78 protein-coding genes, 2 tRNA genes, 1 other RNA gene and 2 pseudogenes (1 of these 83 running past the window's edge) are annotated in these 82,762 nt (G+C 64.1%); 40 read left to right on the top strand and 43 right to left on the bottom strand.

Annotation, left to right across the window (positions count from 1 at the left end; genetic code table 11):
- Positions 1-99: 99 nt before the first annotated feature.
- The gene (locus ACERNI_RS13525; RefSeq protein ID WP_448833788.1) at positions 100-621 is read left to right on the top strand and encodes a phage tail protein; all 522 of its coding nucleotides are present in this window, start codon (positions 100-102) and stop codon (positions 619-621) included.
- A 298-nt stretch (positions 622-919) separates the two neighbouring features.
- A complete protein-coding gene (locus ACERNI_RS13520; RefSeq protein WP_448833787.1) occupies positions 920-1,675 on the top strand; it encodes a DUF5131 family protein in 756 nt (251 codons plus the stop codon).
- On the opposite strand, the gene ACERNI_RS13515 is transcribed toward ACERNI_RS13520, so the two are convergent.
- Positions 1,672-2,493, bottom strand: coding sequence for a three-Cys-motif partner protein TcmP (locus tag ACERNI_RS13515; protein ID WP_448833786.1), 822 nt, complete (start codon positions 2,491-2,493; stop codon positions 1,672-1,674). The two genes, ACERNI_RS13520 and ACERNI_RS13515, sit on opposite strands and share 4 nt — an antisense overlap.
- A gap of 189 nt (positions 2,494-2,682) precedes the next feature.
- On the opposite strand from ACERNI_RS13515, the gene ACERNI_RS13510 reads away from it, so the two are divergent.
- Complete coding sequence (locus tag ACERNI_RS13510) at positions 2,683-3,273, top strand: hypothetical protein (protein ID WP_448833785.1); 591 nt, start codon at positions 2,683-2,685, stop codon at positions 3,271-3,273.
- A gap of 167 nt (positions 3,274-3,440) precedes the next feature.
- On the opposite strand, the pseudogene ACERNI_RS13505 reads toward ACERNI_RS13510, so the two are convergent.
- Positions 3,441-3,572 (bottom strand): annotated as a pseudogene (locus tag ACERNI_RS13505) (SOS response-associated peptidase); the annotation flags it as partial.
- 751 nt (positions 3,573-4,323) lie between these two features.
- On the opposite strand from ACERNI_RS13505, the gene ACERNI_RS13500 reads away from it, so the two are divergent.
- Genes ACERNI_RS13500 through ACERNI_RS13490 form a run of 3 tightly spaced genes read left to right on the top strand, consistent with a single transcriptional unit; the run spans position 4,324 to position 7,988 of the window.
- Positions 4,324-4,719 carry a hypothetical protein gene (locus tag ACERNI_RS13500; protein ID WP_448833784.1) on the top strand — a complete coding sequence of 132 codons (396 nt, stop codon included), beginning with the start codon at positions 4,324-4,326 and terminating at the stop codon, positions 4,717-4,719.
- Positions 4,720-4,731: 12 nt separating this feature from the next.
- A complete protein-coding gene (locus tag ACERNI_RS13495) occupies positions 4,732-5,139 on the top strand; it encodes a hypothetical protein (protein ID WP_448833783.1) in 408 nt (135 codons plus the stop codon).
- Positions 5,136-7,988 carry a hypothetical protein gene (locus tag ACERNI_RS13490; RefSeq protein WP_448833782.1) on the top strand — a complete coding sequence of 951 codons (2,853 nt, stop codon included), beginning with the start codon at positions 5,136-5,138 and terminating at the stop codon, positions 7,986-7,988. The genes ACERNI_RS13495 and ACERNI_RS13490 overlap by 4 nt, the downstream gene beginning before the upstream one ends.
- A gap of 127 nt (positions 7,989-8,115) precedes the next feature.
- On the opposite strand, the gene ACERNI_RS13485 is transcribed toward ACERNI_RS13490, so the two are convergent.
- Both ACERNI_RS13485 and ACERNI_RS13480 read right to left on the bottom strand, forming a co-directional pair.
- Entirely contained in the window at positions 8,116-8,385 is a 270-nt protein-coding gene (locus ACERNI_RS13485; RefSeq protein WP_448833781.1) for a hypothetical protein, read from the bottom strand.
- Positions 8,386-8,493: 108 nt separating this feature from the next.
- Positions 8,494-8,709, bottom strand: a complete 216-nt coding sequence (locus ACERNI_RS13480; protein WP_448833810.1) for a transcriptional regulator — start codon at positions 8,707-8,709, stop codon at positions 8,494-8,496.
- Here ACERNI_RS13480 and ACERNI_RS13475 point away from each other — a divergent pair.
- From ACERNI_RS13475 to ACERNI_RS13445, 7 genes are all read left to right on the top strand, one after another.
- Positions 8,639-9,214: a hypothetical protein gene (locus ACERNI_RS13475; RefSeq protein WP_448833811.1), complete on the top strand. Its 576-nt coding sequence runs from the start codon at positions 8,639-8,641 to the stop codon at positions 9,212-9,214. The genes ACERNI_RS13480 and ACERNI_RS13475 overlap by 71 nt on opposite strands.
- A gap of 18 nt (positions 9,215-9,232) precedes the next feature.
- Positions 9,233-9,307, top strand: a tRNA-Arg gene (locus ACERNI_RS13470).
- A gap of 578 nt (positions 9,308-9,885) precedes the next feature.
- Positions 9,886-11,139, top strand: coding sequence for a tyrosine-type recombinase/integrase (locus ACERNI_RS13465; protein ID WP_448833780.1), 1,254 nt, complete (start codon positions 9,886-9,888; stop codon positions 11,137-11,139).
- 120 nt (positions 11,140-11,259) lie between these two features.
- Positions 11,260-11,517, top strand: coding sequence for a hypothetical protein (locus ACERNI_RS13460; RefSeq protein ID WP_448833779.1), 258 nt, complete (start codon positions 11,260-11,262; stop codon positions 11,515-11,517).
- A 194-nt stretch (positions 11,518-11,711) separates the two neighbouring features.
- Positions 11,712-12,233, top strand: coding sequence for a hypothetical protein (locus ACERNI_RS13455; RefSeq protein ID WP_448833778.1), 522 nt, complete (start codon positions 11,712-11,714; stop codon positions 12,231-12,233).
- A complete protein-coding gene (locus ACERNI_RS13450) occupies positions 12,203-12,685 on the top strand; it encodes a hypothetical protein (RefSeq protein ID WP_448833777.1) in 483 nt (160 codons plus the stop codon). The genes ACERNI_RS13455 and ACERNI_RS13450 overlap by 31 nt, the downstream gene beginning before the upstream one ends.
- On the top strand, positions 12,682-13,341 hold the full coding sequence (locus tag ACERNI_RS13445; protein ID WP_448833776.1) for a hypothetical protein: 660 nt from the start codon (positions 12,682-12,684) through the stop codon (positions 13,339-13,341). The genes ACERNI_RS13450 and ACERNI_RS13445 overlap by 4 nt, the downstream gene beginning before the upstream one ends.
- Before the next feature lie 35 nt (positions 13,342-13,376).
- Here ACERNI_RS13445 and ACERNI_RS13440 read toward each other — a convergent pair whose 3' ends face one another.
- The 5 genes from ACERNI_RS13440 to ACERNI_RS13420 form a co-directional block, all read right to left on the bottom strand.
- Positions 13,377-14,474: a DNA cytosine methyltransferase gene (locus ACERNI_RS13440; RefSeq protein WP_448833809.1), complete on the bottom strand. Its 1,098-nt coding sequence runs from the start codon at positions 14,472-14,474 to the stop codon at positions 13,377-13,379.
- Positions 14,434-15,429, bottom strand: coding sequence for a hypothetical protein (locus ACERNI_RS13435; RefSeq protein ID WP_448833775.1), 996 nt, complete (start codon positions 15,427-15,429; stop codon positions 14,434-14,436). The genes ACERNI_RS13440 and ACERNI_RS13435 overlap by 41 nt, the downstream gene beginning before the upstream one ends.
- Positions 15,422-17,212, bottom strand: a complete 1,791-nt coding sequence (locus tag ACERNI_RS13430; RefSeq protein WP_448833774.1) for an ORC-CDC6 family AAA ATPase — start codon at positions 17,210-17,212, stop codon at positions 15,422-15,424. The genes ACERNI_RS13435 and ACERNI_RS13430 overlap by 8 nt, the downstream gene beginning before the upstream one ends.
- Entirely contained in the window at positions 17,209-18,270 is a 1,062-nt protein-coding gene (locus ACERNI_RS13425; RefSeq protein ID WP_448833773.1) for an HD domain-containing protein, read from the bottom strand. The genes ACERNI_RS13430 and ACERNI_RS13425 overlap by 4 nt, the downstream gene beginning before the upstream one ends.
- An 886-nt stretch (positions 18,271-19,156) precedes the next feature.
- Positions 19,157-19,233: transfer RNA gene (locus ACERNI_RS13420), tRNA-Arg, on the bottom strand.
- 753 nt (positions 19,234-19,986) lie between these two features.
- Between ACERNI_RS13420 and ACERNI_RS13415 the strand changes: the two genes are divergently transcribed.
- Together ACERNI_RS13415 and ACERNI_RS13410 are read left to right on the top strand one after the other, a co-directional pair.
- Positions 19,987-21,738, top strand: a complete 1,752-nt coding sequence (locus ACERNI_RS13415; RefSeq protein WP_448833772.1) for an amidohydrolase — start codon at positions 19,987-19,989, stop codon at positions 21,736-21,738.
- Between the two features lie 602 nt (positions 21,739-22,340).
- Complete coding sequence (locus ACERNI_RS13410) at positions 22,341-22,538, top strand: hypothetical protein (protein WP_448833771.1); 198 nt, start codon at positions 22,341-22,343, stop codon at positions 22,536-22,538.
- 161 nt (positions 22,539-22,699) lie between these two features.
- Here ACERNI_RS13410 and ACERNI_RS13405 read toward each other — a convergent pair whose 3' ends face one another.
- Complete coding sequence (locus ACERNI_RS13405; RefSeq protein ID WP_448833770.1) at positions 22,700-23,620, bottom strand: LysR family transcriptional regulator; 921 nt, start codon at positions 23,618-23,620, stop codon at positions 22,700-22,702.
- A 132-nt stretch (positions 23,621-23,752) separates the two neighbouring features.
- On the opposite strand from ACERNI_RS13405, the gene ACERNI_RS13400 reads away from it, so the two are divergent.
- Positions 23,753-24,382, top strand: coding sequence for a nitroreductase (locus tag ACERNI_RS13400; protein WP_448833769.1), 630 nt, complete (start codon positions 23,753-23,755; stop codon positions 24,380-24,382).
- A gap of 204 nt (positions 24,383-24,586) precedes the next feature.
- Here the strand turns inward: ACERNI_RS13400 and ACERNI_RS13395 are convergent, their stop codons facing one another.
- The 3 genes from ACERNI_RS13395 to ACERNI_RS13385 form a co-directional block, all read right to left on the bottom strand.
- Positions 24,587-24,988 carry a DoxX family protein gene (locus ACERNI_RS13395; protein ID WP_448833768.1) on the bottom strand — a complete coding sequence of 134 codons (402 nt, stop codon included), beginning with the start codon at positions 24,986-24,988 and terminating at the stop codon, positions 24,587-24,589.
- 652 nt (positions 24,989-25,640) lie between these two features.
- Entirely contained in the window at positions 25,641-26,579 is a 939-nt protein-coding gene (locus ACERNI_RS13390; RefSeq protein WP_448833767.1) for an alpha/beta hydrolase, read from the bottom strand.
- 210 nt (positions 26,580-26,789) lie between these two features.
- Positions 26,790-27,182 (bottom strand): DUF6180 family protein, encoded by a 393-nt coding sequence (locus tag ACERNI_RS13385; protein ID WP_448833766.1) that lies wholly within the window; start codon positions 27,180-27,182, stop codon positions 26,790-26,792.
- Positions 27,183-27,604: 422 nt separating this feature from the next.
- Here ACERNI_RS13385 and ACERNI_RS13380 point away from each other — a divergent pair, with 422 nt between their 5' ends.
- The 10 genes from ACERNI_RS13380 (at position 27,605) to ACERNI_RS13335 (ending at position 36,807) form a co-directional block, all read left to right on the top strand.
- Positions 27,605-28,138, top strand: coding sequence for an iron transporter (locus ACERNI_RS13380; protein WP_448833765.1), 534 nt, complete (start codon positions 27,605-27,607; stop codon positions 28,136-28,138).
- 59 nt (positions 28,139-28,197) lie between these two features.
- Complete coding sequence (locus ACERNI_RS13375) at positions 28,198-28,509, top strand: cupredoxin domain-containing protein (RefSeq protein ID WP_448833808.1); 312 nt, start codon at positions 28,198-28,200, stop codon at positions 28,507-28,509.
- An 11-nt stretch (positions 28,510-28,520) separates the two neighbouring features.
- Positions 28,521-29,354: an FTR1 family iron permease gene (locus ACERNI_RS13370; RefSeq protein WP_448833764.1), complete on the top strand. Its 834-nt coding sequence runs from the start codon at positions 28,521-28,523 to the stop codon at positions 29,352-29,354.
- Complete coding sequence (locus ACERNI_RS13365; protein WP_448833763.1) at positions 29,318-30,742, top strand: 4Fe-4S binding protein; 1,425 nt, start codon at positions 29,318-29,320, stop codon at positions 30,740-30,742. Before ACERNI_RS13370 ends, ACERNI_RS13365 begins: the two co-directional genes overlap by 37 nt.
- A gap of 190 nt (positions 30,743-30,932) precedes the next feature.
- Positions 30,933-31,208, top strand: a complete 276-nt coding sequence (locus tag ACERNI_RS13360) for a GNAT family N-acetyltransferase (RefSeq protein ID WP_448833762.1) — start codon at positions 30,933-30,935, stop codon at positions 31,206-31,208.
- A 207-nt stretch (positions 31,209-31,415) separates the two neighbouring features.
- Entirely contained in the window at positions 31,416-32,612 is a 1,197-nt protein-coding gene (locus ACERNI_RS13355; protein ID WP_448833761.1) for an ABC transporter substrate-binding protein, read from the top strand.
- A gap of 259 nt (positions 32,613-32,871) precedes the next feature.
- The gene (locus ACERNI_RS13350; RefSeq protein WP_448833760.1) at positions 32,872-34,104 is read left to right on the top strand and encodes an acetyl-CoA C-acetyltransferase; all 1,233 of its coding nucleotides are present in this window, start codon (positions 32,872-32,874) and stop codon (positions 34,102-34,104) included.
- A gap of 165 nt (positions 34,105-34,269) precedes the next feature.
- Positions 34,270-35,166 carry an acyl-CoA thioesterase gene (locus ACERNI_RS13345; RefSeq protein ID WP_448833759.1) on the top strand — a complete coding sequence of 299 codons (897 nt, stop codon included), beginning with the start codon at positions 34,270-34,272 and terminating at the stop codon, positions 35,164-35,166.
- A gap of 36 nt (positions 35,167-35,202) precedes the next feature.
- Entirely contained in the window at positions 35,203-35,766 is a 564-nt protein-coding gene (locus ACERNI_RS13340; RefSeq protein WP_448833758.1) for a DUF4337 family protein, read from the top strand.
- Between the two features lie 270 nt (positions 35,767-36,036).
- On the top strand, positions 36,037-36,807 hold the full coding sequence (locus ACERNI_RS13335; RefSeq protein ID WP_448833757.1) for a class II aldolase/adducin family protein: 771 nt from the start codon (positions 36,037-36,039) through the stop codon (positions 36,805-36,807).
- Between the two features lie 242 nt (positions 36,808-37,049).
- Here the strand turns inward: ACERNI_RS13335 and ACERNI_RS13330 are convergent, their stop codons facing one another.
- The 5 genes and pseudogenes from ACERNI_RS13330 to glmM all read right to left on the bottom strand — a co-directional run bounded on the left by ACERNI_RS13330 (position 37,050) and on the right by glmM (position 43,655).
- The gene (locus ACERNI_RS13330) at positions 37,050-37,310 is read right to left on the bottom strand and encodes a hypothetical protein (RefSeq protein WP_448833756.1); all 261 of its coding nucleotides are present in this window, start codon (positions 37,308-37,310) and stop codon (positions 37,050-37,052) included.
- A gap of 391 nt (positions 37,311-37,701) precedes the next feature.
- Positions 37,702-39,300: a phosphoglycerate dehydrogenase gene (serA, locus tag ACERNI_RS13325; RefSeq protein ID WP_448833755.1), complete on the bottom strand. Its 1,599-nt coding sequence runs from the start codon at positions 39,298-39,300 to the stop codon at positions 37,702-37,704.
- A 142-nt stretch (positions 39,301-39,442) separates the two neighbouring features.
- Positions 39,443-40,603 carry a phosphoserine transaminase gene (locus ACERNI_RS13320; RefSeq protein WP_448833754.1) on the bottom strand — a complete coding sequence of 387 codons (1,161 nt, stop codon included), beginning with the start codon at positions 40,601-40,603 and terminating at the stop codon, positions 39,443-39,445.
- 368 nt (positions 40,604-40,971) lie between these two features.
- Positions 40,972-41,583: pseudogene (locus ACERNI_RS13315) on the bottom strand (outer membrane protein); the annotation flags it as partial.
- A 719-nt stretch (positions 41,584-42,302) separates the two neighbouring features.
- Complete coding sequence (glmM, locus tag ACERNI_RS13310) at positions 42,303-43,655, bottom strand: phosphoglucosamine mutase (RefSeq protein ID WP_448833753.1); 1,353 nt, start codon at positions 43,653-43,655, stop codon at positions 42,303-42,305.
- Between the two features lie 639 nt (positions 43,656-44,294).
- On the opposite strand from glmM, the gene ACERNI_RS13305 reads away from it, so the two are divergent.
- A complete protein-coding gene (locus ACERNI_RS13305) occupies positions 44,295-45,041 on the top strand; it encodes a hypothetical protein (RefSeq protein WP_448833752.1) in 747 nt (248 codons plus the stop codon).
- 183 nt (positions 45,042-45,224) lie between these two features.
- On the opposite strand, the gene ftsH is transcribed toward ACERNI_RS13305, so the two are convergent.
- From ftsH to ACERNI_RS13255, 10 genes are all read right to left on the bottom strand, one after another.
- Positions 45,225-47,147, bottom strand: coding sequence for an ATP-dependent zinc metalloprotease FtsH (ftsH, locus tag ACERNI_RS13300; protein WP_448833751.1), 1,923 nt, complete (start codon positions 47,145-47,147; stop codon positions 45,225-45,227).
- A gap of 349 nt (positions 47,148-47,496) precedes the next feature.
- Positions 47,497-48,621, bottom strand: a complete 1,125-nt coding sequence (gene tilS / locus ACERNI_RS13295) for a tRNA lysidine(34) synthetase TilS (protein WP_448833750.1) — start codon at positions 48,619-48,621, stop codon at positions 47,497-47,499.
- Between the two features lie 7 nt (positions 48,622-48,628).
- Entirely contained in the window at positions 48,629-49,405 is a 777-nt protein-coding gene (ybgF, locus tag ACERNI_RS13290) for a tol-pal system protein YbgF (RefSeq protein WP_448833749.1), read from the bottom strand.
- 106 nt (positions 49,406-49,511) lie between these two features.
- Positions 49,512-50,018: a peptidoglycan-associated lipoprotein Pal gene (gene pal / locus ACERNI_RS13285; protein WP_448833807.1), complete on the bottom strand. Its 507-nt coding sequence runs from the start codon at positions 50,016-50,018 to the stop codon at positions 49,512-49,514.
- Positions 50,019-50,224: 206 nt separating this feature from the next.
- Positions 50,225-51,643, bottom strand: a complete 1,419-nt coding sequence (gene tolB / locus ACERNI_RS13280; protein ID WP_448833748.1) for a Tol-Pal system beta propeller repeat protein TolB — start codon at positions 51,641-51,643, stop codon at positions 50,225-50,227.
- Positions 51,633-51,866 (bottom strand): hypothetical protein, encoded by a 234-nt coding sequence (locus ACERNI_RS13275; RefSeq protein WP_448833747.1) that lies wholly within the window; start codon positions 51,864-51,866, stop codon positions 51,633-51,635. The genes tolB and ACERNI_RS13275 overlap by 11 nt, the downstream gene beginning before the upstream one ends.
- Complete coding sequence (locus tag ACERNI_RS13270; RefSeq protein WP_448833746.1) at positions 51,863-52,987, bottom strand: hypothetical protein; 1,125 nt, start codon at positions 52,985-52,987, stop codon at positions 51,863-51,865. Before ACERNI_RS13270 ends, ACERNI_RS13275 begins: the two co-directional genes overlap by 4 nt.
- Before the next feature lie 9 nt (positions 52,988-52,996).
- Positions 52,997-53,449, bottom strand: a complete 453-nt coding sequence (locus ACERNI_RS13265) for an ExbD/TolR family protein (protein WP_448833745.1) — start codon at positions 53,447-53,449, stop codon at positions 52,997-52,999.
- A gap of 25 nt (positions 53,450-53,474) precedes the next feature.
- Positions 53,475-54,188, bottom strand: coding sequence for a protein TolQ (tolQ, locus tag ACERNI_RS13260; RefSeq protein ID WP_191319159.1), 714 nt, complete (start codon positions 54,186-54,188; stop codon positions 53,475-53,477).
- A 430-nt stretch (positions 54,189-54,618) separates the two neighbouring features.
- The gene (locus tag ACERNI_RS13255; RefSeq protein ID WP_448833744.1) at positions 54,619-55,824 is read right to left on the bottom strand and encodes an ABC transporter substrate-binding protein; all 1,206 of its coding nucleotides are present in this window, start codon (positions 55,822-55,824) and stop codon (positions 54,619-54,621) included.
- Positions 55,825-56,104: 280 nt separating this feature from the next.
- Here ACERNI_RS13255 and ACERNI_RS13250 point away from each other — a divergent pair, with 280 nt between their 5' ends.
- A complete protein-coding gene (locus tag ACERNI_RS13250) occupies positions 56,105-57,040 on the top strand; it encodes an outer membrane protein (RefSeq protein ID WP_448833743.1) in 936 nt (311 codons plus the stop codon).
- 90 nt (positions 57,041-57,130) lie between these two features.
- On the opposite strand, the gene ybgC is transcribed toward ACERNI_RS13250, so the two are convergent.
- The 5 genes from ybgC to ACERNI_RS13225 form a co-directional block, all read right to left on the bottom strand.
- Complete coding sequence (ybgC, locus tag ACERNI_RS13245) at positions 57,131-57,580, bottom strand: tol-pal system-associated acyl-CoA thioesterase (RefSeq protein WP_191319157.1); 450 nt, start codon at positions 57,578-57,580, stop codon at positions 57,131-57,133.
- A 4-nt stretch (positions 57,581-57,584) separates the two neighbouring features.
- Positions 57,585-58,724: a Holliday junction branch migration DNA helicase RuvB gene (gene ruvB / locus ACERNI_RS13240; RefSeq protein ID WP_448833742.1), complete on the bottom strand. Its 1,140-nt coding sequence runs from the start codon at positions 58,722-58,724 to the stop codon at positions 57,585-57,587.
- 116 nt (positions 58,725-58,840) lie between these two features.
- Complete coding sequence (gene ruvA / locus ACERNI_RS13235; RefSeq protein WP_448833741.1) at positions 58,841-59,464, bottom strand: Holliday junction branch migration protein RuvA; 624 nt, start codon at positions 59,462-59,464, stop codon at positions 58,841-58,843.
- A complete protein-coding gene (gene ruvC / locus ACERNI_RS13230) occupies positions 59,461-59,991 on the bottom strand; it encodes a crossover junction endodeoxyribonuclease RuvC (RefSeq protein ID WP_448833740.1) in 531 nt (176 codons plus the stop codon). The genes ruvA and ruvC overlap by 4 nt, the downstream gene beginning before the upstream one ends.
- Before the next feature lie 133 nt (positions 59,992-60,124).
- Positions 60,125-60,877, bottom strand: coding sequence for a YebC/PmpR family DNA-binding transcriptional regulator (locus ACERNI_RS13225; protein WP_448833739.1), 753 nt, complete (start codon positions 60,875-60,877; stop codon positions 60,125-60,127).
- Between the two features lie 639 nt (positions 60,878-61,516).
- Between ACERNI_RS13225 and ACERNI_RS13220 the strand changes: the two genes are divergently transcribed.
- Positions 61,517-62,227, top strand: coding sequence for a Dps family protein (locus tag ACERNI_RS13220; RefSeq protein ID WP_448833738.1), 711 nt, complete (start codon positions 61,517-61,519; stop codon positions 62,225-62,227).
- 132 nt (positions 62,228-62,359) lie between these two features.
- On the opposite strand, the gene ACERNI_RS13215 is transcribed toward ACERNI_RS13220, so the two are convergent.
- The 5 genes from ACERNI_RS13215 to ACERNI_RS13195 form a co-directional block, all read right to left on the bottom strand.
- A complete protein-coding gene (locus ACERNI_RS13215; RefSeq protein WP_448833737.1) occupies positions 62,360-63,184 on the bottom strand; it encodes a TIGR00282 family metallophosphoesterase in 825 nt (274 codons plus the stop codon).
- A gap of 171 nt (positions 63,185-63,355) precedes the next feature.
- Entirely contained in the window at positions 63,356-63,988 is a 633-nt protein-coding gene (locus tag ACERNI_RS13210; protein ID WP_448833736.1) for a 5-formyltetrahydrofolate cyclo-ligase, read from the bottom strand.
- A gap of 77 nt (positions 63,989-64,065) precedes the next feature.
- Positions 64,066-64,218: non-coding RNA, 6S RNA (gene ssrS / locus ACERNI_RS13205), on the bottom strand.
- Positions 64,219-64,379: 161 nt separating this feature from the next.
- Positions 64,380-64,799: a cell division protein ZapA gene (locus tag ACERNI_RS13200; protein WP_448833735.1), complete on the bottom strand. Its 420-nt coding sequence runs from the start codon at positions 64,797-64,799 to the stop codon at positions 64,380-64,382.
- A 2-nt stretch (positions 64,800-64,801) separates the two neighbouring features.
- Positions 64,802-65,080: a DUF4164 family protein gene (locus ACERNI_RS13195; RefSeq protein WP_448833734.1), complete on the bottom strand. Its 279-nt coding sequence runs from the start codon at positions 65,078-65,080 to the stop codon at positions 64,802-64,804.
- 349 nt (positions 65,081-65,429) lie between these two features.
- Between ACERNI_RS13195 and tkt the strand changes: the two genes are divergently transcribed.
- The 10 genes from tkt (at position 65,430) to ACERNI_RS13145 (ending at position 77,623) form a co-directional block, all read left to right on the top strand.
- On the top strand, positions 65,430-67,445 hold the full coding sequence (tkt, locus tag ACERNI_RS13190; protein WP_448833806.1) for a transketolase: 2,016 nt from the start codon (positions 65,430-65,432) through the stop codon (positions 67,443-67,445).
- Between the two features lie 279 nt (positions 67,446-67,724).
- Positions 67,725-68,732 (top strand): type I glyceraldehyde-3-phosphate dehydrogenase, encoded by a 1,008-nt coding sequence (gap, locus tag ACERNI_RS13185; protein WP_448833733.1) that lies wholly within the window; start codon positions 67,725-67,727, stop codon positions 68,730-68,732.
- A 260-nt stretch (positions 68,733-68,992) separates the two neighbouring features.
- Positions 68,993-69,385, top strand: coding sequence for a hypothetical protein (locus tag ACERNI_RS13180; protein ID WP_448833732.1), 393 nt, complete (start codon positions 68,993-68,995; stop codon positions 69,383-69,385).
- 5 nt (positions 69,386-69,390) lie between these two features.
- On the top strand, positions 69,391-70,584 hold the full coding sequence (locus ACERNI_RS13175; protein ID WP_448833731.1) for a phosphoglycerate kinase: 1,194 nt from the start codon (positions 69,391-69,393) through the stop codon (positions 70,582-70,584).
- A 152-nt stretch (positions 70,585-70,736) separates the two neighbouring features.
- Positions 70,737-71,753: a class I fructose-bisphosphate aldolase gene (locus ACERNI_RS13170; RefSeq protein WP_448833730.1), complete on the top strand. Its 1,017-nt coding sequence runs from the start codon at positions 70,737-70,739 to the stop codon at positions 71,751-71,753.
- A gap of 475 nt (positions 71,754-72,228) precedes the next feature.
- On the top strand, positions 72,229-72,855 hold the full coding sequence (locus ACERNI_RS13165) for a thiamine phosphate synthase (protein WP_448833729.1): 627 nt from the start codon (positions 72,229-72,231) through the stop codon (positions 72,853-72,855).
- Positions 72,852-74,042 (top strand): tetratricopeptide repeat protein, encoded by a 1,191-nt coding sequence (locus ACERNI_RS13160; protein ID WP_448833728.1) that lies wholly within the window; start codon positions 72,852-72,854, stop codon positions 74,040-74,042. The genes ACERNI_RS13165 and ACERNI_RS13160 overlap by 4 nt, the downstream gene beginning before the upstream one ends.
- 293 nt (positions 74,043-74,335) lie before the next feature.
- Positions 74,336-75,151: an inositol monophosphatase family protein gene (locus ACERNI_RS13155; protein ID WP_448833727.1), complete on the top strand. Its 816-nt coding sequence runs from the start codon at positions 74,336-74,338 to the stop codon at positions 75,149-75,151.
- A 358-nt stretch (positions 75,152-75,509) separates the two neighbouring features.
- On the top strand, positions 75,510-76,601 hold the full coding sequence (locus ACERNI_RS13150; RefSeq protein WP_448833726.1) for a flagellar motor protein MotA: 1,092 nt from the start codon (positions 75,510-75,512) through the stop codon (positions 76,599-76,601).
- Positions 76,601-77,623, top strand: a complete 1,023-nt coding sequence (locus tag ACERNI_RS13145; protein ID WP_448833725.1) for a peptidoglycan -binding protein — start codon at positions 76,601-76,603, stop codon at positions 77,621-77,623. Before ACERNI_RS13150 ends, ACERNI_RS13145 begins: the two co-directional genes overlap by 1 nt.
- Before the next feature lie 80 nt (positions 77,624-77,703).
- On the opposite strand, the gene ACERNI_RS13140 is transcribed toward ACERNI_RS13145, so the two are convergent.
- Entirely contained in the window at positions 77,704-79,515 is a 1,812-nt protein-coding gene (locus ACERNI_RS13140; RefSeq protein ID WP_448833724.1) for an ABC transporter transmembrane domain-containing protein, read from the bottom strand.
- 324 nt (positions 79,516-79,839) lie between these two features.
- On the opposite strand from ACERNI_RS13140, the gene rpmE reads away from it, so the two are divergent.
- Complete coding sequence (gene rpmE / locus ACERNI_RS13135; protein ID WP_132007735.1) at positions 79,840-80,070, top strand: 50S ribosomal protein L31; 231 nt, start codon at positions 79,840-79,842, stop codon at positions 80,068-80,070.
- Between the two features lie 217 nt (positions 80,071-80,287).
- Here the strand turns inward: rpmE and ACERNI_RS13130 are convergent, their stop codons facing one another.
- The 4 genes from ACERNI_RS13130 to sppA all read right to left on the bottom strand — a co-directional run.
- Positions 80,288-80,875: a DUF1465 family protein gene (locus tag ACERNI_RS13130; RefSeq protein WP_448833723.1), complete on the bottom strand. Its 588-nt coding sequence runs from the start codon at positions 80,873-80,875 to the stop codon at positions 80,288-80,290.
- A 503-nt stretch (positions 80,876-81,378) separates the two neighbouring features.
- A complete protein-coding gene (locus tag ACERNI_RS13125) occupies positions 81,379-81,708 on the bottom strand; it encodes a lipopolysaccharide assembly protein LapA domain-containing protein (RefSeq protein WP_448833722.1) in 330 nt (109 codons plus the stop codon).
- Between the two features lie 133 nt (positions 81,709-81,841).
- Positions 81,842-82,165, bottom strand: coding sequence for an integration host factor subunit beta (gene ihfB, locus ACERNI_RS13120; protein WP_191319133.1), 324 nt, complete (start codon positions 82,163-82,165; stop codon positions 81,842-81,844).
- Positions 82,166-82,288: 123 nt separating this feature from the next.
- Positions 82,289-82,762: the 3' portion of a signal peptide peptidase SppA gene (sppA, locus tag ACERNI_RS13115; protein WP_448833721.1), read on the bottom strand. The gene runs 486 nt beyond the window's last position; only the last 474 of its 960 coding nucleotides appear in the window; its start codon lies beyond the right edge, outside the window; it ends in the stop codon at positions 82,289-82,291.

Genomic DNA, 82,762 nt, shown 5'->3' with positions numbered 1-82,762 from the left:
TGAATGTCGATCCGTCCTAAGATCACCGTCGCTGATCGGCATCTTGCGGATTTTCAGACCGCACTGCAGGCCATCGGCGAGGGCAAGGCGCGCCCCGTCATGGCCAGGGCCCTCAACCGCACAGGCGACATGGCAAACACACGCGTCAAACGTGTCCTGTCGACTGGCATGGGCGTCAAGAATCTCAACATTCATAAGGCTGTGATCACCAAGAAGGCCAACAAGGACAGCCTGATCTATGAGATCACCGGAACGGGCCGGCATTTCTCGCTAATCGACTCCAAGGGCGTGAAAGTCGCCACCCGCTTGGTGCCGCGGGCCGACGGCAGGTTTGGCGGGCAGACCCGGGCGCAATTCGTCACCGCCGGAGCGTGGGGGGTGTCCGAGCTGTACGACGGCGCCTTCATCGCCCGCGGCCAGGCAGGTCAGACCAAAGGCGCTGGCGCGGGACACATATTCGCCCGGACCAGTGATGCAAGGCATCCGATCCGCAAGCTATGGGGGCCTGCGATTCCGCGCGAGATGGTTCGCAAGCGCACCGAAACCATCGTCGAAGACATGGTCGATACGGTGCTCACAAAACGGCTGGAGCATGAGCTTGGGAGGTTGCTCAAGGTATGAGGCGCGATCAGATGGCGGCCGTGTGGCCGCCCACCGCGGCGGTAGCGGCGCAGGCAGGGCACGAACCGCGTTCGCCAGTGTCGGCGATCCGTGAGAAGTGCCGCGATTGCTGCGGCGGGCAATTGGCGGAAATAAAGGCCTGCCAGGCGGTGAAATGCAGCTTGTGGCCGTTCCGGGCTGGGATACATCCATATACGGCGGCTAGGCGGGAAAAGGGGCTGTAGGGGGCGGATTTTGGGAGCGGTGAGGCCTTTCGTTAACCGCATTGATCCATCAATCTGTAAACCGGAGCAGTGAGATGGCCGACACCACGATTGAATGGACCGACGTGACATGGAACCCCGTGGCCGGGTGTACGATCATGTCGGCGGGCTGCACCAACTGCTACGCTATGCGAATGGCGGCCCGTCTCGAGGCGATGGGCGTGGAAAAGTATGCAGGCCTGACCCGTAAAACGGGTGGCCGCGCAAAATGGACCGGGCGCATCACACTGGACGAGACGGCGCTTTCCATTCCGTACAAATGGAAGACGCCGCGCCGGGTGTTCGTTAATTCTATGTCTGACCTGTTCCACCCAGACGTTCCGTCTGAATTCGTTGCTCGCGTCTGGGATACAATGGCAGCGACTCCGCACCATACGTACCAAATACTGACTAAGCGACCAGACCGTATGGCGGAAATCGTTTCAGGTCCTACGTTCAAGGTTCTTCCAAACGTGTGGCTTGGAACCAGTGTGGAGGATGGTCCAGTCCTTCACCGCCTTGACGAGTTGCGGAGCGTGCCTGCAGCTATCCGTTTTGTCTCTTACGAGCCCCTAATTGGCTCGGTCGCAGGCGGCAATCTCGCCGGGATCCAGTGGGCTATTGTAGGCGGTGAAAGCGGCCCGAATGCCAGGCCAATGGACCCGAAATGGATAGATGAGATATTCGATCAATGCACGGACGCCGACGCGGCCTTCTTCTTCAAACAGTGGGGTGGGAAGCAGAAAAAGACGACTGGCCGCGCCTATCGCGGTCGCGTGTGGGACGAAATGCCAATGACAGACAGCATTTAGAAAAGCTCCCCCTGCCCGTCATTGGATGCTGTCTTCCAGAATTTGTGGGCAAGCTCGTGCTTTGCCGCAAGAAGAAGCCAATATAGTGGTTGATTTTTAGCTCCACTGATTAACTTCATTTCAACAGACGGTGCAATCCCAAGCTTGGAGACGAGGTTGCGCCAATGTTCAAATACGTCCCGGCGGATTCCCGTTTGGCCCTGATTAATGTCGACTGCCGACATCCAGCCAGGAGCAAACAATTCAAAGGCCGTTTGCTGCATAGCCAAGTTGGAACCTAAATTCCGCTGCAAATCCATGCGACTAATATGGAATAATAAATCTATTCGCTTTAGCGGCGCAAATGCTCTGACAACATCGAAGCTTAATGCTCCTAAACTATATGGATCCAGAAACGCGAAGTGAAGGCCGTGTGGATTAAGGCGAGCAACGATTTGCTGGACGGTGTCTGTGGCGGTTCCAACAAATGGAACCACCGGCGCGTTTAGGCGCCTAAGGCGCTCTGTAGCGTATCCCAATCTCTCTTCGTCAGAATCGGCTATGTATAGCCGTGAAAACGGCGCACCACTTTCCACGCTTTTGCGCCAAGCGGCAACGCAACCACCGTCTACAACCTCCCCGGTCCGCCTAATCTGTGCTCGCCCGGGACCGCAGTAGAGGTCGATGTACGTCGCCCCACCCTTGCCAGGCCCCAACCACTTGGCCCTGACAGCCCGCGACACGTCGATGTATCGAGATAGCAGTTCATGCTTTTGTTTCGCCCATGAGCCAACCTCCTCGACAGGCAGCCCATCATCCCCACCTAAAAGGTCACCCATTTCCCCACCTGCGATTCCTTCTGCATCTATCCTAGGCAGCTTTCGCAACCGGTGCGATCAGTACGAAAGTCGCCTTCCACCCACTTCCCTGTCCCGGTCGCAAGGTCTACAAGTGGATTGCCGTCCTCCTCCGACCAATAGTCGAAGACCGCGTCGACGGATTCCAGTTGGTAGTGGCGGGGGTTGAGCATGGTTGATTGGGTCCCTGTTTCTGGGTTGATTGTATCTATTGTCGCTCTTCTTGCGTCATTGGCGGCGGCATTGTTTACCTGGACTTCAGCAAAGCAAGCCAAGCGCCAGGCCGACGCTGTGCTTGGCGAAGTTCCTCCAGCCGTTGGCGTGTACCAACAAAAAACCAATCAGATGACATCCAACGCTTCAATTGTCGTCGAGATTACCAACCACAATCGATCAGCCATGCTAATTGATATGATAACCATTGCAGCCGACACCAATCATGTCGATGTTGTTAGATATCACTCCCACTTGAAGGACGCTTATCTAGAGATAATTGACTATTATTCCTGGCGCGGCTCCAATTACACATTTGAAACCCCCCTCAGAGTGAGGGGATGTGGCGCAAACTCGCCCCCAGATGTGCTTCATATTCCATTCACATGCATCTGGAAGGACAAAGGTGATAGACGGCCAGCTGATCTGGCCGTTGAGTTTATCTTCCGTTTTGAGGGAAAACCCGGCGCAGAAACCGCAAAATGCACCGCGAAGGTTTTTCGACCTGATGCCAATCATATCGATTGGTCGACATCTCCACACGACTAACCATCACGCCGCCTCCAGCTTCCGCATCACCTCGGCGTGGATCTGCCGGACACGTTGTCGACTTGTTGGTTCGCTTCGTCCCATCCATCCCCCCATTGCCCTGTTTTTGGCGGCCATGAATGACGAGGGGTGATATTGCCCGGCGGAACAGCCCGTCACAGCATGCCTTACCTATCAAACACCTCCAGCGCGTCATCAGCCAGCGGCCGCTGTAGTGCGATAGCCTCGGCCCACGGCGCTCGCATCCATGCGTCAATCTCGTCAGGCGCCGTCAGGATCACCGGCATGGCCTTTGGATGATATGAGATGGGTGAACGCAACAACGGATCCTTCACCCATGGGTAGGTTGAGAGACTGCGGATAGCGGCGGGCATGGATTGTTACCACACATCCAGCACCAAGGAACCAGAGCCGCCCTTGCCGCTCCCCTCATAGGCGCCCCCGGCCGGCGCCTACAAGTAGATGCGAGGCAGGCACACGAACCGCCTCTTGCAAAAGCAATAAATAGCGGTGATACTCATCGGATGACTTTGGGGGCGAAGTCGATGTGGCATGTGTATCCGACATCCTCTTTCTTGCAACGCCTACGTCTTTCGTGCGCATCTGTAGTGCTTTTGGTCGCTCCATCTGCGTCAAGCGAAGAAGGAGCCAAGCCCCTTCATGTACTTGACACCTTATGTGTTGCTCGTAAGACTGAAATTTGCATAAAACTTAAATTGAATAGAGATGGCAAACAAAATCACGAGCAATGTAACAACATAGGGGGGGTGTTAATCGCACGTGATTGCTTGCTCCGGGAGCCGGGCTCACCACGTCACGGAGTCAATCTCGGCCCGCATATGAATTATACTGAAGCGTGCGAAGCCATCGCGCGGAACGATATCTCCAAAACACTAAGCGATGAGAACTGTCACGTTCCGATTGCGAAATCCGATGCTATTCTCTCATTTCTTCGAGAGGAATATCTAAAAGGCATCAAAATGGTTCTCGAAGAGGCCAAGGATGCGGGCAACCAATAGCTGATGGGGGCATGCCATGACACGGATAGGGTTGACGGTTGTGAGCTTGACATTGGGATTGTGCGGCTACGCCGTGGCCCAAGAAAAGACTGTTACATATCTCGATCCAGTGTGCATTGCGAAAAAAGCCAAAGCATGTGTCGATAGCTACTACAATAATAGAATGACCAGCCATATCCGCTGCAGCGCTATTAATGGGAATTGGGATGATTCCATTAAAAGATGCGATCTCCGCGACGACAGTTGGAAGCATTTGGTTGCCGAAAGATGCCTGGCCCATGCCCGTATAGAACATGACGTCGGCGAAAAATGCGCAAGAAAGATCGCCTCTACAGATGCGATTCTTGAATTTCTCCGTGCTGAGTATCTTGCAGGTGTAAAAGCCGTTCTCGAGGAATCTAGAGACGCAGCAAAGCAAAAACCGTGACAGGAGGGCGCAATGCGCAATGTGTCTGGGGCAATTGCAATAGCGCTTGGCATATCTACCCCCTTGCATGCGGGCGAGGTTGCAGTCAATTATTTTGACCCCGTTTGCCTCGCTAAAAGAACAGCCGCCTGCATAAAAATGTACACGAAAATTCAAAGCTCCCAAACTGCTTGTGCGTTACTAGGGGGAGAATGGAATGCGCTAAGACAGCCCGATCACTGCTCACACACTGGTCTAGGTGCAATTGTCGTGGCTTCAGGTTGCGAAGCGCTGGCCAGATCGGAAAGCGTTGAAGGTCCGGAAAGCTGTGTTCGTTCGATTTCATCAACCGACGCAATCCTCACATTCCTTCGTCAGGAATATCTGAATGGAATAAAAGCCGTCCTGGAGGAAGCGCGAGATAACCAGGTGCCAAAATGAGAACGCGAATTGCACTCTTTCTGGGAACCGCACTCATTGTGCCACAATGCGCCATAGCGGATCAGCAGGGGGTCGCTGGTTCGCCAGTCCTCAACGCAATCGTTGCGAGGGAGTTCTCCAAGCCAATCACCATGGCACCAGGCCCCATCCCTCCTCCTGCAACCGACGCACAACGAAAACAATTTTTGGCTGAACTTGGACGCGTCCAGCACAGGCTTGAAAGCGTCGAACTCGGAAATTCCATTCTGAGGGCCAACAACAAAATGGTCGGCGTGATCCTTTCCGCCGGGAAATCACCTGATTGGAGCGGTGGGGTATTGCGTCCGGTCAATGCTGGCATGGATCAGCTTTTTAAGTGGGTCGAGGCAGAGGCTGAAGCCAGTCTGAGCCGCGAGAAGACCAAGTTATATGGCGGGCTCTTCGCCAAATCGCGTCTGCAAGACAGGAATGCGTTCAACACCGCTTTTGGCGGTCAGATCACACATAAGAATTTCGAAAAGGCCCGCCTTCTGGTTGAAGGTCACTCTGGCCCACTTGCGCAAGCCGCAGCCAATGCCCGGCCAGAGGATCGCAAAACCATCATTGATCAGCAGATCGTGATTCTGAACGCAGGCCTGACAAATTCCGTGGCCCTGCAACAATCTGATCGCGAAAAAGTTGGAGCGCAGATTGACGCTGCCAACGCCAAAATCGACAGCATTGCCAAGAGCTTCTCCGACTTCAAGATCGCAACGGACAAGGAGGTCCGCGCGATCAAGAATGCCCATAACGCCTTGTCTGAAACTGTTAAAACCATCGATCAGAAAGTCGGATCAAACACAGCAGATATTGGCTTCATGCAGAATGTTCTATGGGGCCGGATGAGCGCCAAGGAACAAAGAATTGCCGTGCAGAACGGTGGGTTTTTCAAAACCATGCCAGCCGATGAGCGAAAGGCGCTGGTGAAACAACTTGAAATCACCGAAAACGCTGACGAACTGCGAGCGAATTTCTCGACTGCCAATCAGATCGTCGATTTTGCATCGAAGCTCGGTGTTCTCTCACCTGCTGACGCAGCGAACTTTCAAAAAAATGTGCAAACGGCCGAAGTTGCGGTAAACATCGCCGCCAATATCATAACGATGAACTGGATGGGAGCCATTGGCGCCGCCTCGGGCATTCTGGGAGGGGGCGGGATTGAAGCAGGCCAAGCGAACCATGCGGAAACTATGGCTCAACTGAGAGATATCAAAAAATTACTCGAGACATCAATCAAGATCTCAGAAGACACCCTTGCAGAAGTTCGCCATCTACGCAAAGAAATCGCCTATCGCTTCAATCTCGTTGACAGACGTTTTGACGAGTTACAGGTTCTGATCACCAGCGACGCTTGGGCCAAGTATGAAGCTTGCCAAAATTTTGTGTCCAGCTCTTACAGCCCACTTTATGTCGGCAAAGGCGGCGCCTTTAACAGTTATGCAGAGCGGATCCGCCATTTCAACGCGCGACGAGCTGACTACGACATTTGCCTGTCAGGACTGCATCTGCTGCTGGCTCCGTCTGCTGGACAGCACGCGCATTTTCTGGGAACAAGCCTCAAAGGACAGTTCGATAGAGGGCAGAACCTTCGTACACCAATCTTCGAAGCCATGAAGTCGCAGACATGGCGAGCGTTAGGAGCCACTAATATTTCGCAAGAGGAACGCTGTGCGGATCAGTTTTTTTCGGTGTTTGTCTCTGCATCAGTAAACAATCCTCCAAAGCGTGGTCTGGTCTGCGACGATGCCCAAGTTTCAAAATTAGGTCCTTACATATCTGCTTCTTTTATCGCCCATTCCGGAAGCAGCCTTCTGCAGAAGGAGCTTTATCCGCCTTTCATCAATTCCATTACAGGAATTTTGTTGCACCTTTCGCCCTATCGCGAGCTCGTCGTTTGGAAAGATGGCGCGCTTTGGCTGAAATCTGAAGATGAAATTAGGAACGCAAAAGTGGATCCCGTGGCCGCCGCCACAGATGTTGATCCGCTAGTATTGCTCGACCAGCATATTGACGTTCTTAATGTCGCAATGGCCCAGCAATATTTACTATCGGGTGTGCCTCTCGCGAATTCCGCGCTGAAATGGCTGTCTGAAGATGAATTTGGATACGCGATCAAAGGAGAGGATCGCAAGCCAATTGAAAAAGAGCTTGCCGCGCTAAATGACGCCCTTCGCTCGCGGAACGATGCCAAGACACAAACTTCCAACGAGGTCACAGCGGCTGTAAAAGCCCTGTGGGCCCGTCTTGATGTTCGTCCTGATGCACAGGATGACGAACGCAGAGAGATTGAAACTGCGTGCAGATTTAAGGATCGCTATCTAACAACCTCCTGTCTTTTGGCCTCCTCCGCAGAGTTCCGGAAAAATCTGGGTGTTGAGCTCGGACGCTTGATCGTCGAAGAGAATTCCATGCATGAGTACGCAGCCGCGCTTGGAGGTCCCGTCAACGGCTCGATGTCTATTTTGCTCAGCAAGCCAAAACTCAAATGGCTTGCTGACGGAAAACCGCGCTTTAGAACCGTACAGGTCGAGGGTGCCCGCTATCCCACCTGGTTCCTTGAAGTCAGGACAGTCAGGGGCAATGTCGACATAGAACTGCCAACGCCACGCGAGGCTGCCAATGGGCTCTATATGATGACCCTCAACTGGCAGGAGCTTGATCGCGCCCGGTTTGATGCAGCTACCCGGAAGCTTGGTTTGTCCGCCCATCAATTGAGCCATGTGGTAAAAGACGCCGCGGACAAAGCTATCTTGCGCCGGATCGGAATTAACAATCCTGCCCTCGCTTTGATACAGGTGGCCTCGCCCCGGATTGCCAACTCCCAGAATTAGCGGATCCCCTTCCTTCGTCAGCTCCCCAAAGCCCGCCAACTTGTGGGCTTTTTTTTTATGCCAATGGTCGGCAATTTAACGATCTATCCTGGGCGGCAAATGCACCTTGAACCGGCCCCAACTGGGGTCAGTCGCGTTCAAAAATCTCCAGCGCATCATTTGGGAACTGGCGCTTCTGCAATTCGCTGGCCTCAGTCCATGTCCCTGTCATCCAGGCCTCGATCTGATCAGGCTCTGTAAGGATCACTGGCATGGCCTTCGGATGGTATGGGCGCAGTGGCTGGGCTGAATTTTCAGCCGAGCGGATTTTTGCGCTCAGTGGCCCTTGGGCAGGTAACGCATTCTTGCGTTCTCTGGCCCACGGCTGACATTCCAGCCATGGCGCAGGAATGCGCACGTTCCCACAATTTTGCGTTTACGTTGATGCGTATGGGTTTTTCGGCTTAACCCCGGAAATTCCGGGGTTATAACCTGACTGTCAGGCAGGTTATAACCTGTGTTTCACTCAGGTTTCCCCCTTGAGCCTTACGCCCGGGCCGCCGTCCACTGTAGCGCCCGCGTCTAGGAAGATGACGCCGGCCTGCTCGAGGGCTGATTGGAGGGCGGCAACCGTGCGGGGCAACAGATCCTCGCCGCGTTCAAGTCGGGTGATGGTCGCCGGCGCCACGTTCGCGAGCATTGCCAATTCGCGCACCCCCAAGCCAAGGGCCGCCCGCGCCATCCTGCATTGCACTGCGTTCAAAATTATCACCCTGTGCTTTTTTTATGTTGACGTGCTGCGAATGTGTTTCTATAAGCACTGTGTACTCAATTTAAGACATCAGCACAAGGACACCGCCATGCCCCACGCCACCGCCCATCCGCAACAGGCTCCTGTATTCCCGCTGGTGTACGCCATGCGATTTGTTGGCCGCAGCACATGCGGCGCCTACAGGGACGGCGACCTGATGGCCATCAACACGCTTGAGGAGCCGCTTGCTGGCGACGTCGTCTGCGTCCACCTCAAGGAAGGAATGGCGCAGTTGATGTACCTGGCCATGCCGCTGGCTCCTGGCATGTTCGACAGAATGCCGTGGCAGCCTGGACATGCGGAAGAGATAATACCGGCCATTATCGGGCACGGAGTGTCAGGCGGGTTCATGCAGTTCCGCGCTACCGACGTGTGGGCCGTTCACAAGTGCGACGGCAAGCACGACCCTGACATGGCCCTGCAAGCGGCGGCCTGATGCACGCCTGACCCGATTGCCCCCGTAGCACGACGGACGTGCAGCGGTCTTCTAAACCGCAGGGTGCTGGTTCAAATCCAGCCGGGGGCTCCACTATGGCCTGACACCACCAGGCCAGACGTGCCGGGGCAAGCGGAGGAGATACGCAACGGCCCCGGCGGGCGGCGATCGCCCTGCCTACCTGCCTTTGATTCTGTTGGACTGGCTTGCCCATCACGGTGGCGACTCGGTGGCGATTCACGCCTTGCCGCCCATCCCGCGATTTAAGCTAAGTGATTGAATTTGTTGGCGCGCCCGACACGATTCGAACGTGTGACCTTTGCCTTCTGAGGGCAAATCTTTATTCGGCTTCCACATCCCTGATATCGTCTAATTTCGCATAAAATCCTTTAAGATCAATGATCATGTGCAAATTCCGCCTACCTCAAGCACGCTGACGGAACCGCGCATACCGGTGCCTACACGAGTTCTCGTTGTGACTCTCCTGTGACTCGTCTTATTGTGGCTCACGCGGACAGTCAGAACGGGTCAATGGAATTCACTCTCCATATTCCAAATGACCGATTTCCAGCGGTTACACCGGTTACGTCGGTTATATATTTGATTTTAAATGGTAATTTCCGTAACCAGCCCTCAAAATGGGCTGGTTACACCGGTTACAGGGGCACGGTATGGGAAAGCTCACCAAACGGGTTGTTGAAGCGGCACAACCAAAAGCGGCCCCCTACTTCATCTGGTGTGACGCCCTCAAGGGTTTTGGCGTGCGGGTGTATAAAACCGGTCGGAAGACCTTCTATGTCGACTACACCGCGAGTGACACCGGCAAGCGCGGTCGTATGAAACTCGGCGACTACGGCGTGCTTTCCGTCGAGCAGGCCCGCCAGATGGCTGCCGATCACAGACACGAGGTTATCAAGGGCGCCGACCCCATCCTAGCCAAACAGGAACGGAGGTCGGAGCTGACGGTGCGCGATTTGTGCGAACAGTACTTGGCAGCGTGTGAAGTCGGACTCGTCCTCGGCAAGAGAGGCACCCCAAAGAAGCCATCCACCCTTGTGAGCGACCGATCCCGGATCGAAGCCCAGATTATCCCCCTCATCGGCTCCAAGCGCGTTCGCGATATTACACGGGCTGATATCACCCGGTTTGTTGACGCCGTCACGTCGGGAGAAGCCCGCCGTGACGTGAAAACGCAAAAGAAGCGTGGCCGATCGGTGGTTCGCGGCGGAAAGGGCGCAGCAGCCAGGACCACGGGGCTGCTCGGCGGAATATTCACTTGGGCGATTGATCGGGGACACGCAACCAGCAATCCCGTCACTGGCGTCAAACGCCCCCGGGATGGCAAACGGATGCAACGCCTGACCCCGGCCGATTATCACGCATTGGGTAAGGTTTTGAACAAGCGCGGCGTCGACCCCACCGGCGCGCGTATTGTCGTTCTCCTCGCTTTGACTGGTTGCAGGTTAGGCGAGATTTCCAAGCTACGTTGGAGCGAAGTGAATTTCGACAACAACCGGATCGAGTTGGGCGACAGCAAAACAGGCAGATCTATTAGGCCGCTGACTATCCCGGTTAAGCTCCTGCTGAGACAGGTCGGGCGAAAACCCGGATCTGATTTCGTCTTTCCGTCACCGCGGGGCGAAAATGCACCGCACGGGGGTACGCGAACCCTCGTTGGCAAGATTTACACTGAATCCGGCGTCCCCGGTCTGACAAGCCACATCCTGCGCCACGCCTTTGCATCCGTCGCCGCGAACACAGGCTACGCAACGGCGACCATCGCCGCGATGTTGGGTCACTCGCACGCCGGAGTGACGGCAGGTTACATGCACCTAGAAGATCCCGTCGTCTTGGCAGCGGCCAATGCCGTAGCCGATCGGATTGCCGGGCAGATGGATATAGAGGTGCTAATTTATCAGATATAAGAATATCACTATTTGAGTTATATGTTTATTGCGTGAAATTATGTAAATTTATACATATTGACTCCGCAAAAACTTCGTCGTTTCCTGCGTTCATCAACGTGAACACAGGAAGAAAATGCAATGGCAAACAAGGATGAAATCCCACTTCCACCAATCGGCCGCCGGTTCCTCGAAACCGCGCCGACAGGCGACTACGATGCGGATTTCGCTACCGGCGACTGCATGGCGGAAGCCCTCATCCGCGCGTCCCGCCGCGACCGTAATCCGCGCATAGTGAACGGCATTATCCGGGCCGTTGCGAAATCAGGTCGATATACCGGGATCGAAGCTGGCTTTTTCAGCCGCGTCGGCGCCGAACTGATGACGCCTTCAATTTGACGGCGCAGTGAAATCACCCCCAACTACTTATGCACAGGGTTAGGAAAAACCGAGAAAATATTCAGCGTCGCAATCTCTGTGCTGACCAGACTTTGGAGAGAACTCAGGCTGGATTCGCACCCTCTGCAACTATTTACAATACCAGCCGGCCAAGCCATCCTCATGTGAGGATACACCAGACAGAGGCTTAAGCCGTGGAACAATACGAGCCGAATATCCGCCATCCGCAGTTCAACCCGGCCCAAGCACGCGCGGCTTCCCGGATTGATTCGAAGACACTGCACAATTGGAATGACCGTTTCGACGGTGTTCTTCCGCGCATCTTCAGAGACGATGCGGACCGACCAGTTTATTCGTTCGCCGACATCATGCGGCTGGCGATCATGGCGGAACTCACCCGTCTCGGCCACACGCCTGCCCGAGCAGCGGCAGCGGCGGTCCAGTTCACTGAACGCGGCGCGTTCGGCGCCTCCCGTGACCCGGACGAGGTCGTGGTCATCCGCGACACCGGCATGCTGTTCGAGAGCGGGGCAACGGCCCTGGCGCTCTTTGCCCCCACCGAACGCCAGAAGTCGGGTTGTGACGTCGTCAACCCGGCGCTGTTCGCTGAAGTGATGTCTTTCCGCAAACCCGGGTTGGACCTCGGCGCCGCAACCGCCGTCGCGCAGCCGGGAGGCGCTGACCCATGGCGTCCGTTGTCTTCCAGACTGTCCTAGGCGTGCCGCAGGGCGAACCGGTGGCGATCCGTGGCAACATGCGCCGGCTGTCGACCATTGCGAAGCGGTACGCCAACGACTGTCGGCCGTTCATGGTGTCGGTGATCCGCGCGGGCGATCCTGTCGCTGTTTCTGACGCGACAGTTCGCCCGCGCAAGGAATGGGCCAATACCCTGGTCGGCAAGGCCGACACTGTGCTGATCACCTATCTGCCGCGCGGTAGCGGCGCGCAGGGGAAGCAGGCAGGCAAACAAATCGGTATGGCTGTCGCGGCCATCGCACTGGCCATCGCGTTGCCGGGTATTGGTGCAGCAGTAGGCCTTACCGGTCCGGTTGCCGCGTTGGGCGGTGGCGTTTCCGGGGCAACAGTGCTCCAGATAGGCGCCGCTGGCATTCCCGTTTCCCAATCCGTCCATCTGAAGCGGGCCCATCGCCCGGAGGAGTCCGCATGAGCGCTTGCAATATCATCCAGGAAGCCGACGCCATTCATATCTGGACCGATGCCGCCGTGTACACGCCCAGCGGTGACGTCCTGGCGTTCGTCCCGAAAACCTTCCTGCTGCCCGGTATCGGCGCCATGGCGGTTTCGGGTGATCTGGTTGTGGCCAATGCGCTGGCGATGGACGCGATGGCCGCGCAAGACAGTTTCGACGGCGTGCTGGCACGGCTTCCCGGTTACATGGCCCAGGTGTTCGACAGCCTCAGCGCGAGCAACGCTGGTTATACGGTCCAGCCGACGGTTGCCCGCCTGGCGGGCTGGAGCGAAAGCCGGCAGCGTCTGGAGGTGTGGTCAGCGGGAGCCGGCGAAACGGCCCATCATGAGGCGGGCAAGGCCGTTCTGATCGACCGCGACGACGTGGTGGTATCGCCGGCCAGCCCCGAACTGATGACGCGGCTGGAGGCGGTCGGGCTGGTTGACGCCGACGGCCTGAACGCTGAAACGCCAGCCGACTGGCTGCAGGTCATGCGCGAACAGCGGGCTTGCATCTTCCCCTATGAGTTCGGCGGCGGGCGCCCAATCCGCATGGTTGGCGGGTTTGCCCAGCATACCGTTGTTACCCGCGACACCCTGACGACGCGCGTCGTCGAGCGCTGGGGGGGGGGATGATTGCGCGGGGCAACGACAGGCCGCCTAACAGATCACTAGGACGAATGCGATTGCACAATCGTACGGAATACAGCCTCGGCTAGCAAAGGTGGGACAGCATTACCTACTTGCTGCTGGCGGAAGCCAATCGAACCCTTGAATACAAAATTATCTGGAAATGATTGAAGTCTGGCCGCTTCACGCACGGAAAGCCCACGGTGCTCACGAGGGTGAATAAGCATGTTTTTCCTGAAATTACCGATAACAACCGAAGGTTTTTCGGGGTCGAGACGACGATAAATGCCGGTGTGGCACCGTCTACGATCCCTATAGGACCCCATCATCTCTTCGGGAATGTCAGCCCAATTCCCTCCTGGGGGTATAAATGGGTAGCGATCGATGATGGCATCAGCGTTCCGCGAAACGACATGGCCGCTACATTCGGCCAGCCCATTTCGCATACGGCGCGCATATTCAGTACGAGCTTCTGACGCGTACGGCATTACCTCTACAGTGGCACCGTTGGTGAGCGTGGGGAGGTCATGTAACGCGTCGTCTACTGATACCCTAGGCCCTCCGCCTGATGGCAGTACAGGAGGGTTTGCGCGAAGCCGTCCAATGATAAAGAAGCGGCTCCTCGATTGCGGAACGCCAAAATCCGCCGCATTTAACAGTCCCTGCTCGCAGATATACCCCAAATTCTCAAGTTCAGATCTAATTTGCCTGGCAAATAAGCCACCTTCAGTTTCAAGTATTCCTCGCACATTCTCAAAGACGACCCACGCCGGCTTGGACCGCTTCACAAACGCAATGAAAGATTTAAACATCCAGTTCTTCTTATTATCTGCAGTCCTAGTTCGTTGATTTGATGTAGAAAACCCTTGGCAAGGTGGACCGCCGAATACGATAAGATCATCAGATGGAAATGGAATCGACAGATTTTGCAGATGCTCTACCCCCATCTGAAGAACGGTGCACTCAGGATGATTGTGTCGATAGGTCTCAAACGCAGCGGGATGGATTTCGACAGCGATCTTCGTCGCAACACCTGCCAGCTGGGCGCCAAGAGACATTCCACCTGCGCCGGCGAACAAATCAATGCCAATCACCTCTTCAGCCCCCATTTCCCTGCGCAGCAAGTTGCGCAACGACATGCTCACGAAGCGACCCCAGTGAGCATGTCAGGAAGCAATTAGATGGCGTAGCGTATTTTAAATTATAGATGAACGCCGGCGCATAGCATATCTGCCACTCTGGTTTTAGTCGAACCAATATCCCAAGAGCAGCCGTCGACACCTTGCTATTCAGTGGCGCAATTAAAATGTTTCCGCTCGCATCTTTTAGTGCAGTCAGGATAGAATTTATAGATTTTAGCGGATCAAGCGCTGGATACTCGAACGTCTTACCTTCTCGTGTCTCCAGCAGACGCTCAGCGATATCACGATTCTTTTGCGCACTCCATGCATGCCGATCATCAACCGGACAGGCGATCCCAACCACCAACTGGTCGGGCTCAATCTCCTCCACCATCCGACGCATCCGTTCGGCATCGAAGCCCGGAAGCGCGACCAGCGTAGTCTTTTCCCCTGGCGACCATGACCCTGGATAGCCGATTACAGATCTTATTTCATGGATACCCCGGCTAATCCACTTCTCTTCAGGGGTATCGTCTCCCGAATAGACATCAGCCACATTGTATACGAGCTGCAGATCGCGCCAAGGCATCATGATTTCATCAGCAGCAGCCACAAGGATAAGCAACATCTCATGAGTCATGGTGGTTATATCGGCGACCCAATGAACGCCGTCTTCCCGCACTTGCTCCCCGGCAAGACCCATGAACGCATCCGCGAGCAACAAAGGATTCCGCTTCGCGGCATTGAGATATTCGATCCGCAAGTCCGCTTTAGTGGCAATGGCCTCTGCCCTCTCCCGAATGGCAGTGATGTCCGTCTCGATGTCCTCGTTGACTATGACAAGCCAGCGATTGAGCTTCGGCGAGAGCGCTTCTGCCACGCATAGACTGCGATCTTCGAAGCTTAGGCAACTAACCAGAGCTATCGATTCCGGCATTTGCTCCAAAAGCGCATCCCGGGTAATTTCACGCATCGGAGCCGCCTATCGAGAAGTCCATGGTCATCTGGTTCTTGTTGACGAGGCTCCTGCCGCGCCGCAACCTCAAACGGGTGCCTTCCGGGTCGTTCATTAACATCTCGACCTCGTGATTGGTCATAAACTTATAGCCGGAAAAACCGATGGGATCGAGATTGAACAATGGCGCTAGGCGACGGCTCAGGATGAAGAGCGGGGCCCGCCCGGCGCCTTCTTTGCGGCCAATCACGCCTTGGAAGAGATATCCATAGCGCACGCCCAACCGCAAAACTTCCTCCATTTCCCGAGTCGGCTCGTCGGTAAGAGCGAAGCTGAATAATCTGCGTTCGGCGGCGAGTTCGTCGACCAAGGCGCTTTCGAATATGGCACCCAAACCTTTGATCAAATTACTAAGTTGGACAGCCTGCTGTGGATCGCCCTTCAACCGCTGAACGTCCCGTTCAAGATCCTTTAGGTCGACGATCATCTGTCGGCTGGCATGCTCCCGCACGACCGCATTTTGAATGCTGGGCTCAATTACCCGAGCCTCTTCGTTCGAGTGCGCGACCTTTGCAACTGAGCGAGAATACATGTCGGCTGCCGCTTCAAGGAAGAATCTGGTCACGCCTGATGAGATGTGGACCAGCTGCTCGAAACCGCTGTAGCTGTACGTGCTACGGCTCTTCCGGTCCCCACCCAATCCCGCAATGTAATTCGGTCGGGCGTAGCGATAGGCATCATCGCGAGCGCGATACCCCCGTCCGTGACCAGCTTCCCATTCCGCTATCAATCGCTTCCCTTCAATCTCGATCGCAATGCGTTGCGTCTCATCTTCAGGGAAATACCCATCGGCAGACTCCGTAACGTTGATGGTCCTCAGCCGCCGTTGAACGATCCCAACCATGCGACTTCGGTAAGCCTTCTCACTGGCACGGCTGGTCGCGTCAGAGAGATTGATCTCCTGATAATCGTGGGGAGCTTCAATCCGGGTGTTGTAAACCGTCACCATTGTTTTGTAGGCAGTGGTCTGGGCAGCGATCTTGAGGCTACAACGGCTCGATAGCCGCCGTGCAACCCATGAGTTGACGATTCGGGTCTGCGTCTCCGTCAAGCTGTCTGCGTCATCAAGTAACAGTAGGATTGGGGAGGCATCTGAGATTTGAAGCGCAGCGCGAAGGAAATCGATTAGCGGAAGAAGAAGGTCGTCAAATCCGTAAAGCTCTCCGGTATATGTCAATGCTTCTGATTTAAAGCCATGTTGTCGAACATATTGGATCGCTCCGCGGTATGCCGCCTGCAGTTTAGTGGCCATCGCCTTAAGCGCATCCCGCGCGTTGACAGCACGGTCTACCACCTCTCCGCCAAGCAGCGTGAATAGCTCGTCATGCAACTCCTTGGCAGGCATACTCAGGTCGTCGGCTGAGATATCGTTGTTCCGAAGAAGACGGAGGATAACTTGAGCGCCAATTGCGAGAACTAGAAGATGTTCATTAAAAAAGACCTCGCCGTGACGATCGTCAAATCGCGCAAGTTCACTGATCTGCGCCTGCGTTTCGCGAAACGAAACGTAGAGAGACAGAAAAGGTAATTCCTTCAATATCTTATCGGTAACCAGTCGCTGGCAATCCGGTTCGAGGTAACGAAAAAGAATGCTCTTCCCGGAACCGCGCGTACCAACCACGAATGCATGGCCTGCGCTTTCGATGTTCCCTAATCCCGGCATCTCTGTCGAAAAAATCGCAACGACAGTGTGCGCGGTCAAACCTTCCGGCGTGAATACAGCAAAGGGGTTCGTGGTCACGGTTGCTCCTCCTCTGCCGCAGCTATTAGTTGCTCCAAGTAGGCTGGGGTTAATCTACCGTTTCCTTTGTAGGCACATAGCTCAGGAACCATCGCGTAAATATCTAATCGCTGGTCACCGTAACCATTTTCTGCGATTGTGTAGACAATATTATGCAGCAATTCCAATTGGTCGTCGAAAATTATGATATCGACTTTAACCCGTTCAAATTCGAGATATGGGCGCATAAAACGGGAGCAATAACGAGCTTCATTGAACGTCTTGATCGACCGTTCGAAAATTTCTTCGAGAAGATGAACATCCCCGTTACCTTTGCCAAGCTTCCGCTTGAACAGACCGGGGTCATAAAAGGTAAACTTCAGTTCAATTTCACGCGTATTGGCCTCCGGCATCTGGGAGTGAAGGCCGGCTGCGACAACATGATAGACTTCGGACCCGGACGGTAGAATCCCCGCCGCTAATTGGACTTTATTTGCACGGGCTGGATCATCTGCCAACTCGTCCGCAAGCCGCAATATAGCCGCCAATAACCTAGGGCGCACATGGGCGCCATGCGCCGCGGTCCTCTCCGGCAACCGGGAGATGGTGTCTTTGGAGCCGTTCACGGTACCGCCATGGGCGCCAGCAATTTGCTTGGCAGTCGCGTACTCTATCGTGTCGATCTGCAGCATCGTTCCGGCAGCATTCAATGCGCGGTTTATCTGACGTTCATGCCCGGCCCGGCCCAGGCTGTTACCAACGTCATGAAGGTAGATGGCGACCAACAGGAGCGTAAGCTCAAAATGGGTGAGATCAATGGTGTCAGACTGGGAGATGAGATTGGCGGCGACTTGGCGAACCCGATTGACATGCTCGGCATCGTGCATAGTCAGATGGCCGGTCCCGTCTACCGCGTTGGCACCTGCGGTGACATACGGCAACACAAAGCCCTCTAACTGCTTAATCCAACCTGCAATTACGGCTGGATAGTCGAAGGCCCCGCTGCGAGGAAAGCCGTTCTTCTTTTTTGCAAATTCTTCTGTTATTTCCTGTAAAATATCGTCGCCAGCCAGCTTCATCCGAACATCCCCCCAATGGCAACGACTTTTAGGGCAATGGGTGCGGAACGCCAATCAATATCGCAAATTTACGCCCCCCAAATTTGGCCCTGTCAACGTATTGCCCTATCCTCACGATGTCGCCCTCTTTTTTTCGCCGACAGGCCTTATTGATCTCCGAAGGGCCAAGAGCCATGAAGGATCAAGATGGTAGCGCCCCCGGCTCGACGCTGTCACGGCGCATCGTGCTTCTGGCGTCCAGGTTGTCACGACAGGGAGCGCCAGGGATAGGGGGGGGTGAATCTCCAGGGGGTTGAAAGGAAGCGACCGCCCGGTATGCCCACGCGCAGATTTTTTTCTCGCCGGGACGAAATTCATTTTTTCGCAGATTTGGCATTTGGTCGATTTTCGCGGATTCCGTGCTGCGTTTTGCCCGGCTTGATCACCGAGGAAAGCCGGAACGGTGCGCCTGGGAGACAAGGGGGGTCGACCCGCCCCCTGCCCCACTCCCTCAAACCGTTGCTGCATATACCTTTGTGACAGGTGTGACAGGTGGACAGGGTTTTCTGCATCATTTCGCACCGGTTGGCGCTTCCCGCAAAAGCGGGGAATCAAAAAGCCATCGAACGGGGGCGTGTAACCGGTGTAACCAGTAGCGACAATGGGAGCGGTTACAGCCGGGGGGGGCTGGCCTGAATGATATATATATCAATAAAATCAATTATTTAATTAGATAGAAAGATAGACTGTAACCGGTGTAACCACTGTAACCGGCCAGAATGAATAGATACGCGCGAGCACCGCCACCCCACGGCCTGCCAACGGCTTGTTCCGCTGCGTTGTGACTCGCTCGTGACTCATATGGAGGAAGCACGGGCCAACCAACCAGCTAAGTACTTGAATTTGTTGGCGCGCCCGACACGATTCGAACGTGTGACCTTTGCCTTCGGAGGGCAACGCTCTATCCAGCTGAGCTACGGGCGCTAACGGTCCGGACATTATCCGAGCATCGTCCCTTCCGCAATCGCTGTGTCGATATTCGCCTCGCGGGACGAGAGGGGTGTTGATAAGCGCCCCACCCGCCCTGCGCACCCGCTGGCGCGCAGGAAAGCGGATGGACGCTATACCGAGAAGATGACGCGCGATCCGCGAGGAAAGGGCGCGCGCCACATTTCGCCGAACAGTACGAATGGGCTGAAAATCGGCCTTCCAGCTGCACGTCCGCTCTACATTATGAACGCACCAACAACATCGACTTCATGAGGCCGCGTTTAACGCAGACATGATTTAAATGCACTCCATTCAAATACGTTACGCTTCCTATCAACTCGCAACACTTGAAACAAAAATCAACCAGACCGATGATTGAGCGCCATTGGATACGCGATGTACATCCGCTTACGTGGCAAAATTATCAAATTGATATGCATGAAATGAATTAATTCATTGTTCAAAGCCCCGATTCAATCAAATTAAATAGAATTGCATTTATGCGCGAATGAACATGCCATAAAATATGAAAATATAAATGAATAATACTCTCACATGCTTCGGAATCTGGAAATATTCACCAAAGTAATCACACCACCCAGCTCAACTACAATATCACATTGCCTGAAACGAAAATGTTGCAGAAACAATTCCCAAGCTCTATTTTGGCGCTCCTGTAAAACCTGAATGGCATGGGGCGCCGTCTGGGGGCGTTCGACGTTTTCGCCTGATATGGGAGACGTGCGCATGTGTATCGCCTGCAATCCTGGCCAACTGGCCATCATTCGCAATGCAGCCTCGCGGCGCGACTTTCTGAAATACATGAGCGTCGCGGCAACGTCCGCTTTTGCCGCGTCTGCGGCGGGCCCCGCCCTGGCGGCGGCTGATCAGGGAGCGGCGGGACCAGCCGACGTCTTATTTTACGGCGGCCCAATCCTGACGATGGACGCCAGCGCGCCCCAGGCCGAGGCGGTGGCGATCCGTGGCGGCCGCATCGTCGCTGCGGGGCGCAAGCAGGACATCGATGGATTGACGGGGCCAAAAACCCAGGCCGTGGACCTCAAGGGCCGCACCATGTTGCCCGGGTTTGTCGAGCCCCACGCCCATTTTGTTTTCGTGGCGTTTGATGGCTGGATCAACCTCAGCCCGATCATCACCCCGGACTTCGCCGCCGCAGTCGCAAAGCTGCGGGCGGGCGTCAGCCAGGCCAAACCCGGCGACTGGATCCAGGCCCAGCAATTCGATCCCAGCATCACCAAGGGGGCCAAGGCTCCCACCCTGGCGGAGCTGGACGCGCTGGCCCCAGCCAACCCCGTCTTCATCCAGGAAAGCAACGGCCACATCGCCTATGTGAACAGCGCCGCCCTGAAACTGGCGGGCGTTACGCGGGACACGCCCGACCCGCCCGGCGCCCGGTTCAACCGGGACGCCAACGGCAATCTGACCGGCCGGCTGGAGGAAATGGCGGCGCAGGCGCTGTTCATCAAACGGATGCCGCAGCCATCCGCCGCCGAGTTCCAGACGCGCGTCCGCCGCCTGTTCGATCTCGCCGCATCGGTCGGCTGCACATCCTTCCATGACTGCGGCATCGGGCTTCTCGCCGGCCCGAAGGACCTGGCGCTGCTGGAGGCGGTCGTGGCCGGCGATGCGCCGGTGCGCTACCAGGGCATGCTGATCTCGACGCTTTTTGATCAGTGGGAGCAAATGGGCCTGAAGCCCAACCAGGGCAATGACCGCTTCCGCCTCACCGGCATCAAGGCGTGGGCGGACGGCTCGAACCAGGCCCAGACCGGATACCAGCGCGAGAACTATCTCAACTCCGACAAGCGGGGGGCGCTCAACTATTCGCTGGAGCAGATGACGGAAACGATCCGGCGCGCCAATGATGGCGGCTGGCAGGTTGGCGTTCACGCCAACGGCGACGCGGCGATCGACACGACGATTGACGCCTATGCGGCGGCGCTGCGCGACAAACCGGCCAACGACCTGCGCCATCGTATCGAGCACTGCAGCATGCTGCATCCGGAGCAGATGGTCCGGATGAAGGAGCTTGGTCTGTCGCCGTCATTTCTGATCGGTCATGTGCACTGGTGGGGCAAGGCTTTTCAGGACCGGATTTTTGGTCCGGAACGGGCGCGCTTTTACGACCCTTGCGCCTCCGCCCTGGCGGCGGGGTTGCGGATTTCACTGCATTCCGACTGGAACGTGACGCCGATCGAACCGTTGCGTTACGTCGAGAACGCCGTGACCCGCATCATGAACGAGGGCGGCGGCGTCTTTTACCCGGATGAGCGCATTCCGGTGGAAGCCGCCCTGCGCGCCGTCACCCTTGATGCGGCCTGGCAGTGCCATGCAGACGACCGCACCGGCAGCATCGCGCCTGGCAAATTTGCGGACCTGACGATCCTCGAAGAAAATCCGCTCACAACAAAAAATGCCATTGGCAAGATCAAGATCAGCGAAACCTGGATGGATGGAAAACAGCGATACGCCAGCTAATTCTCCAGCCCGGACGGCGCTTCTGGCTGAAGCATTTACGTTCAGCTGAAGTACAGGAGCGAAACACGCTGCGTGCGACATGGCCGCCTGCGGGAGCAGCAGGCTTCGGGTGAAAAACGTCATAGCGGCAGCGCGCTATCGCCTTGTTCAGGCGCGCGCCGTTCGCACGCCCCCCTTTCAGGAAACCGGATTTCGGTTTCCTGAAACGACCTGACCTGTTTCATCCGCAGGCGTCCGGATTGCGCGGCGCCTGGGTCCGCAGAGCGATTTCCGGTCGAGATGGATCGGGAATTGCGCCAGTTTCCCTGCCTTGAGCGCATGCCGGTCAACCGCACGATCCCGTCTGGCCGGGAAGCTCCCTGGCGTTACCGGCCGGGCCGATGGCGGCGCTGAACGCCGGATAACCCGGCGCTCCCTTTTTTTGCGCAAGTTCGCCTCAGCCTCGCCGCAGAAATCACGGACCAAGGCGCGCCCCACCGCGCCGGGCTGTGGCGAGGCCTCCCGCCGGAGGACCAGCTTGCGCTTCGCTGCCGGCTCCATCACGTGTGATTTTTGGCGCGTGGTTTTGGGGGCATGGTTTGCCACTCCTGGAGAATATAACAATGCGCTTTCTGGTGATAACCCTCGTCGCCGCCACCACCCTCGCCCTCGGTGGCTGCGGAAGCAGGACCGGACAGCGCGTGGGCGGCGCGGCGGCAGGCGCGGGAGCCGGCGCGCTGGTCGCGGGCCCGGTGGGCGCTGTGGTCGGCGGGGCGGCGGGCGCCGTGTCTGGTCCCACAGTGGCGCGGGCGTTTCGCTGAACCCGACATGTCCGCAGATGGGCGCCAGGCCGCAATGCTATTGAAGCATCCGCGATCTGCAAAATGCATCTGCGCGTAGCGCGCGGCCCTGCGGGACATGCCGCGCGCCGCTCAGGCCGGCCAAAACCCGATGGGTGAGCCTCATGGGGTTTTGGCGCGCCTCATGATGTCGCTGCCTGTCCGGCTGGGTCAGCGCCCTGCCCCAGCTCCGCCGCCAGGTGCTCCCGCAGCGCCTGAACGCGGGGCAGAGCGCCCTTGTGGCGCGGCCAGACCAGCCAGGCCGAGGCGTCTGGCGCGCGCAGCTCCGGCGACGCCAGTTGCAGCCGTCCGCCGCGCAGATCGTCCTCCACCTGATAATCCGGCAGCCGCGCCACGCCGAGACCGGCCACCGCCATGGCGCGCACCGCCTCGGTGTCGCTCAGGGTCATCAACGGCCGGATGGTGATCTGGCGCATGACGCCGCCCGCCTCCAGCCGCCAGACATTCTTGGGCGCGTAGGTTTTCTGCACCAGGCAGCACTCATTTTCCAGGTCGGCGTATGAGCGGATGGGGCGCCCCCGCAACCAGGCGGGCGATGCGCAGATGTGCACGGCGATTTTCTTCAGAAACTGCACGTCGAGGCCAGAGGTCTCCGGCTCGGCCATGCGCACGGCGAGGTCATAGCCCTCGGAGAGCAGGTCGACATAACGGTCAGAAAGGTCCACCTCGAGCCGCACCAGCGGGTAGCGCGCGGCGAAGGCGGCGAGCGCCGGCAGCACCCGCAGCCGGCCGAAACCGGACGGCATGGTGATGCGCAACGGTCCGTGGAACCTGGCGCCGTCATCGTTGAGGTCGGCCCCGGCGTCGGCAATCCCGGCCACCAGCAGGCGCACCGCATCAGCGTAGCGCTCCCCGGCCTCGGTCAACAGCAGGCGTCGCGTCGTGCGCTCGAGCAACCGGCGGCCCAGCTTGCGCTCAAGCTCCGCGACGCGACGGCTGACCGTGGACTGGGTCACGCCCAGCTCGCGCGCCGCCGCGGCGAAACCACCGGCTTCGATCACCCGCAGGAACGTCGCCACATTTTGCAGGTTTGGTCCATTCATCGGAAAATTCGATATATGAAATCCCTGGTGGATGGGAAGTGCTGATACAGTGGCGCGTATATGGTCCCGCCATCAGTTAACCTGTCAAACAGGATCGACATTATGCATGTATCTGAAGCCGTCAGGCGCCGCATGTCCGTCCGGGCCTTCCGTCCGGATCCGGTGCCCGCCGACCTCGTTCGCGAACTGCTGGAGCTTTCCGCCCGCGCGCCCAGCGGCGGCAATGTGCAGCCATGGCACGTGCACGCCCTCACCGGCGCGCCGCTGGCGGAGCTGATTGCCCGCGCCAACGAGAACGGCGCCGATCCGGAAACGGCTTACGACGTCTATCCGCACAACCTGTGGGAACCTTACCGCACGCGCCGCTTCCAGATTGGCGAGGCGCTCTATGCCAGCATCGGCATTCCTCGCGAGGACAAGCCTGGCCGCCTGCGCCAGTTGGCCCGCAACGGCATGCTGTTTGGCGCGCCGGTCGGCGTGTTTGTCTTCATCGACCGCAAGATGGGTCCGCCGCAGTGGTCCGACCTCGGCATGTATCTGCAAACGCTGATGCTGCTGGCGACCGAGCGCGGCCTCGACACCTGCCCGCAGGAATACTGGGCGCGTTTCGCCAACACCATCGAACGCTTCGTTGACGTCCCGGAAGACCGGATGCTGTTCTGCGGCGTGGCGCTGGGTTATCGCGACGAAGCCGCCCCGATCAATGCGCTGGACGCGCCGCGCGCGCCGTTCGCCGAATGGGGCCAGATGCACGGCTTCTGAGGCAGGCGGAGCAATGCCGCTGCGGCTGCCAGGCCTCTGGTCCTGTGCCCGCAGCTGTCCTGTTCCCGCAGCCTGAGGCATCTTTCACGCGAGGACAGCGGCCGGTTCGCTGAAAACGCGGCGCAAGAACGAACCGGCCGCAGCAACCAGCCTGCGGCCGGTCGCCATGTCCAATTGTCCCGGCCCGCGTCCGGACAACGGCCCTCAGGCAGACGCCGGCGCACCAGGCGTCGCGCCGAGCAGGCGCGCCCGGATCCCTGGATCGCGCAAGGCCAGCCCCAGCCACACCGCCAGGCCAAGGGCGACGCAGACGATCTGGGGCGGCGACCCCACCTCGCCAATGCGGACATGCGTGCAGACGGCCCCGCCGAAGAAACCCGTCAACAGAATTGCACCCCAGAGCGCGGTGCGCGGCGCCAGGTAGAGCGCCGTCGATACGCCCAGAATTCCGGCAAGCAGCGGCAATTGCGCTTGCGGAAAGCCCGTGGCGCGCATCGGCTCGGCAAGCACCCCCGGCGCAAACAGCATTACGCCCAGATCGGCGACGCAAACCAGGGCGACGGCAAACGATATGCCCCATCCCCACACGGCTCCACGACTGAACATCACCTTCCCCCCAGAAAAATCGGTCTGTAGCCCAGGACCCGGCCCAATTTGTCCCGGACCCGCATCCAGATCTGGCCCGGACAGGCAATCATCGCCCGCCAGGGCCTGGGCCATGACTTCAGGAATACCGCCGTCGGCAAAATTGTTGCAGGAAGATATTCCGGTAACAGCAAAAACCGTCAAGCAACTTTGCTGCCGTCTGAAAACAGCTTCTTCAGCAGCATGTCGGCTCTTCTCCATCGGCCTGCCATCTGGCCATGCCCCATCGGAAGGACGCCGGGGGCCAGCGAGCGGACTCCCCCATATTCATGGGTTCGCCGCGCCCGCCCGTCCTGGGGCATACTGTCTCCAGGGGCTCACTGGAGTGAAACCATGCGCGGTCAGGTTCATGTATTTGCCGGACTGGCGACCCTGTTGTTTGTCTACGTCTCGGGCGTGCTGACGGGCCGGCGCGGCAGGCCTTGAGCCGCGCGCAATGCGACGGCGCATTGACGAAGCGTCGCGCCGCAACAGGGGGCTGCACACCCTGAATGCCAGTTTTCCGGTTTGCCACCCCTGTTTGTGCGGCTTGCCCGCGATGCGGCCTGCATGCCGCTTCTGACAGGCGGATGGCGCGCCGGCGGCGCCATCCGTTACTGACAGGGCTCCGCGATCAGGCCAGCGCGCGCCGCACCGCGTCAGCGCAAACGTAAACAGCGGTATTGGCCTCGTCGATGACCTTGCCCATGGTGATAAAGCCATGGATCTGCCGGTCAAAGCATATGTAGGAGACCCGGTTGCCAGCTTCGCTGAGGCGCTGGGCGTAGGCCAGGCCATCATCGCGCAGGGGATCGAAGCCGGCTGTCAGCACCAGCGCTGGCGGCAAATTGGCCAGGTTTTCACACAGCATCGGCGAGGCGCGCCAGTCGGCGCCGTGGGCGTGATCCTGAATATAATGGCCGTGGAAATAGTCGAGGCTGTCTTTGGTCAGCATATAGCCCTGCGCATTGGCCGTTTGCGACGGCCGGTCGCTGTCCACGTCGGTGCCCGGGTAGATCAGCAACTGGTAGCGCAACGGCGGGCCGCCGGCGTCGCGGGCCAGGATGCAGACGACGGCTGACAGATTGCCCCCGGCGCTGTCGCCGCCGACCGCCAGGCGATCCGGATCGACGCCAAGCGACGCGGCGTTGGCGTGTATCCAGCGCGTCGCCGCCATGCTGTCCTCAACGGCGGCGGGAAACGGCGCTTCGGGCGCCAGCCGGTAATCGACGGAAATGACGGCGCAACCGGATGCGTTGGCCAGTTGCCGGCACAGCACGTCGTGGGTGTCGCGGTTGCCGATGACGAAGCCGCCGCCGTGAATGTAGATCAGCGCTGGCAGAACCGCGCCTGGCTGGCTGCCCAATGGCCGGTAGAGCCGCAGTGGAACTGGCCCTGCTGGCCCTTCCGCGTCCAGATCGCGCGTCTCGCCAACCTCAGGCGGCTCCGGCTGCGAGAAAAAGCGGCGCTCCAGATACCATTTGCGCGCTTCCACCGGCGACAACTCATGCACGCCCGGCATGCCGCTGTTGGCGATCAGTTGCAGCAACCCCGCGGTCTGCGGATCAACCATGGCGCTTACCTCCCCAAATGTGGCGTATGCCCGCGCGCCTTTTGACGCTTCAGACAGGGAGGCTAGAGCATAATCCGACCGGAGTGAAACGAGGATCGACAAGATTATGCGGCAAAACCAAAAATCTGGAGCGCCGATCTGATGCAATCAGATTGAAAAGCGCTCTAAAGCAAAGCCGGCGAGCCCGGCAACGGAATTTTCGGCAGGCTTTTACGGCCGGGCCGCTTTGAGCAGCGCGGCGTGCACCCGGTTGACGAAGCCGGCGACGTTGCCGCCCGGGCGGTAGCTGATGCCCTGGACGACGTGGGCGACCTTCTGGTCGACAGCGATGCAATACACCGTATAGGACCAGCCGCCCTGCGGCGGACCACCAGCGATCACCGCCAGCTGGCCCGGATAGCGGTCGATGCTGACGCGATAGCCGGCCTGGCTTGCCGCCTGCTCGACCACCCGCGCGCACTGGTCAAGGCTGAGTCTGGAGGCCTCGGCCCGCTCCACCCTGTACTCCAGGCCGAAGTCGCCATCGGCGGCGCGCGCCGCGCCTGTCGCCATCCCGCCCGAAACCAGTGCCACCGCCAGGCCCGCTGTCCAGCCACCGCCCATAAATCGCCTCCACCCAACGCGGTCGTCATGCAGCCAGCGGACGGCAGGGGCGCCGCAAGGTCAAGTCAAGGAACCGCGAGAACGTCAGGTCGCCGGAAATACAAGAAAATTACTTTATAATAATTATAATCAACGGAGGTCCGCGATCCCCGATTCCAACATTCTGTTGACATGACGCTGCAGTCGCTGTCATGCAACACAGGTTCGGGCGCCGCATCCATCCCGCCGGCGCTGGAATACGCTGGATTTTCCGGAAATTACCAGATATTCACGGATTTATGCTCATAAGAACGTCAAAATACACTTAAATACAAATATTGACTGTAACAAATTTAAAATTCCGCTGCGTCATATCTGGATCTGTTCGGGAAACCCTTGCGCGAGGTCGCGCCCCGTTCGCCACATCTTTTTCCGAGGCTTCCATGCGCTCCATTGTCCTTGCCGCCCTCATCGCCGCCACCGCCACAGCCGCCGCCGCCCGGGAAACGCCGATCGGAACGCCGCAGCAGCAGGCCGGCATGGAAATCGCCGCCGTCTACCTGCAGCCCATCGAGATGGAGCCGCCGGGGATGATGCGCGATGCGAAAGAGTCCGACGTGCACATGGAGGCCGACATCAAGGCCGCCAAAAGCAATCCCAACGGCTTTGCCGAAGGCGACTGGATCCCCTATCTCAACGTGAAATACGAGCTGACGCGGCTTGACGGCGGCAAGACCGTCCAGGGCGATTTCATGCCCATGGTCGCCAATGACGGCCCCCACTACGGCGACAACGTCAAACTGGATGGCCCTGGCAAATATCGTCTGAAGCTGACCATCGCGCCGCCATCGGCCAATGGGCACGCCCACTTCGGCCGCCACGTCGACAAGGAAACCGGCGTCGGCCCCTGGTTCGCCCCGTTCAGCGTCGACTATGAATTCGTCTACGCCGGGACCGGCAAGAAGGGCGGCTACTGATGCAAGGGCGGCTATTGATGCGGCGGCGCGACCTGCTTCCTGTCCTGGTTCTGCCCGCCATGGCCCTTGGGCTGCCGCTGGCCGCCACGCCCACCCACGCCGCCGACGAGCCGACCTTCCGCATCGAATTCCGCGACGGCGTCATCACGCCGCTGCGGCTGGAGGTTCCAGCCAAAACCCGTTTCAGGCTGGAGCTGGTCAATCACGGAACCAGCGCCGCCGAATTCGAAAGCCTGGAGCTGCGCAAGGAAAAGGTGCTGGCGCCAGGCGTCGAAACCGTAATGGTGATCCGCACGCTTGATCCGGGCGAATACAGCTTCTTCGATGATTTTCACCCCGGTTCGCCGCCGGCCGTGCTGGTCGCGAAATAGGTCCTGAGCTGATGTTGTCTCCCGATTTCAACGTCGCTTTCGTCATGTGGCGCGAGAGCATCGAGGCGCTGCTCGTCGTCGGCATTCTCAACGCCTGGCTGGCGGCGCGCCCGCCGGCGGAGCGCGCCCGGGGCCGGGCATGGCTGTGGGCCGGCGTGGTCGCGGGCCTTGCCGGCGCGGTCGCCCTGGCGGCGATGCTGCTGTTCGCGGGTGAGGCGTTGGGCGACGAGGGCCAGGAATATTTCCAGATGGCGATCATGTTCATCGCCGCCGCCCTGATCGTGCAGATGGTGTTCTGGATGCGCCGTCATGGCCGCACGCTCAAAACCGAGCTGCACGCCTCGCTCGACGACGCCGCCACCCGCTCCCACTGGCTGGGCGTGTTCACTCTGGCCGCCCTCGCCGTGCTGCGCGAGGGCGCTGAGGCGGCGGTGTTCCTGTATGGAACCATGGCCTCAGCCAGCGCTTCCTGGTGGAGCGGCGCGTTTTCGGCGGCGCTCGGCTTCGGCGCGGCGGCGCTGACCTATTGGGCCCTGCAGGCCGGCGGCCGGCTGCTGTCGTGGCGGGTGTTCTTCCGGGTGACCGAGGTCATGCTGCTGCTGCTGGCGGGCGGCCTGGTGATCAACGGGCTTGACCACCTGATCTCTCTTGGCGTTATTCCGCAACTGTCGTCGAAACTGTGGGATACCTCGGCGCTGCTGCCGGACAGCGGCGCCTTCGGCGGACTGGTTTCCAGCCTGACCGGCTATCGGGCCCGCCCGGTTCTGGTTGAAGTGCTGGCGCTCGCCGCGTTCTGGATATGTATGACATGGCTGCTCAACCGTCCGGAACCACGCGCGGCCTGACCGCCCCGTCCCCGCTCTCCAGGCTTGCGCGGGGCGCCGGGGAATGGCTGCGCGACCACCAGCGCGGCGTGCGGCGGTTGCAGTGGTTCATCATCGCCGCCTACGCGGCCCTGCTGTTCCTGCCGCTGCTGACGCCGGTTCCCACCCGCCTGTCGCACATCTGGAGCAACGCCACTTTGTTCGCCCAGTTTGCCTTCTGGGGCATCTGGTGGCCATTCGTGCTGCTCTCCATGGTGCTGATGGGCCGCGCCTGGTGTGGCGTGTTCTGCCCGGAGGGCGCGCTGGCTGAATTCGCCAGCCATCGCGGCCTTGGCCGCGCCACGCCGCGCTGGATCCGCTGGAAGGGCTGGCCGTTCGCCGCTTTCGCCGGCACCACGATCTACGGCCAGATGGTCAGCGTCTATCAATACCCCAAGCCGGTCATCATCGTGCTCGGCGGCTCCACCCTGGCGGCCATGGTCATCGGCTTCCTGTACGGTCGCGACAAGCGCGTCTGGTGCCGCTACCTGTGCCCGGTCAACGGGGTGTTCGGCCTGCTGGCCAAGCTGGCGCCGGTGCATTTTGGCGTTGACCGCCTGAAGTGGGACCAGTGGCGGCGTGACCAGGACGGGCCGCCTCCAGCCGTCAATTGCGCGCCGCTGGTGCCGATCCGCACCATGCGCGGCGGCTCGGCCTGCCACATGTGCGGCCGCTGCGCCGGCTTTCGCGACGCGGTGGCCATGGCGCCGCGCGCGCCAAACCAGGAGGTCGTCTCCGTCGCCGGCGACGAGACGAAGCCGTGGGAGACCGCGCTGATCGCCTTTGGCCTGATGGGTCTCGCCGCCGGGGCGTTCGAATGGACCCAGAGCCCGTTTTATGTGACGGCGAAGCAGTGGCTGGCGGAATGGCTGGTCGGTCATGGCCTGCTCTGGCCGCTGAACCCGCATCTGCCCTGGTGGATCCTCACCAACTATCCCGACCAGAACGACATGATGACGCCGCTCGACGGCGGCCTGATGATCGCCTATGTGCTCACCGCCGCCGCGCTCACCGGCGCGGCGGTTTACGGCTGTCTGGGGCTGGCGACGCGGGCGCTGGGCGCGTTCGACAGCCGTCGCTTCCATCATCTGGCGCAGGGGCTGATCCCGATCGCCGGCTGCGGCGTGTTCCTTGGCCTGTCGGCCATCACCGTCACGCAATTGCGGGCGGAAGGCCTGGGGTTGCGCTGGATTTCCGACGCCCGCGCCCTGTTGCTGGCCGGCGCCTGCGCCTGGAGCCTGTGGCTGATCTGGTCGATCGCCGGCCGCTACGCCCGCGCGCCCGCCGCCCGCCTGGCCTGCCTCGCGGCGGGAGCCCTCGCCGTCGCCTGCGGCCTCGTCCACTGGGTCATGCTGTTCTGGGTCTGGTGAACCACCCGGTTGCAGGCGCCGCCTGGTTGCAAGCGCGGCCGGCGCGGCCCATGCTCAGGCCATTGCGCTTCTCCAGAACCTGTCCGGCGCCACAACCTGCCATCAGACGCGCCAGACCTGACAAACGCGGAACCCGGCGTCCACATGCGCTGGTTTTGCCCTGGAGCCGCAACGACGCGGGAGACGACCAGTGACGGACATTCGCGACAATACATCCGCTTCACGCTTCGAGATGCAGACCGAATGGGGCCTTGCCATCCTCGACTATCACGACACCCTCGACGCCATCAGCCTCGATCATACCGAGGTCCCGGAAGGCGCTGCCGGCAAGGGCGTCGGCGCCCGCTTTGTGCTGGGCGTGCTCGACAACATCCGCGCCCGTGGACGCAAGATCATTCCGCGCTGCCCCTTTGTGCAGCGCATGCTGAAACAGCACCCCCAATACGCTGACCTGATCCTCAGTTGAGCGCCGCGCCAGAACGCGGCGCAAGCGTTGCGCCCAGGAGTTGCGTGCGGAAGCGCCGTGCGAGACGGAGCGCGGGCAAGTCAATCAATAGATTGACATATTAATTTTATAACACCGTCAAAAATTCATGGACGGCGCCGCAGGATCGCATAACCTCCATTGACCGCCGCAAGAGCGGACATGGAAGCGCGAACCTGGAGGAAGCGCATGATACGCAGGCTTGTTGCAGCCACGCTCGCGACCGTGGCCCTGTGTTTTCCAGCCGCATCGGCGGACAAGAAATATGACCAGGGCGCGTCGGACACGGAGATCAAACTCGGCCAGACCATGCCGTACAGTGGTCCGGCTTCGTATGTGGGCATCGTCGGCCGCACCCAGACGGCCTATTTCCGCATGATCAACGAGCAGGGCGGGATCAACGGCCGCAAGGTAACGCTGATTTCGCTGGACGACGCCTACAATCCGGCCAAGACCGTCGAGGCCACGCGGCGGCTGGTCGAAGGCGACGGAGTGCTGGCCACCCTGTCGTCCAACGGCACGGTGACCCAGGCCGCCGTACAGAAATACCTCAACGGCAAGGGCATCCCCCAACTGATGATCGGCTCCGGTTCATCGCGGTGGAGCGATCCCAAAAACTTCCCCTGGTCGACAGGCGCCCTGTCGCTCTATGTCACCGAGGGCAAGATTTTTGGCCGCTGGATCCTGAAGAACCGGCCTGACGCGAAAATCGGCGTGCTCGCCCAGAACGATGACCTTGGCCGCGACTTCATCAAGGGACTGCGCGAGGGCCTCGGCGAGCAGGCCAGCCGGCTGATCGTTTCGGAGCAGATGTACGACCTGACCGAACCCACCGTTGATTCACAGATCCTCACCCTGTCCCGCTCCGGGGCCAATGTGTTCTTCAACGCCAGCACCGGCAAGTTCGTCACCCAGTCGATCCGCAAGGTGAAGGAGTTGAACTGGCCCGCCCTGCATTATCTGATGAGCGCCTCCGCCACCCGCATGCTGCTGGAAGGCGCGGGGCTGCAAAACGCCAAAGGTCTGATGACGGTACAGAGCGTGAAGCACGTCGCCAGCCCGAAATGGAAGAATGACCCGGACGTGAAGGCATATGAGGCATTCCGGGCGAAGTGGTCGCCGGATACGCCAGCGGACGACGACGTCGGTTTCTACGCCTATTCCAGCGCCCTCGTCATGAAGCGGATTCTGGAAGCCTGCGGCGATAACCTCACCCGCGCCAACGTACTGAAGCACGCCACCAATCTGAAGGGACAGACAAGCCCGATCCTGCTGCCGGGCATCACCCTGAACATCTCCCCCGACGACTACGCGCCGGTCACGAAATTCTACATGGGCGCGTTCAATGGCGACGATTGGGAGATCTCGGGCGGGCTGGTCCAGTAAGCGTCCTGGCTGTGCGCAACGCACGGACAGGCGGCCAGACGCGGATGCTGACCCTGGCTGGCCAGGCATGTCGCGCCAGCAATTGTTGGCGACGCCGCCGCGGGGCTATAAGAAGGCCAGGAGCCGGGTTTTCTGGCCGACGACGCGGGGGTGGCGACGCCCCGGCGTTGCATCCCTCTTTTTCCCGCGCCGGCTTCCCGCCAGCGTGGGGCAACCGACGGCTCCCCCAATGGGAACGCGTCCATATGGAAACGACAGGATGAGCACCAAAACCCCGGGGCTGCGCCGCGCCGCCATCGTCTCCCCCATCCGCACCGCCGTCGGCAAGTTCCAGGGCAGCCTGTCCAGCATCGCCGCTGGCGATCTCGGCGCCATCATCATCAAGGAACTGGTCGAGCGCACGCAGATCGATCCCGAGCGCATTGACGACGTCGTCTTCGCCCAGGGCTACGGCAATGGCGAGGCCCCGTGCATCGCCCGCTGGTCGCTGCTGGCCGCCGGCCTGCCGATCTCGGTGCCGGGCTACCAGCTCGACCGCCGCTGCGGCTCGGGCCTGCAGGCGATCATCGACGCCTCCATGCTGATCCAGACCGGCGTCGCCGACGTGGTCGTGGCCGGCGGCGTCGAGAGCATGAGCAATGTGGAGTATTACTCCACCGACATGCGCAATGGCGCCCGCTCCGGTTCGGTGACCCTGCATGACCGCCTGACCCGCGGCCGCGTCATGAGCCAGCCGATCAGCCGTTTCGGCGTCATCTCCGGCATGATCGAGACCGCCGACAACCTGGCCCGCGACTACAACATCTCGCGTGAAGCCTGCGACGCCTACGCCGCCCGCAGCCACCAGCGCGCCGCCTCCGCCTGGGCGGACGGCAAGTTCAACGACGAACTGGTCAAGGTCGCCGTGCCGCAGCGCAAGGGCGATCCGGTGATCTTCGCCCAGGACGAGGGCATCCGCGCCAACGCCACCCCCGAGAGCCTCGGCCAGTTGCGGGCGATCGAGAAGGGCGGCGTCACCACCGCCGGCAACGCCAGCCAGCAGAACGACGCCGCCGCCGCCTGCCTGATCGTCGCCGAGGACAAGCTGGAAGAGCTGGGTCTGGAGCCGATGGGCTGGTTCGTTGGCTGGGCCGCCGCCGGCTGCGAGCCGTCGCGCATGGGCATCGGCCCGGTGCCGGCCGTGGAGCGCCTGTTCGCCCGCGCCGGCATCAGCTGGAGCGATATCGACCTGGTCGAGCTGAACGAAGCCTTCGCCGCCCAGGTGCTGGCCGTGCTCAAGGGCTGGGGCTGGTCGGACGACGACAGCCGTCACGACATCCTCAACGTCAACGGCTCGGGCATCTCGCTCGGCCACCCGATCGGCGCCACCGGCGGCCGCATCCTCGCCAATCTGATGCACGAGCTGAAGCGTCGCGACGGCCGCTATGGCCTTGAGACCATGTGCATTGGCGGCGGTCAGGGCATCGCGGCGGTGTTCGAGCGCGCCGTCTGAGGCCAGGAGTCCTGGCGGGAGGCGCGCGCCGCTTTCCGCCAGAACATGCGCCAGAACATGCAACGGCGTGAAGATATCGTCCGGCCAGGCCATGTCTGGCCGGATTGTTTTGCCAACGCCGCCCTGAAGGCGGCGGCACATGATGCGACAGGTGGGAAACAACCCGTGACGGACAAGTGGATCAGCGGCTGCCGCAATGGCGTCAACGCCTGGGAATGCGACGAGAACAACCATCTCAACGTGCGCTTCTACATGACGCGCCTGGCGCAGACGATGGGCTTCGTCGCCCACGCGCTGGAGGTTCCGGCCGGCTGCGCCCTCATTCCCGCCACCCATCACATCCGTTACCGGCGTGAGCTGAACACCGGCGACATGGCTGATTTCCGCACGCGGGTCATTGAGATCCGCGACGACAGCCTCGTGCTGCATCACGAGCTGCACTGCGCGGGCGAAGTCGCAACGAGCTTCATCAGCATCGACCGGCAGATCGACCGCGCTTCCGGCGCGCCGGTTGCCTGGAGCGCCCGACAGCGCGAACTGATGGCGCAGTTCTCAGGCGCCCTGCCAGAGCGCGACGCCCCGCGCAGCGTCGCCTTCGAGGAGCCGCGCCAGCCGCTCGATCTGGACCGGGCGCGGGCGCGCGGCCTCGTCGAAGTCTATCGCGGCATGGTGCAGCCATGGGATTGCGACGTCTCCGGCCGCATGGCCACCGAGCAGGTAATGGGCCGGTTTTCCGATGGCGTCGGCAATCTGTTCGCCCATATGGGCCTCGACGTCGCCGAACTGCTGGCGAGCCACCGCGGCAGTGTTGTCGTCGAAAACCGGCTCACTTACAATGACATGCCCAGTGCCGGCGAACTGATCGTCTCGCACAGCCAGGTCGTTGAATTCCTCGGCAAGACCATGCGCTTCTCACACGGCATGTACAACGCGGCCACCGGCCGGCGCATTGCCGCTTCCGAGGTGATCGTCGCCATTCTCGACCACAACAGCCGCCGCGCCGTCGCCCTGTCCGAAGCCGAGCGGGCGCGCGTGGAGCAGCGCCTGACGCCGCTGGACTGATCCGCCGCCTGGCGTTGCCGTAACCGGAGAGCCCCCATGGCCAGACTGGCGGAACAGACGGCGGACGAGCTCAAAAGCGAGAACGAGGCCCTGGAGGCGGCGCGCGACAGCGGCAAACCACCGCTGCTGGAAGACCCGCTGGTGACGCGGGTTTCCGTCACCATGGCGATTCTCGCCGTGACCGGCGTCATTCTCGGCAGCATCGAATCCATGCAAAGCGCCGCGTCTTCCGCCGCCGCCTCCCAGGCGCTGATCCATCAGAACAAGGCCACCGACGCCTGGTCGGCGCTGGACGCGCGCATGGTGCGGCAGGCGCTGGGCAGGACAGGCGACGCGCAGGCCCGTTTCAACGACAGGGACGACGAGGCCCTCGCCGCCCATGCCCGCGCCCAGGAAAACCTGTCGCTCGCCAGCCTGCGGGAGGCCGAACGGCGCGGCGACCGCCACGAGATCCTGACCTGGGCGGTGATGCTGGTGCAGATCGCCATCGCCATCGCCACCATCTCGATCATCGCCCGGCCGCGCCGCTGGCCGTGGCTCGCCGCCATGGGTCTCGGCGCCGCCGGAACGCTGCTCGGCCTTGGCGGCTGGCTGGCGTGAAACCCGGTCGCGGATACCCCGGAGCGTGATGCGTTCAGGCTACATCGCATCACTGCTCTAACTTTTTGGCATCGCATGATTTTTTTTGCGAATAAGCGATATCCGCTTACTCGCATCAGGCTCCAGCATTCCCGGTTCTGGCATCACGCATATGCGGGTGGCGCCGGCTTGTGTTTGGGTCCATAAATCTGGGCGTTATAAAAAATCCACGCCGCCGGCCGGAAGCAGCCTCCGTTCTCCGGCGAGACAGGATTATCAGGGAGAAATGCCATGACAGCGGCCAATGTCGTCAGCCTCGACAAGATGAACGAAGCCGAGCGCCAGGTCCGGATAGACCTCGCCGCCGCCTACCGCCTCGTGGCGATGTATGGCTGGGACGACATGGTGTTCACACACCTCTCAGCCCGCGTGCCTGGACCGGAGCATCACTTCCTCATCAACCCTTACGGCATGATGTTCGACGAGATCACCGCCTCGAGCCTGGTGAAGATCGACCTGGACGGCAATCCGGTTGGCGAAACGCCTTACAAGGTCAATCCGGCCGGTTTCACCATCCATTCCGCCGTGCATGAAGTGCGGGAAGACGCCCATTGCGTCATGCACCTTCATACCCTTGATGGCACCGCCGTCGCCTCGACGTCGCTTGGCCTGCAGCCGCTCAACCAGACGGCGCAGCTCATCTCCGACGACCTCGCCTATCACGACTACGAAGGCGTCGCCCTCGACCTGGATGAGCGTCCCCGTCTGCAGCGCGACCTTGGCGACAAGAACCTGATGCTGCTGCGCAACCACGGCACGCTCACCGTCGGCAAGACCGTGGCTACTGCCTTCATGCGCATGTACTACCTGGAGCGGGCCTGCTCCATGCAGGTGCGCACCTTCGCCATGGGCAGCGCCATCTACCCGACCGAGGAACAGGTCATCGAGAAGAACGCGGAAGTCGGCTCCTCTCCCAATGGCCTGATGAAGGTGGCCGACCGCCTTGCCTGGCCCGCCCTGCTGCGCAAGCTGGACCGGCACAACCCCGGTTACCGCGACTGATATTGAAGCTCTTTCCGGCCAGGCGGAGCCCGTCTCCGTCCGGCCTCGCCGCCGCGCGTGCCGATGCGCGGCGGCGGGCGCCCTGCCAGCGGGCGCGCCAGAGCATGATGCGAAACGAATGCGCTGGAGTGGAGCTACCGTTCAACCCGAACGCATCCCGCGCTCGCGCGCCTTCCGGGCAGCATTCGCCCAGAACAGGGAAAATTGGAGTGATTTGCGCTCCAGATTGATCCAAAACTGCGCTAACGCAGGGCGGCGTCGGGGAACAGGGGCAGACCATTCTGACGCGCCTGATCCAGATCCACCTTGCAGGCTGGCGCGACGCCGAAACTCTTGCCAGCCTCGGGGGCATGATCGCCACCGGACGCCAGCGCTCCGGGCGTCTTTGGACGGCTGGCGTCGCCACATGGGGGGCCGATCACAGGCAGCGCCGCGCCCGGCGCGTTAACGTGGACCTCTTCCACAACCACCTGCCGCATCAGGCACACGGGAAGCAGCAACAAAAATATAAACCCTGAAATCTTGACAACAATCATTTTATACACGTAAGTACATATAAATATTCACAAATTACACGATCGCCCGGAAATGATAAAGCTGGGCCGCAGATCCCTCATGGCTGCCGATGCACGCATGAATTGCCCGTGAGATCTGGCGCCCGCCGCCCGGGCCAGATGGCGACCCCACCGGCTGGCCAGACGCATGGCGGCGATCATGCGGGCAAACCGCATGCGCCGCCTGTTCTTGCAGGATTACGTCATGTGAAGAGCTGAATGACAGATATGCCAACAGTGTATCGCAATAAAAATCGCCACCGCAATCAGCTTGCGATGGCGACAGAAGAGTTGCGGGCCGCATGGCGGCAGTGGCCGGACAATGCAGTCCGGCGGTCTGTTACGCGAAGTTGAGCGGTTTCACCTGCTTGACCCCGGCAATGTCCTTCACCGCCGCGATCGCCTTCTCCGGCACGACGCCATCAACCTCGACCAGGGCGATGGCAGAGCCGCCCGGCTGGTCGCGGCCGAGGGCGAAAGTGGCGATGTTGACGCCCGCCTCGCCAAGAATGCTGGCGAAGCGGCCGATGAAGCCCGGCTTGTCCTCGTTGGAGACGTAGAGCATCGACGGCCCCAGCTCCGCGTCGATCTTGATGCCCTTGACCGACAGGATGCGCGGGCGCCCGCTCGCGAACACCGTGCCGGCGACCGCGCGGGTCTGGGTGTCGGTGGTCACCGAGAGGGTGATCAGCGCGTCATACTCGCCTTCCGCCTCACGGATCGTCTCCTCAATCACCACGCCGCGCTCGCGGGCGATGGACGGGGCGGACACCACATTGACGTCCTGCAGCATGGGCCGCAGCAGGCCGGCGATTGCCGAGGCGGTCAGCGCCTTCACCTTCAGCCCGGCAACCGAGCCTTCGTAGGTGATGTGCACGCTTTTCAGGCCGGTTTCCGTGAGCTGGCCGGCGAAGGAGCCAAGCTTCTCGGCCAGTTCGACAAACGGCTTCAGCTTCGGCGCTTCCTCGGCGGTGATCGACGGGAAGTTGACGGCGTTCTGGATGGCGCCGCGCAGCAGATAGTCGGACATCTGCTCGGCGACCTGCAAGGCGACGTTCTCCTGAGCCTCGGTGGTGGCGGCGCCGAGATGCGGCGTGCACACCACGTTGGGATGGCCGAACAGCACATTGTCCTTTGCCGGCTCCTCAACGAAGACGTCAAAGGCGGCGCCGGCCACATGGCCGCTGTCGAGGGCGGCGCGCAGGGCCGCCTCGTCCACCAGGCCGCCGCGGGCGCAATTGATGATGCGCACGCCCTTCTTCGCCTTCGCCAGGGCTTCAGCCGACAGGATGTTGCGGGTCTTGTCGGTGAGCGGCGTATGCAGGGTGATGAAATCGGCCCGCTGCAGCAGCTCGTCCAGCTCCACCTTCTCGACGCCAAGATCCAGCGCCCGCTCCGGCGAGAGGAATGGATCGTAAGCGACCACCTTCATGCGCAGGCCGACGCCGCGCTCGGCGACGATGGCGCCGATATTGCCGCAGCCGATCACGCCCAGCGTCTTGCCGGTGATCTCGACGCCCATGAAGCGGTTCTTTTCCCATTTGCCGGCCTGGGTGGAGGCGTCGGCGGCGGGGATCTCGCGCGCCAGCGCGAACATCAGGGCAATGGCGTGCTCGGCGGTGGTGATGGAATTGCCGAAGGGCGTGTTCATCACGATGACGCCGCGCGACGAGGCGGCGGGAATGTCGACATTGTCGACGCCGATGCCGGCGCGGCCGATCACCTTGAGGTTCCTGGCGTTCTCAAGGATCTTCGCCGTCACCTTGGTGGCGGAGCGGATGGCGAGGCCATCATAGTCGCCGATGATGGCGGCGAGCTTGTCCTTGTCCTTGCCGAGGTCCGGCTGGAAATCGACGTCAACGCCGCGATCGCGGAAAATCTGGACGGCGGCGGGGGAAAGGGCGTCCGAAATCAGGACGCGGGGCGCTTTGGCGGTCATGAGATCACCTTCCGGGATCATCGTCGCGCGCGGCCAGGCCAAACGCTGCCGGCAGCGGCGCGGTCATGTCGGGGGAAACGGCCGCCGTTCAGGTTTCGGCGGCCATGGCGGCGCGGGAGCGGTCCCCGCGCCGTGAAAACCATCAGCCGAGCTTCGCCTTTTCCTCAGCGAAGGCCCAGTCGAGCCACTGGGTCAGGGCCGCCACATCGGCGGCCTCCACCGTGGCGCCGCACCAGATGCGCAGGCCGGCCGGCGCGTCGCGATAGGAGCCGATGTCATAGGCCACGCCCTCGGCCTCAAGCCTGGAGGCGATGCCCTTGGCCACGGCGGCGCCAGCCTCGGCGCCCTTGGCCAGCACCCCGGCGTCGGAGATCACCAGGCAGACGCTGGTGTTCGAGCGGGTCTCCGGCTTCACCGCCAGATTGGCGATCCAGTCGCGGCTGTCGATCCAGTCGTTCAGCGTCTTCGCGTTGGCGTCGGCGCGGCCGACCAGGCCGTCGAGGCCGCCAACGGACTTCGCCCATTGCAGGGCGTCGATATAGTCCTCAACGCACAGCATCGACGGCGTGTTGATGGTCTCGCCCTTGAAGATGCCTTCCGAAATCTTGCCCTTCGAGGTCATGCGGAAAATCTTCGGCATGGGCCAGGCCGGCGTATAGCTCTCCAGTCGCTCCACGGCGCGCGGCGACAGGATCAGCATGCCGTGTGCGCCCTCGCCGCCCAGCACCTTCTGCCAGGAGAAGGTAACGACGTCGAGCTTGCTGAAATCCAGCCGCTGGGCGAAGGCCGCCGAGGTGGCGTCGCAAATGGTCAGGCCCTTGCGGTCGGCCGGAATCCAGTCCGCGTTGGCGACGCGCACGCCGGAGGTGGTGCCGTTCCAGGTGAACACCACGTCGCGATTGGCGACGTCGACCTGGGCGAAATCAGGCAGTTCGCCGTAAGGCGCGTTGAAAATGCGCGCGTCGAGCTTGAGCTGCTTGACCACGTCGGTGACCCAGCCTTCGCCGAAGCTTTCCCAGGCCAGCATGTCGACCGGGCGGGCGCCCAGCAGCGACCACAGCGCCATTTCCACGGCGCCGGTGTCGGAGGCCGGCACGATGCCGATACGGTAGTCAGCGGGGACCTGCAGCACCTCGCGGGTCAGGTCGATGGCAAGCTTCAGCTTGTCCTTGCCGACCTTGGCGCGGTGCGAGCGGCCAAACGGCGTATCGGCGAGCCCTTCAAGGCTCCAGCCGGGGCGCTTGGCGCAGGGGCCAGACGAAAACTCCGGCCGTGCGGGCCGGGTAGCAGGCTTTGTCGTCATGTCATCCATCCTCACAGATGGGCGCTTCCCGTTGGGGGGAAGTGTCCCGCCAATGGCGGTACGCCTGTTGACGACAGGGCGCAAGAGAAATTCATGTAAGCGAAAGATCAGATGGCGGCAGGAGGCCCCTGACGGGGTCCGGATGCGATCAGCGGCAGGGCTGGCAGAAAGCCTTGCCAGCAAATGCTGCCGCCGGCGCGCCATACGGACGCGCCCGCCCGATATGGCGATTACGCCCGATGTGGCGATTACAGGGCGCCCAGTTCCCAACGCACGCCGAGTGTCACCTCATGGCTCTCCAGAGTCTTGACGCGTAGCGGCGTGGCGGCGGCGCAGGCGAAGCTGTCATCGCAAATGGCGCGGCCGCTGTTGGCGTTGCCCAGCCGCATGTAGCGGTAGCCGAGATCGGCGGAGACGCCGGGGGCGATCTCATAGGCCAGGCCCGCATACAATGCGAAAGCGGCGCTGGAATGCGAGCCGTGGCGCGCGGCGATCATATCCGTTGCCGGAGCCAGCGGCTGCGCCTGCTCGAAGCGGCTCACCCTGTAGAGGCGGTTCCAGGCCACGCCAACGCCAGCGCCCACATACGGCGTCAGGCCGTTCCAGTTCAGGATGTCCCAATAAACATTGGCGAGAGCGACGTTCGAGCGGGTTCCGGCGCTATAATGGCCAACCGACCGGCTGACGCCGGAAGCAAAGGCGTCATCGACGCCGACGCCATGCAACCGCACGCCGGAGAGGGCCGTGGCGGTCACATCGACGCGCAGGGATGGTCCGATGCGATAGCCAACGCCGCCGCCGGCCGACCAGCCGTGATCTATGCGGGCGCGGGCGATGGCGGCGTCAACCGGCGTGATGCCGCCAGGCGCGGCATAAGCCAGTGGTATCGCATTGCGCGCGCCGCGCAGGCCCAGCCCCACCCCGACGTCGCCGCGCAGGTACCAGCCGCCGCCGGCCAACAGAGGCTTTTCTGGCTCCATGGACGGCAGTTCCGGCAACACATCCGCCGCGATCGCCGGCGCCACGCCGGCGAGACAGCCGGCGGCCAGACCGAAAGCCACAGCGCGCGCACGATGCGGCGCCCTGCTGAATCGCGACGCGCGCCCCGAAATGAAACCCGAACTGATCATGACCCCGCCATCCCTGTCGCGTCGCGCCTGGCCGCTGGCCGCCGACGTTCTGGAGAATGTTGCGTTTGCGCGCCAGGCCGGATCAGACCCCGCGCAAACGCAACATCCCAGGCTTGCAGTGAAGGCCGGCTATCGCATCAGGACCGGATCGGCCGCGATTCGCTCCGGACGGGGCCGGCTCTGACGCCAAACTCGCAGGCAACCGTTAATGGCCGCTTAACCTTAATGAAGATGGTTAATCAGACGACGGTCAATGAACTGGCGCGGGGAAAATTGCGCGACAGCATCAGGGCGCCGGCGGACAGGCGCGGCCGTCTCCCGCCGGGCGCCCATGCCCACAGCCGGTGGGGCAGGCCGACTGGGCCACGCGCTTGGGGGCGGGGATTCGGGGTGGGCATACCGGGCTGGCGCGGCTCCGTCGGCGCGCGCCGTGTAGCGCCAGGATCAGCGCCATGTGGATGCGGCGTGGTGCGGGTCGCGCAACCCCTGCCAGGGAGTTGAAACAAAAAAACAGGCGCCCATTCGGGCGCCTGCGTCAGTCTGGCCGCTCCGTTACCGGAACATGCAACTCAGGCGGCGGCGCGACCAATCTTGCCGATTTCCGCGATCACGTCGTCCACAACCTGGGTGACGACATCCAGGTTGTCGCCCTCGCCCATGACCCGGATCACCGGCTCGGTGCCCGAGGGGCGCACCACAAGGCGGCCATTCTTGCCAAGCCGGTCGCGCGCCATATCGACGATGGCGTCGACGCTTTCAGTCGATGGAGCCGCCCCGCGCGTATAGCGATAGTTCTTGAGAACCTGGGGGAATGGCTCGAACGCGCGGCAAACCTCGCTGACCGGCCGCCCAGCGCGCTGCACCACCGAGAGGATCTGCAACGCCGACAGCAGGCCATCGCCCGTGGTGGCGTAATCCGACAGGATGATGTGGCCCGACTGCTCGCCGCCGACATTGTAGCCATTACGGCGCATGTGCTCGAGCACGTAACGATCGCCCACCGCCGTGCGCTCCAGCCCGAGCCCAAGACCGGAAAGGTATTTTTCCAGGCCCAGATTCGACATGATGGTGGCGACGATCGCCGGCTTGCTCAGCAGCTCGGCTTCCTGCCAGCTCCGGCCAATCACCGCCATCAACTGGTCGCCGTCGACCACCTGGCCCTTCTCGTCAACGATGATCACCCGGTCGGCGTCGCCATCGAGGGCGATGCCCACGTCGGCGCGCACCTCGTGCACCTTGCGGATCAGCGCCTCCGGCGACGTGGAGCCCACGTCGCGGTTGATGTTGGTGCCGTCCGGCTCGACGCCGAGGGAGATAACCTCCGCGCCCAGCTCCCACAGCGCCTCTGGCGCCACGCGATAGCCGGCGCCGTTGGCGCAATCGACGACCACGCGCATGCCGTCGAAATCGACGTCGCGCGGCAGGGTGCGCTTGGCGAACTCGACGTAGCGGGCATGGACGCTGTCGATGCGCTTCGCCCGGCCGAGATCGGAAGCGCTGGCCAGACGCAGCGCCAGATCGCCGTCGATCAGCTCCTCGATCTGCCGCTCGACCTCATCGGACAGCTTGTAGCCGTCCGGACCGAACAGCTTGATGCCGTTGTCTTCATAAGGATTGTGGGAGGCCGAAATCATCACGCCCATGTCGCAGCGCATGGAGCGCGTCAGCATGGCCACCGCCGGCGTCGGCATCGGGCCAAGCTGCAGAACGTCGATGCCGACGGAGGTGAAGCCGGCGATCATCGCGGTTTCAATCATGTAGCCCGACAGCCGCGTGTCCTTGCCGATGATCACCCGGTTGCGGTGATCGCCGCGGCGGAACACCAGGCCCGCAGCCTGCCCCACCTTCAACGCCAGCTCTGGCGTGATGACGGCGTTGGCGCGACCACGAATACCATCCGTGCCGAAGTAGCTTCTTGTCATGTGCACCCATTCTTTGCCGGTAGCCGTGCAATGCACCCCCCTATCCGCACAGGGGCGCGCGGACAAGGGTGGCGTGGCCTGAGCAATTCCAGCTCTCGAGAGCGGTTTCCGATCAATCTGGATCGCAAACTGCTCCAGTTTTCCCTGCCTTGAGCGAATTCCGGTCGATCAGCTGTTTCCGGCTGACCGACATGCGCGCCAATCTGACCCATCTTCCCTGCGAAATTTGGGCGACGCCTTTCTCAAAAGGCGCGTTTCTCAAAAAATGCTCCCGTCGCGGCCTTACACATGACGTCGCCCCCGGAAGCAGGCGCAATCAACAGTCGTGCTTCATACATCTGCAAGAAGCCGCTGTTCGAACATTACGTCAAGCATCCAATTGACGACTGCTTTCAATTTTGGTGACACATTATTACAGCGACATCCTGAAGCATTCGATCCGGCATACCCGGCGCGATGCTTCTGAAGGCGTCAACGCCCGCCCGGAAGGATGGCGACGGGTATCCGGGACTGGCCAGAAGCGCGCCTCTCCGGCGCCCGCTGATGCGCCGCGAGGATGGCTGGCGCCACATCTGGAGCCAGATGCGGAAAAGACCGGCCGGATTGACCTGTCCAACATTTCCAGACAGGTTTCCGGGCATGTCGTCCCGCCCTCCAGATATCCGCTATGGCTATCTCGCGCTCAGCGCGCTGTTCGGCTTTTTGCTGATCAGTTTCCTGCTCATCAAGGCATTCCCGGCGCAGGTTGGCGAGCACACCCATGTCATCATCACCCAGCTGGCGCGCGAGAATGTGCAGGATGTGGTCTCCAGCGTCATCCTCTCCCTGCTGGCCCTCGCCACGGGGCACTTCTATCGCGCCGCCCGCGACCCGGCGATCAAACGCGTCTATTACACCCGCGCGCTCGCCCATGGCTACGAGGCGAACTTCCTCAGCCACGTCATCGCGGCCATGCCCCCCGGCGCCCCAGGCCTCATCGTGGTCATTCCGCCGGTGGACATCCTGTCGCCGCAGCGCGACTACGTGCGCGCCTTTCACCGCCAGCTGAACCAGCACGGTTTCGTGACGCAGGATGGCGAGATGGGGGGCAGGCGGGTCACCAGCATCCTTGCGGGCGACAGGCTGGTCGCACGGCTCGACGTGGCCCGAACCCTGCTGGCCGCCGAAACCATCATCGAGATCAATCTCGGACGCAAAGGCCAGGAAGATCCACGCAATGTGGAGCAGCGTCGGGCCCGGCTTTACGACATTATCGCCAGCGACTTCAGGGCGGCGCTTGAAGCCGGCGTCGGCGCCAACGCCGACGTGGTGATGATTTGCAACCCTGAAGAGGCCCGGCGTGAGCTGGAGCGGCGGCGCGCCGCCACACAACCAGCCGCGGCCTGATACGCAAGACCAAACCAGACCAAACCAGACTGCGCCAGGCCATGCATGCGCAGGGGCTGACGTCCCCACGCAGCGAGGCCCATTGGGCAACGGCACAAACACAAAATCTGGGGCACAAAAAATTTGGGGGTGGAGAGCAGCCGCTCCCACACCCCCAAATCCGGTCAACCTGGTCGACGCCGCTCAGGCCTGAGGCTGCGGCTCAAGGCCGGCGTCAGAGCCGCCGCGCGGCGTGTGCCGGCCAGCGGAAGGCACGAGCGTGCCGCGGGTTGGCGGCGGTTCGCTGCCCGCGTCGCGAACCGGCGGCTTGCCGCCCAGCAGATCGCGAATCTCCTCGCCGGAGAGCGTCTCATACTCCAGCAGGCCGCGCGCCAGCGCCTCCAGATCGTCATGGCGCTCGGTGAGGATGCGGCGGGCTTCGGACAGCCCCTCCTCCACCAGACGGCGGATTTCCGCGTCGATCTTCTGCGCCGTCGCCTCGGACAGGGTCTGCTGCTTGCCCATGGAATAGCCGAGGAACACCTCGCCGCCCTCATCGCCATACATCACGGCGCCGAGTTCGTCGGAGAAGCCCCACTGGGTGACCATGGCCCGCGCCAGCTTGGTCGCCTGCTGAATGTCGGAGGCGGCGCCGGAGGTGACCTTGGCCGGGCCAAAGATCAGCTCCTCGGCGACGCGGCCGCCCATCATGATGGCGAGGCGCGAGGTCATCTGCTCGTAGCTCATGGAGAGCTTGTCGCGCTCCGGCAGCTGCATGACCATGCCAAGGGCGCGGCCGCGCGGAATGATGGTGGCCTTATGCACCGGATCGGTGGCGGGCACGTTTAAGGCGACGATGGCGTGGCCAGCCTCGTGATAGGCCGTCAGACGCTTCTCGTCTTCCGTCATCACCAGGGTGCGGCGCTCGGCGCCCATCATCACCTTGTCCTTGGCGTCCTCGAACTCCTGCATGGTGACGATGCGCTTGCCGCGCCGCGCCGCCAGCAGCGCCGCCTCGTTGACGAGGTTCATCAGGTCCGCGCCGGAGAAGCCCGGGGTGCCGCGCGCCATCACGCGCAGGTCGACGTCGGGAGCCAGCGGCACCTTGCGAACGTGAACGCGCAGGATGCGCTCGCGACCGACCACGTCCGGGTTCGGCACGACGATCTGGCGGTCGAAACGGCCAGGGCGCAGCAGCGCCGGGTCGAGCACGTCGGGACGGTTGGTGGCGGCGATGATGATGACGCCTTCATTGGCCTCGAAGCCGTCCATCTCCACCAGCAGCTGGTTCAGGGTCTGCTCGCGCTCGTCATTGCCGCCGCCAAGGCCGGCGCCGCGATGACGGCCGACCGCGTCGATCTCGTCGATGAAGATGATGCAGGGCGAGTTCTTCTTGGCCTGTTCGAACATGTCGCGCACGCGGCTGGCGCCGACGCCCACAAACATCTCGACGAAGTCCGAGCCGGAGATGGTGAAGAACGGCACGTTGGCCTCGCCGGCGACGGCGCGGGCGATCAGCGTCTTGCCGGTGCCGGGCGGGCCGACGAGCAGCACGCCGCGCGGAATGCGGCCGCCGAGGCGCTGGAACTTCTGCGGATCGCGCAGAAACTCCACGATCTCCTGCAGGTCATCCTTGGCTTCCTCAACGCCAGCCACGTCCTCAAAGGTGACGCGGCCGTGCGCTTCCGTCAGCAGCTTGGCCTTGGATTTGCCGAAGCCCATGGCGCGCCCCGCCCCGCTCTGCATCTGCCGCGACAGGAAAATCCACGCGCCAATGAAAACGAGGATCGGCAGCCAGTTAATCAGCAGCGCGATGAACCAGGGCGTGTCCGACTGCGGCGGCCGCGCGGAAATCTGCACGTTCTTCTGCTGCAGCTTGGTGACGAGGCCCGGATCGAATGGCGCATACGTCTTGAAGGTGCGCCCGTCCGAATAGGCGCCGGTGATTTCCTGCCCGGAGATCAACACGCTGGTGACGCGACCGCTGTCGGCGTCCTGCAGCAGTTGCGAGTAAGGAATATCAGACGAACCGCCGCGCTGACCGGGGCTCTGGAACAGGGAAACCAGCGCCAGCACCAGCAGAAAAATGATGACCCAGAGGGCGAAATTCCTGAAATTGGGGTTCATCTTGAATTATATGTCCTGGTCCAGCGGGCTGCCGCGCGCCATAAGGATCTCAACCAGCCCCATATTTAGGCTTGAAGCGACCTGTTGCCAAGGTCGCGCCGTCAATGGAGCGCGCCGGAAACGGAAGTTGAATTGAGGCTGCCGGCCTTCTAAGCGCAAAAAGCGCCCTGTTTGGGGCAGGCGCGGCGGTTATGCCGCAGGCCGGCGTCTTTTTTGACAGTGTTTGCCAGACATTCCGGCCGGCAACCTTAACGGGCAGTTCTTGCCGGCGCCCCACGCCGGCGGCTCCACGCCATTTGGCCAGGCGTCTTGCCCAGGTCGCTTGCCCAAGTCATTTGCCCACAACCGCTCAGGCGGCGGTGCGTCTGCGCCGGCGCGGCTCCGCGGCGCCGCGGCAGACGCCGTGGCGGTCGAGCCGCAACGCCAGGCCGCCGAGCGTCAGCGCTCCGGCCTGTCCGGCGGCGGCTGCGGCGGCCAGGCGGTCCGCCGCCCGCTCCAGCCGCTCCAGGCGCGGGGGCGCTGCGCCGGCAGGCCGGGCGCCCGCCACCAGCCGCCCGAGCGCTCGCGATGCGACCTCGGCCGGTTGCTGCGCCAGCCGGCGCATGTCGACGCTGAAGTCCGTCCCGCTCATTTGCGCGCCGGCGTCAGTCAGGGCCAGGTCCGTCGCATATTCCAGCGCCGCGTCGGCGCGGGCGGCGCGGACGCCAAGGCGCAACAGCCGTTCGCGGCTGAGTCCGAGCGCCGCCAGTTCGCTGGCGAGGCAGCGCAGCTTGCCCCTGCCCTTGCGTGGATCAAGATTGCCAGGGTCGACCGCCCAGTCCCACCCGGCGGCGGCGCAGACGGCGACCAGCCGGCTTTTCGGCAGGGCCAGCAAAGGGCGCGCCAGCCACAGCCCATCCCGCCGCGACAGGGCGGCGATGCCGGCGAGACCTCCGAGACCGGAGCCGGCGCACAGGCGCATCAGAATGGTCTCGGCCAGATCATCGGCGTGATGGGCGCTCAACACATGGGAGGCGCCGATGCGCCGGGCGTGGCCGCACAACAGGGCGTAGCGCGCGGTCCGCGCCGCAGCCTGCAGGCCGCTCGCCGGCTTGTCGCCGTCCCAGATCAGGATGTCGCCCGGCAACCCCACGTCCCGCGCCCGCGCCATCACCATGCGGGCCTCGCCGGCGGCTTCCGGGCGCAGGCGATGATCGACCACGGCGACAGCAATGGGTGGGCGCGGCTCGCCGCGCGCAAGACCATCCGCCCGCCAGCGGGCGGCAAGCAGCAGCAGCGCCAGGGAATCGGGCCCGCCGGAGACCGCCAGCAGCAAGCCCGCGGCTGTCGCAAGGCCGGAAAACAAAAAATCCGCCTCGCCGGCGGTCACAGGGGCGTCGTCTGGGACGCGGCTGGCGTTCGGATCTGCGGCTTCCCGCCGGCCCATCCGCTCCTGCACGGCGCCGGCCTCCCGCAACGGATCGCCGCGCCTCATCGATGGCTCAGCATTTGGTGCGGCGCCGTTCGCGCTCGACGGCGGAGCGCACGTCAACCGAGGCGTTGGGATATTTGCGCAACACTTCGGCCAGGGTGGCGCAGGCTTCCTGTCTGGCGTTGAGCCGCGACAGCGACATGCCCAGCTTGACCAGCGCGTCCGGGCCGCGCGCCGATTTGGCGTGCTCGGTCGAGATCTTCAGGAACTGCTCGGCCGCCTCGCTATACTGCTGACGCTGGAAATAGCTTTCGCCCAGCCAGTAGATGGCCTCGGGCGCGCGCCGGTCACGGGGATTGGCCTGGAGAAACTGCCGGAAGCCCATTTCGGCCTCCGCATACTGGCGCTGCTGGAACTGGCCGCGGGCGTTCTCAAAAGCATCGGCGCCGGCGGCGCTTCCACTCCCGCCCTGGCCGGCGACCTGCGACGGGCCGCCGGGTGAAACGCCGGCGCCGGCATCACCGCGACGCTCACGGCCTGGCGAGGTTGATGGCGCGGGAGAGGACCCGCCGCCGCCAGATTTTTCCTGCAGGCGAAACTCGATGTCCTGCTGGAACTTGCGCAACTGCTCATTGAGCCGGCGGTTCTCGAATTGCAGCTGCTCGATGCGGCCGGACATGGTCCGCACCTGGTCCTCCAGCTGGCCCATGCGCACCACCATGTCGGCGGCGTCCTGGGCCCGCGCCTGCGGCGCCGGCAACACGGCGAGCATCGCCGCCAGGGCCAGACCGCCGAACAGGGCGGCGACCTGCGAAGAAACGGCAAACTTTGGCAATTGTAGCGTCATGTCGGCCTGTCGTTTGGCAGTCATGCGGAAGGGAATGGCGATCCCGGCAGCCGCGTCGCTTCCGCCGGGATCAGGGTCCCTTGCGGAGCGACGCGCGCCTGGATGCTCAGGAACCGGCGCCGTCCAGCACGATCACGCTGCGACGGTTCTGCGACCAGCACGAGATGTCGTTGCAGACCGCGACCGGGCGCTCCTTGCCATAGGAGATGGTGCGCATGCGCGAGGAAGCCACGCCGCGCGACGCCAGATAGTCCCGCACCGACTGGGCGCGGCGGGCGCCGAGCGAATAGTTGTATTCGCGGGTGCCGCGCTCGTCGGCGTGCCCCTCGACGATGAAGGTGTAACGCGGATAGCGGGCCAGCCATGCGGCCTGACGGTCGAGGGTGGCGACGGCCTGGGGCGTCAGCGAGGTGCTGTCCACTTCGAAGAACACGCGGTCACCCACGTTGACGACGAAATCCTGGGCGCTGCCCGGCGTGCCGGCGCCGCCCATGCCATAGCGGCCGCCCGATCCGCCGGCGCCATTGACGCCGTCCTGATTGTTCTTGGCGCAGGCGCCGAGCGACAGCGCCGCCACCATCGCCACGACCGCGAACGCAGCGCGGCGGCCCATCCGCCCGTCCGCCTTGCCCATAACTGCTGCCGACATCATCAATCCTTCCTGGAAGCTTTCGCCTCAACATGTCCGCGCCAGCCGCGCGCTGTCATATCAGCGCTCACACAACCAGCGATGTGGTAAAATTCCGATTAAAGCCGCGAGGGCCACCAAGGTCGCCCCCAAGACCGCCCCTCCCCCGGACGCCGCGCCTGGGCCGCCAGTCAGCGCATCTCCGACAGCACCTGCGACCAGGCCGGGTCCGATGCGAAGCCGGACGTGCGGATCGGCGCTTCGACGCGGCCGGTGATATCCGTCATGTACAGCTTGCCGCCGCCCTCGCCGCCCGGGTCACGGAAGAACATCAGGAACTGGCCGTTCGGCGCCCAGGTCGGCCCCTCGTTGTGGAAGCCCTCCGTCAGGATGCGCTCGCCCGAGCCGTCCGGCTTCATGACGCCAATGGCGAACATGCCGGCTTTCTGGCGGGTGAAGGCGATGAAATCGCCGCGCGGCGACCACACCGGCTGGCTGTAGCGCCCTTCGCCGAACGAAATGCGCTGGGCGTCGCCCCCGGAAGCCGGCATGACGTAAATCTGCTGACCGCCGCCGCGATCGCTCTCGAAGGCGATGCGGGCGCCATCCGGCGAGAACGACGGCGAGGTGTCGATGGCGTTGGCGCTGGTCAGGCGCGTGGTGGTGCGCGAGCCCAGGTTCATCAGATAGATGTTGGCGTTGCCGCCCTGTTGCAGACTCAGCACGATGCTCTGGCCGTTCGGCGAGAAGCGCGGGCTGGAGGTCATGTCGGGGAAGTTGCCGACCATCTGGCGCTGTCCCGTGTCGATGTTCAGCACCTGCACGCGCGGCTGCGAGCCGCGGGCCTGGGACATGTAGGTCACATCGGCCGAATTGGGCGCGAAACGCGGCGTCACCACGCTCTCTTCACCGCGCGTCAGGAAACGCATGTTGGCGCCGTCGGTGTCCATGATGGCGAGGCGCTTGCGGCGCTGCTCGCGCGGGCCGCTCTCGTCCACGTAAACGATGCGGGCGTCGAACATGCCCTTGAGGCCGGTAAGGCGGGTCAGGATCGAGTCGGCGATGATGTGGCCGACCCGGCGCCAGTTGTTGGCGTCGGTGACAAACTGCTGGCCGGTCATCTGCTGGCCGGCGCTGACGTCCCACAGGCGATAGGCGGTGCGCAGGCGGCCGCCGTCGCGGCTGACCCGGCCGGTGGCCAGCGCCTGGGCGTTGATGGCCTGCCAGGCCTGGAAGGCCGGCACCGCATCGAACTCAATCGGCCCGGGCGGGAAGGCGCCGCGATCAAGGGGGGCGAAGTAGCCGCAGCGCTTCAGATCGGCGGCGACGACGCCGGCGATCCGCGCGCCCAGGTCCGGGTCGCCGTCGAAATCGGCGATGGCGATCGGCAGCGGCTGGAAATTGGCGCGATCGAGGGTAATGGAGATTTCAGCCCGCGCCGGCTGCGCCCAGGTGGTGACGGCGCTTACCGCCGCGAGGCCGCCCGCCGCGACCCCGGCCCTGAGCAGGCTGCGCCGGCCAGGATCAACAAGGCCATCCCCGGCGCCGGCTGACGGCAGGATGAGGCCTGCGGACCTGGCAACGCGGCGAAACAGGTATTCAGTGGCCATGGTGTTTCCGGCGTTCTTTGAGGTGGTCATAATCGGACTTGTCTAATTCTTGCAGCCTGGAGCGGCGAAGCTGAATTTCCATCACGGGCGTGACCGCCGCATGTGAAACCCGCAAATTCACGCGCTCCGCCAGCTCCCATACCAGGGAACTTTTGCCTGGCGCAGATGGCAAAACCATGTCGGTTGCAATATTCCGCCCGGCGATCATCGCTTCAGATCTCATCCCAGAAACTCCCGGGCATCGAAGACAATCCGGAAATTGCGCCAGTCATTGTAAAATGGCGCGAATTGCTGCGGCACCCGGAATGGCGCGCACATGCGCACGGCGCGCACGGCGCTGTCCGCCATGGCGCGGAAGCCCGGATCAGACGAACTGTTCGTCACCACCGGCTGGCCAACCACCGCGCCGTCCGGCCCAAGCACCACGCGCACATCCGGCTTCAGATCGGGATTGGAGCCCATGGGCGGCGACCAGCACTTCGCCAGTTGCTCCTTGAGCATGGCGCCCAGGGCGTCGCGCTGCGACATGGACAGCTTCGGTCCGGTCCCGGTCTGCGTTCCCGCCGTCGAGCGCTGGTTCAGCTCCGGCCCGGTGGAGGCGGTGCGCTGGTTGGCGTTGCGGCTGGCCAGCAGCTTGCGAATGTCCGTCGGGTTGAAGCTCTCGCCGTCAGGCGCCGGTTTGGCCGCCGGCTTATGGGCTGGCTTCTCGGCCGGCTTCGGCGTCGGCTTGCTGTCCTCGATCAGCTTCGCCAGATCGCGGCGCGCCGGCGCCTCCGGCGTGGGTTCAGGCTTTGGTTCCGGTTTGGGCTTGGGCTTTGGTTCGGGTTTGGGCTCCGGTTTAGGCTCGGACTTCGGTTCTGGCTTGGGCTCGGGGCGCTGCGGCGGCAGCGGAGCAGGCTCAGGCTTCGGCTCGGGCTTGGGCTCAGGTTTGGGCTCGGGCTTAGGTTCGGGCTTCGGCTCCGGCTTGGGCTCAGGCCTGGGCTCGGGCTTCTGGACGGCGGCCGGCGGCGGCGTGTTCTCCTCAGCCTGCGCCAGATCGCGCGGTCGCGAGGGCGGGGCCGGCGCGTCCTGACGGTCATTGGCCGAATCCGGCTTCACGTCCCGCACCTCGGCCTGCTTTTCGGCGCGCAGGGTCGGCTTTTCCGAAACCTCCTTCGAGGTCTTCTCACCACGCGTCATGGCGCGCAGCTGGCTGTCGGTGATTACCTCAACAGGCACCGCCTCCACCTGCTCCTCAAACCGCGGCGCGGTGGCAAGCGCGATCAACGCCGCGACCAGCAGGCCGGCGTGGCCGATCGCGGAAAGCAGCAGTCCTGGTTCCTGTCTGGACCAACGGAAATTCATCTGGCCCGCTCAGCCCTTCTGATCCGGCTCGGTGACAAGGGCGACCTTCCGGAACCCGCCGGCGGTAATCAGCCCCATCACCTGGGCGATGCGGCCATAGTCAACCTTCCTGGAGCCGCGCAGATAGATGCGCTCTTCCGGGCCGGACTTCGCCGCCTCGCGCAGTGCCGGAACCAGCGTGTCGTCCGACAATTGCCGGTCCTCGATGAAGATGCGGCCCTGGTCGTCCACCGAAACCGTCACCGGCTTCTGCTCCATGTTGAGCGGCGCAGCGGAGCTTTGCGGCAGATCCAGCGGCACGCCGGTCGCCATCATCGGCGCGGCGACCATGAAGACGATCAGCAGCACCAGCACCACGTCGATGAACGGCGTCATGTTAATGTCGGCGAAACCTGCGCTTTTGCGCGCCCCGCGCCGGCGCCTGGCGCCGCCGCCTGTTCCGCCAGCCATGCCCATACCCATGCCTGTCTCCTTCCGGCGGTCGCGGTCAGGCCGCGTGCCGCTCGTCGATCTGCCGCGACAGGATGGATGAGAACTCGTCGGCGAAGCCTTCCAGGCGCGTCTGCGCCCGCGCCGCCTCCGCCTGGTAGCGGTTGTAGGCGATCACCGCCGGAATGGCGGCGATCAGGCCAATGGCGGTGGCGAACAGCGCCTCGGCAATGCCCGGCGCCACCACCGCGAGCGAGGTGTTCTTGGAAGCGGCGATGGAGCGGAACGAGGTCATGATGCCCCACACGGTGCCGAACAGGCCGATGAACGGCGCCGACGAACCAATGGTGGCCAGCACCAGCAGCCGCGATTCCAGCCGCTCCATCTCGCGCTGGATCGACACGTCCATCACCTTGTCGATGCGCTGCGGCAGCGAGGCGATGGAGCGTCCCGCGCCCTCGAACGAGCGCTTCCACTCGCGCATGGCGGCGACGAACACTGCGGCCATGCCGGTCGGCGTCCCATGCGCTTCGGCGCGATACAGCTCCTCAAGCGACTGGCCAGACCAGAAATTGTCCTCGAAGGCGTTCATTTCCTCTCGGGTGCGGCGGAACAGCAGCGCCTTGTCGATGATGATCGCCCAGCACCAGACCGATGCGCCGGCAAGTCCCAGCATCACCAGCTTGACCACGAAATGCGCCTGCCAGAACATGTGCCAGAGCGACACTTCCGTTACCGGCGCGGCGACCTGGGCTACGTCGACGGGGTTCATAAATCTTCCTTCCGGCCTGATACATGTTCCGCGCGGGAATGCCGCTGCACTCCGCGAAGAAGAAAAGGCGTCACATCAGTCAGACAGGCGAATCCCTGTCCGGCCGGGCGCCTCCCGACAGCGGAGGCGCGCCGGCGGCCAGCTCCGCCGGGCGGATGCATGACCTGACCAGTTGCGGCGCCGGTTGCATCACGGCGCCTTGTTGCCCCTGTGTCCTCACCCCGGATTCTGTCGAAAGCTGGGCCACATATGGGAGTTGCCATGACAGAGCCAACCGCGGCGCGGACTGTGGCCATCCTGGCGCCATCAAATCCGAACATGGTTAAGACAGGCTGAACGAAGCGGTCCCGCCTGAATCAGGCAAACAAAAAGCCTGCCCCGTTGGGGGCAGGCCTGGCGATGAAATGGCCAATGGAACAAGGCGAAGGGCTTACTCGGCGGTCATCTCTTCGAGAACGACCCAGTCGTTGCCCTTGAACTGCTGCAGCTCCAGCCGCTTGAACGGCACGTAGTCATCCGGCGTGGTGTTGTAGGAACTGCCGGGCAGCAATGCCGGACCATGCACCTTCTTCAGATTGGTGGCGACGCGCAGGATGTTTTCGCGGGTCAGGTTATCGCCGGCCTCACGCAGGATGTGCGCCATCACGTGGGCGAAGGAATAGGTGACGAAGCCAATCTCGTTGGTCTTGTCCTCGTTCGGCAGATACTTCGCCAGAAACTCCTTGTAGGCGACGACGTCCGGATCCTTGGCCCAGCGCGGGCTGGTCATCTGCTTGTAGGCGGTGGCTCCGATGATCCCCTGCACCGTGTCCAGACCGGCGGCCTCAAGGAAAACGCGCCCGGTCGACGGGCTCACCACCAGATGCATCGGCTGCCAGTTCAGCTCGTGCACCTTCTTGAAGATCTGCGGCGTCGCCTTGCCGAGGCTGACGTTGAAGAACACGTCGGCGCCCGAATTCTTCGCCGCCAGCACCTGACTGTCCATGGTCGGATCGGTCAGTTCGTAGGTCACTTCCTTGATGATGTTCTTCGCCTTGTCGCCCAGGCCCTTTTTGAAGCCGGCGACATAGTCCTTCCCGAAGTCATCGTTCTGGTAAAGGATGGCGATCTTGCCTTCCGGCTTCGTCTTGGCGACGTAACGGCCGAAGATCTCGCCTTCCGTGCCATAGAGGAAGAACGCCGGCGTGCTCCACGGGAACGCCTTCGGCTGGTTCCACTTGTTGGCGCCGGTCGAGACCAGCAGCTGCGGAATCTGCTTGCTGTTGAGATATTTCTGCACGGCCGACTGGGCGGCGGTGCCGCTGGAGCCGAACAGGGCGAGCACGCCGTCCTGCTCCACAAGCTTGCGGGTCTGCTCCACGGTCTTCGGCGGCGAGAACGAATCGTCCAGCGAGATCAGATTGACCTTGCGGCCATTAATGCCGCCCTGCTCCTCATTGAGCTTGCGGAAATAGGCGACCTCGGTGCGGCCCTGAATGCCATGGGCGGACAGGGGACCGCTATAGGGCATGGTCTGGCCAAGGCGGATTTCCGTATCCGTGGCGCCCTGATCGTATTTCTTCTCGGCGGCGATAGCGAAAGCCGGCGCACAGGCCAGGGCCGCCGCAACCAGCGTGCGGGTCAAATAACGCGTCACAGTTTCTCTCCCTTACCGACGCTCTGGAGAAACGGATCAGCCCGGAACGCGCCCCGGCCGCACCGCCCCTGGCGTCTGCTGGAAAAACTCATAACGCGTTCGAACATTTCTGCAAGCGGCCGGAACGCCACGCAGGGCAACCGCTCGCGCTGGCCATCGCAATCCATGGTCGCCATGGCATGGGCGCCATGGAACAGACAGGCATGCCATGAACATGGCGCAGCCCCTGACGCAGCGGACGTCACAATGCGGGACCTCTTGATTCCCGCACAGGACCAACATGCCCAGTCTACGCCGCGCCCCTTCCCGCACGCGCCACAGCCTGCTGCAGGCCGCCACCGCCACGCTGGCGATCACGCTCGCTGCGGTCACCGCCAGCGCCGCCGAAATGACGCCGCCGCCCGCCCCCGCACAGGCGGCGACGCCAGCAGGCGGTTTCTTCATCGGCGCCGGCGCTGGCTACAACCACTTCAGCCCGCGCCACAGCGGCATTTACGCCACCGGCCTGTCGGAGGTGTATCGCGACGGCGTCCTGGCCGCGACCGGCTACGCCACGGGCGGAACCGGCGTGCCCCTGCGTGAGCGCAACGCCTTCGCGCCGGTGGGGCAGATCGGTTACATGGGATCGATCGGCGGTTCGCCCTGGCTGTGGGGCGTCAGGGCCACCTACAATTACGTTGGCGCCGATGGCGACGCCCGCAATGCGCTGGTGCCGCAGGGCGGCGGCTTCCAGAGCAACGATCCTGGCGCGACCTTCGCCGGCAATCTGCTTGTGCGCCAGTACAAGGTGTCGCTGAAACACCAGTTCGCCCTGTTGCCGGTGGCGGGCTACAGCTTTGGCCGCATCGCCCTGTATGGCGGCGCCGGCCCCAGTCTGTCGCAGACCCGCGGCGAGATGAATGGCGTCATCGGCTTCGCCGACATCAACGGCAACCGTCAGGACATTACCGGCGCGCCGGTCAATTTCGCCAAATCCCGCTGGACTTACGGCCTCGCCGCGACGGCCGGCGTCATCTGGCGGCTGGACGACCACTGGTTCATCGACGCCACTTACGTCTATTCCCGCACGCGCCGGACCCGCGACCACTTTTTCGCACCGTTCGTCAACCCGTCCAACGGCTTCGTCTACACCGGCGTCGGACTCGGCTCCCATGCGGCCTCGACCGTCAATCACGCCGTCAACATCAGCCTGAACTACGCCTTCTGGCAGCCATGAGCCGTTGGGCTGGCGCCCGGGCTCCCCGCGCCGGCCTGAACGCCATGCCCGCGGCGCGGCGGCCTGACCCGAGGGCCACGGCTGCCGCCGTCAGTCGCCGCCAAGCAGCGTGCGGATTTCGTCAGGAATCCGCGCCGGCCTGCCGCCAACGATGGCGGCAACGCGCACCTCGGCGGTCAGGATCTCGACGCCATCGCGCAGGATGCGCTGGTCGATAATCATCGAGGCGCCGCGCATCTCGCGGGTGCGGGTTTCAATGGTCAGCACGTCGTCCATCAGCGCTGGCAGCTTCCAGTCGATGGTCATGCGGCGCACGGCGAAGAACAGGCCGCCCGCCGCCAGCATCACCGACTGGTTGGCGCCGATGGCGCGCAATGATTCCGTGCGCCCGCGCTCAAGGAACCTGAGATAATTGGCATGATAAACGATGCCGGAAAAGTCGGTGTCCTCGTAGTAGACCCGCACGGTCAACAGGTGCCGGCCATCGACGACGACACCGCACGCTGGCTCCAGCCCGCTGTTTTCCGCAGCCGAATTCATCGGTTCACGCCTCTTCTTCCGATTGATCCCGAAACAGCGCGTATTGGGCGGCGCCAGGGGCCGGTTCCGCAAGCCCCAGATGCCGGAAAGCGTGCGGCGTCAACAGGCGACCGCGCGGCGTGCGCTGCACGAAGCCCTGCTGGATCAGGTAGGGCTCGATGATTTCCTCGATGGCGTCGCGCGGCTCCGACAGGGCCGCAGCGATGGTCTCGACGCCGACGGGGCCGCCGCCAAACGACAGGGCGATCATTCGCAGATATTTGCGGTCCATCAGGTCAAGGCCGATGGAATCCACGTCGAGCAGGCTGAGCGCCCGGTCGGCGATCTCCCGCGTCACCCGATCGGCGCCGCCAACCACGGCGAAATCGCGCACGCGTCGCAGCAGGCGTCCGGCGATGCGCGGGGTGCCCCGGGCGCGGCGGGCGATCTCATTGGCCCCATCGTCGCTCATGCCGACGCCAATGACCCTGGCGCCGCGCTTCACGATCAGCTCCAGTTCCGCCACCGTGTAGAATTGCAGCCGGATCGGAATGCCGAAACGGTCGCGCAACGGCGTGGTCAACAGGCCCTGCCGGGTCGTCGCGCCGACCAGGGTGAACTTCGGCAGATCGATCTTGACCGAACGCGCCGACGGCCCCTCGCCGATAATCAGGTCGAGCTGGTAGTCCTCCATCGCCGGATAGAGAATTTCCTCCACCGCCGGATTGAGCCGGTGAATCTCGTCGATGAACAGCACGTCGCGCTCTTCGAGATTGGTCAGCTGCGCCGCAAGGTCACCGGCGCGGGCGATCACCGGGCCAGAGGTGGAGCGAAAATTGACCCCGAGTTCGCGGGCAACGATCTGGGCCAGCGTCGTCTTGCCCAGCCCGGGCGGGCCGACGAACAGTACATGGTCCAGCGCGTCGTTGCGGGTGCGGGCGGCGCGGATGAACACGTCGAGGTTGGCGCGCGCCTGGGCCTGGCCAATGAACTCCTCAAGCGCCAGCGGGCGGATTGAACCCTCGCCGTCCTCATCGCGCGCCTCGGCCGAGACCAGGCGCTCTGGCGCGTCCTCGACGTCGGCGGCGCGCGGCGCGCCCCTGCTCCGGGAGCCGCCTGCTCCGCGTGGCGCGCCCTTGCCGGTCCTGCCGCCCGTTCCACTCATCGTTTTTCCACTTCAGCGGCCATCCCCGGCCTCGCGCATGTCCGGACGGGCGGGCCCGCGCCTCACATCAGAACGATGCGTCCTGTCAAACAGGCGCAGCGCCCCGGCGGGCGCGGTCAAGCGCCTTGCGCCAATTGCTTCAGGCCAAGGCGGATCAGCGTGCGCGCCTCGGCGTCCTCTCCGGCTTCGCGCATGGCGGCGGCCACGGCGGTCGCCGCCTGGGGCTGGGCATAGCCCAGATTGACCAGCGCCGAAACCGCATCCGCCGCCGCGCCCGGGGCAGCGCCTTCCGTCACATTCGCCGCCAGCCGCGCCGCGCCCAAATCAACATGGCCAAACACCGGCGCCTTGTCCTTCAGCTCGGCGACAATGCGCGCCGCCAGCTTGGGGCCGACGCCAGGGGCGCGGCCCACCGCCGCCCTGTCGCCCATGGCCACCGCCGTGGTCAACGCCGCCGGCTCCAGCACGGAAAGCACGCCGAGCGCCACGCGGGCGCCGACGCCCTGGACGTTCTGCAGCAGGCGAAACCATTCCCGCTCCTGGTCGGAGCGGAAACCATACAGGCGGATCATGTCCTCGCGCACATGGGTTTCGATGGAGAGGGTCGCCGCCTCGCCGGCGCGCGGCATGGTCTGCAGGGTGCGGGCGGAACAGTGGGCCACATAGCCGACGCCCTGCACGTCGAGGATGACGTGATCCTCGCCGAAGCTGTCGACGATGCCTTTCAGCTTGCCAATCATCGCGCGCTCCCCGCCAGCAAGGCGACGCGCGCCAGCCGCTGCGCCGCGCCCCGGTGCTGGGCGTGGGTGATCGCCACCGCCAGCGCGTCGGCGGCGTCGGCGGTCTCCGGCGTGGCTTTCGGCAGCAACACCCGCACCATCGCCTCCACCTGGCGTTTTTCGGCGTGGCCGACGCCCACCACCGTCTTCTTGACCTTGTTGGCCGAATATTCCGACACCGGCGCGCCATACAGCGCCGGCGCCAGCAAGGCGACGCCGCGGGCCTGGCCGAGCTTGAGCGTCGACTGGGGATCCTTGTTCACGAACGTCTCCTCCACAGCCACCTCGTCCGGCTCCCACATGGCCAGGACGTCGGCGAGGCCGTCGTGCAGTTCGCGCAACCGCAGGGCCAGCTCCGCGCTGTCGGTGGAGCGCACGCAACCGCAGGCGACAAAGCTCAGACGCGTGCCGACAGAGGCGATCACGCCCCAGCCGGTGCGGCGCAGGCCGGGATCAATGCCGAGTATGCGAATCGCTGCGGTGGTCATGGTTCATTTAGACCGAACAAACTATGAACATCCAGTCAACGCACACAAAAAAGGGCGGCCCGGAACGGACCGCCCTCCCCTCTTGCATCGCCTGCCGCCCTTGCCGCGACTGCCGCAGGCGCCGGCGGACCGGTCAGTCTTCGCCGGAAATCTTCGCGATCAGCGCGTCGGACAGTTCGAAATTGCCATAGACGTTCTGCACGTCGTCATGGCCATCGAGATTGTCGATCAGCCGGAGAATCTTCTCGCCGGCCTCATCGTCCACCGCGACGGTGTTCTGCGGCCGCCAGGTCAGCGCCGCCTTGCGGGCGTCGCCAAACGACGCCTCAAGCGCCTTGGCCACCTCATGCAGGCCCTCCTGCGAGGTGATGATTTCGTGACCGTCGTCAGAGGACGACACGTCATCGGCGCCGGCCTCGATGGCGGCTTCCAGAACGGCGTCGGCGTCGCCAACCTTCGCATCGAACTCGATCACGCCGACACGGTCGAACATGAACGACACGGCGCCGGTCTCGGCCAGGCTGCCGCCGGCCTTGGTGAAGATCGAGCGCACGTCGGAGGCGGTGCGGTTGCGGTTGTCGGTCAGCGCCTCGACGATGACGGCGACGCCGCCCGGGGCGTAACCTTCGTAGCGGATCTCTTCATAGTTCTCCGAGTCGCCGCCCTGCGCCTTCTTGATGGCGCGTTCGATATTGTCCTTGGGCATGTTCTCGGCGCGGGCGGCCAGAACCGCGGCGCGCAGGCGCGGGTTCATCGCCGGGTCCGGCATGCCGAGCTTGGCGGAGACGGTGATTTCGCGCGCCAGCTTGGAGAACAGCTTCGAGCGCGCGGCGTCCGCCTTGCCCTTGCGGTGCATGATGTTCTTGAACTGCGAATGTCCGGCCATGTGACCTCGTCATCCCTTCCGGGGCCCGGCTCAGCCGGCGGCCCACCTGTCAGCAATAGCGTCAGGCAAAGCGGGCGCCGCAAGGCCTGACATAACCCGTCGAAAACAAATATTGGCGCGAAACGCCGGCGAGTGACCCCGGCCATCTTTCGCCTTCAAACCTGTCAGGCCAGGAGACGGTTTCACCGCTCATGCCGGACCGCCGGAACGACCGGCCCGGACTGCCTGTCCGCAGGCCACAGATACACGATAGCGCCGCCGCATGAACGGCGCGCCTGATGGCGTCCTTATAAGACCAGGCGGCGCCTGATGAAAAGCGCCCTGTGACGCCCAGGGCGCAATCAGCCCGGCGGCGGGCAATTTCCCTCGCGAGCAACCCTCGCCGCGACGCGCGGGAAGTTGAACGGGCGGCCATGGAACAACCTGCTGCGCAACAGCTTTTGCCAGTATTATCGCGGCGGGGCAGCAGCAGCCACGCCCGGCGACGGACGGAGCCAGCAGGCGCACGCCCGGAGCACCATGGCGCCGCCGCCCAGCCCAAGCCAGGCCCGAGCAGATCAGGCGGCAAGGGATGGCCTGGAAAACCGCCAGTAATCCGGCGGCGCCCTGTTTGACACGACGGGAAGGAGAAGGACGCACATGGCCAGAACAGCAACCCCGCGCGGCGCCGCAACAAAACCCGGCTCCACAGTCGCAAGGTCTGGCTCAGACGCCCCGGGCAAGGCAGCCGCCAAACCGGCGGCGGCGGCGGCCAAACCGCCGGCCGCTACAGTCAAAAAGCCGGCGGCGGCAGCCAAAATGCCGGCGGCGTCTGCAAAAGCCGCTTCCCTGCCGACCCGCGACGCGGGCTCCAACCGCCTCGACACGCCATCCGACTTCGCGCCAGAAGCCGTACTGGCCATCAGCGACGCGCTCAAGGTGGCGCTGGCCGACACCTTCGCGCTGTATCTGAAAACCAAGAATTTTCACTGGCACATGAGTGGTTCGCATTTCCGCGACTACCACCTCATGCTCGACGAGCAGTCGGAACAGATCTACGCCAGCACCGATGAACTGGCCGAGCGCGCCCGCAAGATTGGCGGAACCAGCCTGCGCTCGATCGGCCACATCGCCCGGCTGTCCACCATCCAGGACAATGACGCCGAATATGTCGCGCCCGAAGACATGCTGCGCGAACTGGTCAACGACAACAAGACGCTGATCCGTTCATTGCGCAAGGCCCATGCGGTCGCCAGCGACCACGACGACTGCGCCACCACCAGCGTGCTGGAGAACTTTATCGACACCGCCGAGCGCCGCACCTGGTTCCTGTTCGAGGCGGCGCGCACGCCGGATCGCGACGGGCGCTAGAACGGCTCCGGCGCGGCGCGCGCCAGCCAGAAAAAGCTGGCGCGAAATCCGTGCATGCCCGGCCGGATTTCGCGCTCACCTGGCCGTGCAACGACCAGACGGTTTTTTGACCTGGCGGTTTTCCGGCCCGGCTTACGGCTCCCAGAACGCCGGAACCGCCTCTTCCAGATGCGGCCCCAGCCGCACCGGCGCGACGCGGATGGCCAGCCCGGTGCGGCTATCGGTTTCAACCGCTATGCCGCACAGGGTCGCCTCACCCTCGGCCGGCTCGAAACGGCTGCCTGGCGTCTTCTGCAGGAAGCGGCGCACCGGCTCTTCCTTCTGCATTCCAATGACGCTGTCATAGTCGCCGCACATGCCGGCGTCCGACTGATAGGCGGTGCCGCCGGCGAGGATGCGGTGATCGGCGGTGGGCGTATGGGTGTGGGTGCCCACCACCAGCGTGGCCCGGCCATCGACGAAATAGCCGAACGCCTGTTTCTCGCTGGTCGCCTCGGCGTGGAAATCGATGACAATGGCGTCGCAGGCCTCGCCCAGCGGGCAGGAGGCCAGCTCCCGCTCCGCCACGGCGAACGGGTCGTCCAGGGCTTCCATGAAAATCCGGCCCATCAGGTTCATCACCATGACGCGATGACCGGACGCGGTTTCGATCATGGTGGCGCCCCGGCCCGGGGTGCCTGGCGGGAAATTGGCGGGACGCACCATGCGCGGCTGCCGCTCGGCGAACACCAGCGCCTCACGGTTGTCAAAGGCGTGATTGCCCAGGGTCACCACATCAGCGCCGGCGTCGAGCAGGCCGTCGCAGATAGCCTCGGTGATGCCGAAGCCGCCGGCGGAATTCTCGCCATTGATCACCACGCAGTCCAGCGACCAGCGCGAACGCAGCCCCGGCAGACGGTCAGCCACCACCTGCCGGCCAACCCGGCCGCAGACATCCCCCAGAAACAGCAAACGCATGACGCCTCCACACCCGGTTGCGCCTGGCATGGCGTCGCAGCGACAACGCCAGGCAACCAAACCACCTCTCATCATGAAGGCGGAACAGGCTCCCGTACCTGTCTTCCATAGCATGAGCGCGGCGGCAGAAAAGCCGGCGGGCGCAACAACGCAGGATCAGGTCCGTTCCGGTCAGGCCCGCGACGGCCGGATCAGCTCGCGTTCGGTGACGATGGCGTCGAGCGGCTGGTCGTGAGGCTCGCTGAACGTGCTGGCGACTTCCTGGGCGGCAAATGACAGGGCCACGGCCCGCACGGGGCCCGCGGCGCGCAGCCGCTCCAGCGCCCGGTCGAAATGCCCGGCGCCATAGCCCAGCCGCCCCCCGGCCCGATCGAACGCCAGGCAGGGAACCAGCGCCAGCGCCGGCGCGCATTCCGGCGCTTCCAGGCCAGGGCCGCGCGTGCCAAAGCCGGCGTCAACGAGCGGATCGCCCGGGCGCCAGAGCCGGAACATCAAGGTGGGGTGGGCGACGACCGGCAGGCTGGTGGCGAAGCCGGCGGCGGCCAGGGCCTGCAACAGCGGCAGCGGGTCAATTTCGCTGCGGATGGGCCAATAGGCGGAAATGACGCCGTCGACGTGCAAGTCCTGCGCCTGCATGAGGTCCTGCGCCTGGGCCATGAAGCGCGCGGCGATGGCGCGAGAGGCGGCCGCGCGCTCCGCAGGGGAAATGGCGTCGCGGATCGTCCGCGCCCGTTCGCGCAGCAGGGCCTTGGGGGTGCTGGCGGCGTCCGGCGGCGTTGCGGGATTTGCTGACGGTTGCGTCATGGGCCTGCGGTCAAGCGCAACGCCAGAGCTGGCCACGTCCCATATGATCAGGGCGTACGCGCGCAAAAAAAATAAAGTGCGGAGCCACAATGGCCGATGGAGTGCGATCCCGGGAAACCTACAAAGTAGGTGGGCGCCGTATGCCCAGGTCCACGGACCTGGGCAGGTACAGCTCCCTTGGGATCGTTAAGGCCCCGGGGAAATGCTCCTGTCGGGCCTCACAGCCCCGCATCAGCAAAATAGGCTGCGCCAACCACTTTTTCCAGAGCATCGCCACGCCGGCGCCCACAATTCTGCGGGCCTGCGACATCGCGGCGACGGCATCATTGCAGCGGCGACCTTGCGAGGTCCTGCCCTTGCGGCGCGCGCCGGGCCAGCCAGGGCCGCCGCGTCAGTCGCCCGGCGGCGTCACCGCGAAGGCGGGGGTCGCCGCCCCGGTCCCGCCGGACACCGACATGGGGTTGAGATCCCGCGCCAGGCTTTCGATTCGCTCGCTGACCCGGATCAGCGCCGCCGCCGCCTGGCCCTCCGCATCGGCCACGCGCTGGTCGCCGCCGGCCAGCGCCGAGCGCACGGCGCGCATTTCCGCATCGTGTTCGGAAAGCCGCTTGCGAGCCTCCTGCAGTTCGTCGAGCACGGTGAGCGCCGCCATCACATGCAGGCGCAGGTCGCCGATCTGGCCAAAGGCCTGCTGCATGTCGCTGACGCGGCGGTCGAACTCGGCCGCCAGCCCGGCAAGGTGGTCTTCCTCGCCGTCGGCGCAGGCCATGCGATAGATTTTGCCGGCGATGGAAACATTGAGCTGCGCCATGGTCAGGCCTCCCCGCGTTCATCGGCGGCCAGCACCGCCGTCACCACGCCGATCGCCCGCTCCACCCGGTCCTCCACGTCCGATGCGGCGGCCTGCAAACGGGCCAGCCGCGCCATGGCCCCGTCCAGATCAACGGCCAGCCGCGCCCTGTCGTCCTGCATCAGCGACAGTTCGGTCTCGATGTCGATGGTGCGCCGGTCCGCTTCGGCGCGGCGGGCCGCCGCCGCTTCCAGCGCCGTCAGCGCCGCGTCCAGTCGTTTCAGGGCCTCGTTGAGATTCATGGTCTCCGCGCTTTGCTTCGCCTGCCGCCCGTTTATATCCCCTGAGCCGGCGCGGATGCAAAAGGGATGCGCGTGCGTCCCGCAAATACATGCGCGAAATACGCGCGCGATGGCGGCGGACCCCGCCGCCCGCCAAAAAAAGCAGGCAAGGCGGCCCCGCCGCCATCCTGGCGCGCCGAATCCCTGGAGCGGCCCATCGCGCCAGGTTTTCGCCATGTCCTTGCGTCATATGGCGCGGATCGCCTGCTTTGCGCGTGATTGACCAGCGCTTACATTGACTCGCGTCCAGCAGGTGCTATCTAGCCCGCGCGCGTCCTGACGGTCCTCCGCAGGCGGCGCGTCCAGCCAGATCCAGCCGCAACCGGACGTCCAGATGACCCATTCCGTTGAACACCGTCGCCTCGCGAACGCGATCCGCGCGCTCGCCATGGACGCCGTCGACAAGGCGAATTCCGGCCACCCCGGCCTGCCCATGGGCGCCGCCGACATCGCCACGGTGCTGTTCACGCGCTACCTGAAATTTGATCCGAAGGCCCCGAACTGGTCGGATCGCGACCGCTTCGTGCTGTCCGCCGGCCATGGCTCGATGCTGCTGTACGCGCTGCTGTATCTGACCGGCTATGACAGCGTCTCGCTCGAGGACATCAAAAAGTTCCGCCAGCTGCATTCGACGACCCCGGGCCACCCGGAGAATTTCGTCACCGCCGGCGTCGAGACCACGACCGGCCCGCTCGGCCAGGGCATCGCCACCTCGGTCGGCATGGCGCTGGCCGAGCGCATGCTGGCCGCCGAGTATGGCGATGACCTCGTCAGCCACCATACCTATGTGCTGGCCTCTGACGGCGACCTGATGGAAGGCGTCAGCCAGGAGGCGATCGCCCTTGCCGGCCATCTCAGGCTGTCGAAGCTGATCGTTTTCCACGACGACAATGGCATCTCGATCGACGGTCCGCTGTCGCTGGCCGATTCCGTCGACCAGGTGAAGCGTTTCGAGGCGGCTGGCTGGAACGCCATGCGCATCGACGGCCACGATCCGGAGGCCATCGCCGCCGCCATCGACCAGGCGCAGTCCTCCGACCGCCCCACCCTGATCGCCTGCCGCACCGTGATCGGCTTCGGCTCGCCGAACCGCGCCGGCACTTCCAAGGCCCATGGCGAACCGCTGGGCGCAGCGGAGCTGGCCGCCGCCAAGGCGCAGCTCGGCTGGGAATACGGCCCGTTCGAGATTCCCGATGACATTCTGGGCGCCTGGCGCGCCGCCGGCGCCCGCAACAGCGCCGTGCACCAGGCCTGGACCGCCCGCTTCGCCGCCCAGCCGGAGACGCGCCGCGCCGAGTTCGAACGCCGCGTCAACCATGTCGTTCCGGCCGGTTTCGACACCGCCATCGACGGCCTGAAGCGTAACCTCATCGCCAATCCCCAGACCGTCGCCACCCGCAAGGCCAGCGAGATCGCGCTTGAGGCGGTGACCGTCGCTGTTCCCGAGCTGATCCTCGGCTCGGCGGACCTGACGCCGTCCAACAACACCAAGACGAAGAACCTGAAGGAAATCAGCCCCGGCGATTTCGCCGGCCGCTATATCCATTACGGCATTCGCGAGCACGGCATGGCCGCCGCCATGAACGGCATGGCCCTGCATGGCGGTTTCCGCCCGGCCGGCGCGACCTTCTTCGTCTTCACCGACTATTGCCGGCCGTCGATCCGCATCGCCGCCCTGTCGGAGATCCCGGCGATCTACGTCATGACCCATGACTCGATCGGCCTTGGCGAAGACGGCCCGACCCACCAGCCGGTGGAGCACCTGGCCTCGCTGCGCGCCATGCCGAACCTCGCCGTGTTCCGCCCCGCCGACACGGTGGAGACGGCGGAAGCCTGGCAGATCGCCATCAAGCGCACCAGCGGCCCGACCCTGCTGGCCCTGTCGCGCCAGAACCTGCCGCAGGTCCGTCACGATCACGTGCAGGACAACCTTTCCGCGGCCGGCGCCTATGAGCTGGCCCCGGCGGAAGGCGGCAAGGCCGAGGCCACCATCTTCGCCTCCGGTTCGGAAGTGGAGCTGGCCATGGCCGCCCGCGAGCAGCTCAAGGCCCAGGGCGTCGCCGCCCGCGTCGTCTCGGTGCCCTCGCTCGACGTCTTCCTTGAGCAGCCGGAGGACGTGCGCAAGGCGGTGATCGGCGATGCGCCGGTGCGCGTGGCTGTTGAAGCCGGCGTACGTTTCGGCTGGGACGCGGTGATTGGCGAGAACGGCGGCTTCGTCGGCATGTCGAGCTTCGGCGCCAGCGCGCCGTACAAGGAAGTCTACAAAAACTTCGGCATCACCGCCGAAGCCGTCGTGGACGCCGTATTGAAGCGCCGCAACGCCTGATCTGACCGGGACGGCCGCTATATGGCGGCCGTTCTGATTCGGCGCCGCCTTTTGAAGGCATTGGCCGCAGGATACCCAGGCGCGACATTTCGTGATGGCGCTCCCCCAAAGGGGCTCCACAGGCAAGGCGCCAGGCAGACAAGGCATTTTCAGGCTCATCGCCCAAAGAAAATGCATAAAATCAAAGGGATATAGCAAAATCCGGCTGATTGCCCCGGGTTTTGCCCTGATCCGCCCGGAGCGCCGCTCCGGAGCGCCCAGAGGACGAGGAGTTTCAAGATGACGGTTCGGGTTGCCATCAACGGGTTCGGACGCATTGGCCGCAACGTGCTGCGCGCTATCGTCGAGTCCGGCCGCACTGACGTCGAGGTCGTGGCCATCAACGACCTGGGCCCGGTGGAAACCAACGCGCACCTGCTGCGCTATGACTCCGTGCACGGCCGCTTCCCGGCCGACGTGAAGGTTGACGGCGAGAACATCGTCATCAACGGCAAGGCCATCAAGGTCACCGCCGTGCGCGACCCGGCCGAGCTGCCGCACGCCGCCCTCAACGTCGACGTCGCCTTCGAGTGCACCGGCATCTTCACCTCGAAGGACAAGGCCTCGGCCCACCTGAAGGCTGGCGCGAAGCGCGTGCTGGTGTCGGCCCCGGCTGACAACGCCGACCTGACCGTGGTGTACGGCGTCAATCACGACAAGCTGACGAAGGACCACATCGTGGTCTCGAACGCCTCGTGCACCACCAACTGCCTCGCTCCTGTCGCCAAGGTCCTCAACGACCTCGTCGGCATCGAGAAGGGCTTCATGACCACGATCCACGCCTACACCAACGACCAGCCGTCGCTGGACCAGATGCACAAGGACCTGTACCGCGCCCGCGCGGCGGCCCTGTCGATGATCCCGACCTCCACCGGCGCCGCCAAGGCCGTCGGCCTGGTGCTGCCGGAGCTGAACGGCAAGCTGGACGGCACCTCGGTGCGCGTGCCGACCCCGAACGTCTCGGTCGTCGACTTCAAGTTCATCGCCAAGAAGGCCACCTCGGTCGCCGAGATCAACGACGCCATCAAGGCCGCCGCCAACGGCGCCCTGAAGGGCGTGCTGGCCTACACCGATGAGCCGAACGTCTCCATCGATTTCAACCACCATCCGGCCTCGTCGATCTTCCACATCGACCAGACCAAGGTGCTGGAAGGCAACCTGGTGCGCGTGATGTCCTGGTACGACAATGAGTGGGGCTTCTCCAACCGCATGTCCGACACCGCCGTCGCCATGGCGAAGCTGATCTGATCACCATCAAGGCAATCTGGCGCGACCCTGCGGTCGCGCCAGACGTCTTTCGGGGACGCCGGGCGCCGCCGCCCGGCGTGGGGGCAACAGCAAGATCGCCAGGCAGCCGGGCAACAGGTCCCGCCGGACCAGCCTGACCTGCGAAGGCGCTATCTTTTTGAAGTGACGCGTTTTCCGGACGCCGGGCGACCCGCTCCGCCGGAAGGCGCCTCAACTGGCGCGATCTGATCCGCCGCCGCAAGGAACCCAGGAGACTACCCATGAGCGCCAGTTCCTCCAGCCGCGTTGAACCGGAGGCTCCCTCCTTCCCCGCTCCCGTCACGCCCGCGTCGAAGCCCGAGGCTTCCGCGAAGGCCGCCAGCGCCGACATCGCGCCGGCTTCCGCCGACCAGCTGGCCAGGCTTGAGGACAAGCTCGCCCGCATCGAGGAGAAGCTGGCCCGCTCCGAGGCGCAGGTCCTGCGCATGGAAGACCGCATCGAGCACAACACCGGCGTCACCGGCGTGCTGGCCAGCCAGGAATCGGTCGATCGGGTCTATTCCCGCCTGCGCATGCTGCCTGGCTTCCCTTCGCTGATCGTCGCCGCCATTCTGGCTGGCGTGATCGCCGCGGCCCTCATCGCCCTTGTCCAGCGCTTTGGACTGACAGGATAAGCTCCATGACATTTCGCACGCTCGATGACGCGAACCTTGCCGGAAAGCGCGTTCTGCTGCGCGTCGACCTGAATGTTCCGGTCGAGAACGGCCGCGTCACCGACGCCACCCGCATTGAGCGGATCCTGCCCACGATCCAGGAAATCGTGAAGGCTGGCGGCAAGGTCATCCTGCTCGCGCATTTCGGCCGCCCCAAGGGCCAGCGCAGCGAGAAGGACAGCCTGAAGCCGATCGCCGCCGCCCTCGCCAGCCACCTCGGCCAGGACGTCGCCTTCGCCGACGACTGCATTGGCCCCGCCGCCGCTGACGCCGTGGCGAAGCTGGCCAACGGCCAGGTTCTGTTGCTGGAGAACACCCGCTTCCATGCGGGCGAAGAGAAAAACGACCCGGAGTTCGTCAGGGCGCTGGCCGCCAGCGGCGATATCTACGTCAACGACGCCTTCTCCGCCGCCCACCGCGCCCACGCCTCCACCGAGGGCCTCGCCCGCGTGCTGCCAGCCTACGCCGGCCGCACCATGCAGGCTGAACTGGAGGCCCTGACCAAGGCGCTGGAGAAGCCGGTGCACCCCATCGTCGCCGTTGTCGGCGGCGCCAAGGTGTCGAGCAAGATCGACCTGCTGGAAAACCTGGTCAGCAAGGTTGACGCGCTGATCATCGGCGGCGGCATGGCCAACACCTTCCTGCTCGCCCAGGGCCTGGCGGTCGGCAAGTCGCTGGCCGAGAAGGACCTGGCCGACACCGCGCTGCGCATTCTCGCCGCCGCCGAAAAGGCCAATTGCGCCATCGTGCTGCCGGTCGACGCCGTGGTGGCGAAGGAGTTCGCCGCGGGCGCCCCGTCACAGACCTATGGCGTCGACGCCATTCCGGCCGACGGCATGATCCTCGACGTCGGCGCCCTGTCCATCGACCGGGTGCGCGCGGTGATCGACGACGCCGCCACCCTGGTGTGGAACGGCCCGTTCGGCGCCTTCGAGATCGCGCCGTTCGATCGCGGCACCGTCGCGGCCGCCCAGCATGCGGCGGCGCGCACAAAGGCGGGCAAGCTGATGTCGGTGGCGGGCGGCGGCGACACCGTCGCGGCGCTCAATCACGCCGGCGCGGCGGATGATTTCAGCTATGTCTCGACCGCCGGCGGCGCCTTCCTCGAGTGGCTCGAAGGCAAGGAGCTGCCTGGCGTCGAAGCCCTGCGCAAGGCCTGATTTTCGTGAGGCGCGTGGGTTCTCCCACGGCCCACGCATCGAAAATTCCATCAACCGGACGCGCCAGGGGGCTGGCGCTTCCGCACCACGACCGGGACGCCCACACGCCGCCAGGCGACGGCGCGGCCCCCCGATCCTCCGGAGGACACACAATGAATCTTGCTGAACTGAACAAGGTCGCTGAAGCGATGGTCGCGCCCGGCAGGGGCATCCTGGCCGCCGACGAGAGCTCCGGCACCATCAAGAAGCGCTTCGACGCCATCAATGTGGAGTCGACGGAAGAGAGCCGCCGCGACTATCGCGAGCTGATGTTCCGCGCCACCGATGCGATGACCAACAACATCTCCGGCGTCATTCTCTATGACGAGACCCTGCGTCAGAACGCCAAGGATGGCACGCCGCTGGCCCGCATCATCGAGCAGGCCGGCTCGATCCCGGGCATCAAGGTCGACGCCGGCGCCAAGCCGCTGCCGTTCAGCCCCGGCGAAACCATCACCGAAGGCCTCGACGGCCTGCGCGAGCGTCTGGCCGAGTACTACAAGCTCGGCGCCCGCTTCGCCAAATGGCGCGCGGTGATCGACATCGCTCCGGGCATCCCGAGCTGGAACTGCATCAACGCCAACGCCCAGGCCCTGGCCCGCTACGCCGCCCTGTGCCAGGAAGCGCAGATCGTGCCGATCGTTGAGCCGGAAGTGCTGATGGACGGCGACCACACCATCGAGCGTTGCGCCGAAGTCACCGAGTGGACGCTGAAGGAAGTGTTCCAGCAGCTGTTCTACGCCCGCGTGGCGCTGGAAGGCATCGTGCTGAAGCCGAACATGATCATCTCCGGCAAGAAGTGCCCGCAGCAGGCTTCGGTCGCGCAGGTCGCCGAGGAGACCATCAAGGTCCTGAAGCGCACCGTGCCGTCCGCCGTGCCGGGCATCGCCTATCTGTCGGGCGGCCAGAGCGACGTCGACGCCACCGCGCACCTCGACGCCATGAACAAGCTCGGCGGCTTCCCCTGGAAGATGACCTTCAGCTACGGCCGCGCCCTGCAAGCCGCCCCGCAGAAGGCCTGGGCCGGCAAGCAGGAGAACGTCGCGGCCGCCCAGCAGGCTTTCGCCCACCGCGCCCGCATGAACGGCCTTGCCTCGAAGGGTGAGTGGAACAAGGGCCTGGAAGGCTGATTCCCTGACCACCGGATCCGGCGGCGCGTCATCGCCCGCCGGCTGCTCCCAAGAACCCGCGCTCCGGCGCGGGTTTTTCTTTTCTGGCTCTCGCGCGGTTTTTTCTTGGGCTCTGGAGCGGGTTTTTTGTTGGCCATCAGGGGCCGCCGCCAGCTACTCCGACCAGGTCACGGATTGCAGATGACCGCCAGCGCGCATGACGGTCAATCAAGGCAGCCATCGCCAGACCTCCACGCCCAAACCAGATGCCCGGCGCCATTTCCGCCTTGTTTGCCGTTCATGGAGCACCATTGCATCCGCCCGCCAGTCCGCCAGAGTCTCCCGCTGGCGGATGCATCTGGCGGGCGAAGAATGCTATCAGGGTTGAACCGGCCGGACCGGAATTTTGCCCTGGCTCCCGAAATGAAGCATTTTCCAGCGCAGCGCCCACCGCTTCTGGCCTGCTTCGCCCGACAATGCTTCTGGAACACGATCGATGACAGACACCGCCCGCCTCTATCTCGTCACCCCGGTCGTCAGCGACGCCGCGACCTTTGCGCCTGTGCTTGACGCCGCATGCGGCGCCGGCGAGACGGCCGCCCTGCTGTTGCGCCTCGCCCCGGCGGATGACCGCACCCAGATCAACCGGATCAAGCAACTCGCGCCCGTCGCCCAGCAGCACGGCGCGGCGGTGCTGGTCGACGCCTCGCCCCAGGCGGCGGTGCGCGGCGGCGCCGACGGCGTGCACCTCACCGCGCCCGATCAGGAAACCCTGGAGCTGGCGCTGGAAACCTTGCAGCCGGATCGTGTGGTCGGCGTCGGCATCTCCGGCGCCGAGTTGCGCCACGACGCCATGATCGCCGGCGAAGCCAATGTCGATTATTTGATGTTCGGCGGCTCCGGCCAGGACGACAACGCCACGCTGGAGCAGGCCGAATGGTGGGCCGGCGTTTTCGCCACGCCCTGCGTCGCCTGCGCCGGCTCCCTGGATCAGGTCGGGCCCCTCGCCGCCACGGGCGCGGAGTTCGTCGCCCTCGGCCCCTGGGCGTTTGACGGCGACGTGGCCGACACGGTGCGGCAGGCGTTGCAAATTCTGGCAAGCACGGAGGTCGCGACCGCATGACAGCGCGCAAACTTTCTGGCGCGGCCGTCCTCCTGGCGCTGGCGCTCGGCTCCGCCGCCCCAGCCGCCGCCCAGAGGGCCTTTGAGGCGCCCTCGGGCGCCCAGGTGCCGGTGCTGCCGTCAGATGGCGTCACCTTGCCCCGCCCTTCCCTGCAGCCTGGCCAGCCAGGCGCGCCCTCCTTCACCCAGCCGGCGCCGCCGCCGGCGCCGGTGGCGGGCGAGCGACTGGTCAACGGCCCGCAACTGCCCAGCGCCATCGATGCCGGCCTCGCCGACGCGGGCCTGTCGGAGCCGGGCCGCGCCAGGACCAAAACGCCGCCGAAGCTGACGCCGGCGCCGGGCGCCGACATCGCCTACGGCGCCTACCAGCGCGGCTATTACGCCACGGCGATGAAAGAGGCCGAAGCGCGGCTGCAAGCCAATCCGCGCGACGGGGCGGCGGCGACCCTGCTCGGCCTGTTGTATGAGCGCGGCCTCGGCGCGCCGCTCGACCTGGCGAAGGCTGCGCACTGGTACGCGGAAGCTGACAGGGCCGGCTCGGCGGCGGCGACGTTTTCCCTCGCCATGATGACCCTGCAAGGTCGCGGCGTCGACAAGGACGAGACCGAAGGCAGGCGCCTGCTGGAAAAGGCCGCCGCGGCGGGCGATGCGTTCGCCAACTACAATCTGGCGCTGCTGCGGTTGTCCGCCGGCTCCCCGGAGGCCGACCGCGAGGCCGTGAAACTGCTGCAACGCGCCGCCGACGCCGAGACGCCCGAAGCGCAATACATGCTCGCCACGCTGTACCGGAAGGGGCGCGGAACGGCGGCGGACGATATCCGCGCCACGCAATTGTTGCGACAGGCGGCGGAGAACCGGCTGCTGGCGGCCGAGGTCGAATACGCGATCGCCCTGTTCAACGGCAATGGCGTGCACAAAAACGAGGCCGGCGCGGCGCGGCTGTTCCTGAAGGCGGCGCTCGACGGCAACGCCGTGGCCCAGAACCGCATCGCCCGCCTGCTCACCGTCGGGCGCGGCGCGCCGCGCAACCTGATCGAGGCCGCCGGCTGGCACCTGCTCGCCTCCGGTCAGGGCCTGGACGACGCCTGGCTCGACGAAGCGCTGAAGGGCCTGACCCCGGCCGAGCGCAGCAAGGCGGAAGCCTTCGCCGCGAAGCACCGGGAGCCGCTGGTTGGCGCCACCCAGTAATTCCGGTGCTTGACGCCTCGCCGCGCGCGGGGCACATGGTTCTCAATCTGTCGTCCCCAACATATTCCGGTCCGCGCCGGATTCCTCTGGGCGGGCTTTCGCCGCGCCGTCCGGAGGCATCCTGTGTTTTGGCCGGACCATCGGAGCGTCTCCGGCAAAGGTGGCTTCCACCCCGCGCCTGGACGATGCGCCACCCTATCGATAGCGTATTCCCACGTGAGCTGGTTTCACCGGAATGCCCTGGCAATGCGGCGCCGCTCATTCGCGGCGCCTGACCTGAACGAGCCCGCACCATGATCCGTTCCCCCCTGATGACCGTCATGACCGACGCGGTAGCCAAGGCGGCCAAGTCGCTGAAACGCGATTTCGGCGAGGTCGAGCAGTTGCAGGTTTCCCGCAAGGGCCCGGGCGACTTCGTCTCGGCGGCCGACCGCAAGGCCGAGGACATCCTGCGCGCCGCCCTGGAGAAGGCCCGCCCCGGCTACGGCTTCGTGCTGGAGGAGGGCGGCGTCATCGCAGGCTCCGACGCCACCCACCGCTGGCACGTAGATCCGCTCGACGGCACCACCAACTTCCTGCACGGCCTGCCCCACTTCGCCATTTCGGTGGGGCTGGAGCGCGATGGCCAGCCGGTGGCCGGCGTGGTCTACAACCCCATCAGCGATGAATGGTTCATCGCCGAGAAGGGCAAGGGCGCCTTCCTGAACAACCGTCGCCTGCGCGTCGCGGGCCGCCAGTCGCTGGACCAGGCCGTGCTGCTGTGCGGCATCCCGCACATCGGCCGCGGCGACCACGAGCGCTTCCTGCGCGAGCTGTCGCACATGATGGTGAACTTTGCCGGCATCCGTCGCCAGGGCTCGGCCGCGCTCGACCTGTGCTATGTCGCCGCCGGCCGCGCCGACGCCTATTGGGAGCGCAACCTCAAGTCGTGGGACATGATGGCCGGCCTGTGCATCCTGCGCGAGGCGGGCGGCTTCGCCTCCGATCCGGAAGGCGGCGATGATCCGGCCGGCGCCGGCTCAGTCGCCTGCGGCAACGAATACATGCACCGCGAGTTGCTGAAGGTCATCCGCCGCGCCAATCCGGCCTCGGCGGCCAAAGGCGCCTGAGCAGCCGATCCGGCCCCCTGCCACAACCTGAATGACCAGCCCTCCGGCCGCGCCGGAGGGTTTTTTGTTGCGCCAGACCATTGCTGCACCAGCCAAAAGTCAACCGGCCCATCCGGACACGGCCGTGCCCGGATGACCAGGGGGCGGCCAGGACCGTGAATCATGTAGCAACGAACCTGTGGCGGGCGCGACAGGAACGGCGCGCGCGGCGCGGGTTCGCGCCGCCGGCAACCGGGCGCGCCTTGCGAAAAATTCCGGTGAGTTCGGCCGCGACGGGTCGCGCATCACGGCGGAGCGTGGTTACATCGCCCCGCGTCGCGACCAGCGTCGCGCGCGGAACCATGGAGGCCAGGGCGTAATGGACGGGACCGATCAGACCATAGTCCGGACGCCGCGCATCCATCTCGTGCGCATGGTGGTGTTCCTGATCCTCGTCGGGTTCCTGACCTGGATCCTGCAACAGCCGGTGCGCGCCGCGTTTCTCAACAATCCAGGCCTGAACGGCCTTATCGGCGTCTGTCTCGTGGTCGGCGTCGTGCTGGCGCTGGCCCAGGTTTTCCGGCTGTTCATCGCCTCCGGCTGGATCAACGCCCACTGGGCCAGCCGCCGCCCTGGCGAGCAGCTGCGGCCCGGCCGCAATCCGCCATCGCTGGTGCGCCCGGTCGCCGCCATGCTGGCGGACGAGAAAACCCCGCTCAACGCCACGCTGATGCGGGCAATCCTCGACTCCATCGCTTTCCGCCTCGACGACGCCCGCGACATCCTGCGCTATCTTGCCGGCCTGCTGGTGTTTCTTGGCCTGCTCGGCACCTTCTGGGGCCTGCTGGAGACCGTCAGCTCCGTTGGCGGGGTCATCAAGGCCATGCGCGGCGGCGGCGAGGCCGGGGTGTTGCTGGAGGAACTGAAGGCCGGTCTCGCCGCGCCGCTCTCCGGCATGGGCATCTCGTTCTCGTCCTCGCTGTTCGGTCTGGCCGGCTCGCTGGTGCTGGGCTTTCTCGACCTGCAACTGGGCCAGGCCCAGGGGCGGTTCTACAACGGCCTGGAAGAGTGGCTGGCCCATGGCCTCGCGTCCTCGCCGATCGATGAGAACGGCGAGCCCTCCGGCGCGTTGCTGGGGGAGCTTGGCCAGCTCAACCAGAACATCGCCGCCGCCACCGCCGCCCTCGTCAACGCCGCCCACAGCCTCTCCAGCCACGGACGCGCCGCGCAGGAAGCCGCCAGGCAGGCGGCGGATGCGGCAACCCATGAGCGCGAAGCCGGACGCCCCGGCGCCGCGCCCCAGCCCGATCCGGCCATTGGCCGCCTCGCCGACGGCATTACCGACCTGGTGCAGAACATGCGCCGCGAGCAGCAACTGATCCGCGACTGGGTGGAATCCCAGGCCGAGCAGCAGCGCCGCATCCAGGCCTCGCTCGACCATCTGCTGCGCCTGCGCTCCGGATCCGAGTGATGGCCCAGCTATCGCGCGGCCGCCGCGAGCGGCGCACCCTCGACTACTGGCCCGGCTTCGTCGACGCCCTGTCGACGCTGGTGCTGGCCGTGGTGTTCATGCTGTCGATCTTCGCCATGCTCCAGTTTTATCTGGGTCAGGAGATCAGCGGCAAGGATTCCGCCCTGACCCGGCTTAACCGGCAGATTTCAGAGCTGACCGAATTGCTGGCGCTGGAAAAGTCCCGCGGCCGCAGCCAGTTGCTGGAACTTGACCGGCTGCGCAGCTCCCTCGCCGCGCTCGACGCCGAGAAAACCCGCCTGCAGGGCCTTGCCGACGGTTCCGCCGGCGCGGCCGGCCGCCTTGGCGCGGTGACCGGCGAACTGGACGCGCAGAAGCAGATTTCCGCCAACGCTTTGTCACAGGTGGAATTGCTGAACCAGCAGATGGCCGCCCTGCGCAGCCAGCTGGCGGCGCTGGAGCAGGCGCTGTCCGCCTCGGAGGCGCGCGACAAGGAAAGCCAGGCCCGCATCGCCGACCTCGGCAGCCGGCTCAATGTAGCGCTGGCCCAAAGGGTGCAGGAGCTGGCGCGCTACCGGTCGGACTTCTTCGGCCGCCTGCGCCAGATTCTCGGCGAGCGCGACGACATCCGCATCGTTGGCGACCGCTTCGTCTTCCAGTCGGAGGTGCTGTTCGACACCGGCTCGGCGACGCTCAGCCCGCGCGGCCACGCCGAACTCGACAAGATCGCCAGCGCCATCACCGAGCTGACCCGCACCATTCCCGCCGACATTCCATGGGTGTTGCGCGTCGATGGCCACACCGACGACCGGCCGCTGTCTGGCGCCGGCCAGTTCAGGAGCAACTGGGACCTGTCCGCCGCCCGCGCCATCGCCGTGGTGCAATATCTGGCCGGCAAGGGCGTGCCGCCGCAACGCCTGCTGGCAGCCGGCTTCGGCGAATACCAGCCGCTGGAGCTGGGCGACAGCGACCAGGCCCGCGCCCGCAACCGCCGCATCGAGATGAAGCTGACGGAGCGCTGAGGCGTTTTCGGGAAACCCGCCTCCACCCACCGTGCAGCCAGTTGGCGTCCATTCTGTTGCGTGCGGAATGCAGCTGTTTCTCAGGCCGCGTCGCTCTGGCCGCCGAACTGCAACCGCGCCAGACGGGCGTAAAGGCCGCCGGCGGCGGTCAGCTCCGCGTGCGTCCCCTGCTCAGCCAGCATGCCGCCATCCATGACAAGGATGCGATCCGCCGAGAGCACGGTCGCCAGCCGGTGCGCCACCACCAGCGTGGTGCGCGAAACCATCAGCCGGTCAAACGCCTCCTGCACCAGCCGCTCGCTTTCAGCGTCGAGGGCCGAAGTCGCCTCGTCGAGCAGCAGGATCGGCGCGTCCTTCAGCACGGCGCGGGCAATGGCGATGCGCTGGCGCTGACCGCCGGACAGGGTGACGCCGCGCTCCCCGAGCTGGGTGTGGTAGCCCTCCGGCAGGGCTGAAATGAAATCGTCGGCGGCGGCGAAGCGGGCCGCCTCGCGCACTTCCCCGTCGCTGGCGTCAGGCCGGCCATAGCGGATGTTGTCGGCGACGCTGGCGCCGAAAATCACCGGATCCTGCGCCACCAGGGCAAACCGGGCGCGCCAGTCGGCCGGATCGGCGGCGCGGGCGTCGACGCCGTCAACGCGAACCGCGCCGCGCGCCGGATCGTAAAACCGCAGCGCCAGCTGGATAATGGTGGTCTTGCCGGCGCCCGACGGCCCGACGATGGCGATGCGTTCCCCCGGCGCGGCCGTGAAGCTGACGCCACGCAGGGCCCGGTCTTCCGGCCGGCCAGGATAAGAGAACCAGACGTCGTCGAAAACCAGCTCGCCGCGGGCTGGCGCCGGCATCGGGGTCGGCGTTGGCGGCGCGGTGATGGCGGCCTGCGTCGCCAGCAACTCGCCCAGACGCCCGGCCGCGCCGGCGGCCTGGGCGATTTCGCTCCACACCTCGCTCAATTGCCCCAGCGCGCTGGCGGCCAGCACCGCGAACAGCAGGAATTGCGACAGCCGGCCAGCGCTCATGCCGCCGGTCAACACGTCGTGGGCGCCATACCACAGCACGCCCACCACGCTGGCGCTGATGAGGAAGATGGCGAAGCCGGTGAGCAGGGCGCGCGCGCTGATGGCGTCGCGGGCGGCGCCGAAAGCAAATTCAGAGGCCGCGCCGAAACGCTGCGCCGTCGCCCGCTCGGCGCCGAAGGCCTGCATGGTCCGCGCCGCGCCGATCGCCTCAACCGCATAGGCGGAGGCGTCGGCCAGCCGGTCCTGGGCCGCGCGCGACCGGCGACTGACGCCGCGACCGGAAAAGATCAGCGGCAGCACGATCAGGGGAATCGCCCCCAACACCAGCAGCGACAGGCGCGGGCTGGTCACCACCATCATCACGGCGGCGCCAACAAACATGAACAGGTTGCGCAACAGCACCGAGGCGCTGGCGCCGAACGTCGCCTTGATCTGCGTGGTGTCCGCCGTCAGGCGCGACACCACCTCGCCGCTCTTCACGCTGTCGAAAAACGCCGGGTCAAGGCGGGTCAGATGGCGGAATACGGCCGCCCGCACATCCGCCACGATGCGCTCGCCCAGGGTCATCACCAGGTAGTAGCGGGCGGCGCTGGCGATCGCCAGCACCAGCGCGACGCCGCCAAGGCCAAGGAAATAGGAGTTGAAATTGCCCTGCCGGGGATCGAAGCCGAAATCCACCAGACGCCGGACCGCGACCGGCAACGCCAGCGTCGCCGCCGCCGCGACAACCAGCGCGACCAGGGCAACAAGCATGCGGCCGCGATAGGCGACGGCGAACGGCCAGATGGCGCGCAGGGCGGAAAAATCTGCGCGGCGGCGCTTCCGCGCCGGTTCTGCCGGCGACAGGGCCGCGCCCACGGTGTCGTTGCTCATGATCCACCCTGCCGAAGACCGGCCATTTGCTGCAATGCGCGCCGATGCCGCGCATCCGGGGCCACGCAAGGCGCCCCCGGAAATACTGGCCCCGTATACACCCGAACGCCAACGCGTGCGCAATCAGCGACAACGTGTCCGGCGGGAGGACGCGCGACGGCGGCGCGCTGCCAGGGCTGTGACAAATCCGCGTCGCGTGCGGCCAGCAAGAGCGTCAAAGCCTTGTCATGGGCCGTTTGCCAGGCTATAGGAGCCGGCAATTCGGATATTTTCCAGATACGTATTCGCCTGCCCCGTCGTCGGGCGGGGCACGAGGATGTGGTTATGAAGCCTGACACCCACCCCCAGTACCACACCATCAAGGTCGTGATGACCAATGGCACGGAATTCGTCACCCGCTCCACCTGGGGCAAGGAAGGCGATCAGCTGAACCTCGACATCGACCCGTCTTCGCATCCGGCGTGGACCGGCGGTTCGCAGCAGCTGATGGACCGTGGCGGCCGCGTGTCGCGCTTCACCAACAAGTTTGGCGGCCTGAGCTTCGGCAAGAAGTAAGCTCCGCTTCCAGACACACGGAAAACCCCGGCCTCGCCGGGGTTTTTTTTGTTGCTGCGCCGCTGGAGCGTTTTCCGGTCCATCCAATCCGTCTGACAGACCGGAATTCGCTCGCCATATGGCTCTGGAGCGGGGTTCCCTCCCGCAGGTCAAATCCGGCAATAAAAAAGCGCCGGGCGGCGCCGGCGCTCTGGTCATGCGGATGTGGCGGGGCCCCTCAGGCTCCCATCATCTGCTCGGTATGATAGTCGCCATTGGCGTTGACCGCCGGCGGCGCCACGAGGCCACGGGCCGCCTTGCGCGCTGGCGCCTGGGGCTGGCCGCTGAAGGCGGCGCGCAGCAGGCTGAGTTCCCGCCGCACGGGCGAGGGGCGCGGCGCGTCGAGCGCCTCACTGGCGTCGATGTGAAGAATCCGCAGCTCCAGCCGGGCGGCGGCGCCGATCAGCGCGCCAAGGCGCTCGGGCAGGATGGCGATGGTTTCAAGGGTCGGGGTCGGCTCCACAAAGCCCATGCTCTTGCGGCGTTCGACATCCGCCTCCTCCGGCGTCATGTCGCCATCGGCCACAGCCCGCCGCAGGATCAGCCAGCTCATCAGCCGCATCAGCCGCGTGGTCAGCCGCATGCCTTCCTGGGCATAGGCGTGCGCGGCGCCCGCCTCAAGCTGCGCCGCATCCTGGCGCCCCCCGCCATCGAGATAGGCGGCGGTTTCCTCCACCAGGCTATTGGCTTCGCTGAACAGGGCCACAAACCCCGGCGTGGTGGCGTAGCGCGCGCCGAACGGCACAGGCGTGGCGACAGCTGACATGGTTGACGTCATCCCCGGCAAGAACTTTGGCAAGAACATTCCGCCGCGCCTCCGCCTGTCCACGCGCGTGGACGTCGCGAAAACGCCGTTAAGGGGACTTTAACCAGGCCGGCCTGGCGGGCCAGCTTTACCGCCCATTAAGTTTAACGCGCACTTTCTCTGGATGACGGTGGAAATCCCTTGCCGGGCGACCGCCACGACGCGCGGGCGGAGTCCAGGCGCGCAGTCCGCGCGGACAGGACCCGGAAAGGCATGAAACCACAAAGCCATGGGACCAGGGAGCCCATCAGGCCTGGAGCCTGGAGCCATAAAAAAAGCCCGCAAAGCCTGCGGGCTGAAAAGGCCATGCGCGAAATCGCTGGACCGCGCGCTCCGGTGAATAACCAGGGGCCGGGCCTGTGGCGGAAACCGCGCCCATCCGGCGGGCCAATCAGCAGCGCCTGGAGCGCCTTCCGATCAGCCGGAACGTCTGGGTCCAGCGGAATGCGCTCAAAATAAAGGCCCTAATGCGCCAGCCGCCCCTGCCCGGCCTGGCCAGCCTGCGCCCGCAGGCGGGCGGCCTCCGCTTCCAGTCGCTCCACCTGTTTGCGGTTGGCGCGGGCGGCGCGGCGGTAGCGTCCCTGAACCAGCCAGGAGGCGAAGCCGCCGAGCGCCACGCCGACAGCGACAGCGCCCAGCACAATCATATAGAGCGGCGCGGAAAACCCGACGCTCGGGGCGCCGGCTGCAAACGGATCCAGCGAGAACGTCACCGGCGTCCGGTTGGCGACGGCGATCAGCGCCAGAATGACAATCAGCGGCGCCAGCACCAGATATTTCACGAAAGTAGCCAAGCTTCCCTCCGGCCAGGCGCCCCATTGCGGACGCCACCATACCAGATGCTGGTCACATAATCAGGCCCGGGCCATGCCGGACGCCGTCCCGATCAGGGACATTGCGACCGGCGCCAGTCCGGCCGCGACCGTCTCACCCCTGCGCGACGGCCTTGACCTTGCCCTTGCCGGTGACCGGCGACTGGTTCAGGCGCACGCGCATTTCCTTGCCGGTCTTGAACACCGGCACGGCCTTCTGGTCAACCTCGACCGATTCGCCGGTGCGCGGGTTGCGGCCGACGCGAGCGTCGCGGGTCTTCACCGAGAAGGCGCCGAAGCCGCGCAGCTCCACCCGGTCGCCGCGCGACAGCGCCTGGGTGATCTCATCAAGAATGGCGCTCACAATGTTCTCGACGTCCCGCTGGTAGAGGTGCGGATTGTACTCCGCGATGCGCTGGACGAGTTCTGACTTGATCATGGACACACCCCCTGTATCGCCGGCGCCTGGGGGGACGGTTCGCCATCCCGGCCTGCGCCTGTGCTGTTTGCATCACCAGAGGCGCGGGCCGCCCTGCCGGCGAGCTCCGCGCGCTCCGAAAACTCAATGGCCGGCCGGGCCGGTCCACACGGCCAGCAGGCCTTCCATCTGCGATCCGTCGAGTTGGCCGCCGCGCTCCAGCGCCGACGCCAGACTGCCGAAGCCGGCGGCGCGGGCGAGCCCGGCGCTGACGCCAATCAGGCTGAGCCCCCGATCCTGGCGGCGACGCCACTCCCGCACTGGCAGCTCCTTCGCCAGGCCGCGGTTGGCCTCCAGCCACGCTATCGCGTCCTTTTCATCGCCGGTCTGGTCGATCAGACGCAACTGCAGCGCCTGACGGCCCGTGAAGATGCGCCCGTCGGCCACCTCGCCCAGCGCCGGTCCCTCCAGCTTGCGGCGCGTCTGCACCAGGGCGCGGAACCAGGCGTAGGAATCGCCAACCACAGCCGCCATGGCTTCTTTCGCAGCGGGCGACGCCGGCTCGAAGGGGTTGGGCGCCGCCTTGAGCGGACTGGACTTGATCTCGTCCACCTTGAC

This window comes from Camelimonas sp. ID_303_24 (assembly GCF_053543495.1).
This window is presented reverse-complemented; position numbering and strand designations above follow the sequence as displayed.

Bases quoted from the DNA above. Each gene is read 5' to 3' on its own strand.
- ACERNI_RS13525 (WP_448833788.1), top strand. From the start codon at position 100: ATGGCCAGGGCCCTCAACCGCACAGGCGACATGGCAAACACACGCGTC.
- ACERNI_RS13520 (WP_448833787.1), top strand. From the start codon at position 920: ATGGCCGACACCACGATTGAATGGACCGACGTGACATGGAACCCCGTG.
- ACERNI_RS13515 (WP_448833786.1), bottom strand. From the start codon at position 2,493: ATGGGTGACCTTTTAGGTGGGGATGATGGGCTGCCTGTCGAGGAGGTT.
- ACERNI_RS13510 (WP_448833785.1), top strand. From the start codon at position 2,683: ATGGTTGATTGGGTCCCTGTTTCTGGGTTGATTGTATCTATTGTCGCT.
- ACERNI_RS13495 (WP_448833783.1), top strand. From the start codon at position 4,732: ATGCGCAATGTGTCTGGGGCAATTGCAATAGCGCTTGGCATATCTACC.
- ACERNI_RS13490 (WP_448833782.1), top strand. From the start codon at position 5,136: ATGAGAACGCGAATTGCACTCTTTCTGGGAACCGCACTCATTGTGCCA.
- ACERNI_RS13475 (WP_448833811.1), top strand. From the start codon at position 8,639: ATGGTCGCCGGCGCCACGTTCGCGAGCATTGCCAATTCGCGCACCCCC.
- ACERNI_RS13480 (WP_448833810.1), bottom strand. From the start codon at position 8,709: ATGGCGCGGGCGGCCCTTGGCTTGGGGGTGCGCGAATTGGCAATGCTC.
- ACERNI_RS13465 (WP_448833780.1), top strand. From the start codon at position 9,886: ATGGGAAAGCTCACCAAACGGGTTGTTGAAGCGGCACAACCAAAAGCG.
- ACERNI_RS13460 (WP_448833779.1), top strand. From the start codon at position 11,260: ATGGCAAACAAGGATGAAATCCCACTTCCACCAATCGGCCGCCGGTTC.
- ACERNI_RS13450 (WP_448833777.1), top strand. From the start codon at position 12,203: ATGGCGTCCGTTGTCTTCCAGACTGTCCTAGGCGTGCCGCAGGGCGAA.
- ACERNI_RS13445 (WP_448833776.1), top strand. From the start codon at position 12,682: ATGAGCGCTTGCAATATCATCCAGGAAGCCGACGCCATTCATATCTGG.
- ACERNI_RS13440 (WP_448833809.1), bottom strand. From the start codon at position 14,474: ATGTCGTTGCGCAACTTGCTGCGCAGGGAAATGGGGGCTGAAGAGGTG.
- ACERNI_RS13435 (WP_448833775.1), bottom strand. From the start codon at position 15,429: ATGCGTGAAATTACCCGGGATGCGCTTTTGGAGCAAATGCCGGAATCG.
- ACERNI_RS13425 (WP_448833773.1), bottom strand. From the start codon at position 18,270: ATGAAGCTGGCTGGCGACGATATTTTACAGGAAATAACAGAAGAATTT.
- ACERNI_RS13415 (WP_448833772.1), top strand. From the start codon at position 19,987: ATGTGTATCGCCTGCAATCCTGGCCAACTGGCCATCATTCGCAATGCA.
- ACERNI_RS13410 (WP_448833771.1), top strand. From the start codon at position 22,341: ATGCGCTTTCTGGTGATAACCCTCGTCGCCGCCACCACCCTCGCCCTC.
- ACERNI_RS13405 (WP_448833770.1), bottom strand. From the start codon at position 23,620: ATGAATGGACCAAACCTGCAAAATGTGGCGACGTTCCTGCGGGTGATC.
- ACERNI_RS13400 (WP_448833769.1), top strand. From the start codon at position 23,753: ATGTCCGTCCGGGCCTTCCGTCCGGATCCGGTGCCCGCCGACCTCGTT.
- ACERNI_RS13395 (WP_448833768.1), bottom strand. From the start codon at position 24,988: ATGTTCAGTCGTGGAGCCGTGTGGGGATGGGGCATATCGTTTGCCGTC.
- ACERNI_RS13390 (WP_448833767.1), bottom strand. From the start codon at position 26,579: ATGGTTGATCCGCAGACCGCGGGGTTGCTGCAACTGATCGCCAACAGC.
- ACERNI_RS13385 (WP_448833766.1), bottom strand. From the start codon at position 27,182: ATGGGCGGTGGCTGGACAGCGGGCCTGGCGGTGGCACTGGTTTCGGGC.
- ACERNI_RS13380 (WP_448833765.1), top strand. From the start codon at position 27,605: ATGCGCTCCATTGTCCTTGCCGCCCTCATCGCCGCCACCGCCACAGCC.
- ACERNI_RS13375 (WP_448833808.1), top strand. From the start codon at position 28,198: ATGGCCCTTGGGCTGCCGCTGGCCGCCACGCCCACCCACGCCGCCGAC.
- ACERNI_RS13370 (WP_448833764.1), top strand. From the start codon at position 28,521: ATGTTGTCTCCCGATTTCAACGTCGCTTTCGTCATGTGGCGCGAGAGC.
- ACERNI_RS13365 (WP_448833763.1), top strand. From the start codon at position 29,318: ATGGCTGCTCAACCGTCCGGAACCACGCGCGGCCTGACCGCCCCGTCC.
- ACERNI_RS13355 (WP_448833761.1), top strand. From the start codon at position 31,416: ATGATACGCAGGCTTGTTGCAGCCACGCTCGCGACCGTGGCCCTGTGT.
- ACERNI_RS13350 (WP_448833760.1), top strand. From the start codon at position 32,872: ATGAGCACCAAAACCCCGGGGCTGCGCCGCGCCGCCATCGTCTCCCCC.
- ACERNI_RS13340 (WP_448833758.1), top strand. From the start codon at position 35,203: ATGGCCAGACTGGCGGAACAGACGGCGGACGAGCTCAAAAGCGAGAAC.
- ACERNI_RS13335 (WP_448833757.1), top strand. From the start codon at position 36,037: ATGACAGCGGCCAATGTCGTCAGCCTCGACAAGATGAACGAAGCCGAG.
- serA (WP_448833755.1), bottom strand. From the start codon at position 39,300: ATGACCGCCAAAGCGCCCCGCGTCCTGATTTCGGACGCCCTTTCCCCC.
- ACERNI_RS13320 (WP_448833754.1), bottom strand. From the start codon at position 40,603: ATGACGACAAAGCCTGCTACCCGGCCCGCACGGCCGGAGTTTTCGTCT.
- glmM (WP_448833753.1), bottom strand. From the start codon at position 43,655: ATGACAAGAAGCTACTTCGGCACGGATGGTATTCGTGGTCGCGCCAAC.
- ACERNI_RS13305 (WP_448833752.1), top strand. From the start codon at position 44,295: ATGTCGTCCCGCCCTCCAGATATCCGCTATGGCTATCTCGCGCTCAGC.
- ftsH (WP_448833751.1), bottom strand. From the start codon at position 47,147: ATGAACCCCAATTTCAGGAATTTCGCCCTCTGGGTCATCATTTTTCTG.
- tilS (WP_448833750.1), bottom strand. From the start codon at position 48,621: ATGAGGCGCGGCGATCCGTTGCGGGAGGCCGGCGCCGTGCAGGAGCGG.
- ybgF (WP_448833749.1), bottom strand. From the start codon at position 49,405: ATGACGCTACAATTGCCAAAGTTTGCCGTTTCTTCGCAGGTCGCCGCC.
- pal (WP_448833807.1), bottom strand. From the start codon at position 50,018: ATGGGCCGCCGCGCTGCGTTCGCGGTCGTGGCGATGGTGGCGGCGCTG.
- tolB (WP_448833748.1), bottom strand. From the start codon at position 51,643: ATGGCCACTGAATACCTGTTTCGCCGCGTTGCCAGGTCCGCAGGCCTC.
- ACERNI_RS13275 (WP_448833747.1), bottom strand. From the start codon at position 51,866: ATGAGATCTGAAGCGATGATCGCCGGGCGGAATATTGCAACCGACATG.
- ACERNI_RS13270 (WP_448833746.1), bottom strand. From the start codon at position 52,987: ATGAATTTCCGTTGGTCCAGACAGGAACCAGGACTGCTGCTTTCCGCG.
- ACERNI_RS13265 (WP_448833745.1), bottom strand. From the start codon at position 53,449: ATGGGTATGGGCATGGCTGGCGGAACAGGCGGCGGCGCCAGGCGCCGG.
- tolQ (WP_191319159.1), bottom strand. From the start codon at position 54,188: ATGAACCCCGTCGACGTAGCCCAGGTCGCCGCGCCGGTAACGGAAGTG.
- ACERNI_RS13250 (WP_448833743.1), top strand. From the start codon at position 56,105: ATGCCCAGTCTACGCCGCGCCCCTTCCCGCACGCGCCACAGCCTGCTG.
- ybgC (WP_191319157.1), bottom strand. From the start codon at position 57,580: ATGAATTCGGCTGCGGAAAACAGCGGGCTGGAGCCAGCGTGCGGTGTC.
- ruvB (WP_448833742.1), bottom strand. From the start codon at position 58,724: ATGAGTGGAACGGGCGGCAGGACCGGCAAGGGCGCGCCACGCGGAGCA.
- ruvA (WP_448833741.1), bottom strand. From the start codon at position 59,464: ATGATTGGCAAGCTGAAAGGCATCGTCGACAGCTTCGGCGAGGATCAC.
- ruvC (WP_448833740.1), bottom strand. From the start codon at position 59,991: ATGACCACCGCAGCGATTCGCATACTCGGCATTGATCCCGGCCTGCGC.
- ACERNI_RS13225 (WP_448833739.1), bottom strand. From the start codon at position 60,877: ATGGCCGGACATTCGCAGTTCAAGAACATCATGCACCGCAAGGGCAAG.
- ACERNI_RS13220 (WP_448833738.1), top strand. From the start codon at position 61,517: ATGGCCAGAACAGCAACCCCGCGCGGCGCCGCAACAAAACCCGGCTCC.
- ACERNI_RS13215 (WP_448833737.1), bottom strand. From the start codon at position 63,184: ATGCGTTTGCTGTTTCTGGGGGATGTCTGCGGCCGGGTTGGCCGGCAG.
- ACERNI_RS13210 (WP_448833736.1), bottom strand. From the start codon at position 63,988: ATGACGCAACCGTCAGCAAATCCCGCAACGCCGCCGGACGCCGCCAGC.
- ACERNI_RS13200 (WP_448833735.1), bottom strand. From the start codon at position 64,799: ATGGCGCAGCTCAATGTTTCCATCGCCGGCAAAATCTATCGCATGGCC.
- ACERNI_RS13195 (WP_448833734.1), bottom strand. From the start codon at position 65,080: ATGAATCTCAACGAGGCCCTGAAACGACTGGACGCGGCGCTGACGGCG.
- gap (WP_448833733.1), top strand. From the start codon at position 67,725: ATGACGGTTCGGGTTGCCATCAACGGGTTCGGACGCATTGGCCGCAAC.
- ACERNI_RS13180 (WP_448833732.1), top strand. From the start codon at position 68,993: ATGAGCGCCAGTTCCTCCAGCCGCGTTGAACCGGAGGCTCCCTCCTTC.
- ACERNI_RS13175 (WP_448833731.1), top strand. From the start codon at position 69,391: ATGACATTTCGCACGCTCGATGACGCGAACCTTGCCGGAAAGCGCGTT.
- ACERNI_RS13170 (WP_448833730.1), top strand. From the start codon at position 70,737: ATGAATCTTGCTGAACTGAACAAGGTCGCTGAAGCGATGGTCGCGCCC.
- ACERNI_RS13165 (WP_448833729.1), top strand. From the start codon at position 72,229: ATGACAGACACCGCCCGCCTCTATCTCGTCACCCCGGTCGTCAGCGAC.
- ACERNI_RS13160 (WP_448833728.1), top strand. From the start codon at position 72,852: ATGACAGCGCGCAAACTTTCTGGCGCGGCCGTCCTCCTGGCGCTGGCG.
- ACERNI_RS13155 (WP_448833727.1), top strand. From the start codon at position 74,336: ATGATCCGTTCCCCCCTGATGACCGTCATGACCGACGCGGTAGCCAAG.
- ACERNI_RS13150 (WP_448833726.1), top strand. From the start codon at position 75,510: ATGGACGGGACCGATCAGACCATAGTCCGGACGCCGCGCATCCATCTC.
- ACERNI_RS13145 (WP_448833725.1), top strand. From the start codon at position 76,601: ATGGCCCAGCTATCGCGCGGCCGCCGCGAGCGGCGCACCCTCGACTAC.
- ACERNI_RS13140 (WP_448833724.1), bottom strand. From the start codon at position 79,515: ATGAGCAACGACACCGTGGGCGCGGCCCTGTCGCCGGCAGAACCGGCG.
- rpmE (WP_132007735.1), top strand. From the start codon at position 79,840: ATGAAGCCTGACACCCACCCCCAGTACCACACCATCAAGGTCGTGATG.
- ACERNI_RS13130 (WP_448833723.1), bottom strand. From the start codon at position 80,875: ATGTCAGCTGTCGCCACGCCTGTGCCGTTCGGCGCGCGCTACGCCACC.
- ihfB (WP_191319133.1), bottom strand. From the start codon at position 82,165: ATGATCAAGTCAGAACTCGTCCAGCGCATCGCGGAGTACAATCCGCAC.